The sequence below is a fragment of the Halostella limicola genome (genome assembly GCF_003675875.1).
Lineage (GTDB): Archaea > Halobacteriota > Halobacteria > Halobacteriales > Natronoarchaeaceae > Halostella > Halostella limicola.
Window position 1 is genome coordinate 166,113 of record NZ_ML014752.1, and the last position, 90,355, is coordinate 256,467.

Below are 90,355 nucleotides of genomic sequence, written 5' to 3' on the forward strand. Positions count from 1 at the left end.
CACCACCTCCGGCGGCGGGGCGCGCGGGGCGGGTCCCCCGGGGCGCGCCGGGGGGCCCCCCACGGCCTTTTTGCCGCGAGCGGTTCGCCCGCTCTGCGGGCGAACCCGAGTGGGAAAAAGGTCGTTTCAGTAGTGCCAGGGGTAGTCGTCGAAGTCGGGGTCGCGGTCCTCGACGAAGGCGTCGCGGCCCTCCTGAGCCTCGTCGGTCATGTAGCCGAGGCGGGTGGCCTCGCCGGCGAAGACCTGCTGGCCGACCATGCCGTCGTCGGTCGCGTTGAAGCCGTACTTCAGCATGCGGACCGCCGTGGGGCTCTTGCCGTTGATCTCGTCGGCCCACTCCAGCGCCACGTCCTCGAGTTCCTCGTGCGGGACGGCCTCGTTGACCATTCCCATGTCGGCGGCCTCCTCGGCGTCGTAGTTCTTCCCGAGGAAGAACACCTCGCGGGCCTTCTTCTGGCCGACCTGCTTCGCGAGGTAGGCGGAGCCGAAGCCGGCGTCGTAGCTGGCGACGTCGGGGTCGGTCTGCTTGAAGACGGCGTGGTCCGCGCTGGCGAGGGTGAGGTCGCAGACGACGTGGAGGCTGTGGCCGCCGCCGACGGCCCATCCCGGCACGACGGCGATGACGGGCTTCGGCATGAAGCGGATCTGGCGCTGCACTTCGAGGATGTGGAGGCGACCCGTCTCGGACGCCTGTTCCTCGTCGCCCTCGTACTGATAGCCGTCCTCCCCGCGGATGGTCTGGTCGCCGCCGGAGCAGAAGGCCCAGCCGCCGTCCTTGGGCGAGGGGCCGTTGCCGGTCAGCAGGACGCAGCCCACGTCCGTCTGGCGCTTGGCGTGGTCGAGCGCGCGGGACAGTTCGTCGACGGTGCCGGGCCGGAAGGCGTTGCGCACTTCCGGCCGGTCGAAGGCGATGCGGACCGCGCCGACGTCCGCCGCGCGGTGGTAGGTGATGTCCTCGAAGTCGAACGCGTCGACTCGCTCCCAGCGCTCCTCGTCGATGAGTTCCGAGACCATCGTTGCCCGAACTCCGGACGGGAGGGAGAAATAGATTCCCGTCCGCGGACTCGAGACGCTTTTGTCACTGTGCCGATAACGGCCGCAGTACCCGGTCCCCGCATGGCAGACACGTACTACGACGTCCTCGGCGTTCCCCCCGACGCCGACCAGGACGCGGTCCGCGCGGCCTACCGCGAGAAGGTCAAGGAGACCCACCCAGACGTGAGCGACGACCCGGACGCAAGCGAGCGGTTCAAGCGGGTCACCCGCGCCGAGGAGGTGCTGGGCGACGAGGACGAACGGGCGCGGTACGACCGACTGGGTCACGACGCGTACGTCGACCGCGTGAGCGGTCGGAACGCCGCCGGGTCGGAGCGGTCGCCGTGGACGACGGACGAGCGCCGCGACCCGAGCGAGGCGGCGCGCCAGCACGTCTCCGGGGACGACGGCGGCGCGGCGGGAAGCGGGCGAACCAGCCGCGATCGAACGAGTGCAGACGACTGGGGGAGCGACGGCGTCGAGTGGGGGCGCGACGGCAAGTGGGGACGCGACCGCGACGAACGGGAGAGCACCGCGGCGCGGGACGGGACCGGCCGGTCGCGGGCGCAGCGACGCCAGGAGTTCTACCGCGACCGGACCGGCCGGGAGGAGACGAGCTACGCGGTCCACGGCTGGGACGACGAGGGGGGCGCCGACGGCCGCGACGCGGGCGTCCCGCTGACCCAGCAACACCTCATGTTCCTCGCCGGGATGGTGTTTCTCTACCCGGTGCTCGCTTTCTTCTCGGTGACGCCGGCGTTCCCGCTCGTCCTCCGTCTGGTCGTCGGGCTCTGCACGCTGCTCATCACCGGCTACCTGCTGACGATCCCGCCGATCGGGACGGCGATCTTCGGCGTCTGGAGCGTGCTGTCACCGATAGCGGTCCTCCTGCTCCCGGTCGACCCGCTCTCGCTGCCGGCGCTGTTCGCGCTCGGCGTCTGCTGGGTGCCGTTCGGCTACTCGCTGGTCGTGGCGCGGGCGCTGCGGGGGTGACGGACTCCGCCGCTCAGTCCCCGAGCGCGTCGACGACCGCGCCCTGGATCGCCTCGCGCTCGCGGTGGCTCCGCTCGGCGTCGAACGGTACCTCGATCACCTGCGTCCCGTCGCTCGACAGCGAGGCGCGGTACGTCTCGCGGAAGGCGTCGCGGTCGCGGACGCGGGTGAACTCCAGTCCGTAGAGGTCGGCCGCGGGCGCGAAGTCGAGGCCGTGGGGCGTCTTGAACTGCTCCGTGAACGGCGGGTCGAAGTCCTCGACGGGGAGCATGTGGAAGATGCCGCCGCCGTCGTTGTTGACGACGACTATCGTCGCGTCGACGCCGCAGCGCCCGACCGCGAGCAGGCCGTTCATGTCGTGGTAGAACGCGAGGTCGCCGGTGACGAGGACGAGCGGGTCCTCGGTCGCGCTGCCCGCGCCGAGCGCGGTGCTGACGATGCCGTCGATGCCGCTCGCGCCGCGGTTGCCGAGCAAGATGAGGTCGGCCGCCCGGGGCGCGCCGAAGCGGTCGAGGTCGCGGACGGGCATGCTGTTCGAGACGAACAGGGTCGCGGGATCGGGCGCGGCCTCGACGACCGTCGCGAGCACGTCACCCTCGAACCGCCGCTCCTCGCGGGCGTCGGCGACGTGCGACCAGTACCGGTCCTCGACCGCCGCGAACCGGTCGCGCCACGCGGGGTCGGCGGACGAGTCGATCCGGTCGGATAGGCGCGCGAGCAGACGTTCCGGGTCGGCGACGACGAGGTCCGACGCCGCGAACTCGGCCTCGCGCCAGCCGCCCGCGGGGTCGACCACCAGCTGTCGCGCGCCGGTCCGGGCGAGGTACTTCCGGAGGGGTTTCGAAGTGGGCGACGCGCCGAACCGGACGACGAGGTCCGGATCCGGCCAGTCGGCGGTCACCCGTTCGGTCAGGAACGCGTCGTAGCCGCCGACGACCGGCGCGTCCGCGACGTGCGGACCGTACCGGACGCCGGAGAGCGGGTCCGCGAGGAGGGGGAACCCCGTCGACTCGGCGAACGCCGCCACGACGCTCGGGTCGGGTGCGGCGCCGTCGGCCGGGCCTGCGACGACGAGGCCGTGGTCGGCTGCCTCGACCGCGTCCGCGACGTCCGCGAGGCGGTCGTCGCCGAGCGTCGGCGTCCCGGCCGTCGTTCGGACGTGCGGGCGCTCGGACGCGGTCGTCCGGCGCTCCTCGTTCTCGGTCCCCTCCGGCGGTTCCAGCCGCTTTCGGAAGGGGCAGTTGAGGTGGACGGGGCCGGCGGGTGTACCGGTCGCCTCGGCGAGCGCGCGCGCCGCCGTCGTCCGGAGCGAGCGCAGGGTCCGCCCCTCGGCGCGCGGTTCCGGGAGGTCCGCGTACCAGCGGACGGCGTCGCCGTACAACTTCTCCTGGTCGACGGTCTGGTTGGCTCCGCTGTCGCGCAGTTCCGGCGGCCGGTCCGCGGTCAGCAGGAGGAGGGGCACTCGCGCCTGCGTCGCCTCGATCACGGCGGGGTGGAAGTTCGCGGCGGCGGTGCCGGAGGTGCAGACGAGCGGCGTCACCTCGCCGGTGCGCCGGGCGCGGCCGAGGGCGAAGTACGCCGCGGAGCGCTCGTCGAGGTGCGAGTACACCGTCACGTCCTCGTTACGCGCGAACGCCATCGTCAGCGGCGTCGACCGACTGCCCGGCGAGACGCAGGCCGCGCTCACGCCGCCCGCGGCGAGTTCCGCGACGAGCGCGTCGGCCCACGCCTCGTTGTGGTCTGCGGCGTCCATCACTCCAGGGTGTCGAGCATCGGTCGGTACTTCAACTGGACCTCGTCCCACTCGCGGTCGGCGTCGCTGTCGGCGACGATGCCCGCGCCCGCGAACAGCGTCGCGTCGGTCCCGCTCGCCACCGCCGAGCGGATGGCGACCGCGAAGGTGCCGTTGCCCGCCGCGTCGAACCAGCCGACCGGGGCGGCGTACCACCCGCGGTCGAACGTCTCCGTCTCGCGGATGGTCCGCCACGCGAGGTCCGGCGGGAGGCCGCCGACGGCCGGCGTGGGGTGGAGCGCCTCGACGAGGTCGAGCACGTGCTCCACGTCGACCAGTTCGGCCGAGAGCGGCGTCCGGAGGTGCTGGACCGAATCCAGTTTCCGGATCGTCCGCTGGCCCGTGCGGATCGACGCGGCGTACGGCGAGAGCTGCTCGCGGATCGCCTCCACGACGAGCTGGTGCTCGTGAACGTCCTTCTCGCTCTCCAAGAGGTCGCGGGCGAGCCACTCGTCCTCCTCGGGCGTGTCGCCGCGTCCGGTCGAGCCGGCGAGCGCCTCCGTCTCCAGTTCGCGCCCGCTGAGCGAGACGAGCCGCTCCGGCGTCGCGCCGAAGAAGCTGCGACCGCCGTCCCCGGGGTCGACCAGGAACCGGTAGCAGTCGGGGTACGTCGATCTGAGCCGCGCCAGCGCGTCAGGCGTCGAGAGGGGCGATTCGAGCGAGACGCCCAGCGCCTGCGCGAGCACGACCTTCTGCAGGTCGCCGCCGGCGATCCGTTCTAGCGCGTCGTCGACCTGATCGCGCCACTCCGCTTTCGAGGTCGTCGGGCGACGCTCGACGACGCCCGGCGGGTCGGCGGTGGGACCGGGCGCGGGCAGCGCCCGGAGCTCCTCGGTGAGCGAGTCGAGCCGCTCCTCGACGGCGTCGGGGTCGCCGGGGTCGACCGCGGTGACGGTCAGCCAGGCATCCTCGCCGTCGCGCGCGACCTGCACGCGCGGCAGGAAGAAGTAGCCCGCGGGGAAGCCGTCCCACTCGCCGTCGGGGTCGTGGTCGTCGTGAAACGCGAACCCGCCGAACAGCCGCGGTCGGGCGGGGTCGGGCGTCGCTCCGGCGTCGAACGCGGCGAAGAGGTCGTCCGCCGCCTCGCGGACGGCCGCGAACCGGTCCTCGGCCTCGCGGTCGGCGACGAGGGTCGCCGCCGCCTCGCAGCCGACGACGGTCGGCTCGCCCGGCGCGGTCCAGACGGCCCGCGGCGAGTCGAACGCCGACAGCACCGCGCGAAAAGAGACCGCGTCGATCGCGCGGCTCCGCGTCACGAGCGGCGTCTCGCCCGACTCCTCTCTCCACGAGCCGCTGCGCAGCGTCTTCATTACGGTCAACTGAGGAGTGCGTCGCCTTCAGCCTGTCCCCTTCGCTCAGTCCTTGCAGCAGCCGCCGGCCTCCTCGCCGAAATCGACGTCGAGCGGCGCGGAGATGGCCTCGTTGATCGCTTCGAGGCGGGCGTCGAGTTCGTTCTGCGCTTCCAGGTACTCCGACATGACGGGGACCGAGTGGAGCTCCTGCTGCTTGCGCTGGACCTGCTGCAGGTCCTCCTGGGACGCGTCGCCGGTCTGGCGCGCGAGCATGAACTCCTGGCGGACCTGCTCGAACTCCTCGATCTTCTCCTGGGCCTCGTCGGACGCCTCGACCGCCGCCTTCGCCTCCTCGAACGCCTCGTACTCGGGCATCTCAGTGATGGCCTCGCCGAGTTCGCGGCCGAGCGATTCGACGTCCTCGTCGCCGGTGTCTGCGCCCGCGTCGGTCTCGATGCTCATACCCGATACGTGGGACGCGATCGGTTTGAACCTGCCGGAAGCGGCGTGCTCGACGCCGGCGACGGCTCGGCCGTCGGCGGTGGGCGCCACTCGCGACGGCACTCGCGGGCGTCGGTCCGAAACGTCCGCTCGATCACTATCGAAATCCGAGAGATACCGTGACATGGTACTATGTGATTTGGTACCGTTAGTTCGAGAAATTTGATGTTTCAGGGGTTATTAGTGGGAGTATCCGCGGTCTTCTCCGCTGGAGGAATGCAGAATGAATATATACAAATTCAGAAACGTATGGGCGTTTATCGCGCTCGCAGTCGTGTGGGGATCGTCGTTCATCGCGATCAAAGACGGGCTGAACTCGCTGCCGCCGGTGCTGTTCGCCGCGATGCGGTACGACATCGCCGGGCTGTTGGTGCTGGCGTACGCCGCGCACACGGCCGACAGGTGGATGCCGCAGACGCGCGACGAGTGGCGACTGATCGGCATGGGCGGCACGCTGATGATCGGCGTCCACTTCGCGCTGCTGTTCGTGGGACAGCAGTACGTGAGCAGCGCCATCGGGGCGATCATCCTCTCGACGACGCCGGTCGTGACCCCGTTTTTCGCCTACCTGCTGCTCGCGGACGAGACGCTCTCGCCGTCCGGCATCGTCGGGGTCGTCCTCGGCCTGGTCGGCGTCGCGATCATCGCGCAGCCATCGCCGTCCTCGGTCGACGGCCAGCTGATCGGCGTCGGGCTCCTCTTCCTCTCGGCGGCGAGTTTCGCCCTGGGGTCCGTGCTGACGCGGCGGTTCGACGTCGGCCTCTCGACCGTGCCGATGCAGGCCTGGATGATGGTCGTCGGCTCCGCCATCCTGCACCTGATCAGTTTCGGAGCGGGCGAGTCGCCCGCTGACGCCGTCTGGAGCCCGACGGTGGTCGCCGCGCTACTGTACCTGGCGGTCGTCGCCGGCGCGGGCGGGTTCCTGCTCTACTTCGACCTGCTCGACCGCGTCGGGCCGAACGAGGCCAGCCTCGTGAACTACGCCACGCCGGCCGTCGCCGCGGTCGCGGGCTGGCTGGCGCTCGGCGAACAGATAACTGCGTCGACCGTGCTCGGTTTCGGCGTCATCGTCGTCGGGTTCGCCCTCCTGAAGCTGGAGACCATCACCGGCTTCGTCGCGAGCGACCCCGCGGCGGACCGCGACGCGTCGGGCGGCGCGGGCACCGTCGTCGTCGACGGGAACGTCTACCTCAAGGACGCCGAGTAGAACCGTTTCTCGTCTCAGCCGCCCCACGCTCGAAGCGTCGCCGTTAAACGGCCTGGGCGGTTACAGCGTTCTAATGAGCCAGGAGTCTGAGTTCTCCGAGGGAGACCTCCGAAACACGGGAATGAGCCTCAAGCACGACCGGGAGTGGGACTACGAACTCGACCGCATCGTCGACCAGATCGAGGAGAAAGACGCGAAGAAGGTCGGCCTGCAGTTCCCCGAGGGACTGAAGCGCCGCGGCCCGAAGGTCGCCGACGACATCCGCGCGCTCGTCGACGACGACGTCACCGTCATGCTGTCGGGTCAGCCCTGCTACGGCGCCTGCGACCTCGACACCTTCCTGATGAAGCGTACCGACGTGTTCGTCCACTTCGGCCACAGCCCGATGAAGAACACGGACAAGGTGATCTACGTCCCGCTGTTCTCGAACGTCGACGTCTTCCCCATCATGGAGGACGCGCTGGAGGAGCTGCCAGGCGACGAGATCGGGCTCGTCACCACCGCCCAGCACATGAACCAGTTCGAGGACATGAAGGCGTGGCTGGAGGAGCGCGGCTACGAGGTCCACACCCGCCGCGGCGACGACCGCCTCACCCACGAGGGGCAGGTGCTCGGCTGTAACTACGCCTCCGCCGAGGTCGACGCCGACCAGGTGCTGTACGTCGGCGGCGGCAAGTTCCACCCGCTCGGCCTCGCGATGGAGCACCCCGACAAGAAGGTCGTCATCGGCGACCCCGTCAACAACGTCGTCACCGTCGCGGACACCGAGAAGTTCCTGAAGCAGCGCTACGCCTCGGTCCACAAGGCGATGGACGCCGAGAAGTGGGGCGTCATCTACTGCACGAAGATCGGGCAGGGCCGCTGGGAGCAGGCCCAGGAGATCCTCGACGACAACGACGACGCCTACCTCATCACGATGGACGAGGTGACCCCCGACCGCCTGCGGAACTTCGACATGGACGCGTTCGTCAACACCGGCTGCCCCCGGATCACCACCGACGACGGCCCGCAGTTCCACAAGCCGATGCTCACGCCCGGCGAGTACGAGATCGCGGTCGGCAACAAGCCGCTCGACGAGCTCTCCTTCGACACGTTCCACGGCACCTGGTAGCGGCTCTCTCCGCTCTCCGTTCGCTATTCGTCGTACTCCTCGGTCAGCCTGATCCGCCGCTCGTAGCGGTCCGCGGGCAGGTCCAGCGCGTCCGCGAGAAAGGGCAGCGCTAGCTCGGCGCGGGCGGTGCCCGTCGCGCCGCCGAACTTCTCGACGGACAGCACCCCGTTCCGCCGAAGCTCGCCCCACGCGCGCCGCCAGTTCTTCCGGAAGATCAGGTCGGACCGGTCGTTCTCGAAGACGATCGCCTCCCGATCCGCGTCGTAGGCGAGTTCGCGCCTGCCGCCGCGGCCGAAGGGGCGCACGAACTGCGCCTCCTCCGCGTGGCCCGTGAGCTCCGGCCAGACCTCCTCGAACTCGGTCATGGGGATCGGTAGGGCGAGGCGGCGCTTGAGTCCCGGGGGCCAGGCCCTCGCCGTCCCGTCAGGCGTCGTTTTCGAACACCAGACAGTACGAGTGATCGAAGCCGTAGCCGTAGTTGCCCTCCCGGTCGGGGTAGCCGTCGCCCTCCCACGCCACGACGACCTCGCCGTCCAAGCGGAACGTCTCGGCGACGCGGTCCGCGACGTCCCAGGCGAGCGTCGTCACGTGGCCGTCGTGACGCAGGTTTACGATATCGACGACGACCGTCGCTCCCGGCGCGAGCACGCCCCGCAGTCGCTCGAACGCCCGTTCCACGTCGCCCAGATAGTCCTCGTAGGTGCTCTCGCCTGCGTAGTTCTCGAAGGGGTTGCGTTCCATCCCCTCGACCATGAACGGCGGCGAGGTGAACAGGAGGTCGCAGTCCGGGAAGGCGCCCGGATCAAACGCCAGTACGTCGCCGTGCCGGACGTTTTCCGGTGTGTCGAGTCGGTCGCGGACGTGTTCGACGCGGTCCGGTTCGTACTCGATGCCGTACGGCACCCGATCCAGTCGCTCCGCGGCGAAGAGCGTAGTCCCGAATCCCGCGAACGGGTCGAACACGCGGTCGCCGGGATCGGTGTACTCCTCCAGAAAGCGCTCGACGAGGACGTCCGGCGTGCGCACCTCGTCGGGATAGCCCGGCGGGAGTTCGTCGCGGTGACCGTACTCCAGCGATAGATGAGTGTTCATGCGATCAGAGCACAGGCACGCGGCAAGTGCTTTGGGACGGTGTGAGAGCGGGTTCCAATAACCGCACACTCCAACAACCGTATATCCCAACCCACTGCATACCCCAGCTAACTGCATACCCAACTAACTGCATGGCCGACACGAGCGCGGTCGTCGACGAGGACGACCGCGCTCGCGTGCGGGGGAGGGCAGGCGCTCGGAGCGTCCCCTCGCGACCGCGAGGGGTCACGCAAACTGACAGTCCTGGTGGACATAGAAAGGGCGAGGCGCGACCGCCAGGGAGCGCCGAGGGGTTTCTGGGGGAAGAGTCATGGTGGTGCACTCTATAAGCCCTCGTTAATGACCGATAGCACCGACCCGGAGAACAGACTCTTCGACTGGTACAGGACCTACATCGGGGAACCCGACGCGCGGACGGACGTCTACCTCGGTTTCGGCCTCTTCTTCGGGGGGATCGCGCTGGGCGTGCTCGCGCTCGTGCTGTTCTTCTGGGGGAGCCTGGCCGAACCGCGGACCGACCCCTACTTCGCGCGGATCGGCCCGGCCTACACCCTCGGGATGCTCTCGCTCCCGATGGCCATGATCGGTATCGTGACCCTGCTGCCGGTAGAGAAGAAAGCGCACTACGCCGCGGCCGCGGGCGGCGTCGTCAACCTCGCCGCGGTCGTCTGGTTCAACGTCGCGTACCCCGCCGACTGGAACGGCTACGGCGCGGACCAGACGATGGAGGTCGTCTCCGTCTACGCGATTGGCCTGACCGTCGTCGTCGGGTCGACCGGCGCGGCGCTGGTCGCCCACCAGTTAGCGCAGGCGACGCCGAACCCCAGCGACATCGAGGCCGCGGACGACGGGGAGGACGAGGAGGAGACGATCTCCGAGGAGCAGATCGAGCAGGACATCGAGAGCGCGATGGAGGGCGTCGACATGTCCTGGGGCGGCGTCGAGAAGCACGAGGGCCGGAAGATCTCCTTCAACACTGACACCGACATCGACGCCTCCGCGTTCGACGTCGAGGCGGAGACGGACCGCTCGACGGGCGTCGACGCGCAGGTACAGGGGCTCCGCCAGATGAAAGGCGGCGACACGAAGACGGCGACCTCCGAGTCGACCGTGGACGACCAGACCGCGAAGCTCAACGAGCTTCGTCAGCAGAAGCGACAGGAGGACGCCGAAGCGGAGACCGCGGACGGATCCGGGCTGCTGGGACGGCTTCGCAGTATGATCGGCCTGAACTGAGATAATCCTACATTATTCCCTGGTAACACTTCTGGAATATATCGAGAAGATTTATTACTGGACGGTGGCGTGTCACACTCATGGCTAAAGGCCTAGACGTCGGCACGATGAACATCCTGTCGGCACAACAAGACGGTAGCGACACGGTATTCGTTCAGCAGCGTAACTCCTTCGTCGAGATCGAGTACTCCGACATGGCGGAGCAGATGCTCTCGCGCAGCGAGGTCCTCCACATCCGGAAGGACGACACGGTGTACGTCGTCGGCGACGACGCCCTCAACTTCGCGAACATCTTCAACCGGGAGACGCGCCGCCCGATGAAGCACGGCATCCTCTCCAGCGACGAGCAGTCGGCCATCCCGATGATGAAGCTCATCATCGAGCAGGTCGTCGGCGAGCCCGACCGCCCCAACGAGAAGCTCTACTTCTCGACGCCCGCGGACCCGATCGACTCCGACCTCTCGACGCTGTATCACCAGAAGACGATCGAGTCGTTCCTCGACGACATGGGCTACGACGCCGAGCCGATCAACGAGGGGATGTCCGTCATCTACTCCGAGCTCGCGGACAACAACTTCACCGGCCTCGGCATCTCCTTCGGCGCGGGCATGACGAACGTCTGTCTCGCGTACTACGCGGTCCCGGTCATGAAGTTCTCCGTCGCCCGCGGTGGCGACTGGGTCGACGAGCAGGCCGCGCAGGCGACCGGCACCCCCGTCGACAAGGTCACCTCCATCAAGGAGGACGACTTCGAACTCGACTTCACGACAGACGTCGGCGGCGTCGAGGGCGCGCTCTCCATCTACTACGAGAACCTGCTCGACTACGTCATCGAGAACATCGTCCGCGAGGTCGACGAGGAGGACGTCGAGGAGGGCCTCGACGTGCCCGTCGTCGTCACCGGCGGTACCTCCAGCCCCGACGGCTTCGAGGCGCTGTTCCGGGACCACCTCGAGGACGCGAACATCCCGTTCTCGATCAGCGGCGTGAGCCACGCATCCGAACCCCTGTACAGCGTCGCGCGCGGTGGCCTCGTCGCCGCCCGGTCCGACGAGGAAGACCCCGACGCGGGCTCTCAGGAAGCCGAAGCGGCCGCCGACGAGTAACGACCCCCGTTCTCCCCGTTTTTCGCACCGCCGTCGACGCGGCTCCCGCCGACGATCACCGGTCGGTGCCTCTCGTCACGTCGTCTCGGCGTAGGTCCGGATCACGGCAGCCTCAGCCTTTCGCACGAGTTCGCCGGCCGTGCTCGTCGAACAGTCGAGCGCGTCCGCGACGTCCGCGAGGGAGCCATCCCGCGGCACGTTGTAGTAACCGGCGGACACCGCCGCTTCGAGCGCCGCGCGTTGCCGGTCGGTGAGCCGCGACGGCGATCGCTCGCGCTCGAACTCGCGGACCCGCTCGATGGTGAGCGCGCCGATCTCGGCGAGGTCGTCGTGGAACGCGCTGAGCGACGCCGCTTCGCCGACCGCCTCGAACGCCACCGCGCCGGATGAGCGGAAGACGACGGGCGGGAGGAATATCACGTCCGCGCCGGCGACCGCTTCGAGGATCGGGGCCGCGAACTCGTAGTCGTCCTGCGAGAGGAACGCGTAGATGCCGTCGGCGTCCCGGACGAAGTTCGCCGTGACGAGCGAGTCGACGGCGCCGACGACCCGCTCGGTCGCGTCCCGGTCGCCGTCGCACCACAACAGCGTCGTCGCGTCGGCAGTCGGACTCCACATGAGCAACTCGGCGCGCGAGACCGCGTCGTCTTCCGTCACCCGCCGGTGGAGCGGGTGAGTGAGTCGGTCGGGGTAGGTGACCGAGAACCGGATGCGTTTCATGCCGCCTTCGAGAGAGGATCGTCCAGCCCGCATATCAATCACAGTGATCGCGCCGGCTGGCCGTCCGGGGCGGCAGTCGTCGCCGTAGTTGCGCCTCCACGGGATCGCTCGATCGGTTCCGAGATAGGTCAGGCACCGCGGCCGTGTGCGTCCAGTACGTCAGGGGCACACTGCAGCAGCGTGCCCAGGTGGTCCGCGTCGTCGAGCACGGCGAGCCGGGCGGTCGGTATCCGCGACGCGAGCCGTCTCGCGCCCTCGACGGGCACGTTCGTGTCGTTCTCGCCGTGCCAGACGCCGACAGCAGTGTCGAGGTCGTCGTAGTCGATCCCCCAGTCCGCCGCGGTGAGACGGAGTTCGGTGACGGCCCCGCCGCCGCGTCCGGCGAACGCCTCGACGAGATCCGCCTTCACGACCGCCGCGGCGTCGTCGGGGATCGGTTCTTCCGACGCCGCGTACTGGCCGACGACGAACGACGGGTCGGCGCGGGCGGCGACCCACGCCTGCACGCGGAAAAGACCCTGAAGCACGGAGGGGATCTTCGTCGCCATCTCGCTCAGGAGACGCTGTACCGTCGGGGTGCGTTCGCTCGCCTCGGGCGGGGTCGCGCCGGAGACGAGGTCGACCCGGGGGATCCTGTCCGGATGCGCGGCCGCCGCCGCGAGCGCGTGCGGCGCCCCGCCGGAGAACGCGACGATCCCGGCCGTCTCGATGCCGGCGTCGTCGAGCACCGCGGTGACGAACGCCCCGGCGTCGCGGACGGACCGATCGGGCCAGGGCTCGGAGCGCCCGTAGCCGGGCCTGTCGATCGCGAGGAGCCGAACCCCGCTCTCCCGGGCGGCCGCGTCCAGCAACTCGCCGGAGCGGCGCGACCCGGGCGTGCCGTGGAGAAACACCGCGGGCGTCCCGTCCGGGCGGCCGTACTCGGCGTACGCGAGCCGTCGGTCGCCGTCTCGGTGAACCGTCACCGTTCGGATCTCGTCTCGTCCGCCGTCGTCGGGCGCCGGATCGGGTGTCGCCGTTGCCATCGTGTGTACGTATCGTTCGGGGTCGGAGTCGGTGGTGCCGGAAGCGTCCGGCAGTATATATGGCTCGGTTCGTCGGCGTCGGGCGGCGCCCGGCGGCCGCCGACCCGACTCGACCCGGCTCTCGGCCCGCGTTCGAAGTCCCGTCGCTATCGGCTCCCCGGCTCCCGGCCAGTGGGCGCGAGGCCCGTTCGACGCTCGCGGAGAGGTGCTACTCGGCGGCTACTCGGCGTGTTTCTCCTCGAAGCGGCGCAGCGCCTCCTGCCATGACTCGAACTCGACGGGCTCGCTCTCGTGTTCGACCGAGACGCCGACGTAGCCGCAGCGCTCGCAGACCTCCGCCTCGCGGTCCCCGAGCGCGTACGTTTCGAGCGTCGTTTCGCAGCGTGGACAGTCCATGCTGGTTCCTGATACGGTGCGTCACTAATAATCCCTCGCTTGAGCAACTATTCACGGGTTTTCGGCCGTCACGTCCCTCGCGACGAGGATACTCCGGGGTCGTCCGACGACATCAGTATTACTTCTGCGTATTCACAAAAGTTTTTGTATGCGCGGAAGATATGGTGAGGTACAATGAGTACGACGCCGACCCCGGACGTGGACCGCACCGTCGAAAGCTGCCAGCGGGCGGACGTCACCCCCGTTCACATCGACGCCGACGCGCTCGACTCGACCGCGCCCGAGTACCTCCGCGACCTGAAGCACGAACTCGCCGAGGAGAACTACCAGCCCGCCGGCCTGACGGTCGACGCCTGCTTCGACGAGGACTGCTCGCTCGCCACGCAGGAGGAGATAGACCGCGTCCGCGGGTACGTCCGCGCCGCCTCCTTCCTCGGGGCCGCCCGCCTCACCGTCCGCTTCGACGACGTGGCGAACGAGGCGAAGGTCCGGCCCGCCATCGCCGCCTGCGCCGAGCGCGCCCGACGGGAAGGCGTGACGCTCGAACTCGACGCGCCGATCACGCTCGACTGAATGAGCACGCGGAGCGCACTGGCGCGCCAGCTCGGCGTTGTCGCCGGCTTCGACGACCCCGACGCGAGCCTCGAACAGTACCGCACGCCGCCGGGGCTGGCCGCGTACCTCGTCCACATCGCGGACATGCGAGACGACATCGAAGGGCGGACAGTCGTCGACCTCGGCACGGGGACCGGGATGCTCGCGCTCGCGGCGACGCTCCGGGGTCCGGACCGGGTGGTCGGCGTCGACCTCGACCGCGGCCCCCTGCTCACCGCCCGCGCCAACGAGCGCCGCGTCGCCTCCTCCGCGGATGTCGAGTGGGTGCAGGGCGACGCGACGGCGCTGCCGCTGTCCGTCGAGGACGCGACCGTCGTGATGAACCCGCCGTTCGGCGCACAGCGCGGGAACGAACACGCCGACCGCGCCTTCCTCGAAACCGCCGCCGAGGTCGCTGCGGTGTCGTACTCGATCCACAACGAGGGCAGCAGGGACTTCGTCGAGTCGTTCGCCGCCGACAACGGCGGCGAAGTGACCGGCGCCTATCGGGCGGAACTGGACATCGACCGGCAGTTCGACTTCCACGAGGCCGACCGGGAGACGATCCAGTCGGAGGCGTTCCGCATCGTCTGGTCCTGACTCTCGCCGGCGTTCTCAGCGGTACCGCTCCTTCTCCGCGACGCGGACGCGAGTGCCGTCGGCGACCGCGTACAGCGCGTCGTCGCGGCGCTCGATCCGCAGGTCGTCCAGCGCGACCGACTCGTTCTCCGCCGGGAGCGCCCGCTCGGCGACGGTGCGGTTCGCCTCGGTCGCGCGGAGCGTGAACCCGCCGCCCTCGCGCGCGACGACGCTCACGTTCTTGCCACGGACCCGCGGCTCCGCGGTCGCCGGCGAGGAGTTGTACACGTGGCGCGGCCGCTCGCCCTCCGCGCGGAGCCAGACCTGGTACGCGGCGTCGCCGCCGGTCGCCTCCCAGCCGGTCCGGCGGACCTCGACCGACGTCGCCCGGTCGATTCCGCCGACCCGAACCGTCGCGGACCCGCTGTACGCGAGTCGCTGTTTCGACACCGCCCGCGTCCAGATGTGGCGGTCCCGGTTGACGACGATGACGCCGCTCGTGCGGACGTCCGTGTCCTCGCCGAACACGGAGACGTCGAACGCGGGGATCATCCGGTTGCGGACGTCCTCGGCGTACGTGACGGTGTAGCCGTCGACGGCGACCGACCGGTCCGCGGGGGGCGTCCCGTCGCCGGCCACAGTCAGCGAGTTGACCGGGATGGCCGGCCCAGCGATCGCCGCCAGCGCCACGACGAGGACGACGGCGGCCGCTTGCCGGCGAGACGCGCCGCCGAGGGCCGGGAGCGAGCGCTCCGACGCCGTTACCGCGAGGGTGACGACCGCCGCGAGCGCCGCGACCAGCGCCAGGCCGACCCCCTGATAGAGGACGTACTCGCCGTTGCCGCGGAACCAGTACACCGCCCACAGCCCCTGCGCGACGGCGAACGCGAGGACGGCGAACCACACCCGCACTCCGCCCGGCGTCCGGTCGCGTCGGTGGGCCACCGCGACGCCGAGGAGAACCCCGATCAGCAGGCCGAGCGCGTGGCCCTGGATCGCGATCTCCGCCCACCACGGCGGCCCCGGCGGTGACCCGGACGTGCCGGCGGTGACGACCGGCGAGAGAACGACGCGGTACGTCCGGGTGAGGACCGACTGGACGCCCAGCGCCGCGACGACCGTCGTCAGGGGGTAGTGGACGAGCGCGAAGCCGGCGAACGCGAAGACGACCCCGGAGAAGCCGATGACCGGCCCGATGGCGAACAGTCCCGTGAGCAGGCCGACGCCGATGACAGCCCCCGGGAAGACGGCGAACGCGCGGACGTAGGGGTTCGTCCGCCACGACGAGAACGACTTGCTCCCCCGTTCGCTCGGGTAGTGGCCCCACGCGAACTCGACGATCGGCGCGAGCACGAGCGTCCCGGTGAGGTTGCCGAGCAGGTGGCTCGGGCCGCCGTGGGAGAACGCCGCGGTGACGATCCCGACGGGGTAGAGGTACGACCACGCCCGGAACGGGAGGGTGACGGGGTCGTTCCAGTGGACGAGGCCGCGCTGGACGAACAGATACACCGCGAGGACGACGCCGACGGAGACGAGCGTCCCCCAGGGGACGCCGAGGAGGAAGCGCGTCCGCAGTCGCCGCCCCCACGCCTCGCGGGAGCGGTCCGCGTACCAGGCGACGGCGAGCGAGACCAGCAGGGCACCGACGACTCCGGCGGCGTACGCCAGCGACATATCGGAGGACAGGGACGCCGCTGATATATTCCTTGATGCTCGCGTTCGGGTTCGTAAACTACAAACGGCGCTCGGCGGAACGTTCGGGTATGGAACTACGCGTCATCGACAACACCGAGGACGAACTCGCCATCGAGATCGGCGGGGAGGACCACACCTTCATGAACGTCCTCAAGGGCGCGCTGCTGGAGACCGACGGGGTCACCGCGGCGACCTACGACGTGAACCCCGAGCAGTCCGGCGGCCAGACCGAACCGATCCTCACGGTCAAGACCGAGGCGGGCACGGACCCCCTCGACGCGCTGGAGGAAGGCGCGACGCGCGTGACCGAGAAGACGACCTCCTTCCGCGAGGCGTTCGAGAGCGCGGCCTAACAGACCGTCACCATCACGAAGACGTCCCCGTCCGGCGCGACGTGGACGTCGGTACCGATCTCTCGGTGACCGTCCGAAAGGAGTCTGCTGCCGAAGCTCGGGTCGCCGACGTACGCCCGCACGACCGCGGCCGATAGCTCGTTCTCGTCGTACGTCCGGATCGCTCGCTCGTCGCCGTCGGTCTGCACGACGTACGGCGCTCCGGCGGGGGTGCGCGAACAGGAGTACCCGACCGACTCGAACGAGTCCCGCAGGTCCTCGTCGGGCGCGTCCTCGCCGTACTGTCGCTTCACCCGTATCTGATTGTAGCGCTCGGCAACGGCGTCTAGCTCCTCGTCGGTCCGCAGGTCGGCGACGCCGGCGTCCGCGCGGCGCTCGTTGACGCCCTCGACGATCCCCCGCTCGACGGCCGAGAGGTTCCGCCCGTCGGCCGACTCCGCCTCGCCGGGGACGTCGCCCAGGTCGTCGCCGCCCAGCCCCGGCACGGGGATCACCCCCGCCGCGACCAGCGCGACGACGGTGACCAGGGCGACGCTCGCGGCGATGTACTCCTTGCCCAGGTCGAAGTAGCTCCCCGTTTCCAGTTCGGTCTCGTCGAACCGCTGCTCGCGTTTCTCGAGGTGCATGTGCCCGCACCGGCTGCACGGCGGGGAGTTCTTCGGGTGGCTCCGACCGCACTCTTCGCAGTCCCAGACGTAGGTGGTGCCGGTGTCGACGGTGCCCGTGCTCTGGCGGACGACCGCTTCTTCGAACTTCCCGTGCCCGCAGTTGTCGCAGGGCGGGTCGTTCTCCTCGTGGGGTTTCCCGCACCACTCGCAGCGCCACTCCATTCGTGAGAACCTTCGGAGGGGTGAAGAAAAACCTGTCGACAACGGGAACGGCCGGGGACGTTGGCCGTCGCTACCCTTCCGAAAAGCAAAACCGCCGGGGGTCCGTCGGTCCCGGAACCGTACTACACGTCTCGGATGTTCGACCGGATGTTCTGGGTAGTCTCGTCGTCGAGATCCATGTCGGGGTGTTCGCTCTGCGCGTGTTCTTGGGCCTGGGCCATCACCTCTTGCTCGCTCTCGCCTTCGATAGTCGCGTCGCAGCCGTCGACCATGCAGTCAAGTCTCTTCGTCATACTACGTATGTAGGACGTTAACACGTATAATGGTGGGGGACCGCCTCTCCGAACGACGACGGGGAGAGCAGGAACGGGCTCTGGCCGACCTACAGCCGGACCGGTACGTCGCGCTCGTCGAGGTACTCCTTGACCTCCCTGATAGAGTACTCGTCGAAGTGGAAGATGGAGGCGGCGAGCGCGGCGTCCGCGCCGGCCTCGGTGAACACCTCGTAGGCGTCCTCGGGGCCGCCGCAGCCAGAGGAGGCGATGACCGGCGTCGAGACGGCGTCGCAGACGCCCTTCGTCAGCGGGATGTCGTACCCCTCCTCGGTGCCGTCGGCGTCGATGGAGTTGACGAACAGCTCGCCCGCGCCGCGGGCCTCGGCTTCCTTCGCCCACTCGATCACGTCCACGCCGGTGCCCTCGCGGCCGCCCTTGACGGTGCACTCGAACCAGCAGGACTCGCCGTCGATCTGCGCGTAGTGCTCGCCCTGCTCGTCGAAGCGGCGCTGCGCGTCGACGCTGATGACGATGCACTGGCTGCCGAACGCCTCCGCGCCCTCCGTGATCAGTTCGGGGCGCTCCAGCGCGCCGGTGTTGATCGAGACCTTGTCCGCGCCGGCGCGGAGCGTCTCCTTGATATCGTCGCGCGTGCGGATGCCGCCGCCGACCGTGAGCGGGATGAACACCTCGTCGGCCACGTCCTCGACGACGCCGAGCATCGTCTCGCGGCCGTCCGCGGAGGCGGTGATGTCGAGGAAAACGAACTCGTCGGCCCCGGCCTCGTTGTACAGTTTCGCCATCTCCACGGGGTCGCCCGTGTATCGCAGGTTCTCGAAGTTGACCCCCGTGTACACCGCCGCGTTCCCGTCCTCGTCTAAGTCCACGTCGATGCAGGGGATGACTCGCTTCGTCAGCATTTACTACCTCACCCTTCGCGCGTGGGGCGTTTGACGGTTTCGACACGGCCAAGCCCGGCCGCGTCGCGTCGGCGGGCGCCGACCGGGTCGCGACGATCGGTCCGGCGGGACGCCGGGCTTCGGACCGTTTAAGGGCCGCCCGAAACAACTCGCCGGGTATGACCGGCGAAGACGAGCACGGCCACCAGGACACGGACGCATCGGACGTAGAACCCGGCCGCGAGACGGCCCCGCAGAGCCCCTACGGCATGCGGGAGGTCGGCATCGGCTTCGCGGTGCTCGCCGTCGGCCTCCTCGTCGCGTTCGCCGTGCCGCTCCTGCTGACCTGAGCCCGCCGCGCGCTTTCAGCGCCCGTCCGCCTTTTTCAGACAAGACCGACGACAGTCCCGCCGACCAGCACCGCCGCGAGCGAGAGCGCCAGGTTCAGGGCGGCGTTCGCGGCTGCCGTCCGCCGCTTTCCCCTGTCCCACAGCTGCACTGTCTCCACGGAGAAGGAGGAGAACGTCGTGAACGCGCCGCAGGCCCCGGTGCCGAGAAACAGCAGCGCCGACTCCGACGCGCCCGCGGCGGTGAGCGCGCCGAGCGCGAGGCTCCCAGCCACGTTCACTGCGAGCGTGCCCCGGGGCACGTCCGCTCCGCGCGAGACGGCGGCGTAGACGAGGTGGCGAGCCAGCGCGCCGAGCACGCCGCCGACCCCGACCAGGTACGCGGGGTTCACGCTCGCACCTCCGCGGCCAGCCGGAGGGCGGCCCAGCGACCCAGCGCGACGCCGAGGAAGCCGAGCGCGTAGTTGCCCACGACGTTGAGCGCGGCGACCGCCGGCGACGCCGCCGCTGTCTGGACGGCGAAGGTGCTGTAGGTGGTCAGCGACGAGAGAAACCCAGTGCCGAGCGCGACCCGCAACTGGCGGGAGAACGCGCCGACGAGCGCCTCTTCGTAGAGCACGAACCCGAGCAGCGCGCTCCCGGCGACGTTCGCCGCGAGGGTGGCCGACAGCGCGGGGAGCACCAGGTCCGCGGCGTACCTGACGTTCGCGCCGGCGAACCCGCCGAGCGCGATCAGGACCGCCGACTCGACCATCGTGAGGCTCTGAGACTCGGTCATCAGTCCGGGGAACTGGTCCAGCGCGCGAATAGCTTCCGACTCGGACCGCTACGGAGCGATGGTAAATCTATGAGAAAATATTTCACCAACCTTTATATTGGTCGGTGATCCGTGTGATCGGTATGCAATTCCGCGTGGCCCTCGACGACTTCAAGCGAAACAGTGGTCGCCGGTTTCCGGAGGAACACCGGACCACCGGCGCGTTCTCGGGGGGTGAGGGCCGTCTCGTTCACGTCGCGCCGACGGGCGCGTTGCGGGACTACGGCTATCCGCTCTCCGGCCTGTACGGCGTTCAGCGGTCCCGTCTCGGCATCTCCGTCGGCGACCGGGTCCGCTGGTTCGACGAACTGGACCCGACCACACAGCGGTATCGCGGCGACACCGCGCTCGTCGAGACCCGGCTCGACGCGGGCGAGTTCACCGTCCGCCAGTACGACCTGACGCTCGACGACCGCCACCTCACCCGGATCGAACTTCGCGGGGACGTTCCCGACGGCGCCGAACTCGTCGCCGCTTTCACCGCCGCGCCGGACGGCACCGAGAACCGCGTCGGCAACCTCGACCACGGGGATGCCGTCGAGGTGTTCCACCACGACGAGCACGACTACTTCGCCGCCGACACCGCGGCCGAGTTCGCCTGCGACGTGCAGGCCCCGTTCGACGCCGTGCTCGGCGAGGACCCGGTGCCGTTCCCGAGCGAGGGCGACGCCGGACGCTACGAGTCTGACAGCCTGACGCCCAACGTCGTCGTCAGAGCCCCGCTGTCGGACGACGACGGAACGGCGAGCGTCACCCTCGGGTCGCTGCTCGCCGACCACGGCGAGACTGACCGCGAGGCGGCGCTGTCGCGGCTGACCGCCGCCGTCGAGGGCCACGGCTCGCTCGACGCCCTCCTGGACGCCGCTCGCGACCGCCGACCGGCGGCGCTCCCGGAGGAACAGCCGCTCGGCGCGGTGGCCGCGGCGGACCTCCGAACCCTCGACCTCCTCGCCGCGCCGACCGGCGCGCGCGTCGCTGGCCCCGACTTCGACCCCTTCTACGCTTACTCCGGCGGCTACGGCTACACCTGGTTCCGCGACGACGCCGAGATAACGCGGTACCTCGCGGAGGCGGGCGAGGACCTCGGCGTCGACGTGGCCGACCACCTCTGCGACACGGCCGCGTTCTACTGCGACACGCAGGGCGACGACGGCACCTGGCCCCACCGCGTGTGGCCCCGCGACGGCACTCTCGCGCCCGGGTGGGCGAACGGCCGCATCGAGGACGGCGACGGCGTCGATTACCAGGCCGACCAGACCGCGAGCGTCGTCTCCTTCCTCGCGGACTACCTGCGACGGGCCGACGACCCCGACGAGCGGGTGGCCGACGCGCTGGCGGCGGCGGTCGACGGCCTCGACGACTCGCTGGCCGACGACGGCCTCCCGGTCCGCTGCCAGAACGCCTGGGAGAACATGAACGGCCGGTTCGCCCACACCGCAGCGACCTTCCTGCAGGCGTACGCCACCGTCGCCGACGCACCGGTTTCCGAGGGCCTCCGGGAACACGCCCGTGAGCGGGCCCACCGCGCGTACGAGGGCGTCGACCGCCTCTGGGTCGAGGGCCGCGGCGTCTACGCCCTGCGAGAGGACGAGGGCGAACTCGACGAGCGCCTCGACTCGGGCACCCTCGCGCTGGTCGAGGCACACCGCGCGTACGAGGCGATTGGTCCGGTCGACGAGACGCGCCGCGAGCGCCTCGTCTCCCACGTCGAGGCGACGATCGAGGGGCTCCGCCGCGACCCGGACGGGAGCGAGGTGCGCGGCCTCGCCCGCTTCGAGGGCGACCCGTGGCGCGTCGACGAGCAGGCCGACCCGAAGGTGTGGTCCGTCTCCACCGGCTGGGGCGCGGTCGCGACCGCGCACCTCGCGCTGCTGACCGGCGACCGCTCGCACTTCGACCGCGCCGGCGAACTCCTCTCCCATCTCCTCCCCGACGGGCCGCTGACCACCGAGACGGGACTGCTCGCCGAGCAGGTGTTCGACGACGGCACGTTAGACAGCGCGACGCCGCTCGGCTGGTCTCACGCGCTCCGGCTCCGCGCGATCGCGCTGCTCGCCGAACGGGACGAACTCCCGCAGGTCGAGGCCGGCACGCCGGCCGCCGCCGTGGACGACTGACCGCGGTCGGCCGGGCCAGCGCTACGTATAGCACCGGTAATACTACGCTCTCCTTCGCCGTCTTCGAAGCGGGCGTCGTTCGAGCGGTACGGCTACACTGTCGGGTTCGACGACGCCGCGCTCGGCCGTTCACGGGGCCGTCGGTCGATCGCCGTGCGGACTAGGCGCTGTCACCGAGAAATCGCGTGGCGAGGTACCGCTACGCGTCGGGTCGGCGGCTCACTCCTCGTGCGGGTCCACGCTCTCGTACGTCGGGGACGGCCCGTCGTCGGGCGCTGCCCAGCGGACGCCGTTGTCGATCACGTGCTGGATGGTCTCGTCGCGGTAGATGGGGTACGTCTCGTGGCCCGGCCGGAAGTAGAAGACCCGTCCGCTGCCGCGGCGGTAGCAACAGCCGCTTCGAAACACCTCGCCGCCCTCGAACCACGAGAGAAAGAGGAGCGTGTCGGGTTCGGGCACGTCGAAGCGTTCCCCGTACATCTCGGCCTCGGGGACGACGAACGACTCGTCGACGCCGTCGGCGATGGGGTGGCCCGGCTCGACCGTCCAGAGGCGCTCTCGCTCGCCGCTCTCGCGCCACTTCAGCGAGCAACTCGTCCCCATCAGACGTTTGAACGGCTTCGAGTAGTGCGCGGAGTGGAGGGGGAGAAATCCCATCCCGTCGCGGACGCGGGAGACGACCCGGTCGACGATCTCGCCCTCGACCTCGTCGTGGGCCGCGTGTCCCCACCAGAGGAGGACCTCAGTCCCGTCGAGGACGTCCTCCGTGAGCCCGTGTTCGGCTTCGTCCAGCCTCGCCGTCGTGACGTCGTGCCCGCGGTCTTCGAGCGCGTCCGCGAGGACGGCGTGGATCCCGTCGGGGTACACGTCGGCGACCTCGTCGTCCTCGCGCTCGTGGCGGTACTCGTTCCAGACGGTGACCGAAACCATGTCCAGTACGGCCACGGCCACGGCTAAAGGTCGATCGGTCCGAGAACGGGAGAAGGGAGAGCGGTTAGAAGACGTACTCGTCTTCGTGGCCCATCATGCCGTCGTCCTCCAGGCCGTGGTCCTGGTCGTCGTCCATGGGGCCGCTGGTCTTGTAGGCTTTCAGCCCGGTCGACAGGAGCTCTTCGACCGCTTCCTCGCGGTTGACGAACTCGCCCTGCTCGACCATCTGGGCGATTTGCATTTCGAGGTGTTCAGGGATATTGATCTCTACTTTCGGCATCGGATATTGGGTTTTCGGCGGAGTGGTATTTAAGTCTGGCGGGGGAACACACCGTATTCTGGAAATATTCGTTCCGTTTTGCGTTTGAATCTTCTCACAGTCACAACTGGAGTTCGGTGAATGGCGAAAAAATGTAACGATTGATGAAATACCGAGGGCGGATCGTACCGTCGTCCTCCGCGTTACCGGTTTTTCATCATCTCCTGCACGGCGTCGCGGATCGTGCTGCCGGGGCGGCTCAGGCGTTTGACGTCGTCGCGGATCTCGTTGATCTTGAAGTAGCTGCCCAGAGCCAGGAAGGTGGGCGGCCAGAGACCGACGAACAGGCCCATCTCCTTGTTGCCCTTTCCGAAGTAGTAGTACCACGACAGCGCGATGGATCCGACCGCCGCCCAGGAGAGCGGGCTCATGCCCGTCTTTTGCGTCCCTTCCGCCACGTCTTCCATCCTCTCCTGTTGCTGGCTTTCCTGTAACATTGCTTCTGGAGCATGGGCCACGGCGTACTTTGTTATTGAGCGCGTGTCGGGGGTTACACCCGAGTTATTACCGGTTCGCCCACCGTTCTCGTCCGTTCCAGCTACCGGGAGGCGCCTCGTGTCGGCGTAATCTCCGGTTAGTCGGCTGCAAGTCGTCAGGTCTACTATCGTCCCGCCACGATACCCGAACATGATCAAAGACGTCACGGACCTCTACAGGGAGTTCGGCGACGACCGCCTCCCGGCCGGGCAGCGGAAGACGGAGAAGTTCCCAGTGCTCTCGAAGAGCGGCACGCCGGAGTTCGACCCCGAGACGTGGGAGTTCACCGTCACCGGCGCGGTCGAGGAGGAACTCTCCCTCTCCTGGGAGGAGTTCCGCGACCTGCCGAACGAGACCCAGCGTCAGGACTTTCACTGCGTCACGGGATGGAGCAAGTTCGACTGCGAGTTCACCGGCGTCACGTTCCTCGAGATCGCGGAGCGTGCGGGCGTCGAGGACGACGCGGTCCACGTGATGTTCTACGGGATGGACGACTACACGACGAACCTCCCGCTGGAGCGGTGTATGCGCGAGGAAGTGCTGTTCGCGTGGGGGTACGACGGCGACGATCTGCCGCGCGAGCACGGGGGCCCGCTCCGCGTCGTCACGCCGCACCGGTACGCCTACAAGGGGTCGAAGTGGGTAAACGGCGTCGAGTTCCTCACCGAACCGGAGCGCGGGTACTGGGAGAAGCGCGGCTACTCCAACACCGCGAACCCGTGGAACGAGGAACGCTACAGCTAACGCGGTCGGCGCGGAGCGCGCGGGGCGAAAGGTCGTAACACTTACGCGGCCGCTGACCGCACGCGGACCTATGACAGTGAGCGACTGGGGCGACTGGCTGCCCCGCGCCGTCGAGGACGCCGACCCCGAGACCGTCGCGGTGTGGTATCTCGGCTGCAACGGCTTCGTACTGAAGGGAAGCGAGGGAACGACGCTCTTCATCGACCCCTACCTCGGCACCGGCGACCCGCCGCGGACGGTCCGGATGGTTCCCGTGCCGTTCGACCCCGAGGACGTCGACGAGGCCGACGCGGTGCTCGCCACCCACGAGCACGTCGACCACGTCCACGGGCCGAGCCAGGCGCCCATCCTCGAGAACACCGGCGCGACGCTGCACGCCCCCGACGACAGCCTCGCCGTCGCGCTCGACGAGGAGGAGTGGCAGGCCGACCACGACATCGGGGACGACCAGTTCGACGAGGTCGCGGAGGGCGACACGTTCGAGGTGGGCGAGTTCACCGTCCACGTCGAGGACTCGAACGACCCCGACGCCACGCATCCGGTGAGCTACGTGATCGAGCACGACGCCGGCACGTTCTTCCACGGCGGCGACACCAAGCCCAGCGACGAGTTCGAGCACGTGGGCGAGGAGTACGACATCGACCTCGGCGTGCTCGCGTTCGGCGCTATCGGAAACGTCCCCGACAAGGAGACGGGCGAACCGGTCCGGACGAAGTGGTACTGCGACGAGAACGAGGCCGTGAAGGCCGCCCGAGACCTGCAGTTCGACCGCTTCCTCCCCAGCCACTGGGACATGTGGAAGGGGATGACCGCGGACCCGAAGGTCCTCCACCACCACGCGCGGAGCTACGAGTACCCCCGAGACCTGGAGATCGTCGAGATCGGGGACCGCATCGACCTGTAACCGAACTGTCCCTTCCGACCGCGGGCTATCTCTAGAGCGCGCCGACCTCTGCGGGAAGGACGGTGATCTGTTTCCACCCCTCGCCCTCGCAGGCGAGCGGTCGCCCCGCGTTCGTCCCGGCGACGACGCGGTCCGGGGCGGACGGATGGGTCGCTAGGGTCCGCACGTGTGTTTCGTCCCGATGAGAAGTCCCGTGCCCGTCATACGTGGTCGAGCGCCAAAGCGGTAGTGTCAGTCTCCGAAAACCCGCCGAACTGGGCGGAAGCGGGAGGTGTTCTTCCGGCCGCGGCGCCCCGTGTCTTTTATGGTCATGCCCCCGATAAGAATCGGTATGAGTAGCCAAGTCGACACGGACGAAGAAATATCGATCGCCGCGGACGGCGTGACCGTCCGGAAAGCGTTCGAAGCTGAGGAGTTCCCCGTTCCAGCTATCAGGTTTGCTATCGAATCCGAACGAGACGCCCCCGTCTCTATTCGCCTCTCCGAGACGATCCCCGACGAGTTCCCGATGGACGGCGTCGGCTTCCACCCCGAGTACGAGGACGAGAACTGGACCGCCTTCCAGGACCACCGCGTCGCGTTCGACCGCACGCTCGAACCCGGCGAGCGCGTCGTCACCGTGTACGGCATCCGCGTGGACGACCCCGAGGACGCCCGCCCCTTCCTCACCGAGCCCTCTCTGGACGTCACGTCGCCCGACGGCGACGGCGAGCGAGCCGAGGCCGACGGGGCCGTCGAAGACGAGACGAAGATAGACGACATCGCCGGCGAGGAGAGCAACCAGGCGGTCAAGAACATGATCTCCGGGGAGAGCGAGAGCGTCCCCGGCCTCGACGACGAAGACGATTCCGCCGACGCGGACGACGAGGACGACTCCGGCGGCCTCGACCTCGACCTCGGCGACGTTGACACCGACCTCGACGAGGAGGAGACCGCGGACGTACCCGAGGACGAGGAGGAACCCGACATCGACCTCGGCTTCGGCGACGAGACGGAGATCCCCGACGAGGAAGACGACCCCGAGCCCGCGACGTCGCCCGACGAGGGTTCCGACCTCGATCTCGACCTCGGCGACGACGAGAGCGCGGAGGACGAGAGCGAGACGGCCGATGAGTCGGACGACGGCCCCGAGATCGAACTCGATCTGGGCGAGGACGCCGCGGACGAGGACGACGGCGAGGCGGCCGACGCCGACGAGGGCATCGAACTCGACCTCGAAGCGGCGGCCGAAGAGGCGGACGTCGACGCCGACGCGCTCGACGCTGACGAGGACGTCGCCGACGGCGAGGACGACGAGGCGGAAGCGGCCGTCGACGAGTCCGCGGACGAAGACGACGACGCCGCGACGGACGACGCGACCGAGGACGACGCGACCGAGAACGACGCGACTGAAGAAGACCTCTCGGAAGAGTCGGTCGACGATCCCGCTGTCGACGACACGGACGCCGAGGACGAGGCCGTCGAGGCGGAAGCGGACGACGAGGCGAAAGCGGACGAAGCGGTAGAGGTCGACGACCCGGACGAATCGACCGAAGAGGAAGTCGACGACGAACTGGCCGACGAAGCGGCCGATGACGACTCGGCCGACGAGCCAGAGGAGTCCGACGCCGACGAAGCGGAGGAGACGCCCGAAGTCGAAGACGACGAGACGGTCGAGGAAACGGTCGACGAGGAGCCGGCAGCGGACGACGAACCGGTCGAAGCGGCGGACGACGACGAGTCCATCGACGATTCCGAGGACGCAGCGGACCTCGACGATGCAGCAGACACCGACGACGCGGCGGAAGAAGACGCCACCGCCGAGTCGGAGGAGCCCGCGGAAGCAGCGGTCGACGAGGCCGAGGAGGACCTCGCGGATGCTTCCGACGAGGACGCGACCGGCGAAGCCGAGCCGTCGGCCAACGCGGACGCCGAGCCCGCTGACGCAGCGAACGAGCCCGCCCCGGCGGCCGAGGGGTCGGTCGCCGCCGCGCTGGCGGACGAACTCCGCGAGGGACGCGTCTCCGAGGACGACAAGGCGGTGCTCCGCGAGGAGCTCGACGCCGAGCTTTCGAGCACCGACGCGGCCCGGATCGACCACCTCCGCCAGCAGGTCAACGACCTTGCGGCCTACACTGAGGCGCTGGAGGAGTTCCTCGACGAGGAGGGTACGGGCGAGGAGATAATCGACAGCTTCCAGGCGGAAGTCGAGGCGATGCGCGAGGAACTCGACGCGCTGGCCGACGAGACCGACGCGAACGCGGACGAACTCGACGCGGTCGCCGAGGACGCCGCGACGAACGCCGACGCGCTCGACGACCTCGAAGCCACCGTCGAGGACGTGACCGGCCGCGTGGAGGCGGTCGACGACCGGATCGAGGACGTGCGCGAGGACGTCCAGTCCCGCGTCGACGACGCCCGCGAGGAGCTCGAAGCCGACGTCGAGGCAGTCAGCGAGGACGTCGCCGACGTGGACGCCGCGGTCGACGAGGTACGCGAGGACCTCGGCGCGGACGTCGAGGACGTCGAGGAGCGCCTCGGCGGGACCGAGGAACAGGTCGACGCCGTCGAGAACGCCGTCAACGGCGTCGCGGACAACGTTCAGGTCGTCGAGGGCGAACTCCGCGAACTCGACGACGACGTCGAGGGGCTGGACGACGACGTGGACGACCTCGACGAGGAGATCGAGTCGCTGGAGGCCGACCTCGAGGATCTCGAGGAAACCGTCGAGGAGATCCAGAGCTGGCGCGACCAGCTCGGCGAGATGTTCTCGGGCTGAGCGACGGACCGGAACGGTTTTATTTTTAGGCACCCCTAAATCGTAGCAAGGAGCGGACCCCACGTGGTCGGAAACACCCTACGCGAGATCCGCGAGCGCATCGACGCCCTCCGGGCCGGTGACGGGCGGTTCTACGTCGTCTGTGCGCGTACGGGCGAACGCCCCGTGCCGATCGCCGACGCGCGCTTCGACAGCAGGGCGACCGCCGTCGAGGCGGCACACGTCGCGAAGGAGTACCGGTCGGCGCTGCGGCGCTACGACCCCTCGCTCGCGTTTCGCGACCTCATCGTCTGCGAGGACCAGTGGATCACCGCCGACGACGCCGAGACCGACGCCGATGACCTGCTGTCGTTCTGCCACGACGTCGCCGGCGTGTTCTTCGAGACGCTGTCGGAGCGGGGGTACGACGAGGTGGAGCGCGCCGTGTTCGACGACTACCTCGACGCCGCCGAGGTCGTCGACCGCGACGAACTGTGTCTGGAGTTGCTTCGGAGCCTCGTCGACGCGCTCGACGGTCGCCTGACGCCGTCGGAGCAGGCCTCGCTGGTCGCCAGCGCCGCCGACCGCTTGCCGTCGCCCGACGCCGAGGAGCGGGACGCGTCGATCCTCCGGTCCTCCCCCTCTCGCGACGAGGCCGGGCAGCCGGTCGACGCGACGCTGACCCGCCTCAGCGACGTCGACCTGATCGCGGGCTACAGCGTCTCCGCGGCGGGCGGGCACGCGCGGACGCGGAGCGTGACCCTGTCCGAGTACGCGCTCGCGGAGGACGTCCGCGCGTCGGTCGCGGCGGGCGAGGACCCGGACGCCAGGCTGCCGACGCTTCCGCTCGTGGTCGATCTCCTCCGGCGCGTCCCTAGCGGGGCGGTCGCGATCGAGGACGCGACCGTCACCGAGGACGGCTGGCGACTCGCGGTGACGACGGGCGCCGAGTCACCGACTGGCCTCGTCAGCGTCGCCGTCGACGGCGTTGCGTAAAGCGCAACGGGTTTACTGGCCCGGGGCATGAACTGGGACAATGACCGAGACGATCCGAGTCGCCGTCCCCAGGAAGGGGCGCCCGCTGGAGGCGGTGCTCGAACGACTCGCCGACAGGACCGGCGACGCCGCCCTCGCCGACGACATCGTTTCTACGCTCCGCTACGAGAAGGCCATCACGAAGGGCAACCAGAGCGACGACCGCGACGTCTACGAGCGCCTCGCCGAGTACAGCACCCTCTCCGACCCGTCCGCGCCGGACTACACCCTCCTGCGCGACGACCGCGCCGGCATGCCGCGTCGCATCGTCTTCGACAGCGTCACCGTCGAGAGCGACGGCGTCGAGGTCCAGCTCATCGGCCGCGAGGAGCCGTTCCGCGCGGTCCGTACCCACGAGTTCGCGCTCGGCTTCGACAGCGCCGACCTCGTCCTCGAGGAGGTCGTCGAGCTCCGCGAGGAACCGCTCGCCTCCATCGCCGACGTGAACGCCCGCATCAACCCCAAAGACACCGACGTCCGGGTCGTCACCGGCCTCGGCGACACCGTCTACCACACGCTGATGGCCACACCCGAGACGCTGCGGACCGGGCCGTCGGCGGATCTGACGAGGGAGTTCGTCGCCGACTACGACGGGCGGCTCTGCATCTCGCCGCGGTACGAGCGCCTCGTTCAGGCCGTCCTCGGGACGGGCGCGACCGACGACCTGACCTTCTGCTATCCCGACGAGGGCCGAGAGGAGGAAGCCGCCGTCGCGGACGTCGGGCTCGGCGTCTACCTCACGATGACCGGGTCTACCGCCCGAGAACACGGGCTCGAACTCGGAGAGCAGCTGTTCCCCAGCGAGACGGTGCTGATGGAGAACGTCGTCGAGATGACCGACGACGCCGACGTCGTCAAAAACCTGTTCGCCGAACAGGAGTTCGAGACCGAACTCGCCGTTCAGTAGTCCGCGGTCGTCGAGTTCTCTCCGTCGTCAGCGGTCGAGTTCTCCACGGTTCCGTCGTCTTCTGGGACTGATTCGTTCCCCTCTCCGGGTTCGTCGACGCCGGCCGCCTCGTCGGCGGCCTCGTCGTCCATCCCGTCGTCGCCGGCGTTCCCTTCGACTGTCAGCCGGTAGTCCTCGAACCCGTCGAAGCTGCCCGGTTCGCTCGCTCCAGTGACCCGCACGTAGTAGGTGCCGGAGTCGAATATCTCCACCACCTGCTCGGCGGTGTACCGGTGCTCGATGCCCTTCTCGGTCACGCCGGGGCCGCTCGTGGCGGTCGGGATCACCTTGTCGCCGCTCTCGTCGTACACCTCGACGCGGACGTTGTTTCCGAGTTCGGTGTCGCTGTCCGTGAGTTCGACCGCGGCGCGGTACGTCTGTCCCTCCGAGAACTCGACGGCGTACCAGTCCTCGTCGTCCTCGACCAGCGTCGCGTCGAGGGAGTCGCCCGGCGAGACGGACGCGGCGGACGCGCGGTCGTCGTTCCCCTCTTGGGCGTCGTCGCCGCTCGTCGAGACGCGGAACCGGTACTGGCCGAGCACGTCGTAGCCCGGCGCGGTCGCCTCGACGTAGTACGTCCCCGACGCGTCGGCCACGCCGCCGATCGCGCGGGCGTCGCTCATCGGGGCCCCCTGTGCTATCTGTTCGCCGTCCGGACCGTAGAGCGTGTACTGGACGTCGCCCGTGCCGCCGGGGAGCGTCAGGCGGATGGCCTCGCCGCCCTCGACCTCGAACTCGAACCGGCGCGTCTCGGCGTCTGTCTCCTCGCCGCTGACGGTCGTCCCCGTCTCGATGCTCGTCGTCGGCGCCTCCGACTCCGTCTCGTTGTCGGACTCGAACTGGCCGACGACCGCGCTCTCGTTGGACTTGGCGTCGTCGTCGGTCTCCGTTCCGTTCTCGGCGAGTCCGTCCGACTCGTTGCCCGTTTCGTTGGTCACGTTGTCGGCGTCGTCCGTCTCGTTTTCACCGTCAGTATCGTCACTGTCGTCCGTCTGGTTTTCGTCGTCGGACTCGTCGTCGCTCGTCTCGTTTTCGCCGTCAGTCCCGTCCGGTCCGTCGTCGGTCTCCGTTCCGTTCGGGTCATCGGTGTCCGTCTCGTTCGTCCGATCGTCGCCGTTCGTCTCGTTCGGTTCCTCGTCGGTACCGTCGTCGGTCTCGTTCCCGACGATGTCGTCCGCCTCGTCGTCGGTGTCGTCCATATCGTTCGAGTCGTTCGTCCGGTCGTCGCCGGACTCGTCGGTGTCGTTCTCGCCGTCCCCCTCGTCGGGGCGTTCCGGCGGGTCGTCGTGCGTCGGGAGCGGCGTGTCGTCCTCGTCGTCCTCCCGCTCTTCCGTCGTTTCCGCGTCCTCGTCTTCCTCGGCATCCTCATCTGCGCGCTCGTCGTCGCGAGGCTCTTCCCCGGTGTCGATGGGTTCGTCGCCAGTCGCGTCGTCCGTCGGACAGACGCCGCCGACGAGATACGCCGTCCCGCTATCGTTCGCGTTCGAATCGCTGTACGGTGCGCCGACGAGTAGCGCTTGGGCGCCCTCGCCGGAGAGGTTCGTCGCGCCGGCGAGCGAGAAGCCCGCGCCGTCGCCGCGCGCTTCGCCGGTGAGCGTCGCGGTGGCGTCGGCCAGCGAGGCGGTACCGGTCGCGTCGGCCCCGACGACGTGAGCCGCGCCCGTCGCCTCGTCGGTGCCGGGTGCGCCGACGAAGACGCGCCCGTCGCAGGGGCCGCCGCCGACGGCGAAGCCGGCGAGGTCGTCCTCGGCCGCGCCGTTCAGGGTCAGGTTCGCGTCGGCGAGGCTCGTCTGGTCGGCCAGATCGCCGCCGTGGAGGACGTAAGCGGCTCCCGCGTCGTCCGCCGCCGCGTCGCTGTACGGCGCACCGACGATCACGTCGGCGTGTCCGTCGCCGTTCACGTCGCCGGCGCCGTCGACCGCGTAGCCCGCGTTGTCGTCGTCGCCGGCTCCGACGAGTTTGGCGTCCGCGTCGGCCAGCGACCCGTCGGACTCGCGCACCTCGTTGCTTCCGTAGATGACGTAAGCAGCCCCGGCGTCGCTCGCGCCGGTGTCGTTGCCGTATGCGCCGACGATCACGTCGCGCAGTCCGTCGCCGTTCACGTCGCCCGCGTCGGCAACCGACCAGCCCGCGCGGTCGCCGTAGCCCTCACCGGCGTACTTCGTGCCGACGTCCGACAAGGACAGCGCGTCAGCGCCGTTCGAGTCGAGGTCGCCGCCCGGGAGGACGTAGGCGGCGCCGGCAGTCCGGTTGACGCTGTCGTTGTACGGCGCGCCGACGACCAGGTCCGAGCCGGCCCCGGTCGTGTCGTTCACGACGTCGACGGCGTAGCCTGCGTGGTCGCCCCACCCTTCGCCTTCGAGCGTCAGGCCCTCGTCGCCGAGAGTGACCGTCTCGTTGAGGTCGTCGCCACCGGGGACGACGTACACCGCGCCCGCGTAGCGATCGCTGCTGTTCGCGTGGGGCGCGCCGATGACCACGTCTGCGTACCCGTCGCCGTCGACGTCGCCGCCGGCGACCGAGACGCCGGCTCTGTCGGCGCGCTCCGACCCCTCGAACGTCACGTCCGCGTCGGAGACGTCGAACTCCCTGTCCTCGACGGGACCGTAGAAGAGGTACGCGGAGCCGCTCCCGGAGCTCTCGTCGTGTCGCCGCGGCGCGCCGACGAGGAAGTCGGTTTCCCCGTCGCCGTTCACGTCGCCGGCTTCGGCCACCGACCAGCCCGCGGTGTCGTTCTCGTCCGCGCCCGCGTACGACGCGTTCGCGGTGGAGAGGTTCCGCTCGTCGTCGGTTTCCTGTACGCCCGCTGCTTGGCCGTCGAACTCGACCGTCGCCGTCGCCACGTCGCCGACACCGATGCCGGCGACGGCGATACTACCGGCGACCAGTAACGCTATCGCCGCGATTCCGGCGCGAAGCCATCTGTCTGTCTGGGGACCCATATCCGCCCGCATCCGGGGAGGGGCCATTGTAATTAGTCGCTTGCTCGCCACAATCGCCGCTATATCCCGGTGCCAGCGGCGGGAACTATCTCGTTGCAGCACCTTCAGCATCGCCAACCGTTCGCCCGGCGCGAACGAGAGAGCGTTTCTGGCGTCGGTCTGGGAGGGTCTGTGACGCCACTCTCAGTACGCTGTGAAGTAACGCGTCGATACCTCAGAGATCCGGTAACTGCCGTTCTCCAGTTCGGAGTGCACAGTCTAGAGATATCACCCGATTCAGGGGTCGTACGTCGTTAATTCGAAACTACTGACGGTATCGATTACGGATTCTGGCATCTTCTACCCCATTGAACCCGATCGCTTCGGGATTGGACCGCGCTCATCGCGTCCCTCTCCTCTCCGATAGTACCGAGGGTCGCCGGTCACGGACGTAGCCGGGGAAGGGCTCCAGTCGGCCACGGACTGGAGGCCAACGACTCCAGATGGAGACTTTCCCGGGAAGCGGACGGACTGGAACGTGTTCCGTCAACCACCGAGCCGGCAACTCACGTAGCAGCCCGACCGTGTAGCCGACCCGAAAGGAGATTCCCTGAACGCTGCCGACATCACCTCTGGAAGAGCCGCTACGCGTGTCCGCGCCGAGAACGAGAACGTCGATCCGGATAACCGCCACTAGTCTTCCGACAGCAACTCTCGCGATCCAATACCCAGTCGACCTAATCGTGGAAGCCCCGGCAGTAGCACGTCGCTTCGGGTGAAAGCGCTCTCCGATCCGGGCCGGTCCTCACGTGGCAAAGCAGCCTAAATCGGTATAGCGACATATGATTTACCCGGTCGATTTCGACCGTTGATAAAGTGTCCGGGCTCGGATGTCGACAGGCCGACAATGGGACACAGCGGTGGGAATCCCCGTGCGACCCCTAAGGGGCGCAGTAGTGTTACACGGAATCCGACGAGAGGGCATCTCGACGCGACGGGCACAGGGAGATTGTTCGACCAGGCGACCCCTCGCAGTCTCGTCCGTCAACGTCGCATTCGAGAGTTATAACGACGACAACGACCGGGATCCGACCGTCGCGAAACGGACCATCGCTGTGGCCGCCCGGATCTTCGGGGGAACGAATTCCCAATACGGTGACTGGGATCCCGTCCGCCTCGTCCGATCAGCTACGAACCGGGGTCCTGACCGTCGCAGGGCGCTCTGTGCCGCCGCTTGCGAGCGCTCACAGGCGACCCGAGCAGTAGTCGTCATCAGTTCTCACCGCCACGGAATAGGGAGGCGGTTGCAGAGAACGACGAACGTGGAGAATGAGTGCCGGGAGACAGTACGCCAAGCCGCCATCCCACCGCCGCGGCTGAAGGATCGAGGTCGCTCGCGTCCGGATCGCGATCGGTCGTCCGTCGAACGAATACGCGGTCGATGAATCGACAGGGACTGTACCGAGAACGACCCCGCCAATCTCGGGCGGGCACACCGTGGCGGGAACGAGTGACATTGGCGACGACCGGGGAAGAACCCCGACGACAGTACGGGACGCCACTCGGCCTTCCGAAACGGTTCTTGCAGCTGCGGTGGCCGTTCCCGATCTATCAGGACGGCACCACGTCGTTCGCTCCTTGCCGACGAGGCAGGATCGGTGCCACGCCGAGCGACGCACGTTCGCGATCGCGTCGACGGCCGACCGCGTACGATCCTCTCGATCCGACAAACGATCTGTGAGTGCGCAACTACTCCGCCGTCGACGAGCGCCGATCGACACCGCGCAGCGAGGGATCTGTTGGTGCTGGCGCGACACATATCGGGGAAATAGAACCCGATCTTCGGGCCGCAACCCCAAGGGTTGGAGGCCCGAAAACACCGCCCCAGATCGGGAGCTCATCCGGCACTATCTGACAAAAATCTATTAAATTATGGCGACGCAGCGATCGTCTCGTCCCTGCGACTGAGATCCGGCCATCGTCAGGAATACCGCACAGATTGGCCGGCTAATTTTATCTGTGTCTGTAGCACCAGTGTATCTAATATTGAGGCTATATTCGAGGATCAGTGGCCGAATAAGCCAGAATTAGAGGACCATAATCGAGGATAAACTCTCTTATTTGTGCCCGTGGGACAGATTGAAGAGGGTGGCTCGAGTGCGACGGAACATGGCGAGCGAGGGAGACGAGACCGAGCGGACCGTCGTCAAAACGTACGTTCCCCGATACCAAAAGGAGATCTGGACCGACCAGGCCGACGAACTCGGCATGAGCCAGAGCGAGTTCGTCCGGACGATGGTCCAGGCCGGCCGCCGCGGGTTCGACGGCGGAGGCGCGTCCGAACGCTCCGACCCCCAGGGCCCGAACGCCGAAGACGGCGATCCAGCCGGTTCCGACGGTGGGGACGGCGACGGCCTCGACGATCGCGTCCTCTCGGTGCTCGACGGCGAGGAGTACCTCGACTGGGAGTCGCTGGTCGAGTCGCTCACCGGCGACATCGAGAGCCGCCTAGAGGACGCCCTGCAACAGCTTCAGTCCCGCGACGAGGTGCGCTACAGCGGCCGGCACGGCGGGTACACCCGGGTGGACGGATGAGTACGACCGGTCCCGCCGCCGGCGACGTCGACGACCCCGTGGGCTACTTCCTGCAGGACGTGGCGTACCACGGGAAGAGCGAGCGCACGAGAGACGCCTACGAGCGCGTTCTACGCCGTTTCGAGGCGTTTCTGGGCGACCCCGGCAGCAATCCGTCGGGGACGGCGACGGCGCTCTCGGAGGCGACGCACAGGGACTGCATGGCCTGGATCCACGAGATCCGCGGCGACGTCGCCGAGAGCACCGTCGCGACGTACGCCTCCTACCTCCACCGGTTCTACGCCTACATGACGCAGGTCGGGGCGTTCGAGTCGAACCCGATGGCGCTGGTCGTGGAAGAAATGGACGAGACCATCGACACCGACCCCGCACGGCGCGATATACCGCTTTCCGATATGCGGACCTTCGTCGTGGAGCTCTCGCACCCACTAGAGTGCGCCGTCGTCGTCACGCTCCTGAAGACGGGAATGCGCGTCGGCGAGCTCTGCAACCTGGACCGCCGCGACGTGCACCTCTCGGAGGTGCCGTTCGACCGCGACGGCGTCGCGGTCAGAGCGCAACTGGCCGAGCGCCCGGATTCGCTGTACGTCGACGCCGAACCGGCCCGCGGCGCGGTCACCAACGGCGAGGAGCGGACCGCGTCGAACAAGCGCAAGCGGGCGACGGTGATCCCCGTCGACGACGAACTCCGGACGGTGCTCGGCCGCTGGCTGGCAGTCAGGCCGGACAGCCACTCGCCCGCCGATCCGTTGTTCACCAGCACGAGCGGCGACTGGGGGAGCCGACTGACGCCCGACATGGTCCACCACCTCGTCGAGCGCCACGCCCGCGACCGCGGCTGGTACCAGTCGGGCGGGGGCGCGGAGGTGAACGTCACGCCGCACTACTTCCGGCACTTCTTCACTACACACCTCCGGGACCGGACGGGCGACCGGGGCGTCGTGAAGTACCTGCGCGGCGACGTGGCGCAGGACATCATCGACACCTACACCCACAACTGGGGCGACAGGGTGCGCGAGACGTACGAGGCGAACGTGTACGATCTGCTGTAGATCGGGTTACTGCTGTCAGTGCGACAGCCCAAGATTCGGACGTTCAGAGAAACCGATGGTTGATACCGAATAGATAAACTTCATATCGCTATACTGAATAGCCGGGGAGAGTGCCAGGCTCGGTCACCCCCGATCGCGGGGGCAAAGGGGTGAAGCCGGCTACCGACGTTGCGACGCCGCCGTCACAGCGATTTATCCCGCGCCGGAGAGTACGGGGGAGCATGGCGGACGACGAGACCCGCGTCTGGCTGGTCGAGCGAACCTACTCGGACGACGAGCAGAACATGATCATCCTCACCTACGCGACGCCGGACGGCGAGCGGTACTTCCGGAAGGAGCGGGCGCTCACGTCGTTCGGCGACGTGCGCGACACGACCGCGGCCGTCGAGGTCGGCCCGGACAACCTCGGGTCCGTCGGCGACCCCGATCTGCGGGAACAGTACGCGGCGGAGGCACAACGGATGGCCGAGGTACACGATCCGGACGACGTGATCTGACGGGCGCCGGTCACTGAGAGTCGTCGGCCGACGCTGCAGCGGGCACCCCGGTACGGAGTTCCCGCACGGCGGCCGGCACGTCCTCGGCGGGAACGACCGCAGCGCGCCGCCGGATCGATTCGTACGTATCGCGAGCGTCGTCGCCGGCTCGGTTGCGCTCCTCGAACGGCCGAGTTTCGACGACGACGATCGGATCCGCGTCGGCGAGCGTCCCGAGAATCTCGCGGTTTCCGGGGGTCAGCACCGGGTCCGCGAGCACCGTCGCGTCCGCGGCGGTCACGCGGTTTTCGAGCGCGGCGAGGGCATCGTCGTCGACCGCCTCGAACGGCGCGGTCGTGACGAGGTCCACGCCCTGTGCCCGCGCGGTTTCGGCGGCGGCGTCGCCCGCCGCGAGCGGCCCGGCCGAACGCTCGAACCCCGCTGCACCGAGCGCATCGAGAACCCGCGCGCCGGTCTCCCCGCCACCGACGACGTGGACCGTCGCGTCCTCGGCGGGGCGGTCCGCGAGCGCCGTCACGGAGAGGCTCCCGGTGACCCCGTCCCGCGTGACGACGGCGTCGGCGTCGAACGCGTCGGCGAGGTTCGCCTCCGAGAGCACCTCGGCCGGCGTTCCGTGGGCCAGCACCCCGCCGTCCGCGAGCATGACGAGTTCGTCGCAGTATCGCGCGGCCAGGTTCAGGTCGTGGATGGCGGCGACGGCCGTCTTCCCGTCCGCGACGAGGTCGGAGACGAGTTCCAGCGTCTCGACCTGGTGGTTCACGTCGAGGCTGGCCGTGGGCTCGTCGAGCAGGAGGACGGGCGTGTCCTGTGCGAGTGCGCGCGCGAGGAGGACGCGCTGGCGCTCGCCGCCGCTGACCGCCTCGACGGAGCGATCGGCGAAGCGCCCGACGCCGGTGCGCTCCATCGCGCGCTCGACGGCCGCGCGGTCGGCGTCCGTCGCTCGGCCGAAGCGGGACCGGTAGGGGTGCCGGCCCATCGCGACGGCGGTCTCCACGTCGAAGGAGAACGCGAGGTGCGTCTCCTGTGGCACCACGGCGACCCGCCTGCTCGCCGCCTTCGAGGAGAGGCGGTGGACGTCCTCGCCGTCGATCAGCACGCGCCCCGAATCGGGCGAGATCGCTCCGCTGATAGTCCGAAGCAGCGTCGTCTTTCCGGCGCCGTTCGGGCCGACGAGGCCGACGAAGGACCCCCGGTCAACGGACGCTGAGACGTCCGTCAGCACCTCGGTCCCGCCGAGCGAGACGGTGACGCACTCGACGTCGATCACAGCGCGGTCACCTCCCGCCGGCGGAGGAGAAAGAGGAAGAAGGGCGCGCCGAGCGCCGCGGTGACGATGCCGACGGGCACCTCCGCCGGGCCGGAGCGCGCGAGGGTGTCCGTGGCGACGAGGAACGAGGCGCCGGCGAGCGCGCTCGTCGGGAGCAGGACGCGGTGGTCCGGGCCGACGACGAGACGCATCATGTGCGGGACGATGAGGCCGACGAAGCCGATGACGCCGGCGACGGCGACGGCCGCCGCGGTGACGACGCTCGCGAGCGCCAGCAGCAGGCGCTTGGTGCGCTCGACCTCGACGCCGAGGTGGGTCGCGTCCTCCTCGCCGAGCAGGAGGACGTTGAGGTCCCCCGCGAACGCGAGGAGGACCGCGAACCCGACGAGGGAGACGGGGAGGGCGAACTCCACGTCGCCCCACGTCGACGCGCGGAGGTTGCCCATCAGCCAGTAGACGGCCTCCCGCAGTTGTTCGCCGGAGAGGACGAGCATGTAGGAGATGGCCGCACCGAGGAACGTCTGGACGGCGACGCCGGCGAGCAAAAGCGTCGCGACGGGCGTCCGCCCGCCCTCGGTCGCGATGGCGTACACGAGGAAGGCGGCCGCCAGCGCGCCGCCGAACGCAGCCGTCCGCGGACCGACCGGGACGGCCCCCGGGAGCGCGATGGCGGCCACCGCGCCGACCGCCGCACCGGAGGAGACGCCGATGATGGAGGGATCGGCCATCGGGTTCCGGAAGAAGCCCTGCATGACCGTGCCCGCGGCGGCGAGCGCGAACCCGACCACGCCCGCGAGGACGATCCGGGGTAGGCGGAGGCTGCCGACGATGCGCTGATCGGTCTCCGGGACGGAGAGCGAAAACGGGTGAACGTAGCCCACGTCGAGTCCGGGGACCGGGACGGACGCGGAGGTGAGCGGCAGCGGCGCGCTCGACACGGTGAGGCCCAGCGAGGCGGGGACGGCGACCGCGTTCAGCGCCGCCTTCGCCACGACCGCGTGGTCGAGCGGGACGGGCCCGATCGCGGCGCTGACGACCACGACGACGACGAGCAGGAGGGAGAGCGCGGCCGACCAGGCCGTCGCGCGGACGCCGGTGTGCATGCGTTGCAATCCGAGTTGCGTTAGGTAAATACTTATTGTCTACCCGCCGAACGGGCAGACGATGCTACGAGACGGACTTCGATTGCTAGTCGCGCTGCTCGTCGTCACGGCGGGCGTCGGCGCCGTCGCGACGACCGCCGGCGCGCAGACGGCACAGGACGCCCCGACCGCCGCGACGACGGGCGCGAGCACCGACGCCGCGCAGAACGACGACTGTACGTTCCCCGTCACGCTGGAGGACGCGAAGGGGACCGAGGTGACGATAGAGGAGCGGCCCGAATCGGTCGTGGCGCTCCAGCCGAGCGCCGCCCAGACGATGTGGGCTATCGGAGCCGAGGCCCAGGTGACGGGGATGCCCGTCAGTCGGTACACCGACTACCTCGACGGCAGCGAGGACAAGACCGACATCAGCCAGAACGACGGCGTGTCGATCTCCGCCGAGACGGTCGTCTCGCTGGAGGCCGACCTCCTGCTCGCGCCGAACAGCACCCCCGACGAGACCATCGCGCAGTTCCGCGACGTCGGGATGACGGTGTACGAGTTCCGGGAGGCAGAGTCGGTCGAGGACATCTACGAGAAGACGAACCGCACCGGCCGGCTGACGGGTAACTGCGAGGGTGCGGCCGAGGCCGTCGCCGAGATGCGGACGGAGATCGAGGTCGTTCAGGAGGCCGTTAGCGGCGAGGAGCCCGAGACGGTCTACTACCAGATGGGCGGCGGCTACACCGCCGGCGCGGACACGTTCATCAACCACGTCATCGAACTCGGGGGCGGCGAGAACATCGCCGTCGCCGCGAACGTCACGGGCTACGCCCAGCTCAGCGGCGAGGTGATCGCCGAACAGAACCCCGAGTGGGTCCTCGTGAACGAGGAGATGGGCCTGCAGGAGACCGAGGCGCTCGCGAACACGACCGCCCTGCGGGAAGACCAGATCATCGAGGTGAACGCCAACTACCTGAACCAGCCCGGGCCGCGGGTCGTGGTTCCGATCAGCGAGATCGCACAGGCGATCCACCCCGAGGCGTACGAGGAGGCGAACGTCTCCGTCCGCGGCGAGGCCGAGGCTGAGGCCGAAGCGGAGGCCGGCGGCAACGACTCCGACGGCACCACCGCCGACGACGCGAACGACTCCGGCGGCGAGTCGGACAACGACGGCCAGCCCGGCATGGGCGTCGCGCCCGCCGTCGCCGCGCTGGTCGGGACGCTCGCGCTGCTGACTCGGCGGCGCGACTGAAAAAGTCCTTAACCGCGGCGCGCGGACCGGGACGTATGGTCGAAAACGTCATCTGGCCCGCGTATCTCGACGCGGAGAAGACGCGGAGCGAGGGGCGGCGGGTGCCGCAGGACATCGCGGTGCCCGAGCCCACCGTCGACGAGATAGCGGAGGCAGCGGGACAGGTCGGCTACGACGCCGTGATCGAACGCGACGTGGCGTACTCGCGGGAGGGCCACGAGAAGCGCGGGCGCGTCCTCATCAAGAACGCCGACGACGACGCGAAAAACGACATCGTTCAGGCGGTCGCCGCGTACGTGACCGCCCTCCGGGAGTGATGCAGCGCCTCGGCGAGGTCGTGCGCACCGCGCAGGGCCTCGTGATCGTGCGGGTGCCGGACGACGACGCGCCGGACATCGGGACGGAGGCCGTCGACGAGTCGCTGAACGAGGTCGGCCGGGTCGTCGACGTGTTCGGCCCGGTCGACCGGCCGTACGTCGCCGTCTCGCCCGACGACGACCGGACGCTCGCGACGATGCTCGGGCAGAAACTGTACGCGCGGTAACGCAACTGCCATACCGCAGGCCTCCGAAGCGACGCGCACATGGAACAGCGACACCGCGTCTACGCCGCGGTCGCCGCGACCGTCGGCATCTTCCTGCTGGTACAACTGGGGGCGCTGGCCCTCGTCGAACCGTTCCAGTCGGCGGGCTACCAGGCCGTCGAAGACCCGAACGACCCGACAAACAGCGTCGCGTACTTCGCTGCGATCCTCGTCGCCACCGCCGTGATGCTCGCGGCGATCAAGTTCGACGTGCGCTGGTTCATCCGGGGGGTCCTCGTGTTCACCAGCGGCCTGCTCACGTGGTACGTCCTCAACGTCGTCGTCCCGCCGCTCGTCACCGTCGCGGTCGGCGGCGTCGCGGTCAACGTCCTCGCGGTGGCGGGCGCAGCCGCCGTCGTCGTCGGCCTCCTGGTCCACCCCGAGTGGTACGTCATCGACGTCGCGGGGATCATCATGGGTGCGGGCGCGGCGGGCATCTTCGGGATCAGCTTCGGCCTGCTACCGGCGCTCGTCCTGCTCGTCGCGCTGGCCGTCTACGACGCCGTCAGCGTCTACGGCACCGAGCACATGCTCACGCTCGCCGAGGGCGTGATGGACCTCAACGTCCCCATCATGTTCGTCATCCCGACGACGCTACCGTACTCCTTCCTCGACTCGATGGAGGAGGCCGAAGAAGCGGCCTCGTCGGAAGGGGACGTCGCGACCGCCGACGAGACCGACGCGAGCGATCCGGACGAGACCGGCGTCACCGACGAGTCGCCGCTGGAGCGCGACGCCCTGTTCATCGGCCTCGGCGACGCCGTGATGCCGACGATCATCGTCGCGAGCGCCGCGTTCTTCGTCGACGAGGGTGCCATCGCCGTCCCGGGCATCGCGCTGAACCTCGCCGCGCTGACGGCGATGGTCGGCACGCTCGCCGGACTGGTCGTCCTGATGGGTATGGTGCTGAAAGGTCGGGCCCACGCCGGCCTGCCGCTGCTCAACGGCGGCGCGATCGGGGGCTACCTCGTCGGCGCGCTGGCGAGCGGGCTGACGCTCACGCAGGCGCTGGGGCTGTGAAGCCGGTCGAACGCGGGGCGCCGGAGACAAGATATTTACAGAAACGCGTGTGGCGGTAATATATGGACTGGGGATTCCGGATCCGGAAGGACGTACCTGCGTGGGTGCAGACGCTCGTGCTGATAGCCGCGATCCTGCTTATCGCCGCGCTGCAGCGCTTCGGCGTCGTCTGAGGTTTTCGCGCGTCGCAGGACCGTCTCCTGCGCGCAAGCGGTCGGGGTGGCGTCGCGTGCGGGCCGCCCCGGATCGCGAACCGACGACTCGGGACCGAACGCTATCGGCCCGTGAGCGCCTCGCTCGCGGGGGCGAACTCGATCTCCGAGCCGAGGTCCTCGTCGACGGCCTTGTCGTAGAGCAGTTTCGCCGCGGCGACGGTCTCGATGCCCGTGCCGCCGCTGTCGAAGACGGTGATCTCGTCGTCCGACTCCCGGCCGGGGGCTTCGCCGGCGACGACCTCACCGAGTTCCGCGTGGACGTGGTCCTCCCCGACGACGCCTTCCTCCACCGCGTGGATGAACGACCCGGCGTCCTGCGAGACCCGCGCCCGGAGGTCTGGGACGTACTTCGAGCGCTCGATGGTCGTCGCGTCGAGTTCGCGCTTCTCGGGGTGGTACTGGCCCATCGCGGTGACGTGTGTGCCCTCGGAGAGGAGGTCGCCGTCGAACACCGGCTCGCTCGCGGTCGTCGCCGTGATGACGACGTCGGCGTTCTCGACGGCCGCGGAGCTGCTGGCGACCGCCGCGACGGCGGCGTCGAGCCGCTCGTTCATCTCCGCGGCGAACGACTCGCGGCGCTCCTTCGTCGGCGAGTACACGTCGACGGTTTCGATGTCGCGGACCTCGACCGCCGCGCGGAGCTGGCCGCGGGCCTGCGCGCCGCTGCCGATCAGCGCGACCGAGGTGGCGTCCTCGCGGGCGAGCGCGTCGAGGCCGACGCCCCCCGCGGCGCCGGTCTTGAACGGGTTCATGCTCGCGCCGTCGAGCACCGCCAGCGGCTCGCCGCTCTCGGCGTCGAAAAGTGGCGTCACGAACCAGGCGTCCTCGGCCCCGAAGCCGGCTGCGTACATGTAGCCACCCATCGCGCCCGTCTCCGGGAGCACCGCGGAGTAGCCCGTCAGCATCCCCGGCGGGTCGGCGTTGCCGAGTTTCGTCCGCGGCTCGGCGGGCGCGCCCTCGCCGCGCTGTCGGTAGCCCTCCCTGACGGCCTCGACGTACTCTCGAACGGTCGCGAGGCCGGCGACGTCGTCGCTCGTCAGAAACCGTACGGACGTCATGTGAAAATCGACGGCCACGAGCGTGAAAAGCGTTGATGAGGTGGGATCGCGGCAAGGGAGGTGGGAGAACGGAGGGGGAGTGCGGAGAGCGGGGAACTGAGAGCGGAGAAAGTGGGAGCGGAGAAAGACGAAACGGAGAGAAGCTGAAAGCGGTGTTAGTCGGCGTTGACCGGCGCGACCTGCGCGGTCTGTTCGCGCGCGGTGTCGGCGTCGTCGACGGGCGCGTTGACGAACATCGCGTGGCCCATGAGGGCGACGGGAACGCTCGCAGCGATGGGGACAGCGGTGGTCAGGCCGAGGCCGGCGGTGGTGAGGGCGGCAGTGAGTCCGAGCAGTGCAACAGGGATGAGGCCGAGGACGACGTCGTAATATCCGGTCATAATTCGTATTACATACTATGCGGGATACGCATATAAGTGTTCCCCATAGGCACCACGTATTTCACCAATTAGGAACGAATATCACCTGCATTTGATACTCATAACTTATGAAAACCCAATGGATCAAAGAACAACGTATACAGGGCCCCTCCGCAGCAGAATCGGCGTTCTTCTGAAACGGCGGGTTTCTCCCCGATTCGGCAGCGACAATTGCCGGGATCCGACGGAACCCCCCTCGCCGATCGGGGGTACTGGCATTATTTGGGAGGAGAGGTGGCTATTAGTGAACGCGTGCCACATTCTGATTTGCGCGCGCGGGGGGCTGCCGTCTTCTGTCGGAGCGCGTCCGAGCGCGTGCTGGGCTCACCGAGGCCCGTTCTGTCATCCCACCTTTCGGGACCATTCGCCGCTTTTCGAGGAGTTAAAGCAGGCAGCCGCGTAACCGTCGCCAACGTGAACGGCAACGACAGGTCGATCGTCGGACTCGTGATGGTCGGCCACGCGATGGTGCACACCTACGAGCTGTCGATCCCGATCCTCGTCTCGGTGTGGCTCCTCGAGTTCTCGACCACGGCGGCCACGCTGGGGCTGGTCGTCACGGCCGGGTACGCGCTGTTCGGCGCCGGCGCGCTCCCCGGCGGGATGCTCGCCGACACGTACGGCTCCCAGCGGGTGATCGCCGCCTGCCTCCTCGGGATGAGCGGCTCCTTCCTCGCGCTCTCCGTTGCGCCGTCGATACCGTTCATCACGCTCGCGCTCCTCCTGTGGGGGATCGCGGCGAGCGTCTACCACCCTTCGGGACTCGCGCTCATTAGTAAGGGCGTCTCAGAGCGCGGCAGCGCCTTCGCGTACCACGGGATGGCCGGCAACGCGGGCATCGCTCTGGGGCCGCTCGCGACGACGCTGCTGCTCATCCCCTTCGAGTGGCGCGCCGTCGTCGGGCTCCTCGCGGTGCCGGCCGCGCTCGGCGGCCTGTACGCCATCCGGGCGGACGTCGACGAGAGCGCCGAGGTCGCCGCGGACGGCGACGGTCGCTCCGGCGCCGTCTCCTCGCTCGAGGAGTTCGTCGACGGCACCCGGGCGCTCTTTTCGGGCGCGTTCGTCGGCATCTTCCTCGTCGTCATCATGTCCGGGCTGTACTACCGCGGCGTGCTCACCTTCCTGCCGGAAGTGCTCGGCGAGTTCGACGCGTTCGCGCCCGTCACCGTCGGACGTGAGGAACTCGAACCCGCGCGGTACGCCTACGTCGCGCTCCTGATGGTCGGGATGGCGGGCCAGTTCGTCGGCGGGAAGCTCACCGACCGGATCCGGCCGGAACTGGGCATCGGTGCGGCGTTCGGCGCGCTCGCCGTCCTCGCGCTCGCGTTCGTCCCGGCGGCCGACGCCGGCCTCGGTCCCTTCCTCGTCGTCGGCGCCGCGCTCGGGTTCACCCTGTTCGTCGTCCAGCCGCTGTACCAGGCGACCGTCGCGGAGTACACGCCCGCCGGCACCCGGGGCCTCTCCTACGGGTTCACCTACCTCGGGACGTTCGGCATCGGCGCGCTCGGCGGGACCGTCGCCGGCGCGGTGCTCACGTACGGAACGTCGCTGACCCTGTTTCTCGTCCTCGCGGTCGTGGCCGCGACCGCCTCCGCGACCGGCTTCGTCCTCGCCCGCCGCTAGGCGTTCCGGCGCGACGCCAGGAGCCGCCCGGCCGCGATGCGCCACGCCGTCAGCGAGAGGAGGCCGACGCCCGTCATGACGAGCGGGAACGGCCACGTCGTCCCGCCGGTGAAGTACGGCGACCCGCGGAGCAGCAGGCCGACGTTCGCCGCGCCGAGCCACGCCCCGGCGGCCAGCCGCGCAGCGCGCGCCGGCGTCGCGACCGCGCCACGCTCGTGAGCGCGGACCAGCGGCGCGGCGACGAACCACCCGATCAGGAACGGCGCGACGGTTTCGATCACCGCCAGCGGTTGGGAGAGCGGGCTGATGCCGTGGCTCAGCGATCCGCCGGTCACGAACAGCGCGATGACGAGCGCGTCGCCGCCGACCAGCGGGAGCGAGTCCGTCGCTCCCTCCTCGCGGACCTCCGAGTCGTACGATCCCATGCGCGACGGTGCGGTCCCCACGACTATCGTTCCGGCGGTTTCGCGGCGGCGGATCCGCGCCGCCGCGGACAGCCGGGCGGGACCGCCCGCGACGCGGCGGGTTTTATCACCGTCCGGCGAAGTCGGTTCGGGTATGTCACGGGGCGAGGCGGACGAGGCGGAACCGCCGGACATCGACGACGCGCTGCAGGAACTGGAGGAGCTGGAGGAGCTCGTCGACTCCGAGGCGGAGCGCGAGCAGGTCAGGGAGACGATGCGTACCCTGCGGGAGGCCAAGGATCCCCGCCTGTTCGGCAGGATCCGCTCGGCGTTCGACATCCGCGACGCGGGCGAGGCGCTCGTCGGTAGCCTCGTGTTCGGCGTCCCGATGCTCGTCGAGGACGGCACGAGAGACGTCGGGACGTACATCGCCGCGAACCCGCCGTATTTCGTGTTGACGCTGGCGATCGGGCTGGTCGTCACCGTCGGCATCCTCCACGCCGTGCGCTTCGAAGAGGTCGAGAGCGACCTCATCCTCGGGATCGTCCCGCGGCGGCTCGTCGGCATCCTGGCCATCGCGGGGATCACCGCCGCGGTGCTGATGACCGCGTGGGGACGCGTCGACTGGGCCGACCCGTGGGTCGCCACCTGCCAGACGTCGGTGACGGGCGTCGTCATGGCCATCGGCGCGGCGCTGGGCGACATCCTGCCCCACGAGTGAGAACGTGAGGTCGACTCGCGGAGCGCCGACAACGGTTTGTACCGCCCCCGAGAGATGCCGGGCATGAACCGAACGCACGCGCTCGGCGTCGCGCTGACCGGCGTCGGCGCGCTCGGGTACGCCGTCGGCGTCGCCGTTCCCTATCCCGGTCGCGCGTTCACCGTGACGGCCGTGATGGTCGGCGTGACGCTGTGGGCCGTCGGCCGGACCGGGGGTGCGGTCGCGTGACCGTCGAGGCCGTCGCGTACGACAACGAGGGGGCGGAGTCGTACGACGACATCGCGACCGCCCGGGACGCCGACGGGACGACGTGGGTGCGCGTCGTCGCGCCGACCGAGGCGGAACTGCAGTCGATCCGGGACTGCTTCGGGATCCACCACCTCGAAACCGAGGACGTGCAGAACAACGTGCGCCCGAAGGTCGACGTGCTCGACGACCACACGTTCGTGCTCGCCAAGGAGGCCGAGATACCGAGCGGCGAGACGACGTTCATGGAGGAGCTGAAAGACGACCCCGTCGGCCTCTTCTTCGGCGACGGCTGGATCGTCACCGTCTCGCTCGACCGCATCGAAGCGGTCGAACGGGCCTGGTCGGCGGTCCACCGGGGCGACACACGGCTGGTGGCGCGCGGCCCGGACTTCACCGCGTACCGGATCCTCGACGGCGTCGTCGACGACTACTTCGGCCTGCTCGACGACATCGAGGACGACATCGAACTCGTGGAGGAGGAGGTGATCGACTCGCCCGACGTGGGCACGCTAGAGACGATCCACAGCCTCCGCCGGGAACTGCTCTCGCTCCGACGGGTGGTGTGGCCCATGCGCGACGCCGCCAGCGTGCTCGCGCGCGGCGACCCCATCCACGTCAGCGAGGACGCGGAGAAGTACTACCGCGACGTGTACGACCACCTCGTGCAACTGGTCGACCTCGTCGAGACGTACCGCGACCTGACCGGCGGCGCGCGCGACATCTACCTGAACACCCTCTCGATGTCGACCAACGACGTGATGAAGAAGCTCACCGTCGTCGCCACCATCGTCCTCCCGCTGACGTTCGTGGTCGGAGTGTACGGGATGAACTTCGAGGGGAGCCCGTACAACATGCCGGAACTCGGCTGGACCCACGGCTACCCGGCGGTGATGATCGGGATGGCTCTCGTGTCGGTGATCATGGTGTCGTACTTCCGGCGGGAGGGGTGGCTGTAGGCGGTCGCTCACTCCTCCGGCCGGATCCGCGCCAGCCGCATCGCGTTGCCGGTGACGGCCGTCGTCATCCCGACGTCGCCGGCCAGCACCGCGACGACCAGCGAGACGTACCCGAGCGGGATGCCGACGGCGAGCAGGGCCTTCACGCCGAGGCTGGCCCAGATGTTCTGCCGGATGACGCCGTTGGCGGTCCGGGAGAGGTCGACGAGGTACGGCAGCTTCGAGAGGTCGTCGGCCATCAGCGCGATGTCGGCCGTCTCGATGGCGGTGTCGGTGCCCGCCGCGCCCATGGCGATCCCGACGTCCGCCGTGGCGAGGGCGGGCGCGTCGTTGATGCCGTCGCCGACCATCGCGACGGTGCCGTACTCCTCGCGGAGGCGGGAGACCGCGTCGACCTTCTCGTCGGGGAGCAGTTCCGCCTCGTAGCGCTCGATGCCGACCGACTCCGCGATGGCGCGGGCGGTGCCCTCGTTGTCGCCCGTGAGCATGACGGGTTCGACGCCGGCATCTTTCAGCCGCTCGACGGCCCGCTTCGCGTCCTCGCGCACCGTGTCGGCGACGGCGACGACGCCCTCCAGCGCGTCCTCGGTCCCGACGAGGATCACCGTCTTCCCCTCGGACTGGAGGCGCGGGATGGTCTCATCGAGCAGGTCGAGACAGCCCTGTCGGTCGCACTGCTGTCGGGGCTCGCCCACCACCGTCCCACCATCGGTCGCGAAGTGGACGTGGTCCAGATCGAACCCCAGCTCCTCGAAGAAGGCGGGCTTGCCGGCGTAGTGGGTCGTGCCGTCGAGGTCGGCGCGGACGCCCTTCCCGGTGATGGCCTCGAAGTCGGACACGTCGGCCTCGCCGGTGACGGTCTCGTCGGCCCGCTCGACGATGGCGTCGCCGATGGGGTGCTCGCTCCGGCGCTCGACGCCGCGGGCGCAGGCGAGGACGCTCTCCGCGTCGTTGTCGCCGAGCGGGACGACGTCGGTGACGGCGAGTTCACCGGTCGTGAGCGTCCCGGTCTTGTCCAGCGCGACGGCGTCGACCTCGCCCATCGTCTCCAGGTGGTCGCCGCCCTTGATCAGGACGCCGTTGCGCGCCGCGCTCGTGACGCCTGAGACGACGGAGACGGGCGTCGAGATGACGAACGCGCAGGGACAGGCGATGACGAGCAGGGCGATGCCGCGCACCACCCAGTCCACCCAGTAGTAGCCCAGCAGCGGCGGGATCGTCGCGGTCAGGATCGCGGCCGCGGTGACGACCGGCGTGTAGTAGCCCGCGAAGCGGTCGACGAACTGCTCGCGCTCCGTGCGGTTCTCCTGTGCCCCCTCGACGAGGTCGATGATGCGTGCGATGGTGCTGTCGGCCGACGCCGCGGTGACCTCGACTTCGAGGTAGCCCTGCTGGTTGATCGTCCCGGCGTACACCTCCGCGCCCGGCGTCTTGTCGACCGGGACGCTCTCGCCGGTGATCGGGGCCTCGTTGACGGCGCTTTCGCCCTCGGTCACGGCGCCGTCGAGCGGCACCTTCTCGCCGGGTTCGACGACGACCGTCTCGCCGACGGACACGGCGTCGACCGGGACCTCCTCGAGTTCGCCGTCCCGGCGGACGACCGCCGTCTCGGGCGCGAGTTCGAACAGCTCTTCCAGCGAGCGCCGCGCCCGCGTCACAGAGTAGCGTTCGAGCAGCTCGGCGAGGTTGAACAGGACGGCGAGCGACGCCGCCTCGACGAGCAGGTTCTCGCCGGGGACGAACAGCGTCAGCCCCGTCGCGGCGAGCACCGCGGCCGTCATCAGGAAGTCGATGTCGAGGCTCCGGTTCCGCGCCGAGTAGTAGCCGTTCCGGACGATGACCTGCCCGCCGGCGACGACGCAACCCAGCAGGAGCGCGTCGACGACGACCCACTCCTGACCGAGCGCCGTCAGGAGCGTCGCGTTCGCCCCGGGGAGGACCCACCGGACGACCAGCGCGAGCGCGAGGAAGACGCCGGCGACGCCGGTCTTCAGCGCCCGCGGGCTCCGCCAAACGGACTGCGGGTCGTCCTCGACCTCTCGGGGACCGCCCGAGACGACCTCGTAGCCGGCGCGCTCGACGGCGGCGATCACGTCCGCCGCGTCGGTCGCGCCCGCGTCGTACTCGATGCTGAGCTTTCCCGCCGTGGGGTTGGGTTCGACGGCGTCGACACCCGGCACGTCGGCGACGCTTCCCTCGACCTTGGACGCGCAGGAGGGGCAGTCCATCTCGGGGACCGACAGGGAGAGGGACTCGCGGCCGTCGGCCGCGCCACCCCCGCCGTGGTCGTGGTGACTCATCGTCCGTCGGTAGGCGACCGACGTTTATTAACTACGCTGTTACGAAACGGCGGCTAAATCGTATTTGCTAATAAAAGAGCCGGTATTGATTATTAAACCGCCACGAATTCGGTCGAAGCGACGCCGCCCGGCCGCCGATCCGCCGAGACGCCACACGTACAAGACATATATGTCAAGACATACTACCCGTCGCGTGATGGCTGTGACCGACGACAGACGAGGGTGCGAGGGCTGCGGCCGGACGCTCCCCGTCGACGACCTGTACTCGGTCACGATGCCCGACGGCTACACCGCGGTCTGCTGTCCCGAGTGCAGGGAGTTCGCCGAGACCGCCGCGGAGAAGCAGGCCGAACTCGACCAGCGCCGCCGCGCCTGCGACGGCTGCGGCGCCGAGCACCGGCTGGAGTCGCTGTCGGAGGTGACGCTGTCCGACGGCACGTCCGTCCTCTGCTGCGACGACTGCGAGCGCCACGTTCCGGGACGGGGCGGCTCGACCGCCGCGGGCGGCGGCGAGAGCAGCGCGCGGAACGGCACCGGTGACGCCGGCGACGCGGCCCAGGCCGGGGATACCGTCGGCGGCGAGACAGCAGCGGTCCGGAACGACTGCGACCAGTGCCGGGAGTCGTTCAGCGTCGAACTGTTCCAGGTCGAGACGGTCGACGGCCGCACCCAGGCGTTCTGCCCCGACTGCAAGGACGAGGGCCTCGACGACGGCGTGGTCAGGAGCGTCCGGATGCGTCGGTCCGAGGCCTACGCCACGCTCGCGGTCGACGGCGACGCCGACGAGGAGGCGATACGGGACGCGTACCTGGAGAAGGTGAAGCGGGTCCACCCGGACCGCGCTGACGGGAGCCGAGCGGAGTTCAAGCGCGTCAAGCGGGCCTACGACCGGCTCACGGACTAGTCCTCACGCTGGAGGAACCCCATCGTCGCGGGGTCGAAGTGGTACCGCGCGCCGCAGTCCCCGCAGTCGGCGTGGATCGTCCTGCCGTGGTCGTGAAGCCGCCACAGTTCCTTCTGGCGCTGGTCTATCGTCAGCGTCACCGGCGCGCCGCAGTCCCCGGCGTTGCAGGGGAACCGGACGTACCACTTCGGCGTCGACAGCGAGCCGAGCGGCGCCAGCTCCGACCGGAGCCGCGAGAGCAGGTTGAACACCGTCGCGTCCATGTTCTCCCGGTCGAGTTCCACGCCGTCTATCCCCCGGAGATAGCCCCCGATGTCCGCCTGTCGCTCGAACACCGGGACGATCGGCACGCCGCGCGCGACCGCGTATCCGATCTCCTGGTTGATCCACTGGTTCGAGGCGGCCGCCTCAGTCACGACGACGACCATGACGTCGCACTCGTTCAGTCGCCCCTTCAGGTGCTCCCTGCTCCGGCCCGGTTCCACCTCCTCCGCCGCGACGTGGACGTCGAACGGGAAGTTCCGGACCGACCGGAACAGCGATTCGACGACGTCCACGTCCCCCGGCGCGTGCGAGACGAACACTCGCTCGTCGCTCATGTACGCTCCCTGGTACGGTCGGGTCTTAACTGTTTCATGCGACGCCTCGCGCCGGCGGGCGACGAGGGCCGGTCGCGGCGGGATCCGCCCGTCGCCGTCGTGTCTGACGACTGGTTCGACGTGTCTCCGCTGCGTAGCAATTCCGGGGGTGCCCCCATACGTTTATGCCGACTGTGATATTACAGTAGGATGGGGGGAACGATGCACGATCTAACAGGGTTCCAGCGGGACCTACTGACAGTGATCGCTGGGCTCGACGACCCACACGGACTCGCGATCAAAGAAGAACTGGAAAAGTACTACGAGACCGAGATACATCACGGTCGGTTGTATCCGAACCTCGACACCCTCGTCGACAAGGGGCTCGTCGAGAAGGGGGAACTCGACCGGCGGACGAACTACTACGCGCTCACCCAGCGGGGGAAACGGGAGATCGAGGCCCGGCGCGACTGGGAGCAGCAGTACCTCGAAGCGGACTCCGAATCGGCGACGATTTCGTAGCGGGACGGCCCTCCGGCAGGCCGCGCCGCAACGGTTAAACACGAGTACGGCCAGCGCCAACGGAGGGGCGTGACCGACCGCGACAGCTTCTTCGACGACGACAGCGTGGCCAGCGCCGCGGCGTCGACCGACCGCTCGCCGGAGGAACTGCGCGACCTCGTCGAGCGCCATCAGGCGGGGATGCGGGACAACCCCGGCATCGACGGGCTCGTCTACGAGTGGCGGAAGACGCTCCGGGAGGACCCGCTCCTGTTCGCCGACGGGGACGCGTACTACGTCGCTCTACCGCGCCGCATCTGGCGGCAGTTCGCGACGGCACACGGGCTGAGCGACGAGGAGTTCGAGGCGCTGCTCGCCGTCCACGACGACGCCGTCCGCGACGCGGCGGCGGGCCGCGAGGACGCGGACCTCGGAAAACTCGACGACGACGTCGCGATGGTACTGCTGAAGGAATAGCTACTTTTCCTCGGTCGTGTCGAGCACCTTCCCCGAGAACTCGGTCTGCGTTAGCTCGTCGTCGCGGAGGCGCTCGACCCACTCGTCCTCGGCGCGCCACGTCCCGATCACCTCGCCGTCCGTGTCGGTGACCGTCGCGTCCACGCTGACGGCGTCGCCGTGCTCCTCCCTCGCGTCCCAGACCATCTGGAGGACGCGACCGACCTGCCGCTTCGGGAAGCCGTCCGCGGCGGCGATCGACTCGTACTCGATGGTGAGTTCGCCGTCGGACTCGGTCAGGTTCGTGAGGTAGACGCCCTGTCCCATCAGACGGTCTTCGAGTCGCTCCTCGAAGGGCCGTTCCTCGTCGTCGGCCTCGGATTCGGTCATGGGTCGACTTGGGCTCCGGGGGTGTTATACCTTCACAACGGCTCCACGAGGTCTTCCAGCGCCGCGGCGGGGTCGTCCGCCTTGGCGACGCCGCTGGCCAGCAGGACGCCGTCCGCGCCGAGCTCGCGCGCGGCGACGAGGTCCTCGCCGGTGGAGATACCCGCGCCGCAGTACACGTCGACGTCCTCGTCGACGGCGGCGGCCGCCTCGACCGCGTCGCTGACGATGTCGGGGTCGGCCTTGCTGACCGGCGTCCCCGTCCCGATGAGCTCCGGCGGTTCGACGGCGACGGAGTCCGGCCCGAGCGCCGCTGCGGCGGCCACCTGGTCCGGGTTGTTCGCGCAGACGCAGGTGTCGAAGCCGACGCGCTCGGCCGCGTCGAGCGACCCGTCGACGTCCGCCAGCTTCAGGCGGTTCTCCGAGTGGTTGAGCAGGGTGCCCGTCGCGCCGGCGTCGGCCGCCGCTTCGGCGAGCGCGCTACCGGTGTGGCTCCCGTGCTCGACCGGGCTCACGTGCTGGGCCCAGGTCTCTACACCCGTTTCGGCGACGGCCGGGAGGTGCGCCGCCTGCGGCGCGATCGCTATCTCGGCGTCCGTGGTGTCGTTTACCTCCGCCGCGGCCTCCGCGACCGCGACCGGGTCGCAGGGGTACGCCTTCAGGTTGACCAGAACGAACATACGAATACCGCGTCCACCGCGGGACAAATAGGTTCCGAGAACCGCCGAAATCGCCGGAACCCCAGAGGGGCGCCGGTATCAGTCCTTGCGCTTGACGACGTCGCCGAGCGTGTACTCGCCGGTGGAGGAGCCGCCTTCCCACTCGCCGCTCTCGCCGCCCTCGCCGGTGAGGCTGATGTCGAAGTACCGCTCCAGCTTGTCCTGCAGGTCGTCGCTGGGGAGGGTGTCGCCGCGCTCTATCTTGCGGATCAGGCTCGCTTTCTCGTTGAGTTCGTTCGCGAGGTCGGCCTGAGAGAGCCCCTCGTTCTCGCGGGCGCGCCGGATGCGGTCGTCGTAGTCCTGCGCGAGTTCGTCCATGTCGTCGAACATGTCCGAACGCCCGCCGGAGCGGCCGCCGCCGGAGGAACCGGCCGACGCGGTCGTGCTCGTCCCGCCGGAGGCGGAACTCGACGACCCCGAGGAGCCCGTGGAGTACTTCGTCGAGGCGTCGCTCGACGACTGGGTCTTGACTTCGGTCCCGAAGTCCGAGCAGTTGTCGCAGACGTCGAGTTCGGCGCCTTCGACTTTCACTTTCTTCGGAGAGGAAGTCTCGGCGCCGCACATCTCGCACTGAACCATACTCAGTCGTTTATCACGCCGCTGTATAAATGATGCGACGGCGGGGGTCAGGAGAGCCGGCCCCACGCCTCGGAGAACCGCTGGAACGCGGTGAGGTGGCCGACGACCGCGAGGAAGGCCAGTAGCCACCCCGGCAGCGACAGGCCGTACAGCGTCGCGTCGACGAAATAGGCGACGTAGCCGACCGCAGCGATGATGACCAGCCGGTCCGCACGGCCGACCAGCCCCGCGTACAGCCGGTCGAGGCCGACCGCCTGCGCCTGGGTGCCGAGGTAGGAGGTCATCAGGACGCCCGTGACCGCGGCGAGGCCGAGGGCGTACCGCTCGACGCCGGCCGCGACGCCGGCGATGATGACGATGTCGGCGTACCGGTCGAGGACGTGGTCGAGCAGGTCGCCGGCCTCGGACTGGACCCCCTGCTTCCGGGCGAGCGCCCCGTCGATCACGTCGAACCACCCGTTCAGCACCACCAGCGTCGACCCGATCGCGTACCAGACCGGGTCCGCGCCGGCGAGGTAGTATGCGACGCCCGCGCCGGCGGCGACGAGGCCCGCGACGGCGCTGACGCCGTTTGGCGTGAGGCCGACGCGGTCGGCGGCGTTCACCCACGGGTCGAGGAAGCCGCTCACGTACGGCCGGAGCTGGTCGAGCGTCATAGGTAGTCGATGAAGGAGACGGTGCCCGCGCTCGGTTCGCGCTCGCCCGCGACGACGGCCTCGATCTCGTCGGCCACCGCGTCGGGGTCGCGGTCGGTCGTGTCGATCTCGTACACCGCGTCCGTCCCGTGGCCCTCGACGGCCTCCGTGAGTATCACGTCGAGCGCCTCGCTCTCGGCGTTCTCCTCGGCTTTGGCTTCGGACTCGCCGCGCTCGCGGAGGCGGCGTTCGAGCTCCTCGGGGTGACAGCGCAGGACGACGACCCGGTCGCTGTCGAGGTGATGGGCGAGGTGGGAGTCCAGGATCAGGTCCTCCCGGTCGCCCAGCCACTCCTCGACGGCCCCGACGTCGGCGATCACGCTGTCGCGCTCCTCGTCGACCTCGTCGTACAGTTCCTCCTCGCGGACGACCTCGTTGAGGTGGACCACGTCGAGGTCGGTGTCGAGGCGGTCGGTCGCGGTCGTCTTGCCCGTGCCGGGCGTGCCGGTGACGGTGACTCTCATGCGAGCACCTCGTTCAGTTCGCTCACGGCGGTGCGGGTCTCCTCGCGCGTGCCGCAGGTGACGCGAACCCACTCGGGCAGGCCGTAGCTCGACGTGTCGCGGACGATGACGCCGCGGCGCTTCAGCGCCTCGTACACCTCGGTGCCGTCGCCGACCCGCACCAGCACGAAGTTGCCGGCGCTCGGGAGCACCGGCGCGTCAACGTGGTCGCGCATGTACTCGCGCGCCCAGCGGGCGGTCTCGACGGACTCCGCGACGTGTTCGCGGTCGCCCATCGCGGCGATACCCGCGCGGCAGGCGATCTCGCTCGCGGCGAACGGCGTGTTCACGCGGGCGTAGGCGTCGGCCCAGTCCGCGGGGACGACGGCGTAGCCGAGGCGGACGCCGGCGAGGCCGTACGCCTTCGAGAACGTCCGCAGGACGGCCACGTCGTCGCGGGTCTCGCGGTCTTCCGTGGCGTCCGAGAGGCCCGCCTCCTTGCTGGCGGCCCCGCCGACCAGCGAGACGGCGGAGGGCTCGGCGGCGTACTCGCCGTACGCCTCGTCGACGACGACCAGCGTCTCCTCGTCGGTTTCGGCGGCGATGCGCTCGATCTCGTCGAGGCTCATCACCTGCCCGGTCGGGTTGTGCGGCGAGGTGACGTAGACGACGCGCTCGCCGTCGTAGGCGTCGAGGACGACGTCGGCGTCCATCGCGAAGTCGTCGTCGGCCGAGAGCGGGTACTCGTTCACGCGGCCGTGGTGGTAGCGGGCGCTCATCGCGTAGTAGGAGAAGCCGGGGTCGGGCACGAGCACCTCGTCGCCCGGTTCCAGCGTCGCGCGGGCCAGGTAGTCGAGCGCGCCGTCGCCCCCGTTCCCCAGCCACACCTGCACGTCGGCCACGTCCCAGGCGTCGGCGACGGCGGCGGTGAGGTCGGTGTGAGCCGCCGTCGGGTAGGCGTTGACGCCGCCGGCCGTCCCGCGGACGGCCTCGCTCGCCGCCGGACTCGGCCCGAGCGGGTTCTCGTTCGACGCGAGCTTGACGAACTCTTCGGGGTCGCGACCGAGCTCGCGGGCGACTTCCTCGATGCCGCGCCCCGCCTCGTACGGGACGTGGTCCGACAGGTCGCGTGGTTGCATAGACGAGGCAAGTGCGTGACGGGTCTTAAGATTGCTCAAGGAGCGCGAACGGACCCCCACCGTGCACCGAGCGGTGGCTCGTCGGGCCGTGTGGCCGCCGGTCGCGGGGACGACCGCTCCGGTATACGCCGCCTGAAACGGGCGCAGGCGGTCACTACGGCGGACGGGGTTTCAGAATAGATATCATTACGAAGTGATCTCGGGGAGACGGTTAGGACAGAGATGACCGACGACGTAACGAGACGGACGCTGCTCCGCCGCGGCGCCGTCGCGACCGGCGCAGTGGTGACGGGCGCGGCGGGCCTCTCCGGCACCGCCGCGGCGTCGCTCGACTGCCCTCGGACAGTCGACGAGTGGCGCGACAACTACCATGCGTTTCACCGATCCCGCGACGGGTTCCGACTCGACCGGAGCGACGACAGCTACGACAGCGACGTCGCATGGGAACTCCTCGGCGAGGACCACGGCGCGGACAAGGCGGTGTTGCTCGCCCGGGAGGTCGTCGCCGCGCAGGCGAACGTCGCGGCCATCCGGACCGGAGAGGGCGGCGACTGCGCGGACGCGGCCGACGAGATCAGAGAGACGGTCCAGGCGGCGATCTCGTGGCTCGACTGCTCCGACGGCGCCTGCGCGGACGGGTGGGACTACCTCGCCGCACCCGAGGAGTACGCGTACACCTACGGGTGGCGTGACGACCGCGGCGTCGACGGCGAACCGATCCTCGAGGACCTCCGGGCCTTCAACGAGGGCCGACACTGCGACGGGTGCGGGTCCGAGTACGACGGAACTGCCGAAAGCGTGTCGGACGGTGACGACCGCTGGCGCCCGCCGGACCCGCCGCGGTGGCCGCCGGCGGTCGGGGGCGACGCGAAGGAGTAGCAGAGGGTGCGGCCCGGATTTTTCGTCGTGCTGCCGCGTCTTCAGCAGTGCCGCAGTTCGTCGCGCGGTCGTTCTCCCTCTAGAGGAGACGATGGAGTCGCCGGAATACGGCTCCTACCGACCGCGAACACGTGTCATAACGAAATAGTTGCTTTACTAACGTATTTTCGAGATGACGAACGACCTAACCAGACGCGACGTGCTCCGACGCGGTGCCGCGGCGACGGGCGCGGCGACGGTCGGCGTCGCGGGGTTCAGCGGGACCGCGGCGGCGACGCTCGACTGCCCGCGGACGATAGGGTACTGGAAGAACCATCCCGGTGTCGCGGAGCAGGTCCGATCACAGATCTTAGTCGCCCGCGGGAGCAAGGCGATCGACGTCGACGAAGCGTTGTCGATTCTGAATACGCCGCCGCGGGGCGACAAGGCCCTCATCATGGCCAAACAGGTCATCGCCGCGGTCCTGAGCAAGGGCGCTATCCTGTACGAGGACGGCGCAGTCTGCAAGGAAGCAGCCTCCGACATAGACGAGGGAACGCTCGACAAGGCGATCAACTGGCTCGGATGCGTCGAATCGGAGACGGAGGGGTGGGGTTACCTCGACGACCCGGAGAACTACGACCCCGTTCGGACGTGGACGAACGACTGCGGAGACGGTGAGCCGCTCAAGGACCGACTGGGCGCGTTCAACAACGGCCGGCTCTGCGACGGTTGTGGCGGGAGCGATGGAGGAGACGGCGGTGACCAGAATCGTGAGAACGAGAGCGGTGGCGGACGCGGGCGCGGTCGAGGAAGTGGCGGCGACGGTGAGAACACCGATCGAAGCGGTGAGAGCGGGCACGGCCGCGGGGGCGGTAACGATCCCGGGAACAGCAACGAACGGGGGAGCGGTAACGGCCGTGGGAACAGCAACGGAGAGAGGAACGGTGACGGCCACTGAAACGGACGCGATCGCGGCAACGGCCGGGGCCGCGGCAACGGCCGTTAGACCGACCCGGCCACGTCGTCGGCCCTCGCCCGCGCCCGTTCGACGACCTCCGTTCGCCCGGTGAACGCGATCCGGACGCGGTCGCCCCCGTAGTCGACGGTCTCGACGCTCGCGCAGTCGTACAGCCACGAGACCAGGCTCATGGCCTCGCCGCAGTTCGGCACCGCGAGTTCACATCGCTCCGCAGGGAGTTCAGCCGCGACGCGCTCGGTCAAGACGTCCAGCCCGGTCCCCGCCAGCGCGCTAACGGCGACGGGGTCCCGCCAGTTGTCGGCGAGGACCGCGCGCCGCTCGACGAGGGCGTCGTCGTCCACCAGATCGACCTTGTTCAAGGCCGGAACGATCGTCCCCTCGACGCGCCCGTCGTGGACTCGCCGGCAGGTCTCGACTCGGTCTCGGAACCGGTCGAGCGGCGCGCTCACGTCGACCACGAGCACGACGGCGTCGGCGTGATACGTCTCGGAGAGCGTCCCGTGGAACGACTCCACGAGGTCGTGCGGGAGGTCGTCGATGAGGCCGACGGTGTCCGTGACCAGCGCGCGGCGGCCGTCGAGCGCCGCGCGCCGCGTCGTCGTCTCCAGCGTCTCGAACAGCCGGTCCTCCACGGACGCCGTCGCATCCAGGTCGTCGTGAGCCGGGTCGACCGCATCGGCCGAGAGGTCGTCGGCGAGCCGGTGCAGCAGCGTCGACTTGCCAGCGTTCGTGTACCCGGCGAGCGCGACCAGCGAGAACCCCTGCTCGCGGCGTTCCCTGCGGCGCTTCGCGGCGTCGTCCGCGAGGTCGTCCAGCTTCCGCTTCACCCGGTCGATGCGGGTCCGGACGTCGTTGAGCCGAGTCCCCTTCTCCGCGGCGAGATTGAGCGGTTCGGGGTCGCCCTCCGCCTCGACCCGGGGCAGTTCGTACCGGAGCGTCGCGAGTTCGACCTGGAGCTTCGCGCGCCGCGTCGCCGCCCGCTCGGCGAAGATGTCCAGCACGACGCGGCGGCGGTCCGCGACCCGCGTGTCCGCCGGGAGCGCCTCGACCAGTGCGGTCGACTGCCTGGGCGTGAGGTCGCCATCGACGAGGACCGCGTCCGCGCCGCGCTCGGCGACGCGGTCGCGCAGTTCCGCGACTTTCCCGTCGCCGAAGTGTGTGCCGGGATCTTCCGGGCGGCGCTGCGTCACCTCGCTGACCACCTCGTACCCCGCCGCCTCGGCGAGGCCGCGCATCTCTGTCGTGTCCGCCGGTCCGTCGTCGACGCGTTTCGCCACTATCGCTTGTCGTGTCATGGAGTATCGTTGCTGTCGCTGTCGGTTCGAGAACGGTGCGACGCCCCCGGCAACGTCAGTCGAGCGAACGGCGGCGACGAAGACGGAACCGGCGGTGCGCGGCCGCGACGCGGTCATCGAGCGACCGATCGTCGTCCGCAGGGCGGGCGCCGGTCAGAAACGGGGAGAGATGATCATCGGCCGTGGGGGACCCACGACGGCCCTCGTCAAATCCGTTGGGGAGGTATGCGATCCGTTCTCAAAGCTCCGCGTCGACGTGGTCGGCCGCCTTCAGCGCCAGCGCGGCGATGGTCAGCGTCGGGTTCAGCGCGCCGCCGGTGACGAAGGCGCTGCTGGAGGGGACCCAGAGGTTGGCGAGGTCGTGCGTCCGGAGGCGGGGGTTCACGACGCTCGCGGCCGGATCGGTGCCCATCCGCGTCGTCCCCATGTGGTGAAACGCCGGGCCGGTGTTTTCGGGCCCGACGGACCACTGGATGTCGACGCCGAGTTCCGTCAGTATCTCGCGCTGGATCTCGTTCGCGCGCTCCAGCGTCCGCTTCGTCCGCTCGTCGAGCGACCAGTGGATCTGCGGGACGGGGTTGCCGTGGTCGTCGGTGGTCGAGGGGTCGAGCGTGATACGGTTCTCCTCGCGGGGGAGCTGTCCGGCGAGCGCGCCCATCGCGACGTGGTTCCCGTACGCGCCGCGGAGGTCGTCGAGCAGGGCGTCGCCCCACTCGTCGCTCGACAGCGCCGTCTCGACGGGGGAGGGCCCGGCGTAGTTGAGGAACTCGAGCTTGAAGCTCCCAACCTCGGCGTCGGCGTCGTCGTAGAACTGGTGGGACTCGCTGGTGATGAAGCCGACGTGGTTCTGCCGGGTCGGCTCGTCGATCGTCCCGCCCATCCCGGCGAACAGGTGGTCCATGAAGTACCGGCCGACGAGGCCGCTGGAGTTCGCGAGGCCGTCGGGGTACTGCTCGGACGCGGAGAGCAGGAGCAGGCGCGGTGTCTCCACGCCCCCCGCGGCGAGGACGAACTGCCGCGCCTCCTGCCGGTGCTCGCGGCCGTCCGGCGTCGCGTAGACGGCGGCCTCGACGCGTTCGCCGTCCGCGTCGTGGACGAGCCGCTGCACCGGCGCGCGGTCGATCACGCGCGCGCCCTCGCTCTCGGCCTTGCGCACGTGGACGTCGGCGCTGTACTTCGCGCCGGAGGGGCAGACCGGCTTGCAGGTGCCGAAGCCGACGCACTCCCCGCGGCCGTCGTACGGCTCGGAGTTGCGCGCGTTGGGGACGGAGTGCATGGCGACGCCGAGTTCCTCGCAGGCCTCGGCGAACAGCGAGTCGCTGTAGGACGGGCGGAAGGCGGGCATGGGGAACGGCTCCTCGCGCGGCGGCGCGAACGGGTTGTCGTCGGCGCCGGCGACGCCGAGTTCGGCCTCCGCGTCGGCGTAGTACGGCCGCAGGTCCTCGTAGTCGATGGGCCAGTCCGCGCCGACGCCGGTCCGCGATTCGAGTTCGAAGTCCCCCTCGTGCAGGCGCATCACCATGCCCTGCCAGTGGTTCGTCGACCCGCCGACGCCTTTCACCCGGGCGCTGTTGAGGGGGTAGAACCGGTCGCCCGCGTTGCTGTAGGCGTCGCGCTCCCCGCCCATGTCCCACACGTCCAGATGGTCGTGGCCGGGTCGGATCGACCGCTCCATGCGCTCCAGTCGGTCGGCGGGGTCGAAGCGCTCGCCCGCTTCGAGGACGACCACGTCGTGGCCGCCCGCAGCGAGGCGGTGCGCGACCAGCGCGCCGGCCGGTCCCGCGCCGACGACGCAGACGTCGACGCGCTCGGAGGGAGTCCGGTCGATGCCGTCCGCGCCGGCGGACCCGCTCATCGCGGCCCCCGCTGGTACGACTCGGTGCCGCCGGGGTGGCCCTGCGGGTTCTCGATGCCGACGAGTTCGCCCCCCGTCGGCGAGGTGTACAGCGCGTAGAGCAGTTCGTTCACGACGTAGTAGCGGATCCGCTCGGCGTCGGTTCCCTCGGGGTCCGGGTCCGCCGCGTCGACTCCCATCTCGCGGAGGTGTGCGTCGCGCTCGGCGGCGTCGAGCGCGAGGAAGTTGGCGTCGCGCCACTCGCGGGCGCGGTCATCGACCGCGGCCAGCGCCTCCCGCATCGCCGCCCGGTAGCCCTCTCGATCGTCGGCGCGGCCGGCGACGTACGTCTCGACAAACTCGCGGACACCGTCGACTTCGGAGGGGTAGACGACCCGAGCGACGGCGACGAGGAGGTCGCGCTCGCGCCCCGGTGTCAGGTCGACCCCGTCGTCGGGCGCGTCGGCGAGCGAGCGCCGGAGGCCCGCCGCACCGACCCCGGCCACGACGCCGCCGGAGGCCAGCGCGGCGAGCGCGTCGCGTCGCGAAAGCTCCATGTTCACCCGGCTTAGGCATACCTAAAACTTAGGAGTTGTCGTTCGCCCCGGAGATCGACCGCGCGGCGGCCGCGCCGATCGACCTTCCTCTCTGCGGTCGACCGACGGGCGGACCACCTCAGGGCTCACGGACGCCGTGATCCAGCGTGCCGACGCCCTCGATCTCCACCTCGACGCGGTCGCCGTCCTCGACGGGGCCGACGCCCTCCGGCGTGCCGGTGGCGATAACGTCGCCCGGCTCCAGCGTCATGTACGTCGTGATCTCGGCGATCAGTTCGGGGATCGAGAAGATGAGATGCTCGATCGACGAGTCCTGGCGCGTCTCGCCGTTGACGCGCAGTTCGACGCTGGCGTCGTCGGGCACCTCGTCCGGCGTCGCGAGCACCGGCCCCATCGGCGCGGCGTTGTCGAACGCCTTCCCGCGGACCCAGTTCTGCTCCCGCCGCTGGTCGTCGCGGTTCGAGACGTCGTCGAAGCAGGTGTAGCCCGCGATGACGTCCTCCGCTTCCTCCTCGGCGACGTTCCGACACTGCTCGCCGACGACGACCGCTAGCTCAGCCTCGTGCTCGACGGTCTCTTTCCCCGCCGGCAGCGTGACGGTGTCGCCGTGGCCGGCGAGCGCGTTCGGCGGCTTCAGGAACAGCAGCGGGCGGTCCGGGACCTCCTCGTCGCGCTCTTCGGCGTGTTTCGCGTAGTTGCGGCCGATACAGACGATCTTCGTCGGCTCGCTCGGCGGCAGGACGTCGACCTCGTCCCGGTCGTACGTTTGCCCGCCGAAGGCGACGCCGTCGTCGGTCCACTCGCCGGTCCGGACGGACCCGGCCGGGTCGCGGAATCGCACGCGTTTCACGGTCCCTCCGTCGAGCGACGGGGGCTAAGAGCTTGCGGTGGCCGCACCGTGTTTTCGCGCCCCCGGTGGAAAAAATATGGTCGGCGGCGGCGAAATCCGCGACCGTAATGGACCGAGACAGTCCCCGCTCGCCGGCCGGCGGCGTCGGTCGGCGGCAGTTCCTCCGAGCGACCGCCGGCGTCGGCGCGCTCTCGCTGCTCCCGGCGACCGGCGCGCGTCGCTCCGATCGGATCGATCCGGCGATGACGCAGGGCGGCCCGACGACGACCCGGGCGTTCGAGTTCGTGTACGAGCGCGCGCGACCCGAGACGACGATACCGACGCTAATCGAACTCGACGACGAGGCGGCGCTGGACGCCGTCACCGAAGTCGACGCCGAGTTCAGGACCCTGACCGACGGCGCGGTCGCCGCGTACGCCGAACTGACCAGACAGCAGGTCGACGAGGTTCGGTCGGTCGACGGCGCCGCGACCCTGCGGTACGCCACGGGGTCGAACCCGTTCTGGATCCTCGGCGAGTACCCCGACGGCGTCTTCCCGTCGACGGACGACGCCGTCGACTTCATCGGCGTCGAGCAGGCCGCTGACGGCCTCGACCTGCTCGAACACCGGCACCCGGACCGCCTCCGCGTGCGGGCGCTCGGGCCGTCTCCCGGCGTCGCCGACGCCCTGGACGACGCGGTCCGGTCGCGGTCGGTCACGGTGGCTGAGCTGACGGCCGGCGTCCGGGACGAGGCCGCGCTCGCCGAGCGCGAGACGATCGCGTTCGTCTGTTCGATCCACGGCGACGAGCGCTCGGGTGCCGAGGCGGCGCTGCGGCTGATCGAGGACGTCCTCGAAGACGACGATGAGACGGTCGCCCCGCTGCTCGACGACCTCGCGCTCCTGTTTCTCTTCCCCAACCCGGACGGGTGGGCGTCGCGGGCGCCGTGGGCCGAACTCCGCGGGAACCCGTCCCCGTACAGCACGTTCCGCCGGGCCACGGGCAGCGGCGTCGACCCCAACCGGCAGTACCCGACCGTCGGGTACGTCAACCCGCAGTACCACCCCGCGGAGCCGGACGGGACGGACCTCGCGGACGACGGCGACGGGACGGGTCTCGTCGCGGACGGCGTCGACCCGTCGACCGGGGCTCACGGGGGCGAGGCGGCACTGGGAGCGGACCCCGACGTGGGCGAGGAGTACCGAGAGACCGTGCCGGATTCGCTCGCCGTCGTCGAGGCGCTCCGGGGCTACGAGAGCGTCTCGTACCTGTTCGACCTCCACGGGATGTACGCGTCCGAGGCGATGGTGAAGGGCCTCGTGATGAACGGCGAGCGACCGCCCGCGGAGGCCGCCGACCTGACGGCGCTGAACGAGGCGGTCGACGACGCCCTGACGGCGACGCTCGGGCCGCTGCTGGACGAGCACGCCGACGCTCTCGAACGTATTGCCGAGAACAGCGACGCGGGCGGTGCGAGCGTGCCCGAACGGGCCTACGAGTACGGCACCGTCGCCGACACCATCGGCTACACCACTTCCGGCGGGCTCGCGACCTGGGCGAGCCATCCGACGGAACTGGGCGGGCTGGGCGCGACGGCGATGGCGTTCGAGATGGCGTTCGACAACAGCTTCGAGCGGACGCGCGAGGCCTATCCCGCGCTCCTCGACCTCCACGTCACCGGGTTCCTGGAGGTGATCGCGACGGCCGCCCGACACGCAGCCGACGGCGGGAGCGCCCAGAGCGTCGACGGCGGCGGCGCGACGACGGCCTACATCGAGGCCCCGTCGCTCGCCCGGCGGGCGGACGACCTCCCCTTCGGCACCGCGGACGCCGAGCCGGAGGCTCCGGCTACCGAACTGGTCGAGCGCGAGCGGACCGTCCCGCTCGACCCCGACGGCGCGGCGACGACCTCGTTCGACCTGCCGGCCGACCTCCACTCGGTCTCCGTCAACGCCGCGCCCGCCGGCGCGACTGCCGCGGACGCCCGGCTCTACGGCCCCGATGGGACCCTCGCGCGAGCGTCGGCGGGCGGGGCCGGACTCGCGGGTGAGAACTGGGTACTCCCCGAGCCGGCCGGCGGCGAGTGGAGCCTGCAGATGTCGAACCGACGGTCGACGGTGCCCGGCGCGGTGACGGTCCGGCTCACCGGCGTCGTCGCCGACGGTCGCTCCCCCGACCCGGAGAGCGCCCTCGGCTACCGCCAGCGTCCCTACGAGGTGTCGCCGCTCGCGTTCTTCGACGCGTACGCCGACGACCTGACGAACGGCGACGTCGCCTCGCTGGCCCGCGACGATATCCGGAACGGCGGGCTCGTCGACGGCGGCGACCCCGTCGCTGACTCGCTCGTCGTGAACCACGACGAGGGCGCCGACGACGCCGAGTACGCGAGCGCGCTGGACGACTACGTCGCGGCCGGCGGCACGCTCGTCCTCACGGACGCCAGCGTGGGCCTCCTCGGCGCGCTGTCGGTCGCCGGCGCCGACGCGATCGCCCCCGATGACGTACAGGAGATAACGCGCCCCCTCGCGGCGGTCGAACGGGAGTCAGACGACCACCCGCTGCTCGCCGCGACCCGCCCCGTTCAGCGGGAACTGTGGCACTCTCCGACGCTCGGCTACCTCGTCCAGAGCCCCGTGCCGCTGTGGGGCGTCGACGCCGACGCGTTCGAGGCCGCCGGCGGCAGCGTCGCGGCCCGGAACGGTTCCGCGGCGACGATCGCCAGCCTGGGCGACGGGCGGGTCCAGGTCGTCGGCAGCCTCCTTCCCCCGGCGACCCAGGAGTACCTCCACCCGTTCGGGCTGGCCGACCACGCGGTGACCACCTTCGGACTGACAGTTCTCGCCAACGCCGTCGGCCACGAGGTGCCGTGGAGCGACGCCTGAGCCCTCGGTATCGTCCACCAAATCGCCCGAGGCGGCGACTTCGGAACGGAAGCGTTAAGTTACTTAGCCCGGAATCACCGAATGCGCTCCGTTGGTGTAGTCCGGCCAATCATTTCGGCCTTTCGAGCCGATGACCTGGGTTCAAATCCCAGACGGAGCATCTCTGTCGATGCAACCTGCGAGCGACGCGTACGGCGCAAGCGACGACTACGATAAAGGACGCCGACCGCGACCCTACCGATCCTCCGCCATCTCGCTGTATCGCTCCGCCTGCGCGTCCATCTGGCACTGGACGCAGGGCTCCTCGTCCGTGCAGCCGGGGTTCTGGTACGGGCACTGGTGAACCGGCTCGGACGACGCCGACAGCCGGCGCTTCTGCGTGCGCCACTCCGCCGCCCAGTCGTCGATGTCGCCGTTTCGGTCGGAGCTGTACACGACCGTGTCGTCGCGGGTGACGATCTTCTCGCAGACGGTGTCGGACGAGCGGGCGGCCCTGACGGCCTCGATCGCCTCCGGGATCGACCCCACCGTCTCGGTCTCGCGGGAGGTCTCGTACAGCTTCACGACGGTGATACCGCCGTCCTCCCGCAGCGCCGGTTCGGTCATTGCGGTACCGACTCGGCAGGGCGAGCAAAAAGGTACTGGTCGTAGGAGCGGGGACGGAGCGACGCGCCGCGGGCTGGCGGCGGCGGACGAAAACGGTTCGCTGGCAGTTCGGGCGTGGGGACTCGTGTCGAGAGAAAGTAAGCGAAAAGCCGGTGGCAGCCGCCGAGCGTTATTCCTCTTCTTCGGTCTCCTGGCTCTCTTTGATGTCTTCGAGGTGGTCGAGAAGGTCGTCGGTCGAGCCCGTTTCGAACTCCACTTCCCCTTCGTGAGTGTTCTGATGAACGTCGACGCCTTCCTCTTCGGAGTCTGTGTTTACTTCCTGTTGCTGTTGCTCGGACTCATCGTAGCTACCAAAACCCATGTTGTAGAAGAGTCGGTAAACACACTTAGTCTCTTCGCCCGTCTCAGTTCGGCGACGCGTCCGGGGAGCGCGGTCCGAACGTCGACGGGAATACGGGGGGCGGTGGCCCAACCGTTTCACCGGGGACGTAGTACGTACGGACCGATGGGAGACTTCAGACCGCAGGTCGACCGCGCACGTCTCGGATGGTGGCTGTTCGTCCTCGCGCTCGCCGCCGCCGCGGCGTTCATCGCCTACTCGTTCGTCGGGCTGATCGCGCTGGGCGTCTTCGGCTACTACGCCACGCGGCCGGTCTATCAGCGGCTCAAAGCGGTCATCGACAGGGACGGCCTCGCGGCGTGGCTGACGCTCCTGCTGGTGCTCGGTCCGATCCTGATCATGCTCGGGTACGCCGGTGTCCGGACGTTCCAGCAGGCGCAGGCCTGGTTCGGGTCGCCGGAGCAGGTCCCGCTGCTGGGCGCACAGTTGCAGTCGATGGCGGGGTACGAGCGCGAGACGCTGCTCGCGGCCGTCGAAAACCCCAGCGAAATCCTGCAGAACCCGCGCGAGACGGTCCCTCGGATCCTCAGGGCGGGGCGACAGGTGTTCTCCGCCGTCTTCGGAACCCTGCTGCTGCTGTCGCTCTCGGTGACGCTCTCCTTTTTCCTCCTGAAGAACGACGACGCGCTCTCCGACGGCCTGCGGGACCTGTTCGGCGGGGCCGACAGCACGGCGTACGCGTACGCCGCGGCCGTCGACAAGGACCTCGAATCCGTCTTCTTCGGGAACTTCCTGTTCGTCCTCTCCATGTCGGTCGTCGCGACTGCCGCCTACTGGGGAACGAACGTGCTTTCGCCGTCGGGGCTTCGCGTCCCCATGGTCTTCGTCCTCGGCTTTCTGACCGGCGTCGCCAGCCTGATCCCGATCGTGGTGGGGAAGGTGATCTACCTGCCGGTCGTCGCGTATCTCGGACTGCAGGCGGTGCAGGGGGGCGGCGACCACCTGCCGTTCGTCGGCGGCGCGCTCGCGGTGTACGTCCTCGTCCTCGACCTGCTGCCGCAGACGTTCCTGCAGCCGTACATCACGGGCCGCCAGCTCGACGTGTTGGTGCTGATGTTCGCCTACCTCCTCGGCCCCATCCTGTTCGGCTGGTACGGCTTCTTCTTCCTCCCGATACTGTTCGTCCTGATGCTGGAGGCGGTGCGGATCGTCCTCCCCGAACTCGTTCACGGCGAGCCGGTCAGGCCCGACCTGGAGATGGGGGAGTCCGTCGGCTCCGACCCCGACGCGGCGAGCGACGAGGCCTACGACGGCGAAGGCGACGGTTCGGAGGACGAGAGCTGACCTCGGGCGGGCCGCGGTCACCGGCCGTCGAACTGTCCCGCGCACCCGCGGCGGTCCGGGAGCGGGGCAGGATTTAGTGGCTCGACCCGGAAGGACGATCATGGACGGGAGCGACGCGGTCGGACGTTCGGGCGGGGACGAGCGGACCGTCACGCTCTCGACGGGCGACGAGGTCGAGCTTCCGCTCTTCGTGGAGTTCTCGATGGCCGGCGCCCTGTTTCCGGCGTCGTACGAGCGCCTGCGAGCGCGACTGCCGTCGGACCGGCTCTCGCCGATCCGGATCGCGCCGCGGACCGGCGTGGTGGCGTTCGCGGCGATCGAGTACCGCCGGACCGACGTGGGTCCCTACGAGGAGTTCGGCGTGATCGTCCCGGTGGCCGAAGCTGGGGAGCACGAACGGACCGGTACCGATGGAACGGCACTCAGCGGTGCGCTCTCCCGACTGGTCGACCGCTCGATCGGCGGGTACGTGTCGTACCTGCCCGTGACGACGGCGGCGTCGGTCGCGCTCGGCAGGGAGATCTGGGGGTACCCGAAGGAGGTCGCCGACGTGGAGATCCGGGCGGTCGACGGCGGCCGACGCACGACCGTGTCGGAGGGCGGCGAGCGGATCCTCTCGCTCGAAGTCGGCGCGGCGTCCGGCCGCGAGCGGAGCGCGACGCTGCACAGTTACTCGGCGCTCGACGGAGACCTCGTGCGGACCCGGGCTGACCTCTCCGGGCCCCTCGCGGTCCGGCCGCTCAGCCAGCAAGCGTCGGTGACGCTCGGCGAGCACGAGCGCGCCGACCACCTCCGGGACCTCCGTCTGCGGCGCTGGTCGGTCGGCCGGCTGTACGGGGACGACCTGTCGGCGCAGTTCTACCCCGGCGAGCGCCGGCCGCTCTGAGCGGTCAGAACGAGGGCATCACGTCCTCGGCGTAGAACTCGAGGAACCCCTCCACGTCGGGGGCGACCTGGTGGAGCGTGACGCGCTCGAAGCCGGCGTCGACGAACTCCTCGACGTTCTCGACGTGAGTGTCCGGGTCGGGGTCGGTCGGGGTGCTCCCCTCGCGGATGTCCTCGGGCTCGATCATCTCGCAGGCCTGCTCGAAGTGCTTCGGCGTCGCCAGTTCGGTGTTGAGATCGCCCGTCAGCGCCGTGGTCGGCCAGCGCTCGTAGGCGGCCTCGACGGCCTCGTCCTCCGTCTCGGCATAGGAGACGGTCATCTGGGCGTACCGGGGCCCGTCGCCGCCCGCGTCCTCGTAGGTCTCGACGACCTCCTCCTGCGGACCGACGGTGACGAGTCCGTCGCCGATCTCTGCAGCGGACTCAGCCGACTTCGGGCCGTACGCCGAGACGGGGATGTCCGGGGTCTCGTCGGGCAGGGTGTACACCCGGGCGTTCTCGACGTCGTAGTGCTTCCCGTGGTGGCTGACGTTCTCGCCCGTCCAGAGCTTCCGGATCACCTCGACGGCCTCCTCCAGCATCTCCAGGCGGACCTCGTGCTCGGCCCAGTGGTCGCCGAGGACGTGCTCGTTCAGGTTCTCGCCGGTGCCGACGCCGAGCGAGAACTCGCCGGGGAGCATCGTCGCCGCCGTCGCCGCCGCCTGCGCGACGATCGCCGGGTGGATGCGCATGATCGGCGCGGTGACGCCCGTCGCGATCGGGATGTCGTCTATCTCCTGCGCGACGCCGCCCAGCGTCCCCCAGACGAACGGGCTCTCGCCCTGCGCGCTGATCCAGGGGTGGAAGTGGTCCGAGATCGTCAGGTAGTCGAAGCCGAGTTCCTCGGCGCGGCCGGCGTACTCGACCAGTTCGTTCGGCCCGTGCAGTTCGCTCGACAGTGCGAATCCGAATTCAGGCATAGGGTATCATCCGTCCGCCGTTCCACGCGGAGCGGGTTAAGCGGCAGTTGCGTCGTCGGTTATGAAAACGCCCGGACAGGCGAAACGCCCTCGGCGGACGCGCCCGTAGGAGTCGCCGTGACCGACGACAAGGACCCGAACGAGATGGGAGACGACGGACCGGACGCGAGCGCGGACGCCGACGGGGACCCGGACTCCCTGATCGAGTCCCTGCACGCCGAACTGGCCGCGACCGCGGAGCTACCGATCGACCGGGACGCCGGCCGGTGGATCGGCGAGGCCGAGGCCGTCGCCGAGGACCTCGTCGGCGCGGCCGCGTCGGAGGCGGTCGTCGACAAGCGGGTCGGCCACGTCCGGGACCTCCTCGCCGAGGTGGAGGACACCGGGAACGAGGAGGCCGACGAGCACGTCGACGAGGCCGAGCGGCTCACCGACCGGATCCTCGGCGAGTAGCTTCCAATCGACGTTCGGCGGCGGCATCGGCGTCCTCGCCGAGGTGGCGAGTTTCATGTACCCGGCGGTCCGTCCTCGGCGTGGCGGCGACGTTCGCGATCATGTCCTCCCTCTGAGTGACGGAGGACCTCGTTTGTACTGAAGACCCCCTGCCGCCGATACTCTCGTCACGTCGGCGTTCCTCCTACCTTCCGGCCTGATTACACTCGCGTCTGACCGGACAGGAAACCTTCTTACGTGCTGTGCCAATAGTTGGCACGCGCAGCGGAGGGGGAAGCAAGCATGGAATGCGAGAACTGCCATCAGGTGAGCGACTGGATCGGCGACGACAGCCAATGGGCCCCCGTCAATTCCGGGGCGACGGTCGTCCGGGGCCTCTACGAGTGCGAGAACTGCGGACACAGGCAACGCGTTCAGTGAGCGCGGCGCGGCGGGGGCGATCCTGTTCTTTGGTATCACGGCTCGGCGGTCCGAACCGTCGGGATTTAAGCGGCGGCGGGAACGCTGTTTTGGTGTATGAAACTGCACGAGTATCAGGCGAAGCAGGTCTTCGCCGACGCCGGGATCCCGACGCCCGCATCCGAACTCGCGGAGAGCGTCGACGAGGTCCTGGCCGCTGCCGAGGAGATCGGCTACCCCGTCGCGGTGAAGGCGCAGGTACAGGTCGGCGGACGCGGCAAAGCCGGCGGCATCAAGCTCGCGGAGGACGAGGACGAGGCCCGCGAGGCCGCCGAGGACATCCTCGGGATGGACCTCAAGGGCTTCCACGTCGACCGCGTGCTGGTCGAGGAGGCCGTCGACTTCACCAACGAGCTGTACGTCGGCGTCACCATGGACCGCGGCGAGGGCAAGCCCGTGGCGATGGTGTCGACCCGCGGCGGCGTCAACATCGAGGAGGTCGCCGAGGAGGACCCCGACGCGATCGTCCGCGAGCACGTCGACCCCGCGTTCGGCATGCACCCCTATCAGGCCCGGAAGGCCGTCTACGAGGCGGGCGTCGACCGCGCCATCGCCAATGACGTCGCGAGCGTCCTGCAGACGCTGTACACGCTCTGGGACGACAAGGACGGCGCCGACGCGGAGATCAACCCGCTGATGGTCACGGCCGACGACGAGGTCATCGCGGCCGACGCCGTGATGAACATCGACGAGGACGCGCTCTTCCGCCAGCCCGAGCTCGCGGAGATGGAAGACGAGTCCGCGGGCGGCGACGACCTCGAACAGAAGGCCGACGAGTACGGCTTCGACTACGTCCGCCTCGACGGCAACGTCGGCATCATCGGCAACGGCGCAGGCCTCGTGATGACGACGCTCGATCTGGTCGACTACTACGGCGGTTCGCCCGCCAACTTCCTCGACGTCGGCGGCGGCGCGAAGGCCGACCGCATCGCCAACGCCCTGGACATGGTGTTCTCCGACGACAACGTCGACAGCGTCGTGTTCAACATCTTCGGCGGGATCACCCGCGGCGACGAGGTCGCGAACGGCATCAACCAGGCCCTGGAGCAGTTCGACGAGATCCCCAAGCCCGTCGTCGTGCGGCTGGCGGGCACCAACTGGGAGGAGGGCCTCGAGATCCTGAACGAGGACCTCGTCACGGTCGAGGAGACTCTGGAAGACGCGGTTCAGCGTGCCGTCGAGTACGCTGAGGAGGTGGAAGCATGAGTGTTCTAGTCGACGACGACACCCGAGTCATCGTGCAGGGCATCACCGGCGGGGAGGGCAAGTTCCACGCCGAGCAGATGATCGAGTACGGCACCAACGTCGTGGCCGGCGCCGTCCCCGGCAAGGGCGGCCAGGAGGTCCACGGCGTGCCCGTCTACGACACCGTCGAGCGGGCCGCCCGCGAGGAGGACGCCGACGCGTCGGTCATCTTCGTCCCGCCGGCGTTCGCCGGCGACGCCGTCTTCGAGGCGCTCGACGCGCCGATCGACCTCGCGGTCGCCATCACCGAGGGCATCCCGACCCAGGACATGGCCCGCGTGAACAAGCGCCTCGGCGAGGTCGACACCCGTCTCATCGGGCCGAACTGCCCCGGCATCATCACGCCCGGCGAGGCGAAACTCGGCATCCTGCCCGGCAACATCTTCTCCTCGGGCAACGTCGGTCTCGTCTCCCGGTCCGGCACCCTCACCTACCAGGTCGTCGACACCCTCAACGACCGCGGCATGGGCCAGACCACCGCCATCGGCATCGGCGGCGACCCGATCATCGGCACGGACTTCGTCGACGCGCTCGAACTGTTCGAGGCCGACGAGGACACCGAGGCCGTCGTCATGTGCGGCGAGATCGGCGGCGAGGACGAGGAGGAGGCCGCGAAGTACATCGGCGAGTACATGGACACGCCGGTCGCCGGCTTCATCGCCGGCCGCACCGCGCCGCCGGGCAAGCGCATGGGCCACGCCGGCGCTATCGTCTCCGGCAGCGGCACCGGCACCGCCGAGTCGAAGATCAACGCCCTCAACGACGCGGGCGTCCCCGTCGGCGACACGCCCGAAGAGGTCGCCGACCACATCGAAGACCTGCTCTGAGCGGACGGCGCAGTTCCGCCTTTTCTACGGCGCGGTAACTCCGTTTTCGCGCGTTTCGAGGCGTTCCCCGAGAGGACAACGAGAGGGATGAGGAACGACCGGCGTCGAGAAGCAGTCGCGAGCGCCGTCAGGCGCACCCGTTCGTCGGCTCGTCGTCGCCGGTCAGACCGACGGCGAGGCTCGCGCCCCACGCTCGGATCGGCGAGGTCAGCAGGCGACCCCACGCCCTCGCTGCACGGGCGCTCGAAGACGCGGCGACCGTGGGTGCGTCCGCCGGCGCCGGGCGCTCGGTGACGGTCGTCTCGCAGTTCGGGCAGACGTACGCCGTTCGGTCGCCGTGGGAGCGGAGCCGCCAGTCGCCCTCGACGGGGCTCTCGTGGTCGCACGAGGGGCAGAACAGCGTCGCTTTTAGTCGCGGCAGTGCGTCGGCATCGGGAGTTCGGGCAGTGACGGTAGTCATTACCCGACGATAGGGGCGTGAGAGGGATAACCTTCGCGCCCCAGTGCGTTAGTCGCGCGGTAGGGGCCGCCAGCGTCGCCTCTACGGAGGCTTGGCGACGGGCGTGTCCGGGCGTGTCTGTGTCAGGAGGTTTCAACACGGCGCCTCGCGTTTCCCCGCCATGGCACGCGAGTACGACAAACTCGTCCGCGACCGGATCCCCGAGATAATCGAGGCCGACGGCGAACGCCCCCGCGTCCACGTCGCCGACGAGGACGAGTACGAGCGGCGACTGCGCGAGAAGCTCGACGAGGAGGTGCGGGAGTACCGCGAGGACGGCGGCGTCGAGGAACTGGCCGACGTGCTGGAAGCGGTCCACGCGCTCCGCGAACTGGCGGGCGTCTCGGCCGAGGAACTGGAGGCGATCCGGGTCGAGAAAGCCGAGGAACGGGGACGGTTCGAAGAGCGAATCGTCCTCGAGCGCGTGGAGTGAGCGGCGGCCGGCTACTCGACGTTGAGCGCCGGTCCGCGGTCGCCCGTCGCGCCGGCCGCCGCCGCGGCCCCGAGGGCGTACCAGAGCGCGGCGGCGACGCCGATGCCCGCCAGGATGTAGTAGCCGTACGCGACGACGACCGACGGCGGGGTGGTCGTCGCGACGGCGTAGTGGATCCACCAGACGGCCGTGTGGCGGGGCGCTTCGCTCTCGTGGATGGCGTAGACGAGCGTACCCCCGAGCGGAAGGCCCACGAGGGCCCCGCAGACGAGGCCGTGGACGGCGCGTCGACGGCGGTCCCCCGCCGCAAGAGTCCCGGCGACGTAGCCCCCGGCCGGGCCGCCGAGCAGGAGGGAGAGGACGCCGACGACGCCGAGCGGTTCGGGGAGCCTGACCGTCACCCCGATCAGGGCGAGCGCCGCTGGCGGAACGAGTCCGAGGAGGAGGGCCTCGCGGTCGAACACGCCGGACGTACGCGGGGGACCGTGTTGCGACTTTCGTTTTTCAGAACACGCGGGACAGCAGGGCCCGCAACGGGCCCAGAACGCCGCTGCGCTCGTCGCGGCTCTCGGCGTCGTCCGCTTCGGCGGCGCGACCGCCGTCGAGGTCGAAAGTGCCCTCGGACGGGGCGTCGGGCGGTACGACGCCGTGGTCGAGGGCGGTGTGGGGGTCGTCGAGTTCGATCCCGGCGATCGCGTCCGACAGTTCCTCGTCGGTCGCCTCCTCGGCGTCCGAAGGGCGGTCGGTCGCTGCATCGTCGCTTTCCGGGGACCGGCCGCGACGGTCGTGGTCGGAATCCAGCATCTCGCGGTCGGTTCAAACTCATTCGACCCGAATATTAAGACTTTATGAGTAGAGAATTAATGACGCATCAGTGAGAAAGTTCTCTCGGGAGGTTATTTGAGCCCGAGGATCGCCAATATCCGGGCTAGCAGACCCCGTTTCTCGTCGGTAGGTGACTCGTCTTTCGTCCCGTCGTCTGCCATCGACCCGGCGTCCGTCGTCGCGCCCGCTTCGTCGACGGCGCCGCCGATGACGTCCGGCCCGCCGTCGCTTCCGCCGGTCGGTCCGTCCTCGTCGGAGGGGTCGAACAGGTCCATCGCTTCGGCCGCGTCCGCGTCGGTCGTCTCTTGGTCGGCGGGCGCGTCGTCGCCGCCGTCCGTCGAGTCCGGATCGATCCAGCGGAACTCCTCGCCCTCCGAGCGGTCCGGGATGAGGAGGTTCTCGACCTCGCTCCCCGCTCCGAGCGTCTGCCCGCCGTCGGTGAACTGCTCGTGGGAGTGGCCGTCGGCGTCGGCGACGATCGACTCCGCGGACGCCCCCTCGAACTCGTCCGTCGGCGTCTCCGTCCCCGACTCGGCCTTGAGTTCCCGGAACAGATTCTCGGCGGTCGTGTCCTGGATCCCCTCGTCCAGCGTCGCCGCGCCCGCGGCGCTTTTCGTCCCCGTGTCGCGGAAGACGTAGTCGGCGCTGAGCGTCGTGTACCCCTCCCCCTCGTCCGACGTACCCCCGTGCGAAGTCGTCATATCTCCGATTGGTATATTTCTCCACCCGTTTTCGTTTAAGTCTTATGTCAATAAAGAAAAGGAACGGGTCGAGAGTCGGAGGGGAATCGCGGAGTTCCTTCGGCGGACTTTAGTCGGCTCACGCCAATCCGAGGACATGAAATTCGGCGTACTCAGCACGGCCGACATCGGTCGCACGGCGTTCGTCCCGGGAGTCAGGGAGACCGAGCACGAGGTGCTCGCGATCGCCTCCAGAGACGGCGACAGGGCCGCCGCGGTCGCGGACGTCCTCGGGATCGAGCGGTCGTACGAGGGATACGACGCGCTGCTCGCCGACGACGACCTCGACGCGGTGTACAACCCGCTGCCGAACGCCTACCACGCCGAGTGGACGCGCCGGGCGGCCGACGCGGGGCTACACGTCCTCTGCGAGAAACCCCTCGGCGTCGACGCCGCGGAGGCCCGCGAGATGGGCGAGTACTGCGACGAGCGCGGCGTTACGCTGATGGAGGGGTACATGTACCGCTACCACCCGCGGATCCGGCGGGCGATCGAGATCGCGCGGACGGAACTCGACGACGTTCGCTCGGTGACGGGGCGGTTCACGTTCCTGATGCCCGAGGGGGCGGAGGACATCCGGCTCGACCCTGACCTCGCCGGCGGGAGTCTCCGTGACGTGGGCGTGTACCCGATCCACGCCGCGCGCCAGATCCTCGGCGAGCCGTCGCGAGTGACGGGCTTCACCGCCGACACGCATGACTCCGGCGTCGACACGGAGGCCGCCGCCGTGCTGGAGTACGACGACGGCGCCACGGCGCAGGTGTCCTCCGGGTTCGACACGCCGAAGTCACAGTACGTCCGCGTCGAGGCTCCCAACGGGTGGGTCGAGGTGGAGGAGGCGTTCAACGTCGCGGGGGAGACCACCCTGCGCTACGGCGTCGACGGCCGGACCGCGACGGAGACGTTCGAGCCGGTGGACCAGTACGGCCTCGAAGTCGAGCACTTCGCGGAGTGCGTCGCGTCCGGCGACCGGCCGCTCACCGACGCCGAGTCGGGTGCGGCGACGCTCCGGGTCATTGAGGCCATCGAGGAGAGCGCGGAAACCGGCGCGGCGATCGACCTCGACTAGGCCGGCACTCACCGCCGGTCAGCGGCAGTTCTCGCAGCGCGACCCGTCCCCCTGGAACGGCCGGCCACACCGGACGCAGGGCGTCGGCGCGCGCTCCGGCGCGGACATACCGGGGATCACGTCGACGGGACTCGGCCGCGGTGCGACGTCCTGACGCCGACCGAGACGGTCGACGATCACGTCGTCGCGAAGCGCCATCAGGCCGCGCCACAGGCCGAGAAAGAGAACCGTCGGTAACACCACGAGGACCGCCGTACTGCCCAGTCTGAGGAGCAGTTCGGCGTCCATCACCGCCCGGCGAGGTTGTCCGCGCACTCGCGACAGAAGGTGTAGCGCCCCTCGTTGACCGCCCCGCAGGTCCGGCAGGCGACCGCGTCGCTCGCGCTCTCCGCGGCGCCCGTCGCGGCGAGAGCCGACAGGCCGTTCCCGGACGAGACGTTTCGCGGCGGGTCGGACAGCCGCGGCTCCGTCGGTCCGTCGTCGCGGACGTACTCGAGAGCGAGCAGCGGCACGAGTACCGAGAGCGGTACCAGCAGTATTACCCCGACGTAGAGAACGGCGTGTACGAGGGTGTCCATGAGATACCGTAGCAAATCCTCGCACTTAGTTGATACGGCCGATCTCACGTCGTCGGCCATCGGAGAGGTTCGACACCAGAGCGCGGAATCGCTTCAGCCGACAGTCTCAGCCGATCAGTCCCAGGCCGACCACGGTTGCGGCGGTGGCGAACACGCCGAGCGCGAACAGCGCGTAGTTGGCGATCGGGCTCTTCGCGGTCGTCACGCCGAAGGAGTAGCTGCGGCCGGAGAGCGGCCAGAACGGGCGGATCCCCATCGGCGTCAGCACGTCGCCGAGGAGGTGAGCGAGCACGGAGAGCGCCCCGACGGCGAAGCCGAACGCTGCGAGGTCCACCCCGACGGTCGGGCCGAGGACGGGAGCGAGCGCGGAGCCCGCGGCGCCGAACGCGGCGCCGAACAGGCCGGCGAAGAGAAACGAGTGCGTGGGGCCGCGGTGCGAGACGAACGGTAACCGGTGGTCGCAGTCGGGGAACGTCGCGGTCCCCACCATCACCGCCCCGCCCAGGTACGCGGCGACGACGTGGCCCTCCCGGACGAGGGCCGCGCCGACGGGCGCGTACACCAGCAGGGCGAGTCCGTAGTGGCCGAGTTGATACACGCCGCCCGGTTGGGTCCGGAGGCTCCCAAAGCTGTCGGTCCGCGGCGAACGAAACCATCATTATCGATGGCGGGGTTCGACCCCGTATGGCGGACGACATCGAGGCCATGACGCGGTTCCCGGTACCGGACGTCGAGGACCTGCCCGAGGACCTGCGGGAGCGCATCGACGCGGAGACGGAGGAGGCGGGGTTCACGCCCAACGTCTTCCTCGCGTACGCGTACCGACCCTCGCACTTCCGGGCGTTCTTCCAGTACTACGACGCGCTCGTCGAGGAGAGCGAGCTGACCCGCGCGGAGATCGAGATGATCATCGTCGCGGTCAGCGGCGTCAACGACTGCTACTACTGCAACGTCGCCCACGGCGCACTGGCCCGCATCTACGCGGATGACCCGCTGCTGGCGGACCAGCTCGTCTCGAACTACCGGAACGCCGACGTCAGCGAGCGCCACCGCCGGATGCTCGACCTCGCGGTGAAGCTCACCGAGAACCAGGCCGAAGTGGACGAGTCCGACTTCGAGCGCCTGCGGGAGGTCGGCTTCGATGACCGGGCGATCTGGGACATCGGGAGCGTCGCCGCGTTCTTCAACCTCTCGAACCGAATGGCCCAGCTCGCAGACATGCGCCCGAACGAGGAGTTCCACGCAATGGGGCGGTAGGGGCCTCGTCCGGACGCGATTTCGGTGATACTGTCCGGTCCTTGCTGCGATCGAACGCCGTATTAAATTAATCAAGGAGTGTCGAAAAGGGTTTAGGGGGACCGATACAACGAGGTGATATGCACGAACTCGACGAAACCGACCTGGGAATCCTGCGACTCCTCGTCGCGGACGCTCGCCGCCCGTACAGCGAGATCGCCGACCAGGTCGACGTGTCCCCGCCGACCGTGTCCGACCGCGTCGAACGGTTAGAGGAGATGGGTATCATCGAGCGCTTCACCCTCGACATCGACCGGTCGATGCTGTCCGACGGCGTCTCCGTGCTCATCGACGTCGACCTCCGCCCGGGCGCGGTCGGCGACATCAAGCACCGCCTCGCCGAACTGGACCAGGTCGAGCACGTGTTCGCCACCGCGGACGCGAGCGTTGTCGTGCAGGCGACCGTCCGCGAGGACGAGGTTCAGGCGATGCTCGCCGAGGCCATCGACATGGAGAAGGTCATCGAGTACGACGTCCGCCTGCTCGCGGACTCGTTCTGGAACCCCGAGGTGAACGGCGCCGAGTTCGCCCCCGACTGCGACGAGTGCGGCAACACCGTCACCAGCGAGGGCGAGTCGGTCCGAATCGACGGCCAGCTCCACCACTTCTGTTGCTCCACCTGTCGGAGCAACTTCGAGGAGCGCTACGAGAAACTGAAGGAATCGGCGTAACGGTCGTCTCGGCGTCCGACCCGGCCCTCCGCTTTTTCACGTTGCCTTTGCACCAGTGAAGAGTACCGAAAGGGTAGTTCTCTCGCCATTGTGATTTAGAATCCAAGAAACTCCCAGGGGAGATCCTTAGTCTGTAAGGGGAAACCCGCATGAACGTGGACCCCGTATATAGATCCGATGAGAGAGTCCCACGTCCGCATCGCGGGCATGAGCTGCGCCAACTGCTCCGAGACGGTGTCCGAGGCCGTCGAGAAGCTCGAAGGCGTGGAGTCCGCGAGCGTCAACTACGCGACCGACGAGGGGACCGTCCGGTACGACCCCGACGTCGCGTCGCTGGCCGAGGTGTACGACGCTATCGAGCGCGCGGGTTACGACCCGGAGCGCCGGTCGGTGACTGTCGGCATCACCGGGATGACCTGCGCGAACTGCGCCGAGACGAACGAGGACGCGCTGGAGTCGGTCCCCGGGGTTATCTCCGCGTCGGTCAACTACGCGACCGACGAGGGGACCGTCGAGTACAACCCCGAAGACGTCTCGCTCGACCGGCTGTACGACGCCATCGAGGACGCCGGCTACGAGCCGGTTCGCGAGACCGACGACGGGAGCGGCGACGGGGAGCGCGACAGCGCGCGCGACGGGGAGATCCGTCGACTCCGCCGGTTGACGCTGTTCGGGGCCGTCCTCGCGCTCCCGATGACAGCGTACATGGCCGGCGAGATCTTCCTCGGCGGGATGCCCGAGACGGTCCTCGGCGTGCCGTTCGGCTGGATCGCCTTCCTGCTGACGACGCCGGTGCAGGTCGTGCTCGGCAAGGAGTTCTACGTCAACTCCTACCGGGCCCTGGTGCGGAACGGCCGGGCGAACATGGACGTGCTGATCGCGCTGGGCTCGTCGACGGCGTACGTCTACAGCCTTGCCGTCCTGCTCGACCTGTTCCCGGGCGGGCTCTACTTCGAGACGGCCGCGCTCATCCTCGTGTTCATCACGATGGGCAACTGGCTGGAGGCCCGGTCGAAGGGCCAGGCCAGCGACGCGCTCCGGCAGTTGCTCGAACTGCAGGCCGACACCGCGACCGTCGTTGACGACGACGGCACCGAGCGCGAGGTGCCGGTTGAGGACGTGGAGGAGGGCGACCTCCTGCGCGTCCGTCCCGGCGAGAAGGTCCCGACCGACGGCGTGGTCGTCGACGGCGAGAGCGCGGTCGACGAGTCGATGGTCACCGGCGAGTCCGTCCCCGTCGAGAAGAGCGAGGGCGACGAGGTCGTCGGCGCGACGATCAACGAGAACGGCGTGCTGACGGTTCGCGCGACGAAGGTGGGCGAGGAGACGGCGCTCCAGCAGATCGTCTCGCTCGTGAAGGACGCCCAGTCGCGCCAGCCCGAGATCCAGAACGTCGCGGACCGCATCAGCGCCTACTTCGTGCCGGCGGTCATCGGCAACGCCGTCCTCTGGGCGGTGCTGTGGGGGCTGTTCCCCGAGACGCTGGCCGGGTTCGTGAACGCGTTCCCCCACTGGGGGCTGGTCGGCGGTGGTCCCGACGTGGTCGGCGGCTCCGTCTCCGTCTTCGAGTTCTCCGTCGTCGTGTTCGCCAGCGCCGTCCTCATCGCCTGCCCCTGCGCGCTCGGGCTCGCGACGCCGGCCGCGACGATGGTCGGCACCGCCATCGGCGCGCAGAACGGCGTCCTGTTCAAGGGCGGCGACGTGCTGGAGCGGGTGAAAGACGTCGACACCGTCGTCTTCGACAAGACGGGCACCCTGACCGAGGGCGAGATGGAGCTGACGGACGTGGAGGTCGTCGCCGCGTCGCCGGACGGCGGTGACGTAGCCGCTGACGGAGGGGCGGTCACCGCCGACCGCGACCTCACCCCCGACCGCGTCCTCGAACTCGCGGCGACCGCCGAGCGCGCCAGCGAGCACCCGCTGGGCGAGGCGGTCGTCGAGGGCGCTCGGGAGCGCGGCGTCGAGGTTCCCGAGGCCGAGGAGTTCGAGAACGTCCCCGGTCACGGCGTGGTCGCCGAGACCGACGCCGGCACCGTCCTCGTCGGGAACCGTCGCCTGCTCGAGCGCAACGACGTCGACTGGTCCCCCGCTCGGGAGGCGACCGAGCGCCTCGAGTCCGAGGGGAAGACGGCGATGCTCGTCGCGCTGAACGGCCGCGTCGTCGGCGTCCTCGCGACCGCGGACGCGCTCAAGGAGACCAGCGCCGACGCCGTCGCTCAGTTGCGCGAGCGCGGCCTCGACGTGATGCTGATCACCGGTGACAACGAGCGGACCGCCCGCGCCGTTGCCGAGCAGGTGGGCATCGACCCCGGAAACGTCCGCGCGGAGGTGCTGCCGGAGGACAAGGCCGCCGCGGTCGACGACATCCAGGCCGACGGCAGCCGCGCGATGATGGTCGGCGACGGCGTCAACGACGCGCCCGCGCTCGCGACGGCCTCGGTCGGCGTCGCGCTCGGCAGCGGCACGGACGTCGCCATCGAAGCCGGCGACGTCACGCTGATGCGGGACGACCCCGCCGACGTGCTGAAGGCCATCCGCGTCTCCGAGGGGACGCTCCGGAAGATAAAGCAGAACCTCGTCTGGGCGCTGGGCTACAACACGGCGCTCATCCCGCTTGCCTCGCTCGGCCTGCTGCAGCCGGTCTTCGCGGCCGGGGCGATGGCGATCTCCAGCGTGAGCGTCCTCACGAACAGCCTGCTGTTCAAGCGGTTCGACCCCTAACCGCAACTATTCTAAGGGGACGCGCCCCACTGTTACCCATGGCGATCGAACTCGAAGTCGAGGGGATGACGTGTCAGGGTTGCGAGGAAGTCGTCGAGAAGGCGCTGGAGATGGCCGACGGCGCCGAGGAGGCCTCGGCTGACCGGTACGAGAGCGTCGCCGAGATCGAGGGCGACGCCGACCCCGAGACGCTCGTCTCGAAGGTCGAGATGGCCGGCTACGAGGCGTCGACGTAGGCGACTGTCGCTTCCCGTTCTCCGTGCGCTCGCCCGCCAGCGGCGGGTCCGGCGCCGCCTGTCCCCGGCACTGCCCGATCCCACCAGTGGCTCCGCCCGCTGCGGCCCCCGGCAGGCCGGCGCGTTCCGTGGTCAGCACACACCGCGACCCGGCCACGGCGAAGATGATACGGCGGCAGACGCCGTCAGACAATCATTCTGACCGGTTCGCGGGGTGATAGTAGCCGCTACTTTTCCCTGTCTGGACCGTAGCGGCGCCGATGACTGATCAGACCTCGCTCGACCGCCGTCGGTTCGTTCGACTCGCCGGAAGCGCCGCCTCGCTCGCGCTCGTCGCCGGGTGCGGCGGCCCCGGAGAGAGCGGAAACGGTACCGACGCCGGCGCGCAAACCGAGGCGGGACCCGACGAGGGGGCGGGGGGCGGCGGCCAGGGCGGCGGCTCCCGCGAGGGCGAGGAGGGCAGCCAGCAGGTCGAGGAATGGCTCTCCGAGACGGACAACTACAGCGGCGTCGTCGACCAGACCGACGTGAACCGGGCGACCGTCGCGGTCGGCGCGCCGGGCAACGGCGGTAACAACGTGTTCGACCCGGTGGCGATCCGGATCTCGCCGGGAATGACGGTGCGCTGGACATGGACCGGCGACGGCACGCACAACGTGGTCGAGCGGGACGAGACGTTCAAGAGCGGGTCGCCGACCGGCGACGCCGACGAGGTCTACGAGTTCGACTTCGAGGAAGAGGGCACCTACCTCTACTACTGCGAACGCCACGAGGGCAGAGGGATGAAGGGAGCGATCGTCGTCGGAGAAGGTAGCGGAACCGGCGACGGGAACGGGTCCGGCGACGGCAACGAGACCGACGGCGGCAACGAAAGCGACGACGCCCAGACGGAAAGCGAGGGGACCGGCTACGACGACGGGAACGGGTCCTGAGTCGCCTCAGCGGGAGAGATGTGACCGCCACACAGCCCGGCGTTTTTGACCGTAGAGACTCAACAGTATAACATGGGTAACGACCCGCTCGACAGACGACAGTTTCTTCAGGCGACGAGCGCAGCGGCAACTACCGCGCTGCTCGCGGGGTGCGGCGACGGCGGGGGCGGCGACGGCGACGGAGGTGGCGGCGACGGCGGGGGCGGCGAAGACGGAGGCATGGACGATACGGAAACGGAGACGGAAACGGAGACGGAGACGGACGGCGGCGGCAACGAGACCGACGGCGGCGGGGGCGGCAACGCGGAGGTCGACGAGTTCCTCTCCGACACCAGTAACTACGACAGCATACAGGACGAGACGGGCAGCAGCGAGGTGAGCGTCGCGGTCGGCGCGGAGGGCAACGACGGCAACTTCGCGTTCGAGCCCGCCGCGATCGAGGTGGACGCCGGCACCGACGTCGTCTGGGAGTGGACCGGACAGGGCGGCCAGCACAACGTCGTCGATGAGGACGGCGAGTTCGAGAGCGAACTCACCGAGGAGGAGGGGTTCACGTTCACGCACACCTTCGAGGAAGCGGGGACGTACCTCTACGCCTGCACCCCGCACCGGAGCCTCGGCATGAAGGGCGCCGTCGTCGTCTCCGAGTGAGTGGGCCGGAGCACCGACGGTCGACGCAGTAACCGGGCCGCCCGCGGCGGCCGCCGTCCGCTGGATTCGCGGAAACCGCGGCCGTTTTAATCGCCACCGGCGTACCGGGGTGCGTGGAGAACGTAACAGACCGCACGCGGAACCCGTTCGGCATGTCGCCGCCGTGCGAGACGCCCTGCTCGGCGGACCACGACGCGGTCCACGGCTACGGCGACGCCAACGCCGACTTCCACGCGATCGGCGACCATCCCGGCGCTCACGGCGGTCGGTCGACCGGCGTTCCCTTCACGGGGACCGACGGCGCCCGACGCATCCAGTCGGCGCTCCACGAGGTCGGCCTCCTCGCCGACCCGTACGCCGACGAACCGACCGCGGAGAACCTCTTCTGCAGTTACCTGCACACGTGCTGCGCGCCCGAGGGCGAGACGCCGGACCGCGAGTCCTACGCCCGGCTCGAACGCTTCTTCGACGCCGAGTTCCGGGCGATCAACGCCCACGTCCTGCTTCCGGTCGGCGAGCGAGCCACGGCGCACGTCCTGCAGGAGCACACCGCACAGGCGCACAAGTTGGAGCTCGATATGCCGTCCCTACACGCGACCGAGGTCCGGGGACGGGGCTACCTCGTCGTCCCCGTGCGCGACCCCGAGGAGTGGACCGACACGGATCGGGAGCGCCTCGTCGGTCGGCTGAACGCCATCCTCGACTCCGACTACCGGCAGGAGAGCGACCTCGGCCGGTTCCTCCCCGGCGACGAACCGTACCGAGTCCGGTGACCGGAGGTCGGCGTGGCCGCGACCGCTCCGCTTCCGCGGGACTACCGCCGTGGCTGCCGAAACCGCCAGAGACAAGCGATCGCCGGTAGTGCCATCGCGCATGCGCCGCCTTCGCGGGCGCCCGCTCGGCGCCTGGTTCGTCCTCGCGACGGGCATCGTTCTCGGCGTTCGCACCCTCTACCTGATGCGCCTCGGCCGCGCCGACTGGTTCGCGATGAACTTCAAGGTGTACTACCACGCCGCCGAGGCCGCGATGGCCGGCGGCGACTTCTACGCCGCGACGCCGCCGGACTGGCCCGCCTACCGCTACCTCTACCCGCCGGTGTCGATACTGGCGTTCTACCCGTTCGCGCTCCCCGAGACGTGGGTCCCCGGCTACGCCGTCCACACGCTGCTCGCCGCGGCGGCAGCCGTCGCCGGCGGCGTCCTGCTCTGTCGGTACGTGGAACGCGCGGGCCGCTCGCTGTCGAGGGTCGACTACGCGCTCGTCGCCGGCTTTCTCCTGCTGTCGATCCACTCGGCGCCGACGCTGTTCTACGGGAACGTCAACGTCCACCTGGCGGCGCTCACCGTCCTCGGGTTCGTCGCGCTCGACCGGGACCGGGAGGCGCTCGCGGGCGCCGCGATCGCGCTGGTCGCCTTCTTCAAGGTGTTCCCCGCGCTGTTCGGCGTCTGGTTCCTCCGCCGCCGGGCCTGGCGCGCCGTCGGGAGCGCGTTGGCGACCGGCGGCGGCCTGCTCGCGCTCGGTGTCCCCCTCTACGGCGTCGAGACGACCCGCACGTACGTCACCGAGGCGCTGCTTCCCCGGAACCGCGCCGACCAGTTCGCCGGCGGCCTCGACCCGAACAGCGCCTACCTCACGCTCCGGCGGCCGCTCTCCGTGCTCTTCCCCGAGATGGACCCGACGCTGCTGGTCGCGCTCCCGTTCGTCCTGCTCGCGCCGGTCGTCGCGTACCTCTACACGGGCGTCGAGGACCGGACGGACCGCCTCGTCGCCGTTCACGGCACCGTGACGGCGACGCTGCTGGTGCTTCCCTCCTACTTCATCTACTACGTCTACCTGTTCTTCCCGCTCGTGGCCCTGCTCTACCTCATGGACGCGAGCCGCGCCCGGACGCTGTTCGTCGCCGGCGCGGCCGTCGCGAACCTGTCGTTCACGCTCAACAACGCCGAGAACGTGGTCCGCCTCCTCCCGGAAGTGGTCCGGCCGACGCTGTTCGCTGCCGTCCGGCCGACGTTCACGCTCGCGTCCCCCATCGAGTACGGAATGGCACTGATGCTCGGGGCGTGCGTGCTCCACCGGGCGACCAGAGAGGCAGAGGCGGTCAGAACAGACGCTTCAGCCGCGGCGTGACGAACGCGTTGAAAAGCAGCGTGACGACCGCGCCCAGCGGCAGGAGGCCGAACGCGACCACCGTCAGGACCGGCCGGTCGATCCCGCCCGCGTTGGCCCCGAGCCCGGTCAGTGGCGCGAGGACGGCAGCGACGTAGAGGTACGTCGGCTGCCAGGCGAACGCCTTCCGCGTCGTCCGCACCACGACGATGAAGATGGCGGGCATGAGCACCGCGCCGATGGCTATCAGCACGCCCGGCCCCGGCGCGGACCCGATGAGCACCGTCGTCCGGACGAACTCGAACACGGGTACGAGGCCGTAGTCGGCGGCGAGCAGCGCTTCCCGCAGCGCCGCGGCGTCGGTCCCGCTCGCACGTACCTGCGCAGCCAGTTCCCGGAGCGCGTCGAGGTTCTCCCGGGCGTACATGCCGACCCCGACGGCGTAGACGAGCGTCGTCAGGAAGACGAGCGGCCACCCGTAGTTGATAGACCGCAGTCGATCGATAAGCCCCGGTCCGTCGGCCGTCGACGTCGCGCCGTCGTCGCTCTCCGCTCCCGATCCGGTCGCGGCGTCCGCCGCGGAGCCCGTTCCGGCGCCGGACGCGCTCGTCGTCCCGGTCCGCGTCGACGCGGTGGTGCCCGTCCGCGTCCCGGTAGTCGCACTCGACGACGTTCCGGCCCCGGTAGCGGTCCCGCTCGCGCTCGTACTCGTCGTCGATCCGCCGGAGCCCCGCCCGGTTCCGCCGGTTCCGCCGGTTCCGGTCGAGGCCCCGGTCGTACCGGTGGCTCCAGCGGTCCCCGTCGCCGACGTCGTCCGCGTCGACGACCCGTCGGTAGTCCCGCTTCCCGAAGCGCCGGCGGTCGTTCCGCTCGTCGCGCTCGACGCGCTCGATGCGCCGCCGGTCGCCGCCGATCCGTCGCTCGCACTCCCGTCGGAGTCCGCGGGCTTCCACTGGTCGGCGCTCGGCAGGCCCTCGAGGCGCTTCGCGACGTAGTCCTTGTGCCCCAGGCGGTCGTACGCCTTCCGCTCGACCGGGTCCTTCAGGGTGTCGTACCCCTTCTTGAGGGCGGTGAACTGCGCGGGGGCGCGCGGGTCGTCGTTCAGGTCCGGGTGCACCTCCTGGACCTTGTCCCGGAACGCGTCCTTGATCTCGTCCTGGGAGGCGTCCTCGGAGACCCCGAGAAGATCGTAGAAGTCATACGCCATAGATACTGTTCGTTCCGAGAACACGCATCCGGCACTTATATTTTCATTGCAAAAATTCCAGCTCTCGCTAGAAGTCAGTAAGTGTCGCCTGCCCCGACGGCGCCTCGTCGCCCCCGGTCTCGTCGTCCGAGAGTGCCGTCTCCGAGTCGGCGTCTTCCGCCGAATTGCCGTCGTCGGACACCGATCCCTCGCCGTCATCCCCCCAGCCGTCGAGGCTCGTCTGGTCCGCCGCCGCGAAGCTGAGGTTCGAGACGCGGACGCCGACCTTCCGCACGGGGGCGTCCGCGAACTCCTCCAGCAGGTCGAGCGCCACCTCCTCGACGAGGTCCGGTTCGTCGACGGGGCCTGGGAGCGAGCGCGCCCGCGTATTCACGTCGAACGGCGGCGTCACCGCCTTGATGCCGATCGTGCGGTACATCGCGCCCTCCCGCCGGGCGCGGTCGGCGACGGCGGTCGCGAGGGTCCGCACCTGTTCCCGTTTCGGCTCCGCCTCCGCGACGGGGTTCGCGAACGCGGACTCCCGCGAGAGGCTCTTCGGCCGCCCCTTCGGGGTCACCTCGCGGTCGTCCTCACCGCGGGCGCGCTCGTACAGCTCCCGGCCGCGACTGTCAAACGCCGCCTCCAGCTCTCCGGGGTCCGCGTCCGCCACGTCGCCCGCGGTCTCCAGACCCATCTCCCGGAGTTCGCGCGCCGTGACGGGGCCGACGCCGTGTATCTCTTCGACGTCGAGCGGCGCGAGGAAGTCCCGTACCTCGTCCGGTTCCACCACGACCAGCCCGTCCGGCTTCTCCCGGTCGCTCGCCACCTTCGCGGTACTCATGTTCGGCGCGACGCCCACGCTCGCGACCACGCCGACCTCCCGCTCGATTCGGTTTTTCACGTGTCTGGCGAACCCCTCGGCCACCTCCCAGGCGGTCCGGTCCGTCACGTCCAGGTACGCCTCGTCGATGCTCACCTCCCGAACGGTGTCGGCGCACTCGTGGAGGATCTCCTTCACCCCCCCGCTGACCGATTCGTAGAAGTCCATGTCGACCGGCCGGTAGTGGCCCGCCTCGTCGACGTTCTGGTCTGGATCGTCGCGCGCTGCGACCTTCCGCGGGAGCCTGTCCAGCGCCGTCGAGATGGCCTGTGCGCTCTCGACGCCGTACTCCCGGGCCTCGTAGCTCGCCGTGGCGACCGCCCCGACGTCGTCGCCCGGCTCGTACCCCATCCCCACGACGACGGGCTCGCCGCGCAGTTCCGGCTCGCGCAGCCGCTCGCAGGACGCGTAGAAGCAGTCCATGTCGACGTGGAGGACTATCCGGTCCCGCTCCTCCGCGTCGGGCGCGCCCGGCAGCCGCGGCCCGCCGCTGTCGGCCATGTCACGCGATTGGGAGTCGAGGGTATTAATCACTTGTTCGCCGGTGCCACTGTTTTTGCGCCCGCGGTCGGATCGCTACCTATGCCCGACCCGGACCTCGACCGATTCGAGTCGCGCCGCTCGACCGCCTACGCCCCGAACGGTCTCGTCGCGACGAGCCAGCCCCTCGCGGCGCAGGCCGGCGTGGAGACGCTCCGCGACGGCGGCAACGCGTTCGACGCCGCCGTCGCCACCGCGGCCGCCCTCAACGTCGTCGAACCGACGAGCACGGGGCTCGGCGGCGACGTGTTCGCGCTCTACCGCACCGCCGACGGCGAAGTCGGTGGGATGCGCAGCTGCGGCGGCGCGCCGGCGGACGCGACTATCGAGAACGTCAGCGAGGCCGTCGCCGACGAGCAGGACGTCGATCCCGAGGACGCGACGATGCCCGACCTCGGGCCGCACACGGTGACCGTTCCCGGCACGGCGCGCGGCTGGGAGGCAACCTTGGAGGAACTCGGGACCATCGACCTCGACGAAGCGCTCCAGCCGGCGATCCGCTACGCTACGGACGGCTATCCCGTTACCGAGGTCATCGCCCATCACTGGTCCGGCGCGGAGGACCTGTTCGACGACGACAACGCCCGCGCGGCGTACCTCTTCGACGGCGAGACACCGGACGTCGGCCAGACCGTCCGCCTCCCGGAACTCGGCCGGTCGATGGAACTCATCGCCGAGGAGGGCGCCGACGTCGTCTACGAGGGCGAGATAGCGGACGCCATCGTAGACGAGGTACAGGCGAAAGGGGGCTTCCTCTCGCGCGACGACCTCGCTACCTTCGAACCCGAGTTCGTCGATCCCGTCAGCACGACGTACAACGGTGCCGAGGTCTACGAACTCCCGCCGAACAACCAGGGGTTGATCGCCCTCGAAGCGCTGAACATCGCCGAGGAGCTCGGCGCCGGCGACTACCCCCTCGACTCGCCCGAACGCGTCCACTACTTCACCGAAGCGCTGAAGCTCGCCTTCCACGACGGACACCGCTACATCACCGATCCCGATTACGAGGAGATCCCGCCGCTCGCGAGCAAGGAGTACGCCGCGGAACGCGCCGAGGCCGTCGGGGAGGAAGCCCTGGATGACGTCGACGTCGGCCTGCCGAACGCGAACGCCGAGGACGCCGACACCGTCCTGCTCACCGTCGCGGACGCCGAGGGGAACCTCGTCTCGTACATCAACTCCCGGTTCGCCGGCTTCGGCAGCGGCCTCGTCGCCGGCGACTCCGGCATCGCGCTCCAGAACCGCGGCGCGTCGTTCTCGCTCGACCCCGACCACCCGAACCGCCTCGAACCCGGGAAGCGCCCCTTCCACACGCTCGTCCCCACGATCGCGAAGTTCGGCGCGGACGACTGGGCCGCGTTCGGCGTCATGGGCGGGTACATGCAACCGCAGGGGCACGTGCAGATCATCTCGAACCTCGTCGACTACGATCTCCCGCTCCAGGCCGCGCTCGACCGACCGCGCTTCCGCTACCGGGAGAACGGTCAGTCCGGGATCGAGGAGCGCCTGACCGACACGGTCCCATCGAAGCTCGCGCGCAAGGGCCACGACGTCGCCGTCCTCCCGCCGGCGCTGTTCGGCGGTGCGCAGATCGTGCGGAACCGGGGCGGCACGCTCTCCGGCGCGACCGAACCCCGAAAAGACGGCGTCGCGATCGGGTTCTGAGCCCGGGAGACTGTTGGCACTCGTCGCTCTCGCTGGTGCTGTGCGTAAATAGTGACACCCCCAGCAGCCCGCTGGCTGCTGAGGGTGCAAGTATGAATGGCAGGCGGCGAACCGGATTTTCCAGAGGGTCGCCCACTCCAGTACTCGCCGGAACGCTGGCGGGCTTAACGTCCGTGTTCGGGATGGGTACGGGTGTTTCCCCGCCGCGATGGCCGCCTTAACGCCGACTCGCGGAATCGAACCGCGA

97 protein-coding genes, 1 tRNA gene and 1 rRNA gene are annotated in these 90,355 nt (G+C 69.4%); 49 read left to right on the forward strand and 50 right to left on the reverse strand.

What is annotated here, in order from left to right; translation table 11 throughout:
- Positions 1-126: 126 nt before the first annotated feature.
- Positions 127-1,014, reverse strand: coding sequence for a 1,4-dihydroxy-2-naphthoyl-CoA synthase (locus D8670_RS00805; protein WP_121816198.1), 888 nt, complete (start codon positions 1,012-1,014; stop codon positions 127-129).
- Between the two features lie 102 nt (positions 1,015-1,116).
- Between D8670_RS00805 and D8670_RS00810 the strand changes: the two genes are divergently transcribed.
- The gene (locus D8670_RS00810) at positions 1,117-2,028 is read left to right on the forward strand and encodes a DnaJ domain-containing protein (RefSeq protein ID WP_121816199.1); all 912 of its coding nucleotides are present in this window, start codon (positions 1,117-1,119) and stop codon (positions 2,026-2,028) included.
- A 13-nt stretch (positions 2,029-2,041) separates the two neighbouring features.
- Here the strand turns inward: D8670_RS00810 and menD are convergent, their stop codons facing one another.
- From menD to D8670_RS00825, 3 genes are read right to left on the reverse strand one after another with little or no spacing between them, the layout of a single operon-like run.
- On the reverse strand, positions 2,042-3,781 hold the full coding sequence (menD, locus tag D8670_RS00815) for a 2-succinyl-5-enolpyruvyl-6-hydroxy-3-cyclohexene-1-carboxylic-acid synthase (RefSeq protein WP_121816200.1): 1,740 nt from the start codon (positions 3,779-3,781) through the stop codon (positions 2,042-2,044).
- The gene (locus D8670_RS00820; RefSeq protein WP_121816201.1) at positions 3,781-5,130 is read right to left on the reverse strand and encodes an isochorismate synthase; all 1,350 of its coding nucleotides are present in this window, start codon (positions 5,128-5,130) and stop codon (positions 3,781-3,783) included. Before D8670_RS00820 ends, menD begins: the two co-directional genes overlap by 1 nt.
- Positions 5,131-5,175: 45 nt before the next feature.
- Positions 5,176-5,574 (reverse strand): YlbF/YmcA family competence regulator, encoded by a 399-nt coding sequence (locus D8670_RS00825; RefSeq protein WP_121816289.1) that lies wholly within the window; start codon positions 5,572-5,574, stop codon positions 5,176-5,178.
- Between the two features lie 262 nt (positions 5,575-5,836).
- On the opposite strand from D8670_RS00825, the gene D8670_RS00830 reads away from it, so the two are divergent.
- Together D8670_RS00830 and dph2 are read left to right on the forward strand one after the other, a co-directional pair.
- Complete coding sequence (locus tag D8670_RS00830; RefSeq protein ID WP_193569471.1) at positions 5,837-6,820, forward strand: DMT family transporter; 984 nt, start codon at positions 5,837-5,839, stop codon at positions 6,818-6,820.
- A gap of 73 nt (positions 6,821-6,893) precedes the next feature.
- On the forward strand, positions 6,894-7,931 hold the full coding sequence (gene dph2, locus D8670_RS00835; RefSeq protein ID WP_121816202.1) for a diphthamide biosynthesis enzyme Dph2: 1,038 nt from the start codon (positions 6,894-6,896) through the stop codon (positions 7,929-7,931).
- Positions 7,932-7,954: 23 nt separating this feature from the next.
- Here the strand turns inward: dph2 and D8670_RS00840 are convergent, their stop codons facing one another.
- The gene (locus D8670_RS00840; RefSeq protein WP_121816203.1) at positions 7,955-8,296 is read right to left on the reverse strand and encodes a hypothetical protein; all 342 of its coding nucleotides are present in this window, start codon (positions 8,294-8,296) and stop codon (positions 7,955-7,957) included.
- A gap of 58 nt (positions 8,297-8,354) precedes the next feature.
- Positions 8,355-9,023 (reverse strand): DNA methyltransferase, encoded by a 669-nt coding sequence (locus tag D8670_RS00845; RefSeq protein ID WP_121816204.1) that lies wholly within the window; start codon positions 9,021-9,023, stop codon positions 8,355-8,357.
- A 339-nt stretch (positions 9,024-9,362) separates the two neighbouring features.
- Here D8670_RS00845 and D8670_RS00850 point away from each other — a divergent pair, with 339 nt between their 5' ends.
- Both D8670_RS00850 and D8670_RS00855 read left to right on the forward strand, forming a co-directional pair.
- Positions 9,363-10,259 carry a cell division protein CdpA domain-containing protein gene (locus D8670_RS00850; protein WP_121816205.1) on the forward strand — a complete coding sequence of 299 codons (897 nt, stop codon included), beginning with the start codon at positions 9,363-9,365 and terminating at the stop codon, positions 10,257-10,259.
- Positions 10,260-10,339: 80 nt separating this feature from the next.
- Entirely contained in the window at positions 10,340-11,365 is a 1,026-nt protein-coding gene (locus D8670_RS00855) for a disk-shape morphogenesis protein volactin (protein ID WP_121816206.1), read from the forward strand.
- Positions 11,366-11,440: 75 nt separating this feature from the next.
- On the opposite strand, the gene D8670_RS00860 is transcribed toward D8670_RS00855, so the two are convergent.
- From D8670_RS00860 to D8670_RS00870, 3 genes are all read right to left on the reverse strand, one after another.
- Positions 11,441-12,085, reverse strand: coding sequence for a helix-turn-helix domain-containing protein (locus tag D8670_RS00860; RefSeq protein WP_121816207.1), 645 nt, complete (start codon positions 12,083-12,085; stop codon positions 11,441-11,443).
- A 128-nt stretch (positions 12,086-12,213) separates the two neighbouring features.
- A complete protein-coding gene (locus D8670_RS00865; protein WP_121816208.1) occupies positions 12,214-13,110 on the reverse strand; it encodes an alpha/beta fold hydrolase in 897 nt (298 codons plus the stop codon).
- 219 nt (positions 13,111-13,329) lie between these two features.
- On the reverse strand, positions 13,330-13,506 hold the full coding sequence (locus D8670_RS00870; RefSeq protein ID WP_121816209.1) for a zinc finger domain-containing protein: 177 nt from the start codon (positions 13,504-13,506) through the stop codon (positions 13,330-13,332).
- 174 nt (positions 13,507-13,680) lie between these two features.
- Here D8670_RS00870 and D8670_RS00875 point away from each other — a divergent pair, with 174 nt between their 5' ends.
- Both D8670_RS00875 and D8670_RS00880 read left to right on the forward strand, forming a co-directional pair.
- The gene (locus tag D8670_RS00875) at positions 13,681-14,079 is read left to right on the forward strand and encodes a DUF7961 family protein (RefSeq protein WP_121816210.1); all 399 of its coding nucleotides are present in this window, start codon (positions 13,681-13,683) and stop codon (positions 14,077-14,079) included.
- Entirely contained in the window at positions 14,080-14,700 is a 621-nt protein-coding gene (locus D8670_RS00880) for an METTL5 family protein (RefSeq protein ID WP_121816211.1), read from the forward strand.
- Between the two features lie 15 nt (positions 14,701-14,715).
- On the opposite strand, the gene D8670_RS00885 is transcribed toward D8670_RS00880, so the two are convergent.
- The gene (locus D8670_RS00885; RefSeq protein ID WP_121816212.1) at positions 14,716-16,353 is read right to left on the reverse strand and encodes a rhomboid family intramembrane serine protease; all 1,638 of its coding nucleotides are present in this window, start codon (positions 16,351-16,353) and stop codon (positions 14,716-14,718) included.
- 89 nt (positions 16,354-16,442) lie between these two features.
- Between D8670_RS00885 and D8670_RS00890 the strand changes: the two genes are divergently transcribed.
- A complete protein-coding gene (locus D8670_RS00890; protein WP_121816291.1) occupies positions 16,443-16,727 on the forward strand; it encodes a DNA-directed RNA polymerase subunit L in 285 nt (94 codons plus the stop codon).
- Here D8670_RS00890 and D8670_RS00895 read toward each other — a convergent pair.
- From D8670_RS00895 to hisF, 3 genes are all read right to left on the reverse strand, one after another.
- Positions 16,724-17,557, reverse strand: a complete 834-nt coding sequence (locus D8670_RS00895) for a hypothetical protein (RefSeq protein WP_121816213.1) — start codon at positions 17,555-17,557, stop codon at positions 16,724-16,726. The genes D8670_RS00890 and D8670_RS00895 overlap by 4 nt on opposite strands.
- 122 nt (positions 17,558-17,679) lie before the next feature.
- Positions 17,680-17,850: a DUF1059 domain-containing protein gene (locus tag D8670_RS00900; protein WP_121816214.1), complete on the reverse strand. Its 171-nt coding sequence runs from the start codon at positions 17,848-17,850 to the stop codon at positions 17,680-17,682.
- Between the two features lie 89 nt (positions 17,851-17,939).
- Positions 17,940-18,752 (reverse strand): imidazole glycerol phosphate synthase subunit HisF, encoded by an 813-nt coding sequence (hisF, locus tag D8670_RS00905; protein ID WP_121816215.1) that lies wholly within the window; start codon positions 18,750-18,752, stop codon positions 17,940-17,942.
- 158 nt (positions 18,753-18,910) lie between these two features.
- Between hisF and D8670_RS20530 the strand changes: the two genes are divergently transcribed.
- Positions 18,911-19,081 carry a DUF7550 family protein gene (locus D8670_RS20530; RefSeq protein ID WP_162994106.1) on the forward strand — a complete coding sequence of 57 codons (171 nt, stop codon included), beginning with the start codon at positions 18,911-18,913 and terminating at the stop codon, positions 19,079-19,081.
- Between the two features lie 35 nt (positions 19,082-19,116).
- On the opposite strand, the gene crcB is transcribed toward D8670_RS20530, so the two are convergent.
- Both crcB and D8670_RS00915 read right to left on the reverse strand, forming a co-directional pair.
- Positions 19,117-19,470 carry a fluoride efflux transporter CrcB gene (gene crcB / locus D8670_RS00910; RefSeq protein ID WP_205596897.1) on the reverse strand — a complete coding sequence of 118 codons (354 nt, stop codon included), beginning with the start codon at positions 19,468-19,470 and terminating at the stop codon, positions 19,117-19,119.
- Positions 19,467-19,856: a fluoride efflux transporter FluC gene (locus D8670_RS00915; RefSeq protein ID WP_121816217.1), complete on the reverse strand. Its 390-nt coding sequence runs from the start codon at positions 19,854-19,856 to the stop codon at positions 19,467-19,469. Before D8670_RS00915 ends, crcB begins: the two co-directional genes overlap by 4 nt.
- 122 nt (positions 19,857-19,978) lie before the next feature.
- Between D8670_RS00915 and D8670_RS00920 the strand changes: the two genes are divergently transcribed.
- Complete coding sequence (locus D8670_RS00920) at positions 19,979-22,012, forward strand: DUF7997 domain-containing protein (protein ID WP_121816218.1); 2,034 nt, start codon at positions 19,979-19,981, stop codon at positions 22,010-22,012.
- A gap of 219 nt (positions 22,013-22,231) precedes the next feature.
- On the opposite strand, the gene D8670_RS00925 is transcribed toward D8670_RS00920, so the two are convergent.
- The 3 genes from D8670_RS00925 to D8670_RS00935 form a co-directional block, all read right to left on the reverse strand.
- Positions 22,232-22,942: a ThuA domain-containing protein gene (locus tag D8670_RS00925; RefSeq protein WP_121816219.1), complete on the reverse strand. Its 711-nt coding sequence runs from the start codon at positions 22,940-22,942 to the stop codon at positions 22,232-22,234.
- Positions 22,943-23,006: 64 nt separating this feature from the next.
- Positions 23,007-23,222, reverse strand: a complete 216-nt coding sequence (locus tag D8670_RS00930) for a DUF7120 family protein (protein WP_121816220.1) — start codon at positions 23,220-23,222, stop codon at positions 23,007-23,009.
- Between the two features lie 182 nt (positions 23,223-23,404).
- Positions 23,405-23,698, reverse strand: a complete 294-nt coding sequence (locus D8670_RS00935) for a hypothetical protein (RefSeq protein ID WP_162994107.1) — start codon at positions 23,696-23,698, stop codon at positions 23,405-23,407.
- 190 nt (positions 23,699-23,888) lie between these two features.
- Between D8670_RS00935 and D8670_RS00940 the strand changes: the two genes are divergently transcribed.
- Entirely contained in the window at positions 23,889-24,482 is a 594-nt protein-coding gene (locus D8670_RS00940) for a molybdopterin-dependent oxidoreductase (protein WP_121816222.1), read from the forward strand.
- A gap of 70 nt (positions 24,483-24,552) precedes the next feature.
- A complete protein-coding gene (locus D8670_RS00945) occupies positions 24,553-25,386 on the forward strand; it encodes an MBL fold metallo-hydrolase (RefSeq protein ID WP_121816223.1) in 834 nt (277 codons plus the stop codon).
- Between the two features lie 31 nt (positions 25,387-25,417).
- Here the strand turns inward: D8670_RS00945 and D8670_RS21605 are convergent, their stop codons facing one another.
- The gene (locus D8670_RS21605; RefSeq protein WP_255459100.1) at positions 25,418-25,552 is read right to left on the reverse strand and encodes a hypothetical protein; all 135 of its coding nucleotides are present in this window, start codon (positions 25,550-25,552) and stop codon (positions 25,418-25,420) included.
- Between the two features lie 165 nt (positions 25,553-25,717).
- On the opposite strand from D8670_RS21605, the gene D8670_RS00950 reads away from it, so the two are divergent.
- From D8670_RS00950 to D8670_RS00960, 3 genes are all read left to right on the forward strand, one after another.
- Complete coding sequence (locus D8670_RS00950; RefSeq protein ID WP_121816224.1) at positions 25,718-28,144, forward strand: coiled-coil domain-containing protein; 2,427 nt, start codon at positions 25,718-25,720, stop codon at positions 28,142-28,144.
- Positions 28,145-28,207: 63 nt separating this feature from the next.
- Positions 28,208-29,119 carry a DUF7551 domain-containing protein gene (locus tag D8670_RS00955; protein ID WP_121816225.1) on the forward strand — a complete coding sequence of 304 codons (912 nt, stop codon included), beginning with the start codon at positions 28,208-28,210 and terminating at the stop codon, positions 29,117-29,119.
- Positions 29,120-29,159: 40 nt separating this feature from the next.
- The gene (locus D8670_RS00960; RefSeq protein WP_121816226.1) at positions 29,160-30,065 is read left to right on the forward strand and encodes a phosphoribosyltransferase HisG-related protein; all 906 of its coding nucleotides are present in this window, start codon (positions 29,160-29,162) and stop codon (positions 30,063-30,065) included.
- Here the strand turns inward: D8670_RS00960 and D8670_RS00965 are convergent.
- A complete protein-coding gene (locus tag D8670_RS00965) occupies positions 30,059-33,046 on the reverse strand; it encodes an integrin alpha (protein ID WP_162994108.1) in 2,988 nt (995 codons plus the stop codon). The two genes, D8670_RS00960 and D8670_RS00965, sit on opposite strands and share 7 nt — an antisense overlap.
- 2,148 nt (positions 33,047-35,194) lie before the next feature.
- Here D8670_RS00965 and D8670_RS00970 point away from each other — a divergent pair.
- The 3 genes from D8670_RS00970 to D8670_RS00980 all read left to right on the forward strand — a co-directional run bounded on the left by D8670_RS00970 (position 35,195) and on the right by D8670_RS00980 (position 37,169).
- A complete protein-coding gene (locus D8670_RS00970) occupies positions 35,195-35,620 on the forward strand; it encodes a DUF5805 domain-containing protein (RefSeq protein ID WP_121816228.1) in 426 nt (141 codons plus the stop codon).
- Positions 35,617-36,672 (forward strand): tyrosine-type recombinase/integrase, encoded by a 1,056-nt coding sequence (locus D8670_RS00975; protein ID WP_121816229.1) that lies wholly within the window; start codon positions 35,617-35,619, stop codon positions 36,670-36,672. The genes D8670_RS00970 and D8670_RS00975 overlap by 4 nt, the downstream gene beginning before the upstream one ends.
- A gap of 221 nt (positions 36,673-36,893) precedes the next feature.
- On the forward strand, positions 36,894-37,169 hold the full coding sequence (locus tag D8670_RS00980; RefSeq protein ID WP_121816230.1) for a DUF7967 family protein: 276 nt from the start codon (positions 36,894-36,896) through the stop codon (positions 37,167-37,169).
- A 10-nt stretch (positions 37,170-37,179) separates the two neighbouring features.
- Here the strand turns inward: D8670_RS00980 and D8670_RS00985 are convergent, their stop codons facing one another.
- Positions 37,180-38,436, reverse strand: a complete 1,257-nt coding sequence (locus D8670_RS00985; protein ID WP_121816231.1) for an ATP-binding cassette domain-containing protein — start codon at positions 38,434-38,436, stop codon at positions 37,180-37,182.
- Positions 38,433-39,539: a vitamin B12 ABC transporter permease BtuC gene (gene btuC, locus D8670_RS00990; RefSeq protein WP_121816232.1), complete on the reverse strand. Its 1,107-nt coding sequence runs from the start codon at positions 39,537-39,539 to the stop codon at positions 38,433-38,435. Before btuC ends, D8670_RS00985 begins: the two co-directional genes overlap by 4 nt.
- Before the next feature lie 61 nt (positions 39,540-39,600).
- On the opposite strand from btuC, the gene D8670_RS00995 reads away from it, so the two are divergent.
- The 4 genes from D8670_RS00995 to D8670_RS01010 are packed head-to-tail and all read left to right on the forward strand — an operon-like array spanning position 39,601 to position 42,376.
- Positions 39,601-40,773: a PGF-CTERM-anchored ABC transporter substrate-binding protein gene (locus D8670_RS00995; RefSeq protein WP_121816233.1), complete on the forward strand. Its 1,173-nt coding sequence runs from the start codon at positions 39,601-39,603 to the stop codon at positions 40,771-40,773.
- A 35-nt stretch (positions 40,774-40,808) separates the two neighbouring features.
- Positions 40,809-41,090 (forward strand): signal recognition particle subunit SRP19, encoded by a 282-nt coding sequence (gene srp19, locus D8670_RS01000; protein WP_121816234.1) that lies wholly within the window; start codon positions 40,809-40,811, stop codon positions 41,088-41,090.
- Positions 41,090-41,317: an H/ACA ribonucleoprotein complex subunit GAR1 gene (locus D8670_RS01005; RefSeq protein WP_121816292.1), complete on the forward strand. Its 228-nt coding sequence runs from the start codon at positions 41,090-41,092 to the stop codon at positions 41,315-41,317. The genes srp19 and D8670_RS01005 overlap by 1 nt, the downstream gene beginning before the upstream one ends.
- A 39-nt stretch (positions 41,318-41,356) precedes the next feature.
- On the forward strand, positions 41,357-42,376 hold the full coding sequence (locus tag D8670_RS01010; protein WP_121816235.1) for a presenilin family intramembrane aspartyl protease PSH: 1,020 nt from the start codon (positions 41,357-41,359) through the stop codon (positions 42,374-42,376).
- Positions 42,377-42,650: 274 nt separating this feature from the next.
- Here the strand turns inward: D8670_RS01010 and D8670_RS01015 are convergent, their stop codons facing one another.
- Entirely contained in the window at positions 42,651-43,649 is a 999-nt protein-coding gene (locus D8670_RS01015) for an ornithine cyclodeaminase family protein (protein WP_121816236.1), read from the reverse strand.
- A gap of 155 nt (positions 43,650-43,804) precedes the next feature.
- Complete coding sequence (locus D8670_RS01020) at positions 43,805-44,029, reverse strand: DUF8015 family protein (RefSeq protein ID WP_121816237.1); 225 nt, start codon at positions 44,027-44,029, stop codon at positions 43,805-43,807.
- Between the two features lie 453 nt (positions 44,030-44,482).
- Between D8670_RS01020 and D8670_RS01025 the strand changes: the two genes are divergently transcribed.
- Positions 44,483-45,691, forward strand: coding sequence for an MFS transporter (locus D8670_RS01025; protein WP_121816238.1), 1,209 nt, complete (start codon positions 44,483-44,485; stop codon positions 45,689-45,691).
- On the opposite strand, the gene D8670_RS01030 is transcribed toward D8670_RS01025, so the two are convergent.
- Positions 45,688-46,116: a DUF3054 domain-containing protein gene (locus tag D8670_RS01030; RefSeq protein WP_121816239.1), complete on the reverse strand. Its 429-nt coding sequence runs from the start codon at positions 46,114-46,116 to the stop codon at positions 45,688-45,690. The genes D8670_RS01025 and D8670_RS01030 overlap by 4 nt on opposite strands.
- Before the next feature lie 133 nt (positions 46,117-46,249).
- On the opposite strand from D8670_RS01030, the gene D8670_RS01035 reads away from it, so the two are divergent.
- From D8670_RS01035 to corA, 3 genes are all read left to right on the forward strand, one after another.
- Entirely contained in the window at positions 46,250-46,816 is a 567-nt protein-coding gene (locus D8670_RS01035) for a DUF2391 family protein (protein ID WP_121816240.1), read from the forward strand.
- 63 nt (positions 46,817-46,879) lie between these two features.
- A complete protein-coding gene (locus tag D8670_RS20535) occupies positions 46,880-47,044 on the forward strand; it encodes a hypothetical protein (protein WP_162994109.1) in 165 nt (54 codons plus the stop codon).
- Positions 47,041-48,021, forward strand: a complete 981-nt coding sequence (gene corA / locus D8670_RS01040) for a magnesium/cobalt transporter CorA (protein WP_121816293.1) — start codon at positions 47,041-47,043, stop codon at positions 48,019-48,021. The genes D8670_RS20535 and corA overlap by 4 nt, the downstream gene beginning before the upstream one ends.
- A gap of 8 nt (positions 48,022-48,029) precedes the next feature.
- Here the strand turns inward: corA and D8670_RS01045 are convergent, their stop codons facing one another.
- Entirely contained in the window at positions 48,030-50,321 is a 2,292-nt protein-coding gene (locus tag D8670_RS01045) for a heavy metal translocating P-type ATPase (protein WP_121816241.1), read from the reverse strand.
- Between the two features lie 196 nt (positions 50,322-50,517).
- Here D8670_RS01045 and D8670_RS21440 point away from each other — a divergent pair, with 196 nt between their 5' ends.
- The gene (locus D8670_RS21440; protein WP_162994110.1) at positions 50,518-51,225 is read left to right on the forward strand and encodes a J domain-containing protein; all 708 of its coding nucleotides are present in this window, start codon (positions 50,518-50,520) and stop codon (positions 51,223-51,225) included.
- Here D8670_RS21440 and D8670_RS01055 read toward each other — a convergent pair.
- A complete protein-coding gene (locus D8670_RS01055) occupies positions 51,222-51,824 on the reverse strand; it encodes a toll/interleukin-1 receptor domain-containing protein (protein ID WP_121816243.1) in 603 nt (200 codons plus the stop codon). The two genes, D8670_RS21440 and D8670_RS01055, sit on opposite strands and share 4 nt — an antisense overlap.
- A 201-nt stretch (positions 51,825-52,025) precedes the next feature.
- On the opposite strand from D8670_RS01055, the gene D8670_RS01060 reads away from it, so the two are divergent.
- Together D8670_RS01060 and D8670_RS01065 are read left to right on the forward strand one after the other, a co-directional pair.
- On the forward strand, positions 52,026-52,325 hold the full coding sequence (locus D8670_RS01060; protein WP_121816294.1) for a PadR family transcriptional regulator: 300 nt from the start codon (positions 52,026-52,028) through the stop codon (positions 52,323-52,325).
- 69 nt (positions 52,326-52,394) lie between these two features.
- Complete coding sequence (locus tag D8670_RS01065; protein WP_121816244.1) at positions 52,395-52,781, forward strand: DUF8048 family protein; 387 nt, start codon at positions 52,395-52,397, stop codon at positions 52,779-52,781.
- Here the strand turns inward: D8670_RS01065 and D8670_RS01070 are convergent, their stop codons facing one another.
- The 6 genes from D8670_RS01070 to hisC form a co-directional block, all read right to left on the reverse strand.
- On the reverse strand, positions 52,782-53,150 hold the full coding sequence (locus D8670_RS01070) for a DUF8159 domain-containing protein (protein WP_121816245.1): 369 nt from the start codon (positions 53,148-53,150) through the stop codon (positions 52,782-52,784).
- Between the two features lie 32 nt (positions 53,151-53,182).
- A complete protein-coding gene (gene tpiA, locus D8670_RS01075) occupies positions 53,183-53,827 on the reverse strand; it encodes a triose-phosphate isomerase (RefSeq protein WP_121816246.1) in 645 nt (214 codons plus the stop codon).
- Positions 53,828-53,905: 78 nt separating this feature from the next.
- On the reverse strand, positions 53,906-54,445 hold the full coding sequence (locus tag D8670_RS01080; RefSeq protein ID WP_121816247.1) for a multiprotein bridging factor aMBF1: 540 nt from the start codon (positions 54,443-54,445) through the stop codon (positions 53,906-53,908).
- Positions 54,446-54,492: 47 nt separating this feature from the next.
- Positions 54,493-55,101 carry a CDP-alcohol phosphatidyltransferase family protein gene (locus tag D8670_RS01085; RefSeq protein ID WP_121816248.1) on the reverse strand — a complete coding sequence of 203 codons (609 nt, stop codon included), beginning with the start codon at positions 55,099-55,101 and terminating at the stop codon, positions 54,493-54,495.
- The gene (locus tag D8670_RS01090; protein ID WP_121816249.1) at positions 55,098-55,604 is read right to left on the reverse strand and encodes an adenylate kinase family protein; all 507 of its coding nucleotides are present in this window, start codon (positions 55,602-55,604) and stop codon (positions 55,098-55,100) included. The genes D8670_RS01085 and D8670_RS01090 overlap by 4 nt, the downstream gene beginning before the upstream one ends.
- Positions 55,601-56,722 (reverse strand): histidinol-phosphate transaminase, encoded by a 1,122-nt coding sequence (gene hisC / locus D8670_RS01095; protein ID WP_121816250.1) that lies wholly within the window; start codon positions 56,720-56,722, stop codon positions 55,601-55,603. Before hisC ends, D8670_RS01090 begins: the two co-directional genes overlap by 4 nt.
- 222 nt (positions 56,723-56,944) lie before the next feature.
- On the opposite strand from hisC, the gene D8670_RS01100 reads away from it, so the two are divergent.
- The gene (locus tag D8670_RS01100; RefSeq protein WP_121816251.1) at positions 56,945-57,601 is read left to right on the forward strand and encodes a hypothetical protein; all 657 of its coding nucleotides are present in this window, start codon (positions 56,945-56,947) and stop codon (positions 57,599-57,601) included.
- A 172-nt stretch (positions 57,602-57,773) separates the two neighbouring features.
- Positions 57,774-58,541 carry a hypothetical protein gene (locus D8670_RS01105; RefSeq protein ID WP_121816252.1) on the forward strand — a complete coding sequence of 256 codons (768 nt, stop codon included), beginning with the start codon at positions 57,774-57,776 and terminating at the stop codon, positions 58,539-58,541.
- A 44-nt stretch (positions 58,542-58,585) separates the two neighbouring features.
- Here D8670_RS01105 and hflX read toward each other — a convergent pair whose 3' ends face one another.
- The 4 genes from hflX to D8670_RS01125 all read right to left on the reverse strand — a co-directional run bounded on the left by hflX (position 58,586) and on the right by D8670_RS01125 (position 63,098).
- Positions 58,586-59,857 carry a GTPase HflX gene (gene hflX / locus D8670_RS01110; RefSeq protein WP_121816295.1) on the reverse strand — a complete coding sequence of 424 codons (1,272 nt, stop codon included), beginning with the start codon at positions 59,855-59,857 and terminating at the stop codon, positions 58,586-58,588.
- Positions 59,858-60,095: 238 nt separating this feature from the next.
- On the reverse strand, positions 60,096-61,712 hold the full coding sequence (locus D8670_RS01115; RefSeq protein WP_121816253.1) for a GMC family oxidoreductase: 1,617 nt from the start codon (positions 61,710-61,712) through the stop codon (positions 60,096-60,098).
- Entirely contained in the window at positions 61,709-62,248 is a 540-nt protein-coding gene (locus tag D8670_RS01120; protein WP_121816254.1) for a gluconate 2-dehydrogenase subunit 3 family protein, read from the reverse strand. Before D8670_RS01120 ends, D8670_RS01115 begins: the two co-directional genes overlap by 4 nt.
- A 118-nt stretch (positions 62,249-62,366) precedes the next feature.
- Complete coding sequence (locus tag D8670_RS01125) at positions 62,367-63,098, reverse strand: fumarylacetoacetate hydrolase family protein (RefSeq protein ID WP_121816255.1); 732 nt, start codon at positions 63,096-63,098, stop codon at positions 62,367-62,369.
- Between the two features lie 107 nt (positions 63,099-63,205).
- On the opposite strand from D8670_RS01125, the gene D8670_RS01130 reads away from it, so the two are divergent.
- The gene (locus D8670_RS01130) at positions 63,206-65,962 is read left to right on the forward strand and encodes a M14 family zinc carboxypeptidase (RefSeq protein ID WP_121816256.1); all 2,757 of its coding nucleotides are present in this window, start codon (positions 63,206-63,208) and stop codon (positions 65,960-65,962) included.
- An 85-nt stretch (positions 65,963-66,047) separates the two neighbouring features.
- Positions 66,048-66,122: transfer RNA gene (locus tag D8670_RS01135), tRNA-Glu, on the forward strand.
- Between the two features lie 74 nt (positions 66,123-66,196).
- On the opposite strand, the gene D8670_RS01140 is transcribed toward D8670_RS01135, so the two are convergent.
- On the reverse strand, positions 66,197-66,568 hold the full coding sequence (locus D8670_RS01140; protein WP_121816257.1) for a hypothetical protein: 372 nt from the start codon (positions 66,566-66,568) through the stop codon (positions 66,197-66,199).
- Between the two features lie 169 nt (positions 66,569-66,737).
- Positions 66,738-66,929, reverse strand: a complete 192-nt coding sequence (locus tag D8670_RS01145) for a DUF5786 family protein (RefSeq protein ID WP_121816258.1) — start codon at positions 66,927-66,929, stop codon at positions 66,738-66,740.
- A 144-nt stretch (positions 66,930-67,073) separates the two neighbouring features.
- On the opposite strand from D8670_RS01145, the gene D8670_RS01150 reads away from it, so the two are divergent.
- Together D8670_RS01150 and D8670_RS01155 are read left to right on the forward strand one after the other, a co-directional pair.
- Positions 67,074-68,252, forward strand: coding sequence for an AI-2E family transporter (locus D8670_RS01150; protein ID WP_121816259.1), 1,179 nt, complete (start codon positions 67,074-67,076; stop codon positions 68,250-68,252).
- A gap of 100 nt (positions 68,253-68,352) precedes the next feature.
- On the forward strand, positions 68,353-69,138 hold the full coding sequence (locus D8670_RS01155) for an acetoacetate decarboxylase family protein (protein ID WP_121816260.1): 786 nt from the start codon (positions 68,353-68,355) through the stop codon (positions 69,136-69,138).
- Between the two features lie 4 nt (positions 69,139-69,142).
- Here the strand turns inward: D8670_RS01155 and D8670_RS01160 are convergent, their stop codons facing one another.
- On the reverse strand, positions 69,143-70,096 hold the full coding sequence (locus D8670_RS01160) for a TIGR03557 family F420-dependent LLM class oxidoreductase (protein ID WP_121816261.1): 954 nt from the start codon (positions 70,094-70,096) through the stop codon (positions 69,143-69,145).
- 117 nt (positions 70,097-70,213) lie between these two features.
- Between D8670_RS01160 and D8670_RS01165 the strand changes: the two genes are divergently transcribed.
- The 3 genes from D8670_RS01165 to sucD all read left to right on the forward strand — a co-directional run bounded on the left by D8670_RS01165 (position 70,214) and on the right by sucD (position 73,080).
- Positions 70,214-70,549 carry a DUF8152 family protein gene (locus D8670_RS01165; protein WP_233752173.1) on the forward strand — a complete coding sequence of 112 codons (336 nt, stop codon included), beginning with the start codon at positions 70,214-70,216 and terminating at the stop codon, positions 70,547-70,549.
- A gap of 516 nt (positions 70,550-71,065) precedes the next feature.
- Positions 71,066-72,214 carry an ADP-forming succinate--CoA ligase subunit beta gene (gene sucC, locus D8670_RS01170; RefSeq protein WP_121816262.1) on the forward strand — a complete coding sequence of 383 codons (1,149 nt, stop codon included), beginning with the start codon at positions 71,066-71,068 and terminating at the stop codon, positions 72,212-72,214.
- Entirely contained in the window at positions 72,211-73,080 is an 870-nt protein-coding gene (sucD, locus tag D8670_RS01175; RefSeq protein ID WP_121816263.1) for a succinate--CoA ligase subunit alpha, read from the forward strand. The genes sucC and sucD overlap by 4 nt, the downstream gene beginning before the upstream one ends.
- Positions 73,081-73,207: 127 nt before the next feature.
- Here the strand turns inward: sucD and D8670_RS01180 are convergent, their stop codons facing one another.
- On the reverse strand, positions 73,208-73,540 hold the full coding sequence (locus tag D8670_RS01180) for a DUF8106 domain-containing protein (protein WP_121816264.1): 333 nt from the start codon (positions 73,538-73,540) through the stop codon (positions 73,208-73,210).
- A 160-nt stretch (positions 73,541-73,700) separates the two neighbouring features.
- On the opposite strand from D8670_RS01180, the gene D8670_RS01185 reads away from it, so the two are divergent.
- Positions 73,701-74,012 (forward strand): nucleoside triphosphate pyrophosphohydrolase, encoded by a 312-nt coding sequence (locus tag D8670_RS01185; RefSeq protein WP_121816265.1) that lies wholly within the window; start codon positions 73,701-73,703, stop codon positions 74,010-74,012.
- Between the two features lie 11 nt (positions 74,013-74,023).
- Here D8670_RS01185 and D8670_RS01190 read toward each other — a convergent pair whose 3' ends face one another.
- The 3 genes from D8670_RS01190 to D8670_RS01200 all read right to left on the reverse strand — a co-directional run bounded on the left by D8670_RS01190 (position 74,024) and on the right by D8670_RS01200 (position 75,538).
- Positions 74,024-74,476, reverse strand: a complete 453-nt coding sequence (locus D8670_RS01190; protein ID WP_121816266.1) for a hypothetical protein — start codon at positions 74,474-74,476, stop codon at positions 74,024-74,026.
- Positions 74,477-74,516: 40 nt separating this feature from the next.
- Positions 74,517-74,816 (reverse strand): hypothetical protein, encoded by a 300-nt coding sequence (locus D8670_RS01195; protein WP_121816267.1) that lies wholly within the window; start codon positions 74,814-74,816, stop codon positions 74,517-74,519.
- Between the two features lie 92 nt (positions 74,817-74,908).
- Positions 74,909-75,538, reverse strand: a complete 630-nt coding sequence (locus D8670_RS01200) for a hypothetical protein (protein ID WP_121816268.1) — start codon at positions 75,536-75,538, stop codon at positions 74,909-74,911.
- Positions 75,539-75,674: 136 nt separating this feature from the next.
- Between D8670_RS01200 and D8670_RS01205 the strand changes: the two genes are divergently transcribed.
- Positions 75,675-76,646, forward strand: a complete 972-nt coding sequence (locus tag D8670_RS01205) for a Gfo/Idh/MocA family protein (RefSeq protein WP_121816269.1) — start codon at positions 75,675-75,677, stop codon at positions 76,644-76,646.
- An 18-nt stretch (positions 76,647-76,664) separates the two neighbouring features.
- Here the strand turns inward: D8670_RS01205 and D8670_RS01210 are convergent, their stop codons facing one another.
- The 3 genes from D8670_RS01210 to D8670_RS01220 form a co-directional block, all read right to left on the reverse strand.
- Positions 76,665-76,934, reverse strand: a complete 270-nt coding sequence (locus tag D8670_RS01210) for a hypothetical protein (RefSeq protein ID WP_121816270.1) — start codon at positions 76,932-76,934, stop codon at positions 76,665-76,667.
- Positions 76,934-77,224, reverse strand: coding sequence for a DUF7577 domain-containing protein (locus D8670_RS01215; RefSeq protein WP_121816271.1), 291 nt, complete (start codon positions 77,222-77,224; stop codon positions 76,934-76,936). Before D8670_RS01215 ends, D8670_RS01210 begins: the two co-directional genes overlap by 1 nt.
- A gap of 106 nt (positions 77,225-77,330) precedes the next feature.
- On the reverse strand, positions 77,331-77,822 hold the full coding sequence (locus D8670_RS01220) for a metal-dependent hydrolase (protein WP_121816272.1): 492 nt from the start codon (positions 77,820-77,822) through the stop codon (positions 77,331-77,333).
- An 86-nt stretch (positions 77,823-77,908) separates the two neighbouring features.
- Between D8670_RS01220 and D8670_RS01225 the strand changes: the two genes are divergently transcribed.
- The 8 genes from D8670_RS01225 to D8670_RS01260 all read left to right on the forward strand — a co-directional run bounded on the left by D8670_RS01225 (position 77,909) and on the right by D8670_RS01260 (position 85,858).
- Positions 77,909-78,481 (forward strand): peroxidase-related enzyme, encoded by a 573-nt coding sequence (locus tag D8670_RS01225; RefSeq protein WP_121816273.1) that lies wholly within the window; start codon positions 77,909-77,911, stop codon positions 78,479-78,481.
- 119 nt (positions 78,482-78,600) lie between these two features.
- Positions 78,601-79,191: a winged helix-turn-helix transcriptional regulator gene (locus D8670_RS01230; RefSeq protein WP_121816274.1), complete on the forward strand. Its 591-nt coding sequence runs from the start codon at positions 78,601-78,603 to the stop codon at positions 79,189-79,191.
- A 177-nt stretch (positions 79,192-79,368) separates the two neighbouring features.
- Complete coding sequence (locus D8670_RS01235) at positions 79,369-81,912, forward strand: heavy metal translocating P-type ATPase (RefSeq protein WP_121816275.1); 2,544 nt, start codon at positions 79,369-79,371, stop codon at positions 81,910-81,912.
- A 38-nt stretch (positions 81,913-81,950) separates the two neighbouring features.
- Positions 81,951-82,148 carry a heavy-metal-associated domain-containing protein gene (locus D8670_RS01240; protein ID WP_121816276.1) on the forward strand — a complete coding sequence of 66 codons (198 nt, stop codon included), beginning with the start codon at positions 81,951-81,953 and terminating at the stop codon, positions 82,146-82,148.
- 260 nt (positions 82,149-82,408) lie between these two features.
- Positions 82,409-83,080, forward strand: coding sequence for a halocyanin domain-containing protein (locus tag D8670_RS01245; RefSeq protein ID WP_121816277.1), 672 nt, complete (start codon positions 82,409-82,411; stop codon positions 83,078-83,080).
- Positions 83,081-83,152: 72 nt separating this feature from the next.
- The gene (locus D8670_RS01250; RefSeq protein ID WP_121816278.1) at positions 83,153-83,731 is read left to right on the forward strand and encodes a halocyanin domain-containing protein; all 579 of its coding nucleotides are present in this window, start codon (positions 83,153-83,155) and stop codon (positions 83,729-83,731) included.
- A gap of 113 nt (positions 83,732-83,844) precedes the next feature.
- A complete protein-coding gene (locus D8670_RS01255) occupies positions 83,845-84,504 on the forward strand; it encodes a uracil-DNA glycosylase family protein (protein ID WP_121816279.1) in 660 nt (219 codons plus the stop codon).
- Positions 84,505-84,604: 100 nt separating this feature from the next.
- Entirely contained in the window at positions 84,605-85,858 is a 1,254-nt protein-coding gene (locus D8670_RS01260; RefSeq protein WP_205254128.1) for a glycosyltransferase family 87 protein, read from the forward strand.
- Here D8670_RS01260 and D8670_RS01265 read toward each other — a convergent pair.
- Both D8670_RS01265 and dinB read right to left on the reverse strand, forming a co-directional pair.
- Complete coding sequence (locus D8670_RS01265) at positions 85,830-87,044, reverse strand: J domain-containing protein (protein ID WP_121816280.1); 1,215 nt, start codon at positions 87,042-87,044, stop codon at positions 85,830-85,832. The two genes, D8670_RS01260 and D8670_RS01265, sit on opposite strands and share 29 nt — an antisense overlap.
- A 67-nt stretch (positions 87,045-87,111) precedes the next feature.
- Complete coding sequence (dinB, locus tag D8670_RS01270; RefSeq protein WP_121816281.1) at positions 87,112-88,404, reverse strand: DNA polymerase IV; 1,293 nt, start codon at positions 88,402-88,404, stop codon at positions 87,112-87,114.
- 81 nt (positions 88,405-88,485) lie between these two features.
- Between dinB and D8670_RS01275 the strand changes: the two genes are divergently transcribed.
- Positions 88,486-90,108 carry a gamma-glutamyltransferase family protein gene (locus tag D8670_RS01275; RefSeq protein WP_121816282.1) on the forward strand — a complete coding sequence of 541 codons (1,623 nt, stop codon included), beginning with the start codon at positions 88,486-88,488 and terminating at the stop codon, positions 90,106-90,108.
- A 98-nt stretch (positions 90,109-90,206) separates the two neighbouring features.
- Here the strand turns inward: D8670_RS01275 and rrf are convergent.
- Positions 90,207-90,328 (reverse strand): 5S ribosomal RNA (gene rrf / locus D8670_RS01280).
- Positions 90,329-90,355: the final 27 nt, after the last annotated feature.

Excerpts from the sequence above, each read along its gene's own strand:
- D8670_RS00805 (WP_121816198.1), bottom strand. The coding sequence starts at position 1,014 with ATGGTCTCGGAACTCATCGACGAGGAGCGCTGGGAGCGAGTCGACGCG.
- D8670_RS00810 (WP_121816199.1), top strand. The coding sequence starts at position 1,117 with ATGGCAGACACGTACTACGACGTCCTCGGCGTTCCCCCCGACGCCGAC.
- menD (WP_121816200.1), bottom strand. The coding sequence starts at position 3,781 with ATGGACGCCGCAGACCACAACGAGGCGTGGGCCGACGCGCTCGTCGCG.
- D8670_RS00820 (WP_121816201.1), bottom strand. The coding sequence starts at position 5,130 with ATGAAGACGCTGCGCAGCGGCTCGTGGAGAGAGGAGTCGGGCGAGACG.
- D8670_RS00825 (WP_121816289.1), bottom strand. The coding sequence starts at position 5,574 with ATGAGCATCGAGACCGACGCGGGCGCAGACACCGGCGACGAGGACGTC.
- D8670_RS00830 (WP_193569471.1), top strand. The coding sequence starts at position 5,837 with ATGAATATATACAAATTCAGAAACGTATGGGCGTTTATCGCGCTCGCA.
- dph2 (WP_121816202.1), top strand. The coding sequence starts at position 6,894 with ATGAGCCAGGAGTCTGAGTTCTCCGAGGGAGACCTCCGAAACACGGGA.
- D8670_RS00840 (WP_121816203.1), bottom strand. The coding sequence starts at position 8,296 with ATGACCGAGTTCGAGGAGGTCTGGCCGGAGCTCACGGGCCACGCGGAG.
- D8670_RS00845 (WP_121816204.1), bottom strand. The coding sequence starts at position 9,023 with ATGAACACTCATCTATCGCTGGAGTACGGTCACCGCGACGAACTCCCG.
- D8670_RS00850 (WP_121816205.1), top strand. The coding sequence starts at position 9,363 with ATGACCGATAGCACCGACCCGGAGAACAGACTCTTCGACTGGTACAGG.
- D8670_RS00855 (WP_121816206.1), top strand. The coding sequence starts at position 10,340 with ATGGCTAAAGGCCTAGACGTCGGCACGATGAACATCCTGTCGGCACAA.
- D8670_RS00860 (WP_121816207.1), bottom strand. The coding sequence starts at position 12,085 with ATGAAACGCATCCGGTTCTCGGTCACCTACCCCGACCGACTCACTCAC.
- D8670_RS00865 (WP_121816208.1), bottom strand. The coding sequence starts at position 13,110 with ATGGCAACGGCGACACCCGATCCGGCGCCCGACGACGGCGGACGAGAC.
- D8670_RS00870 (WP_121816209.1), bottom strand. The coding sequence starts at position 13,506 with ATGGACTGTCCACGCTGCGAAACGACGCTCGAAACGTACGCGCTCGGG.
- D8670_RS00875 (WP_121816210.1), top strand. The coding sequence starts at position 13,681 with ATGAGTACGACGCCGACCCCGGACGTGGACCGCACCGTCGAAAGCTGC.
- D8670_RS00880 (WP_121816211.1), top strand. The coding sequence starts at position 14,080 with ATGAGCACGCGGAGCGCACTGGCGCGCCAGCTCGGCGTTGTCGCCGGC.
- D8670_RS00885 (WP_121816212.1), bottom strand. The coding sequence starts at position 16,353 with ATGTCGCTGGCGTACGCCGCCGGAGTCGTCGGTGCCCTGCTGGTCTCG.
- D8670_RS00890 (WP_121816291.1), top strand. The coding sequence starts at position 16,443 with ATGGAACTACGCGTCATCGACAACACCGAGGACGAACTCGCCATCGAG.
- D8670_RS00895 (WP_121816213.1), bottom strand. The coding sequence starts at position 17,557 with ATGGAGTGGCGCTGCGAGTGGTGCGGGAAACCCCACGAGGAGAACGAC.
- D8670_RS00900 (WP_121816214.1), bottom strand. The coding sequence starts at position 17,850 with ATGACGAAGAGACTTGACTGCATGGTCGACGGCTGCGACGCGACTATC.
- hisF (WP_121816215.1), bottom strand. The coding sequence starts at position 18,752 with ATGCTGACGAAGCGAGTCATCCCCTGCATCGACGTGGACTTAGACGAG.
- D8670_RS20530 (WP_162994106.1), top strand. The coding sequence starts at position 18,911 with ATGACCGGCGAAGACGAGCACGGCCACCAGGACACGGACGCATCGGAC.
- D8670_RS00915 (WP_121816217.1), bottom strand. The coding sequence starts at position 19,856 with ATGACCGAGTCTCAGAGCCTCACGATGGTCGAGTCGGCGGTCCTGATC.
- D8670_RS00920 (WP_121816218.1), top strand. The coding sequence starts at position 19,979 with ATGCAATTCCGCGTGGCCCTCGACGACTTCAAGCGAAACAGTGGTCGC.
- D8670_RS00925 (WP_121816219.1), bottom strand. The coding sequence starts at position 22,942 with ATGGTTTCGGTCACCGTCTGGAACGAGTACCGCCACGAGCGCGAGGAC.
- D8670_RS00930 (WP_121816220.1), bottom strand. The coding sequence starts at position 23,222 with ATGCCGAAAGTAGAGATCAATATCCCTGAACACCTCGAAATGCAAATC.
- D8670_RS00935 (WP_162994107.1), bottom strand. The coding sequence starts at position 23,698 with ATGTTACAGGAAAGCCAGCAACAGGAGAGGATGGAAGACGTGGCGGAA.
- D8670_RS00940 (WP_121816222.1), top strand. The coding sequence starts at position 23,889 with ATGATCAAAGACGTCACGGACCTCTACAGGGAGTTCGGCGACGACCGC.
- D8670_RS00945 (WP_121816223.1), top strand. The coding sequence starts at position 24,553 with ATGACAGTGAGCGACTGGGGCGACTGGCTGCCCCGCGCCGTCGAGGAC.
- D8670_RS00950 (WP_121816224.1), top strand. The coding sequence starts at position 25,718 with ATGAGTAGCCAAGTCGACACGGACGAAGAAATATCGATCGCCGCGGAC.
- D8670_RS00960 (WP_121816226.1), top strand. The coding sequence starts at position 29,160 with ATGACCGAGACGATCCGAGTCGCCGTCCCCAGGAAGGGGCGCCCGCTG.
- D8670_RS00965 (WP_162994108.1), bottom strand. The coding sequence starts at position 33,046 with ATGGGTCCCCAGACAGACAGATGGCTTCGCGCCGGAATCGCGGCGATA.
- D8670_RS00970 (WP_121816228.1), top strand. The coding sequence starts at position 35,195 with ATGGCGAGCGAGGGAGACGAGACCGAGCGGACCGTCGTCAAAACGTAC.
- D8670_RS00975 (WP_121816229.1), top strand. The coding sequence starts at position 35,617 with ATGAGTACGACCGGTCCCGCCGCCGGCGACGTCGACGACCCCGTGGGC.
- D8670_RS00980 (WP_121816230.1), top strand. The coding sequence starts at position 36,894 with ATGGCGGACGACGAGACCCGCGTCTGGCTGGTCGAGCGAACCTACTCG.
- btuC (WP_121816232.1), bottom strand. The coding sequence starts at position 39,539 with ATGCACACCGGCGTCCGCGCGACGGCCTGGTCGGCCGCGCTCTCCCTC.
- D8670_RS00995 (WP_121816233.1), top strand. The coding sequence starts at position 39,601 with ATGCTACGAGACGGACTTCGATTGCTAGTCGCGCTGCTCGTCGTCACG.
- srp19 (WP_121816234.1), top strand. The coding sequence starts at position 40,809 with ATGGTCGAAAACGTCATCTGGCCCGCGTATCTCGACGCGGAGAAGACG.
- D8670_RS01005 (WP_121816292.1), top strand. The coding sequence starts at position 41,090 with ATGCAGCGCCTCGGCGAGGTCGTGCGCACCGCGCAGGGCCTCGTGATC.
- D8670_RS01010 (WP_121816235.1), top strand. The coding sequence starts at position 41,357 with ATGGAACAGCGACACCGCGTCTACGCCGCGGTCGCCGCGACCGTCGGC.
- D8670_RS01015 (WP_121816236.1), bottom strand. The coding sequence starts at position 43,649 with ATGACGTCCGTACGGTTTCTGACGAGCGACGACGTCGCCGGCCTCGCG.
- D8670_RS01020 (WP_121816237.1), bottom strand. The coding sequence starts at position 44,029 with ATGACCGGATATTACGACGTCGTCCTCGGCCTCATCCCTGTTGCACTG.
- D8670_RS01030 (WP_121816239.1), bottom strand. The coding sequence starts at position 46,116 with ATGGGATCGTACGACTCGGAGGTCCGCGAGGAGGGAGCGACGGACTCG.
- D8670_RS01035 (WP_121816240.1), top strand. The coding sequence starts at position 46,250 with ATGTCACGGGGCGAGGCGGACGAGGCGGAACCGCCGGACATCGACGAC.
- D8670_RS20535 (WP_162994109.1), top strand. The coding sequence starts at position 46,880 with ATGAACCGAACGCACGCGCTCGGCGTCGCGCTGACCGGCGTCGGCGCG.
- D8670_RS01045 (WP_121816241.1), bottom strand. The coding sequence starts at position 50,321 with ATGAGTCACCACGACCACGGCGGGGGTGGCGCGGCCGACGGCCGCGAG.
- D8670_RS21440 (WP_162994110.1), top strand. The coding sequence starts at position 50,518 with ATGGCTGTGACCGACGACAGACGAGGGTGCGAGGGCTGCGGCCGGACG.
- D8670_RS01055 (WP_121816243.1), bottom strand. The coding sequence starts at position 51,824 with ATGAGCGACGAGCGAGTGTTCGTCTCGCACGCGCCGGGGGACGTGGAC.
- D8670_RS01060 (WP_121816294.1), top strand. The coding sequence starts at position 52,026 with ATGCACGATCTAACAGGGTTCCAGCGGGACCTACTGACAGTGATCGCT.
- D8670_RS01070 (WP_121816245.1), bottom strand. The coding sequence starts at position 53,150 with ATGACCGAATCCGAGGCCGACGACGAGGAACGGCCCTTCGAGGAGCGA.
- tpiA (WP_121816246.1), bottom strand. The coding sequence starts at position 53,827 with ATGTTCGTTCTGGTCAACCTGAAGGCGTACCCCTGCGACCCGGTCGCG.
- D8670_RS01080 (WP_121816247.1), bottom strand. The coding sequence starts at position 54,445 with ATGGTTCAGTGCGAGATGTGCGGCGCCGAGACTTCCTCTCCGAAGAAA.
- D8670_RS01085 (WP_121816248.1), bottom strand. The coding sequence starts at position 55,101 with ATGACGCTCGACCAGCTCCGGCCGTACGTGAGCGGCTTCCTCGACCCG.
- D8670_RS01090 (WP_121816249.1), bottom strand. The coding sequence starts at position 55,604 with ATGAGAGTCACCGTCACCGGCACGCCCGGCACGGGCAAGACGACCGCG.
- hisC (WP_121816250.1), bottom strand. The coding sequence starts at position 56,722 with ATGCAACCACGCGACCTGTCGGACCACGTCCCGTACGAGGCGGGGCGC.
- D8670_RS01100 (WP_121816251.1), top strand. The coding sequence starts at position 56,945 with ATGACCGACGACGTAACGAGACGGACGCTGCTCCGCCGCGGCGCCGTC.
- D8670_RS01105 (WP_121816252.1), top strand. The coding sequence starts at position 57,774 with ATGACGAACGACCTAACCAGACGCGACGTGCTCCGACGCGGTGCCGCG.
- hflX (WP_121816295.1), bottom strand. The coding sequence starts at position 59,857 with ATGACACGACAAGCGATAGTGGCGAAACGCGTCGACGACGGACCGGCG.
- D8670_RS01115 (WP_121816253.1), bottom strand. The coding sequence starts at position 61,712 with ATGAGCGGGTCCGCCGGCGCGGACGGCATCGACCGGACTCCCTCCGAG.
- D8670_RS01120 (WP_121816254.1), bottom strand. The coding sequence starts at position 62,248 with ATGGAGCTTTCGCGACGCGACGCGCTCGCCGCGCTGGCCTCCGGCGGC.
- D8670_RS01130 (WP_121816256.1), top strand. The coding sequence starts at position 63,206 with ATGGACCGAGACAGTCCCCGCTCGCCGGCCGGCGGCGTCGGTCGGCGG.
- D8670_RS01140 (WP_121816257.1), bottom strand. The coding sequence starts at position 66,568 with ATGACCGAACCGGCGCTGCGGGAGGACGGCGGTATCACCGTCGTGAAG.
- D8670_RS01145 (WP_121816258.1), bottom strand. The coding sequence starts at position 66,929 with ATGGGTTTTGGTAGCTACGATGAGTCCGAGCAACAGCAACAGGAAGTA.
- D8670_RS01150 (WP_121816259.1), top strand. The coding sequence starts at position 67,074 with ATGGGAGACTTCAGACCGCAGGTCGACCGCGCACGTCTCGGATGGTGG.
- D8670_RS01155 (WP_121816260.1), top strand. The coding sequence starts at position 68,353 with ATGGACGGGAGCGACGCGGTCGGACGTTCGGGCGGGGACGAGCGGACC.
- D8670_RS01160 (WP_121816261.1), bottom strand. The coding sequence starts at position 70,096 with ATGCCTGAATTCGGATTCGCACTGTCGAGCGAACTGCACGGGCCGAAC.
- sucC (WP_121816262.1), top strand. The coding sequence starts at position 71,066 with ATGAAACTGCACGAGTATCAGGCGAAGCAGGTCTTCGCCGACGCCGGG.
- sucD (WP_121816263.1), top strand. The coding sequence starts at position 72,211 with ATGAGTGTTCTAGTCGACGACGACACCCGAGTCATCGTGCAGGGCATC.
- D8670_RS01180 (WP_121816264.1), bottom strand. The coding sequence starts at position 73,540 with ATGACTACCGTCACTGCCCGAACTCCCGATGCCGACGCACTGCCGCGA.
- D8670_RS01185 (WP_121816265.1), top strand. The coding sequence starts at position 73,701 with ATGGCACGCGAGTACGACAAACTCGTCCGCGACCGGATCCCCGAGATA.
- D8670_RS01195 (WP_121816267.1), bottom strand. The coding sequence starts at position 74,816 with ATGCTGGATTCCGACCACGACCGTCGCGGCCGGTCCCCGGAAAGCGAC.
- D8670_RS01200 (WP_121816268.1), bottom strand. The coding sequence starts at position 75,538 with ATGACGACTTCGCACGGGGGTACGTCGGACGAGGGGGAGGGGTACACG.
- D8670_RS01205 (WP_121816269.1), top strand. The coding sequence starts at position 75,675 with ATGAAATTCGGCGTACTCAGCACGGCCGACATCGGTCGCACGGCGTTC.
- D8670_RS01210 (WP_121816270.1), bottom strand. The coding sequence starts at position 76,934 with ATGGACGCCGAACTGCTCCTCAGACTGGGCAGTACGGCGGTCCTCGTG.
- D8670_RS01215 (WP_121816271.1), bottom strand. The coding sequence starts at position 77,224 with ATGGACACCCTCGTACACGCCGTTCTCTACGTCGGGGTAATACTGCTG.
- D8670_RS01225 (WP_121816273.1), top strand. The coding sequence starts at position 77,909 with ATGGCGGACGACATCGAGGCCATGACGCGGTTCCCGGTACCGGACGTC.
- D8670_RS01230 (WP_121816274.1), top strand. The coding sequence starts at position 78,601 with ATGCACGAACTCGACGAAACCGACCTGGGAATCCTGCGACTCCTCGTC.
- D8670_RS01235 (WP_121816275.1), top strand. The coding sequence starts at position 79,369 with ATGAGAGAGTCCCACGTCCGCATCGCGGGCATGAGCTGCGCCAACTGC.
- D8670_RS01240 (WP_121816276.1), top strand. The coding sequence starts at position 81,951 with ATGGCGATCGAACTCGAAGTCGAGGGGATGACGTGTCAGGGTTGCGAG.
- D8670_RS01245 (WP_121816277.1), top strand. The coding sequence starts at position 82,409 with ATGACTGATCAGACCTCGCTCGACCGCCGTCGGTTCGTTCGACTCGCC.
- D8670_RS01250 (WP_121816278.1), top strand. The coding sequence starts at position 83,153 with ATGGGTAACGACCCGCTCGACAGACGACAGTTTCTTCAGGCGACGAGC.
- D8670_RS01260 (WP_205254128.1), top strand. The coding sequence starts at position 84,605 with ATGCGCCGCCTTCGCGGGCGCCCGCTCGGCGCCTGGTTCGTCCTCGCG.
- D8670_RS01265 (WP_121816280.1), bottom strand. The coding sequence starts at position 87,044 with ATGGCGTATGACTTCTACGATCTTCTCGGGGTCTCCGAGGACGCCTCC.
- dinB (WP_121816281.1), bottom strand. The coding sequence starts at position 88,404 with ATGGCCGACAGCGGCGGGCCGCGGCTGCCGGGCGCGCCCGACGCGGAG.
- D8670_RS01275 (WP_121816282.1), top strand. The coding sequence starts at position 88,486 with ATGCCCGACCCGGACCTCGACCGATTCGAGTCGCGCCGCTCGACCGCC.